108 protein-coding genes, 1 tRNA gene and 1 pseudogene (2 of these 110 running past the window's edge) are annotated in these 112944 nt (G+C 66.6%); 62 read left to right on the plus strand and 48 right to left on the minus strand.

What is annotated here, in order from left to right; genetic code table 11:
- The 3 genes in view from ACW18C_RS15230 to ACW18C_RS15240 are tightly spaced (each overlapping or abutting the next) and all read right to left on the minus strand, a layout consistent with a single transcriptional unit that may run on beyond the window.
- Positions 1-1556, minus strand: the 5' portion of a protein-coding gene (locus tag ACW18C_RS15230) for a chemotaxis protein CheA (RefSeq protein ID WP_287928157.1). Its footprint begins 469 nt before the window's first position; 1556 of the gene's 2025 nt are visible here — the first part of the coding sequence; the start codon lies at positions 1554-1556; the stop codon falls past the left edge of the window.
- Positions 1553-1921, minus strand: coding sequence for a response regulator (locus ACW18C_RS15235; protein ID WP_008263549.1), 369 nt, complete (start codon positions 1919-1921; stop codon positions 1553-1555). Before ACW18C_RS15235 ends, ACW18C_RS15230 begins: the two co-directional genes overlap by 4 nt.
- A complete protein-coding gene (locus tag ACW18C_RS15240; RefSeq protein WP_426025889.1) occupies positions 1918-2214 on the minus strand; it encodes an STAS domain-containing protein in 297 nt (98 codons plus the stop codon). The genes ACW18C_RS15235 and ACW18C_RS15240 overlap by 4 nt, the downstream gene beginning before the upstream one ends.
- A 217-nt stretch (positions 2215-2431) precedes the next feature.
- Between ACW18C_RS15240 and ACW18C_RS15245 the strand changes: the two genes are divergently transcribed.
- The gene (locus tag ACW18C_RS15245; RefSeq protein ID WP_492071794.1) at positions 2432-4366 is read left to right on the plus strand and encodes a PAS domain-containing hybrid sensor histidine kinase/response regulator; all 1935 of its coding nucleotides are present in this window, start codon (positions 2432-2434) and stop codon (positions 4364-4366) included.
- A 353-nt stretch (positions 4367-4719) separates the two neighbouring features.
- Positions 4720-4800: a hypothetical protein gene (locus ACW18C_RS15250; protein WP_492074044.1), complete on the plus strand. Its 81-nt coding sequence runs from the start codon at positions 4720-4722 to the stop codon at positions 4798-4800.
- Positions 4801-5052: 252 nt separating this feature from the next.
- Here the strand turns inward: ACW18C_RS15250 and ACW18C_RS15255 are convergent.
- Together ACW18C_RS15255 and ACW18C_RS15260 are read right to left on the minus strand one after the other, a co-directional pair.
- Positions 5053-5127, minus strand: a tRNA-Gly gene (locus ACW18C_RS15255).
- Between the two features lie 220 nt (positions 5128-5347).
- Entirely contained in the window at positions 5348-6130 is a 783-nt protein-coding gene (locus tag ACW18C_RS15260; RefSeq protein ID WP_040349825.1) for an SDR family NAD(P)-dependent oxidoreductase, read from the minus strand.
- A 55-nt stretch (positions 6131-6185) separates the two neighbouring features.
- Here ACW18C_RS15260 and ACW18C_RS15265 point away from each other — a divergent pair, with 55 nt between their 5' ends.
- Positions 6186-6575, plus strand: a complete 390-nt coding sequence (locus tag ACW18C_RS15265; RefSeq protein ID WP_035307542.1) for a YkvA family protein — start codon at positions 6186-6188, stop codon at positions 6573-6575.
- A 161-nt stretch (positions 6576-6736) separates the two neighbouring features.
- Here ACW18C_RS15265 and ACW18C_RS15270 read toward each other — a convergent pair whose 3' ends face one another.
- Positions 6737-7738 carry an NADPH:quinone oxidoreductase family protein gene (locus ACW18C_RS15270; protein WP_492071796.1) on the minus strand — a complete coding sequence of 334 codons (1002 nt, stop codon included), beginning with the start codon at positions 7736-7738 and terminating at the stop codon, positions 6737-6739.
- A 144-nt stretch (positions 7739-7882) separates the two neighbouring features.
- Between ACW18C_RS15270 and ACW18C_RS15275 the strand changes: the two genes are divergently transcribed.
- Both ACW18C_RS15275 and ACW18C_RS15280 read left to right on the plus strand, forming a co-directional pair.
- A complete protein-coding gene (locus tag ACW18C_RS15275; RefSeq protein WP_492071798.1) occupies positions 7883-8752 on the plus strand; it encodes an isoaspartyl peptidase/L-asparaginase family protein in 870 nt (289 codons plus the stop codon).
- 81 nt (positions 8753-8833) lie between these two features.
- Positions 8834-11683: a M16 family metallopeptidase gene (locus ACW18C_RS15280; RefSeq protein ID WP_492071799.1), complete on the plus strand. Its 2850-nt coding sequence runs from the start codon at positions 8834-8836 to the stop codon at positions 11681-11683.
- A 64-nt stretch (positions 11684-11747) separates the two neighbouring features.
- Here ACW18C_RS15280 and ACW18C_RS15285 read toward each other — a convergent pair whose 3' ends face one another.
- Both ACW18C_RS15285 and ACW18C_RS15290 read right to left on the minus strand, forming a co-directional pair.
- Complete coding sequence (locus ACW18C_RS15285) at positions 11748-12578, minus strand: S1 family peptidase (RefSeq protein ID WP_008264237.1); 831 nt, start codon at positions 12576-12578, stop codon at positions 11748-11750.
- Between the two features lie 15 nt (positions 12579-12593).
- Complete coding sequence (locus ACW18C_RS15290; protein WP_008263805.1) at positions 12594-13034, minus strand: DUF350 domain-containing protein; 441 nt, start codon at positions 13032-13034, stop codon at positions 12594-12596.
- Positions 13035-13176: 142 nt separating this feature from the next.
- Between ACW18C_RS15290 and ACW18C_RS15295 the strand changes: the two genes are divergently transcribed.
- Positions 13177-13647, plus strand: coding sequence for a hypothetical protein (locus tag ACW18C_RS15295; protein ID WP_154726335.1), 471 nt, complete (start codon positions 13177-13179; stop codon positions 13645-13647).
- Here ACW18C_RS15295 and rlmN read toward each other — a convergent pair.
- A complete protein-coding gene (rlmN, locus tag ACW18C_RS15300) occupies positions 13619-14779 on the minus strand; it encodes a dual-specificity RNA methyltransferase RlmN (RefSeq protein WP_492071800.1) in 1161 nt (386 codons plus the stop codon). The genes ACW18C_RS15295 and rlmN overlap by 29 nt on opposite strands.
- Before the next feature lie 81 nt (positions 14780-14860).
- A complete protein-coding gene (locus ACW18C_RS15305) occupies positions 14861-15160 on the minus strand; it encodes a DUF6356 family protein (protein WP_492071801.1) in 300 nt (99 codons plus the stop codon).
- 160 nt (positions 15161-15320) lie between these two features.
- On the opposite strand from ACW18C_RS15305, the gene ACW18C_RS15310 reads away from it, so the two are divergent.
- Complete coding sequence (locus ACW18C_RS15310; RefSeq protein ID WP_492071802.1) at positions 15321-16679, plus strand: trypsin-like peptidase domain-containing protein; 1359 nt, start codon at positions 15321-15323, stop codon at positions 16677-16679.
- Positions 16680-17025: 346 nt separating this feature from the next.
- Positions 17026-17361: a DUF2794 domain-containing protein gene (locus ACW18C_RS15315; protein ID WP_492071804.1), complete on the plus strand. Its 336-nt coding sequence runs from the start codon at positions 17026-17028 to the stop codon at positions 17359-17361.
- 55 nt (positions 17362-17416) lie between these two features.
- Here ACW18C_RS15315 and ACW18C_RS15320 read toward each other — a convergent pair whose 3' ends face one another.
- On the minus strand, positions 17417-18166 hold the full coding sequence (locus ACW18C_RS15320; RefSeq protein WP_008263679.1) for a Bax inhibitor-1/YccA family protein: 750 nt from the start codon (positions 18164-18166) through the stop codon (positions 17417-17419).
- Positions 18167-18296: 130 nt separating this feature from the next.
- Here ACW18C_RS15320 and thpR point away from each other — a divergent pair, with 130 nt between their 5' ends.
- The gene (gene thpR / locus ACW18C_RS15325; protein ID WP_492071806.1) at positions 18297-18836 is read left to right on the plus strand and encodes an RNA 2',3'-cyclic phosphodiesterase; all 540 of its coding nucleotides are present in this window, start codon (positions 18297-18299) and stop codon (positions 18834-18836) included.
- On the plus strand, positions 18833-19408 hold the full coding sequence (locus ACW18C_RS15330) for a GNAT family N-acetyltransferase (RefSeq protein WP_492071808.1): 576 nt from the start codon (positions 18833-18835) through the stop codon (positions 19406-19408). The genes thpR and ACW18C_RS15330 overlap by 4 nt, the downstream gene beginning before the upstream one ends.
- Positions 19409-19423: 15 nt before the next feature.
- Here the strand turns inward: ACW18C_RS15330 and ACW18C_RS15335 are convergent, their stop codons facing one another.
- Positions 19424-20983: a methyl-accepting chemotaxis protein gene (locus tag ACW18C_RS15335; RefSeq protein ID WP_447941377.1), complete on the minus strand. Its 1560-nt coding sequence runs from the start codon at positions 20981-20983 to the stop codon at positions 19424-19426.
- Positions 20984-21246: 263 nt separating this feature from the next.
- Between ACW18C_RS15335 and ACW18C_RS15340 the strand changes: the two genes are divergently transcribed.
- From ACW18C_RS15340 to mmcB, 3 genes are all read left to right on the plus strand, one after another.
- Positions 21247-21765 (plus strand): lipocalin family protein, encoded by a 519-nt coding sequence (locus tag ACW18C_RS15340; protein WP_447941376.1) that lies wholly within the window; start codon positions 21247-21249, stop codon positions 21763-21765.
- Positions 21766-21914: 149 nt separating this feature from the next.
- Positions 21915-22451, plus strand: coding sequence for a carbonic anhydrase (locus ACW18C_RS15345; RefSeq protein WP_492071810.1), 537 nt, complete (start codon positions 21915-21917; stop codon positions 22449-22451).
- A 103-nt stretch (positions 22452-22554) separates the two neighbouring features.
- Complete coding sequence (gene mmcB / locus ACW18C_RS15350; RefSeq protein ID WP_492071811.1) at positions 22555-23001, plus strand: DNA repair putative endonuclease MmcB; 447 nt, start codon at positions 22555-22557, stop codon at positions 22999-23001.
- A gap of 1 nt (position 23002) precedes the next feature.
- On the opposite strand, the gene ACW18C_RS15355 is transcribed toward mmcB, so the two are convergent.
- Positions 23003-23791, minus strand: coding sequence for a C40 family peptidase (locus ACW18C_RS15355; RefSeq protein ID WP_492071812.1), 789 nt, complete (start codon positions 23789-23791; stop codon positions 23003-23005).
- 82 nt (positions 23792-23873) lie between these two features.
- Positions 23874-25253: a leucyl aminopeptidase family protein gene (locus ACW18C_RS15360; protein ID WP_492071814.1), complete on the minus strand. Its 1380-nt coding sequence runs from the start codon at positions 25251-25253 to the stop codon at positions 23874-23876.
- 75 nt (positions 25254-25328) lie between these two features.
- Here ACW18C_RS15360 and ACW18C_RS15365 point away from each other — a divergent pair, with 75 nt between their 5' ends.
- The 8 genes from ACW18C_RS15365 (at position 25329) to ACW18C_RS15400 (ending at position 32644) form a co-directional block, all read left to right on the plus strand.
- Positions 25329-26144 (plus strand): tetratricopeptide repeat protein, encoded by an 816-nt coding sequence (locus ACW18C_RS15365; RefSeq protein ID WP_492071815.1) that lies wholly within the window; start codon positions 25329-25331, stop codon positions 26142-26144.
- 247 nt (positions 26145-26391) lie between these two features.
- Positions 26392-27057, plus strand: coding sequence for an HAD-IA family hydrolase (locus tag ACW18C_RS15370; protein WP_492071817.1), 666 nt, complete (start codon positions 26392-26394; stop codon positions 27055-27057).
- A gap of 63 nt (positions 27058-27120) precedes the next feature.
- Positions 27121-28011 carry an AraC family transcriptional regulator gene (locus tag ACW18C_RS15375; RefSeq protein WP_492071818.1) on the plus strand — a complete coding sequence of 297 codons (891 nt, stop codon included), beginning with the start codon at positions 27121-27123 and terminating at the stop codon, positions 28009-28011.
- A 74-nt stretch (positions 28012-28085) separates the two neighbouring features.
- Positions 28086-28541, plus strand: coding sequence for an iron-sulfur cluster assembly scaffold protein (locus ACW18C_RS15380; RefSeq protein WP_291752501.1), 456 nt, complete (start codon positions 28086-28088; stop codon positions 28539-28541).
- 79 nt (positions 28542-28620) lie between these two features.
- Positions 28621-28872 carry a membrane protein insertion efficiency factor YidD gene (yidD, locus tag ACW18C_RS15385; RefSeq protein ID WP_008261575.1) on the plus strand — a complete coding sequence of 84 codons (252 nt, stop codon included), beginning with the start codon at positions 28621-28623 and terminating at the stop codon, positions 28870-28872.
- Positions 28869-30812, plus strand: coding sequence for a threonine--tRNA ligase (gene thrS / locus ACW18C_RS15390; protein ID WP_492071820.1), 1944 nt, complete (start codon positions 28869-28871; stop codon positions 30810-30812). The genes yidD and thrS overlap by 4 nt, the downstream gene beginning before the upstream one ends.
- Before the next feature lie 28 nt (positions 30813-30840).
- Positions 30841-32052: a tetratricopeptide repeat protein gene (locus tag ACW18C_RS15395; RefSeq protein ID WP_492071821.1), complete on the plus strand. Its 1212-nt coding sequence runs from the start codon at positions 30841-30843 to the stop codon at positions 32050-32052.
- A 91-nt stretch (positions 32053-32143) separates the two neighbouring features.
- The gene (locus tag ACW18C_RS15400) at positions 32144-32644 is read left to right on the plus strand and encodes a YciE/YciF ferroxidase family protein (RefSeq protein WP_492071822.1); all 501 of its coding nucleotides are present in this window, start codon (positions 32144-32146) and stop codon (positions 32642-32644) included.
- Positions 32645-32852: 208 nt separating this feature from the next.
- Here the strand turns inward: ACW18C_RS15400 and ACW18C_RS15405 are convergent, their stop codons facing one another.
- From ACW18C_RS15405 to ACW18C_RS15450, 10 genes are all read right to left on the minus strand, one after another.
- On the minus strand, positions 32853-33881 hold the full coding sequence (locus ACW18C_RS15405) for an SAM-dependent methyltransferase (RefSeq protein WP_492071823.1): 1029 nt from the start codon (positions 33879-33881) through the stop codon (positions 32853-32855).
- Positions 33882-34432: 551 nt separating this feature from the next.
- The gene (gene dapD / locus ACW18C_RS15410) at positions 34433-35290 is read right to left on the minus strand and encodes a 2,3,4,5-tetrahydropyridine-2,6-dicarboxylate N-succinyltransferase (protein ID WP_492071824.1); all 858 of its coding nucleotides are present in this window, start codon (positions 35288-35290) and stop codon (positions 34433-34435) included.
- A complete protein-coding gene (locus ACW18C_RS15415) occupies positions 35287-35946 on the minus strand; it encodes a pyrimidine 5'-nucleotidase (protein WP_426025862.1) in 660 nt (219 codons plus the stop codon). Before ACW18C_RS15415 ends, dapD begins: the two co-directional genes overlap by 4 nt.
- Positions 35943-36872 (minus strand): acetylglutamate kinase, encoded by a 930-nt coding sequence (gene argB, locus ACW18C_RS15420; RefSeq protein ID WP_008258977.1) that lies wholly within the window; start codon positions 36870-36872, stop codon positions 35943-35945. Before argB ends, ACW18C_RS15415 begins: the two co-directional genes overlap by 4 nt.
- Positions 36873-36943: 71 nt before the next feature.
- Positions 36944-37777, minus strand: a complete 834-nt coding sequence (locus ACW18C_RS15425; RefSeq protein WP_492071825.1) for a sulfotransferase family protein — start codon at positions 37775-37777, stop codon at positions 36944-36946.
- Between the two features lie 29 nt (positions 37778-37806).
- A complete protein-coding gene (locus tag ACW18C_RS15430) occupies positions 37807-38733 on the minus strand; it encodes a hypothetical protein (RefSeq protein WP_492071826.1) in 927 nt (308 codons plus the stop codon).
- A 129-nt stretch (positions 38734-38862) separates the two neighbouring features.
- The gene (locus tag ACW18C_RS15435; RefSeq protein ID WP_492071827.1) at positions 38863-39639 is read right to left on the minus strand and encodes an FkbM family methyltransferase; all 777 of its coding nucleotides are present in this window, start codon (positions 39637-39639) and stop codon (positions 38863-38865) included.
- A gap of 121 nt (positions 39640-39760) precedes the next feature.
- Complete coding sequence (locus ACW18C_RS15440; RefSeq protein WP_492071829.1) at positions 39761-40414, minus strand: hypothetical protein; 654 nt, start codon at positions 40412-40414, stop codon at positions 39761-39763.
- Positions 40415-41533, minus strand: a complete 1119-nt coding sequence (locus tag ACW18C_RS15445) for a glycosyltransferase family 4 protein (RefSeq protein ID WP_492071831.1) — start codon at positions 41531-41533, stop codon at positions 40415-40417.
- The gene (locus tag ACW18C_RS15450; protein WP_492071833.1) at positions 41530-43314 is read right to left on the minus strand and encodes a glycosyltransferase; all 1785 of its coding nucleotides are present in this window, start codon (positions 43312-43314) and stop codon (positions 41530-41532) included. The genes ACW18C_RS15445 and ACW18C_RS15450 overlap by 4 nt, the downstream gene beginning before the upstream one ends.
- Before the next feature lie 175 nt (positions 43315-43489).
- On the opposite strand from ACW18C_RS15450, the gene ACW18C_RS15455 reads away from it, so the two are divergent.
- Positions 43490-46015: a glycosyltransferase family 2 protein gene (locus tag ACW18C_RS15455; protein ID WP_492071835.1), complete on the plus strand. Its 2526-nt coding sequence runs from the start codon at positions 43490-43492 to the stop codon at positions 46013-46015.
- Positions 46016-46061: 46 nt separating this feature from the next.
- Here ACW18C_RS15455 and ACW18C_RS15460 read toward each other — a convergent pair whose 3' ends face one another.
- A complete protein-coding gene (locus ACW18C_RS15460) occupies positions 46062-46796 on the minus strand; it encodes a hypothetical protein (protein WP_492071837.1) in 735 nt (244 codons plus the stop codon).
- A 214-nt stretch (positions 46797-47010) separates the two neighbouring features.
- Between ACW18C_RS15460 and ACW18C_RS15465 the strand changes: the two genes are divergently transcribed.
- The 5 genes from ACW18C_RS15465 to ACW18C_RS15485 all read left to right on the plus strand — a co-directional run bounded on the left by ACW18C_RS15465 (position 47011) and on the right by ACW18C_RS15485 (position 52969).
- Positions 47011-47778: a hypothetical protein gene (locus ACW18C_RS15465; RefSeq protein WP_492071839.1), complete on the plus strand. Its 768-nt coding sequence runs from the start codon at positions 47011-47013 to the stop codon at positions 47776-47778.
- 234 nt (positions 47779-48012) lie between these two features.
- Complete coding sequence (locus ACW18C_RS15470) at positions 48013-49461, plus strand: hypothetical protein (protein ID WP_492071841.1); 1449 nt, start codon at positions 48013-48015, stop codon at positions 49459-49461.
- Between the two features lie 126 nt (positions 49462-49587).
- Positions 49588-51342 carry a GspE/PulE family protein gene (locus tag ACW18C_RS15475; protein ID WP_492071842.1) on the plus strand — a complete coding sequence of 585 codons (1755 nt, stop codon included), beginning with the start codon at positions 49588-49590 and terminating at the stop codon, positions 51340-51342.
- A 2-nt stretch (positions 51343-51344) separates the two neighbouring features.
- Positions 51345-52550, plus strand: coding sequence for a type II secretion system F family protein (locus ACW18C_RS15480; protein WP_492071844.1), 1206 nt, complete (start codon positions 51345-51347; stop codon positions 52548-52550).
- Positions 52550-52969: a PulJ/GspJ family protein gene (locus ACW18C_RS15485; RefSeq protein WP_492071845.1), complete on the plus strand. Its 420-nt coding sequence runs from the start codon at positions 52550-52552 to the stop codon at positions 52967-52969. Before ACW18C_RS15480 ends, ACW18C_RS15485 begins: the two co-directional genes overlap by 1 nt.
- Here the strand turns inward: ACW18C_RS15485 and ACW18C_RS15490 are convergent.
- Positions 52966-55305 carry a secretin GspD/PilQ domain-containing protein gene (locus tag ACW18C_RS15490; RefSeq protein WP_492071847.1) on the minus strand — a complete coding sequence of 780 codons (2340 nt, stop codon included), beginning with the start codon at positions 55303-55305 and terminating at the stop codon, positions 52966-52968. The two genes, ACW18C_RS15485 and ACW18C_RS15490, sit on opposite strands and share 4 nt — an antisense overlap.
- Before the next feature lie 501 nt (positions 55306-55806).
- Positions 55807-56463, minus strand: coding sequence for a hypothetical protein (locus ACW18C_RS15495; RefSeq protein ID WP_492071849.1), 657 nt, complete (start codon positions 56461-56463; stop codon positions 55807-55809).
- A gap of 142 nt (positions 56464-56605) precedes the next feature.
- Between ACW18C_RS15495 and gspG the strand changes: the two genes are divergently transcribed.
- Together gspG and ACW18C_RS15505 are read left to right on the plus strand one after the other, a co-directional pair.
- Complete coding sequence (gene gspG / locus ACW18C_RS15500; RefSeq protein ID WP_492071851.1) at positions 56606-57109, plus strand: type II secretion system major pseudopilin GspG; 504 nt, start codon at positions 56606-56608, stop codon at positions 57107-57109.
- Entirely contained in the window at positions 57081-57587 is a 507-nt protein-coding gene (locus ACW18C_RS15505; protein WP_492071852.1) for a prepilin-type N-terminal cleavage/methylation domain-containing protein, read from the plus strand. Before gspG ends, ACW18C_RS15505 begins: the two co-directional genes overlap by 29 nt.
- Here the strand turns inward: ACW18C_RS15505 and ACW18C_RS15510 are convergent.
- From ACW18C_RS15510 to ACW18C_RS15525, 4 genes and pseudogenes are all read right to left on the minus strand, one after another.
- Positions 57535-58611 carry a hypothetical protein gene (locus tag ACW18C_RS15510; RefSeq protein ID WP_492071854.1) on the minus strand — a complete coding sequence of 359 codons (1077 nt, stop codon included), beginning with the start codon at positions 58609-58611 and terminating at the stop codon, positions 57535-57537. The two genes, ACW18C_RS15505 and ACW18C_RS15510, sit on opposite strands and share 53 nt — an antisense overlap.
- A complete protein-coding gene (locus ACW18C_RS15515) occupies positions 58580-59608 on the minus strand; it encodes a type II secretion system minor pseudopilin (RefSeq protein WP_492071855.1) in 1029 nt (342 codons plus the stop codon). The genes ACW18C_RS15510 and ACW18C_RS15515 overlap by 32 nt, the downstream gene beginning before the upstream one ends.
- Positions 59595-60149, minus strand: a complete 555-nt coding sequence (locus ACW18C_RS15520) for a hypothetical protein (protein WP_492074061.1) — start codon at positions 60147-60149, stop codon at positions 59595-59597. Before ACW18C_RS15520 ends, ACW18C_RS15515 begins: the two co-directional genes overlap by 14 nt.
- 9 nt (positions 60150-60158) lie before the next feature.
- A pseudogene (locus tag ACW18C_RS15525) lies at positions 60159-60218 on the minus strand (prepilin-type N-terminal cleavage/methylation domain-containing protein); the annotation flags it as partial.
- Positions 60219-60514: 296 nt separating this feature from the next.
- Between ACW18C_RS15525 and ACW18C_RS15530 the strand changes: the two are divergent.
- Positions 60515-61282 carry a cell wall hydrolase gene (locus tag ACW18C_RS15530; protein ID WP_492071857.1) on the plus strand — a complete coding sequence of 256 codons (768 nt, stop codon included), beginning with the start codon at positions 60515-60517 and terminating at the stop codon, positions 61280-61282.
- Here ACW18C_RS15530 and ACW18C_RS15535 read toward each other — a convergent pair.
- The 6 genes from ACW18C_RS15535 to putA all read right to left on the minus strand — a co-directional run bounded on the left by ACW18C_RS15535 (position 61267) and on the right by putA (position 69401).
- On the minus strand, positions 61267-62160 hold the full coding sequence (locus tag ACW18C_RS15535; RefSeq protein ID WP_492071859.1) for a hypothetical protein: 894 nt from the start codon (positions 62158-62160) through the stop codon (positions 61267-61269). The genes ACW18C_RS15530 and ACW18C_RS15535 overlap by 16 nt on opposite strands.
- Positions 62142-62816, minus strand: coding sequence for an ABC transporter ATP-binding protein (locus tag ACW18C_RS15540; RefSeq protein ID WP_492071861.1), 675 nt, complete (start codon positions 62814-62816; stop codon positions 62142-62144). The genes ACW18C_RS15535 and ACW18C_RS15540 overlap by 19 nt, the downstream gene beginning before the upstream one ends.
- Positions 62817-63980 carry a KpsE/RkpR family capsule polysaccharide export protein gene (locus tag ACW18C_RS15545; protein ID WP_492071862.1) on the minus strand — a complete coding sequence of 388 codons (1164 nt, stop codon included), beginning with the start codon at positions 63978-63980 and terminating at the stop codon, positions 62817-62819.
- A 43-nt stretch (positions 63981-64023) separates the two neighbouring features.
- On the minus strand, positions 64024-64800 hold the full coding sequence (locus tag ACW18C_RS15550) for an ABC transporter permease (RefSeq protein ID WP_492071863.1): 777 nt from the start codon (positions 64798-64800) through the stop codon (positions 64024-64026).
- Positions 64801-64887: 87 nt separating this feature from the next.
- The gene (locus tag ACW18C_RS15555) at positions 64888-66207 is read right to left on the minus strand and encodes a glycosyltransferase family 4 protein (protein ID WP_492071865.1); all 1320 of its coding nucleotides are present in this window, start codon (positions 66205-66207) and stop codon (positions 64888-64890) included.
- Positions 66208-66269: 62 nt separating this feature from the next.
- Positions 66270-69401 (minus strand): bifunctional proline dehydrogenase/L-glutamate gamma-semialdehyde dehydrogenase PutA, encoded by a 3132-nt coding sequence (gene putA / locus ACW18C_RS15560; RefSeq protein ID WP_492071866.1) that lies wholly within the window; start codon positions 69399-69401, stop codon positions 66270-66272.
- A gap of 109 nt (positions 69402-69510) precedes the next feature.
- Here putA and ACW18C_RS15565 point away from each other — a divergent pair, with 109 nt between their 5' ends.
- The 11 genes from ACW18C_RS15565 (at position 69511) to ACW18C_RS15615 (ending at position 80740) form a co-directional block, all read left to right on the plus strand.
- Positions 69511-69972, plus strand: a complete 462-nt coding sequence (locus ACW18C_RS15565) for an Lrp/AsnC ligand binding domain-containing protein (RefSeq protein WP_008263363.1) — start codon at positions 69511-69513, stop codon at positions 69970-69972.
- A 152-nt stretch (positions 69973-70124) separates the two neighbouring features.
- Positions 70125-72320 carry an AGE family epimerase/isomerase gene (locus tag ACW18C_RS15570; RefSeq protein WP_492074045.1) on the plus strand — a complete coding sequence of 732 codons (2196 nt, stop codon included), beginning with the start codon at positions 70125-70127 and terminating at the stop codon, positions 72318-72320.
- Between the two features lie 100 nt (positions 72321-72420).
- Complete coding sequence (locus tag ACW18C_RS15575) at positions 72421-73506, plus strand: glycosyltransferase family 4 protein (RefSeq protein ID WP_035305868.1); 1086 nt, start codon at positions 72421-72423, stop codon at positions 73504-73506.
- Between the two features lie 78 nt (positions 73507-73584).
- Positions 73585-75084, plus strand: a complete 1500-nt coding sequence (locus ACW18C_RS15580) for a phosphomannomutase/phosphoglucomutase (protein WP_492071869.1) — start codon at positions 73585-73587, stop codon at positions 75082-75084.
- A 413-nt stretch (positions 75085-75497) separates the two neighbouring features.
- Positions 75498-76124 (plus strand): dTDP-4-dehydrorhamnose 3,5-epimerase, encoded by a 627-nt coding sequence (gene rfbC, locus ACW18C_RS15585; RefSeq protein ID WP_492071870.1) that lies wholly within the window; start codon positions 75498-75500, stop codon positions 76122-76124.
- Positions 76124-77179, plus strand: a complete 1056-nt coding sequence (gene rfbB / locus ACW18C_RS15590; protein ID WP_492071872.1) for a dTDP-glucose 4,6-dehydratase — start codon at positions 76124-76126, stop codon at positions 77177-77179. The genes rfbC and rfbB overlap by 1 nt, the downstream gene beginning before the upstream one ends.
- Positions 77172-78074 (plus strand): dTDP-4-dehydrorhamnose reductase, encoded by a 903-nt coding sequence (rfbD, locus tag ACW18C_RS15595; RefSeq protein WP_492071873.1) that lies wholly within the window; start codon positions 77172-77174, stop codon positions 78072-78074. The genes rfbB and rfbD overlap by 8 nt, the downstream gene beginning before the upstream one ends.
- Positions 78071-78955, plus strand: a complete 885-nt coding sequence (gene rfbA, locus ACW18C_RS15600) for a glucose-1-phosphate thymidylyltransferase RfbA (RefSeq protein ID WP_492071875.1) — start codon at positions 78071-78073, stop codon at positions 78953-78955. The genes rfbD and rfbA overlap by 4 nt, the downstream gene beginning before the upstream one ends.
- Positions 78956-79047: 92 nt before the next feature.
- Positions 79048-79311, plus strand: coding sequence for a DUF6894 family protein (locus ACW18C_RS15605; protein WP_372705842.1), 264 nt, complete (start codon positions 79048-79050; stop codon positions 79309-79311).
- The gene (locus ACW18C_RS15610; RefSeq protein ID WP_492071877.1) at positions 79308-80054 is read left to right on the plus strand and encodes a Crp/Fnr family transcriptional regulator; all 747 of its coding nucleotides are present in this window, start codon (positions 79308-79310) and stop codon (positions 80052-80054) included. The genes ACW18C_RS15605 and ACW18C_RS15610 overlap by 4 nt, the downstream gene beginning before the upstream one ends.
- 53 nt (positions 80055-80107) lie before the next feature.
- Positions 80108-80740, plus strand: a complete 633-nt coding sequence (locus ACW18C_RS15615) for a helix-turn-helix domain-containing protein (RefSeq protein ID WP_492071879.1) — start codon at positions 80108-80110, stop codon at positions 80738-80740.
- Here ACW18C_RS15615 and glmS read toward each other — a convergent pair.
- Positions 80727-82541, minus strand: a complete 1815-nt coding sequence (gene glmS, locus ACW18C_RS15620) for a glutamine--fructose-6-phosphate transaminase (isomerizing) (RefSeq protein ID WP_492071880.1) — start codon at positions 82539-82541, stop codon at positions 80727-80729. The genes ACW18C_RS15615 and glmS overlap by 14 nt on opposite strands.
- Before the next feature lie 178 nt (positions 82542-82719).
- On the opposite strand from glmS, the gene glmM reads away from it, so the two are divergent.
- The 3 genes from glmM to ACW18C_RS15635 all read left to right on the plus strand — a co-directional run bounded on the left by glmM (position 82720) and on the right by ACW18C_RS15635 (position 88001).
- Positions 82720-84069 (plus strand): phosphoglucosamine mutase, encoded by a 1350-nt coding sequence (glmM, locus tag ACW18C_RS15625; protein WP_492071882.1) that lies wholly within the window; start codon positions 82720-82722, stop codon positions 84067-84069.
- Between the two features lie 236 nt (positions 84070-84305).
- Positions 84306-86141: a DUF885 domain-containing protein gene (locus ACW18C_RS15630; RefSeq protein WP_492071883.1), complete on the plus strand. Its 1836-nt coding sequence runs from the start codon at positions 84306-84308 to the stop codon at positions 86139-86141.
- Positions 86142-86171: 30 nt separating this feature from the next.
- The gene (locus ACW18C_RS15635) at positions 86172-88001 is read left to right on the plus strand and encodes a DUF885 domain-containing protein (protein WP_492071885.1); all 1830 of its coding nucleotides are present in this window, start codon (positions 86172-86174) and stop codon (positions 87999-88001) included.
- A 12-nt stretch (positions 88002-88013) separates the two neighbouring features.
- On the opposite strand, the gene ACW18C_RS15640 is transcribed toward ACW18C_RS15635, so the two are convergent.
- The 4 genes from ACW18C_RS15640 to ACW18C_RS15655 are packed head-to-tail and all read right to left on the minus strand — an operon-like array spanning position 88014 to position 90412.
- A complete protein-coding gene (locus tag ACW18C_RS15640; protein WP_291753081.1) occupies positions 88014-88922 on the minus strand; it encodes an NAD(P)/FAD-dependent oxidoreductase in 909 nt (302 codons plus the stop codon).
- Positions 88919-90073 (minus strand): DUF1176 domain-containing protein, encoded by a 1155-nt coding sequence (locus tag ACW18C_RS15645; RefSeq protein ID WP_492071886.1) that lies wholly within the window; start codon positions 90071-90073, stop codon positions 88919-88921. The genes ACW18C_RS15640 and ACW18C_RS15645 overlap by 4 nt, the downstream gene beginning before the upstream one ends.
- A complete protein-coding gene (locus ACW18C_RS15650) occupies positions 90070-90222 on the minus strand; it encodes a hypervirulence associated TUDOR domain-containing protein (RefSeq protein WP_492074046.1) in 153 nt (50 codons plus the stop codon). The genes ACW18C_RS15645 and ACW18C_RS15650 overlap by 4 nt, the downstream gene beginning before the upstream one ends.
- Positions 90223-90244: 22 nt before the next feature.
- Entirely contained in the window at positions 90245-90412 is a 168-nt protein-coding gene (locus ACW18C_RS15655) for a hypothetical protein (protein ID WP_492071888.1), read from the minus strand.
- A 190-nt stretch (positions 90413-90602) separates the two neighbouring features.
- Between ACW18C_RS15655 and ACW18C_RS15660 the strand changes: the two genes are divergently transcribed.
- The 3 genes from ACW18C_RS15660 (at position 90603) to ACW18C_RS15670 (ending at position 93263) form a co-directional block, all read left to right on the plus strand.
- Positions 90603-91823: an NADP-dependent isocitrate dehydrogenase gene (locus tag ACW18C_RS15660; RefSeq protein ID WP_183197362.1), complete on the plus strand. Its 1221-nt coding sequence runs from the start codon at positions 90603-90605 to the stop codon at positions 91821-91823.
- Positions 91824-91990: 167 nt separating this feature from the next.
- On the plus strand, positions 91991-92662 hold the full coding sequence (locus ACW18C_RS15665; protein ID WP_492071890.1) for a DUF2939 domain-containing protein: 672 nt from the start codon (positions 91991-91993) through the stop codon (positions 92660-92662).
- A gap of 46 nt (positions 92663-92708) precedes the next feature.
- Entirely contained in the window at positions 92709-93263 is a 555-nt protein-coding gene (locus tag ACW18C_RS15670; protein WP_492071891.1) for a DUF2939 domain-containing protein, read from the plus strand.
- Positions 93264-93487: 224 nt separating this feature from the next.
- Here the strand turns inward: ACW18C_RS15670 and alaS are convergent, their stop codons facing one another.
- Positions 93488-96136 (minus strand): alanine--tRNA ligase, encoded by a 2649-nt coding sequence (alaS, locus tag ACW18C_RS15675; protein WP_492071893.1) that lies wholly within the window; start codon positions 96134-96136, stop codon positions 93488-93490.
- Positions 96137-96370: 234 nt separating this feature from the next.
- Between alaS and ACW18C_RS15680 the strand changes: the two genes are divergently transcribed.
- Together ACW18C_RS15680 and ACW18C_RS15685 are read left to right on the plus strand one after the other, a co-directional pair.
- Positions 96371-96799, plus strand: a complete 429-nt coding sequence (locus tag ACW18C_RS15680) for a VOC family protein (protein ID WP_183197354.1) — start codon at positions 96371-96373, stop codon at positions 96797-96799.
- 118 nt (positions 96800-96917) lie between these two features.
- The gene (locus ACW18C_RS15685) at positions 96918-97271 is read left to right on the plus strand and encodes a hypothetical protein (RefSeq protein WP_492071894.1); all 354 of its coding nucleotides are present in this window, start codon (positions 96918-96920) and stop codon (positions 97269-97271) included.
- 97 nt (positions 97272-97368) lie between these two features.
- Here the strand turns inward: ACW18C_RS15685 and ACW18C_RS15690 are convergent, their stop codons facing one another.
- Positions 97369-98235 carry a pirin family protein gene (locus ACW18C_RS15690; protein ID WP_492071896.1) on the minus strand — a complete coding sequence of 289 codons (867 nt, stop codon included), beginning with the start codon at positions 98233-98235 and terminating at the stop codon, positions 97369-97371.
- Positions 98236-98520: 285 nt separating this feature from the next.
- Between ACW18C_RS15690 and sdhC the strand changes: the two genes are divergently transcribed.
- Genes sdhC through ACW18C_RS15710 form a run of 4 tightly spaced genes read left to right on the plus strand, consistent with a single transcriptional unit; the run spans position 98521 to position 102003 of the window.
- The gene (sdhC, locus tag ACW18C_RS15695) at positions 98521-98985 is read left to right on the plus strand and encodes a succinate dehydrogenase, cytochrome b556 subunit (RefSeq protein WP_492071897.1); all 465 of its coding nucleotides are present in this window, start codon (positions 98521-98523) and stop codon (positions 98983-98985) included.
- The gene (sdhD, locus tag ACW18C_RS15700) at positions 98982-99401 is read left to right on the plus strand and encodes a succinate dehydrogenase, hydrophobic membrane anchor protein (protein WP_035310655.1); all 420 of its coding nucleotides are present in this window, start codon (positions 98982-98984) and stop codon (positions 99399-99401) included. The genes sdhC and sdhD overlap by 4 nt, the downstream gene beginning before the upstream one ends.
- 7 nt (positions 99402-99408) lie before the next feature.
- Positions 99409-101193 (plus strand): succinate dehydrogenase flavoprotein subunit, encoded by a 1785-nt coding sequence (gene sdhA, locus ACW18C_RS15705; RefSeq protein ID WP_492071899.1) that lies wholly within the window; start codon positions 99409-99411, stop codon positions 101191-101193.
- Between the two features lie 12 nt (positions 101194-101205).
- Positions 101206-102003 carry a succinate dehydrogenase iron-sulfur subunit gene (locus ACW18C_RS15710; RefSeq protein ID WP_035310651.1) on the plus strand — a complete coding sequence of 266 codons (798 nt, stop codon included), beginning with the start codon at positions 101206-101208 and terminating at the stop codon, positions 102001-102003.
- Positions 102004-102169: 166 nt separating this feature from the next.
- Here ACW18C_RS15710 and ACW18C_RS15715 read toward each other — a convergent pair whose 3' ends face one another.
- The 3 genes from ACW18C_RS15715 to ACW18C_RS15725 form a co-directional block, all read right to left on the minus strand.
- The gene (locus tag ACW18C_RS15715; RefSeq protein ID WP_492071901.1) at positions 102170-102469 is read right to left on the minus strand and encodes a hypothetical protein; all 300 of its coding nucleotides are present in this window, start codon (positions 102467-102469) and stop codon (positions 102170-102172) included.
- Between the two features lie 171 nt (positions 102470-102640).
- Positions 102641-103018 carry a PIN domain-containing protein gene (locus tag ACW18C_RS15720; protein ID WP_492071903.1) on the minus strand — a complete coding sequence of 126 codons (378 nt, stop codon included), beginning with the start codon at positions 103016-103018 and terminating at the stop codon, positions 102641-102643.
- Positions 103015-103236, minus strand: a complete 222-nt coding sequence (locus tag ACW18C_RS15725; RefSeq protein ID WP_492071905.1) for a hypothetical protein — start codon at positions 103234-103236, stop codon at positions 103015-103017. Before ACW18C_RS15725 ends, ACW18C_RS15720 begins: the two co-directional genes overlap by 4 nt.
- An 87-nt stretch (positions 103237-103323) precedes the next feature.
- Here ACW18C_RS15725 and ACW18C_RS15730 point away from each other — a divergent pair, with 87 nt between their 5' ends.
- The 8 genes from ACW18C_RS15730 to ACW18C_RS15765 all read left to right on the plus strand — a co-directional run bounded on the left by ACW18C_RS15730 (position 103324) and on the right by ACW18C_RS15765 (position 112065).
- The gene (locus ACW18C_RS15730; RefSeq protein ID WP_008259676.1) at positions 103324-103644 is read left to right on the plus strand and encodes a 2Fe-2S iron-sulfur cluster-binding protein; all 321 of its coding nucleotides are present in this window, start codon (positions 103324-103326) and stop codon (positions 103642-103644) included.
- A gap of 274 nt (positions 103645-103918) precedes the next feature.
- Positions 103919-104824 (plus strand): tetratricopeptide repeat protein, encoded by a 906-nt coding sequence (locus ACW18C_RS15735; RefSeq protein WP_492071907.1) that lies wholly within the window; start codon positions 103919-103921, stop codon positions 104822-104824.
- A gap of 94 nt (positions 104825-104918) precedes the next feature.
- Entirely contained in the window at positions 104919-105575 is a 657-nt protein-coding gene (locus ACW18C_RS15740; RefSeq protein WP_369733966.1) for an LON peptidase substrate-binding domain-containing protein, read from the plus strand.
- Between the two features lie 76 nt (positions 105576-105651).
- Positions 105652-105846: a Trm112 family protein gene (locus tag ACW18C_RS15745; protein ID WP_008261770.1), complete on the plus strand. Its 195-nt coding sequence runs from the start codon at positions 105652-105654 to the stop codon at positions 105844-105846.
- Between the two features lie 169 nt (positions 105847-106015).
- A complete protein-coding gene (gene gshB, locus ACW18C_RS15750; RefSeq protein ID WP_492071909.1) occupies positions 106016-106969 on the plus strand; it encodes a glutathione synthase in 954 nt (317 codons plus the stop codon).
- A 60-nt stretch (positions 106970-107029) separates the two neighbouring features.
- Positions 107030-108646: a YifB family Mg chelatase-like AAA ATPase gene (locus ACW18C_RS15755; protein ID WP_492071910.1), complete on the plus strand. Its 1617-nt coding sequence runs from the start codon at positions 107030-107032 to the stop codon at positions 108644-108646.
- A gap of 54 nt (positions 108647-108700) precedes the next feature.
- Positions 108701-110248, plus strand: coding sequence for a response regulator (locus tag ACW18C_RS15760; RefSeq protein ID WP_492071911.1), 1548 nt, complete (start codon positions 108701-108703; stop codon positions 110246-110248).
- Positions 110249-110289: 41 nt separating this feature from the next.
- The gene (locus tag ACW18C_RS15765; protein WP_492071913.1) at positions 110290-112065 is read left to right on the plus strand and encodes an AmpG family muropeptide MFS transporter; all 1776 of its coding nucleotides are present in this window, start codon (positions 110290-110292) and stop codon (positions 112063-112065) included.
- A gap of 63 nt (positions 112066-112128) precedes the next feature.
- Here the strand turns inward: ACW18C_RS15765 and ACW18C_RS15770 are convergent, their stop codons facing one another.
- A complete protein-coding gene (locus tag ACW18C_RS15770) occupies positions 112129-112266 on the minus strand; it encodes an entericidin A/B family lipoprotein (RefSeq protein ID WP_008261150.1) in 138 nt (45 codons plus the stop codon).
- Between the two features lie 188 nt (positions 112267-112454).
- On the opposite strand from ACW18C_RS15770, the gene ACW18C_RS15775 reads away from it, so the two are divergent.
- Positions 112455-112944, plus strand: the 5' portion of a protein-coding gene (locus ACW18C_RS15775; protein WP_492071914.1) for a DUF885 domain-containing protein. The gene runs 1358 nt beyond the window's last position; 490 of the gene's 1848 nt are visible here — the first part of the coding sequence; the start codon lies at positions 112455-112457; its stop codon lies beyond the right edge, outside the window.

The following is a 112944-nucleotide window of genomic DNA, read 5'->3' on the forward strand; positions in this document are numbered from 1 at the left end:
TCGCCAGGCCGGCTGGCGATGTCGATGGAGCCGCGCAGCGCCTCGATGGTGCGTTTGACCACGTCCATGCCGACGCCGCGGCCGGACAGATTGGTCACCGCCGCCGCCGTCGAGAAGCCGGGATGGAAGATCATCTGCAGCAGGTCGTGGTCGCTGAGTGCGGCGCCGGGCTCGATCAGGCCCTGCGCCTCCGCCTTGGCGCGGACGCGGTCGCGGTCGATGCCTCGACCGTCGTCGCGGATGGTGATGACCACCTCGCCGCCCGACTGATGGGCCGACAGGCGGATGCGGCCGGTGGCGGGCTTGCCGGCGGCCGCGCGATCCTCGGCGGTCTCCAGTCCGTGGTCGGCGGCGTTGCGGATCAGGTGGACCAGCGGGTCGGCCAGGCGTTCGATGACGGTCTTGTCGATCTCGGTCGTCTCGCCGTCGGTCGACAGTTCGATGACCTTGCCGGTCTCGCGGGCCAGGTCATGGACCAGGCGGCGGAAGCGGCCGAACAGGGTCGCCACCGGCACCATGCGCAGCACCATCATGGTGTCGCGCAGCTCGCCCGACAGGCGTTCGATCTCTTCCGAGACGGCGCGCAGGGCTGTGTCGACGCCGGAGTTGGCGATCTGGCTCAGGCGGGACTGGGCGATGACCAGTTCCCCCACGCGGTCCATCAGTTCGTCCAGGCGATCGGCCGGCACCCGCACGCTCTCGCTCGGCTTGGCCGTCTTGGCGACGCCGGCCTCGGCGGCGTCCGGAGCGGTGGGGGCGGAAGACTGGACCGGTGCGGCGACCTGAGCCGGTGCGGCGGTCTGGGGCAGGATCGAAGGACCCTCGGCGACGACCTCAGCCGGACCGGTCTGGTCCGCAACGACCGCGTCCGCATTGGACGCGTCCAGGGGCTCGATCGACAGGTTCATCTCGTCCATCACGAAGATGAAGACATCCTCGATCGCCCCCCGGCCCTGATCGGTGGTCAAGGTCACGTCCCAGGCCAGATAGTGGTCGGTCGGCTCGATCTGGCTCAGCGGCGGCACGCGCGAGACGTCGGCCACGACGCGCGCCTCGCCCAGGTCGCGAAGCTCGGCCAGCAGGGCCAGAGGATTGGTGCCGTTCTTGAAGGCGTGGGACGGCAGATCGAACCGGATGCGCCAGGCCGTCTGGACGGGGGCGGCGGCGACGGGCGCATTCCCGTCCGCTTCGCGCACAGCCCGTTCCAGGTCGGCCAGCAGGACATCGCCCGCCGCGCCGTGATCACCCGTCGGATCCTCCATCAGGCGGCGCATATGATCCCGCGCCGCCAGAACGGCCGAGACCAGGTCGGTCGTGGCCGCCACCTCGCCCTTGCGGACGCGGTCGAAGGCGGTCTCGCAGTGGTGGGTGAAACCGGCCAGGGCGTCGAAGCCGAACATGGACCCCGATCCCTTCAGGGTGTGAAGCCCCCGGAACACGGCGTCCACCAGATCGCGATCCTCGGGTCGGTCCAGAAGATCGAGCAGGCCCTGTTCGATCAACTCCAGGTTCTCTCTCGCCTCAACCTGGAAAACGGCGATGGCTTCGTCGCTCATCGTCCCAGCACCTTCTTGGCCACACGCACCAGTTGATCGGGATCGAAGGGCTTGGTCAGCCATCCGGTGGCGCCTGCGGCCTTGGCCCGCGCCTTGAATCCTTCGTCGGATTCCGTGGTCAGGAAGACGATCGGCACGCCCATCTGGTCGGGCATCCGGCGCATCTCCTCGATCATGGTCAGGCCGTCCATGACGGGCATGTTCAGATCGGTGATGATCAGGTCGAAGGCGCTGGCCTTGGCCTTTTCAATGCCCTCGGCGCCATTGACCGCTTCGGCTACCGAATAGCCGGCGTTGGTCAGCGCGATCTTCAGCGCGACGCGGATACTGGGCGAGTCATCGACCGTGAGTATAGAAGCGGTCATTGGGCGGGTCCTTGGTGAAGCCAGAACTGGAGATCGTCAGCCGTGGCGTCCGTCAGGAAGCCGGCTGCATCGAGCGCTGGCCGAAATTCCGTCGCCGGACGTTCCAGGACCAGGGTCTTGCCGACCGCCCGGGCCTGGCGCCGCGCAGACTCGATCAGCTGCAATCCGCAAAGATCGACGGGCTGTTCATCGGCAAGGTCGAGACTGATGGTGTCGTCTTCCTCGAAGGCGTCGAGAATCGACTGGCGAAGGACGACGACGTTCTTCACTACGAGAGCAGCGTCGATCAGCACACGTTTCGTCATACTCCATCCCCACCACGCATGACGCAGAGCCATGCAACTGATCCCCATGGTTGACGATGGGCGTTAAACCGCCTTCAAAACTCCGCTAGGTGAATCTACCTAGCTTGACCATAAGCAACGCAAGGCTGTGTCGTTCACTTCGACTTCACCTTCCCGGATTAGATTTGCATCCTCAGCAGAACCGCTGAACACAGGGGGGTCCGAATTGACCTACGTCGATGCAGATGATGAAACCTGCTATGAGGGCGACGTCTTCCACGGCCAGATCGCGGACGCCTCGCCCGCCTATATATGGCTGCTGAACCCACAGGGACGGATCGTCCATGTCAGCCGTGCGGCGCGGCGTTTCCAGCCGGAACCTCCAGCGCCCCATACCATGGCCTGGCGCGACGCCTGGCCGGTCGACTGCCGCTTTTCCATCGATCGCGGCGTCCAGGAAGCACAGGCGGGTCGGGCCTTCTCCTTCCGCACGCGATTCACCACTGAACAATCGTCGGCGGTCTATCTGGATACGACGGTCAGCGCCGTGCGCGACGACGCCGGGCGGATCGTGCGCCTTCTGGTCAAGGCCGAGGACGTCACCCAGGAGACCGAGACCGCCGCCTTCCTGAACACCGTCATCGAGGTCCTGCCCCTGGCCCTGACCGTCAAGGACGCCCGGACGGGCCGCTACATCCTGGCCAACCGCGCGGCGGAGAAACTGTTCGGTCGGTTCGAGGGGCTGACGGGACTGCGGGCCTCCGACGTCCTGCCCGCCGCCTTCGCTGAATGGGCGGCGGACGCCGTACCGGGCATGGGCTCCCAGTCGACGGTGTACGAGGATCACGCTGAGGCCGGGTTCCGCTATCTGGCCGCCACCAAGCTCGCGACCTATGACGACGAAGGCGTGCGCCATCTGATCGGCCTGACCGAGGACATCACCCAGAAACAGCGTGACGCCGACGCCCTCTATCAGGCGCTGGAACAGGCCGAACAGGCCAACCGCGCCCGCAGCGCCTTCGTCACCAACATCAGCCACGAGATTCGCACCCCCCTGAACGGCGTCATCGCCGGGGTCGATCTTCTCGCCGCCCGCTCGACCGCGCCGGACATCCAGGAAGTCACCGAGATGATCCGCGCCTCGGCCGCCGTGCTGCAGGATCAGTTGCAGCAACTGCTGGCCGTCGCTCGCCTGGACGGGATAGAGGGGCCGCCGGAGGTCGAGACCTTCGCCCTTGGCGACCTGATCGAGCGGGTCGTCCGCCCCGCTCGCGAGGCCGCAAGGGCCAAGGGTCTGGCGTTCGTCGTCGAGATCGCCCCCGCTCTTCCCGCAGCCTTCGTCGGCGATCCGGCGGGCATAGAGCGGGTGCTGACGCCCTTGCTGAACAATGCGGTCAAGTTCACCCACCGGGGCGAAATCCGCCTGACCGTCGATCCATGCCAGAACGGGGGTGTTCGCTTCGCCTGCGTGGACACGGGCGTCGGTTTCGATCCCGCCCTGAAGGCGGCCATGTTCGCCGCGTTCCGGCAACAGGACGACGCCCTGACCCGCGAATACGGCGGCATGGGCCTGGGTCTGGCCTTGGCGCGGAAAGCCGCGCGAGCGCTCGGCGGGATCCTCGACGCCGCGCCGCGTGAGGACGGGGGGTCGGTCTTCTGGCTGGATCTGCCCCTGTCCACCGCGCCGGTTCAAACCACGGACGAAGTCACGACCGACCCGGTTGACCGGTTGCGCGTCCTGGTCGCCGACGACCATCCGACCAATCGCCGGATCGTCGAAATGATGCTGGAGTCCGTTGCGGACGTCACGACGGCCGAAGACGGCGTGGAGGCTGTGGAAGCCGCCGGACGCGAAACCTTCGACGTCATCCTGATGGACATCCAGATGCCCCGCATGGACGGAATCACGGCGGTCGCCCGCATTCGCGACGCGGAACGCGCGGCGGGCCGGGCCCACGTCCCGGTCATCATGCTGACCGCCAATACCCAGCCCGAACATGTCGAAGCGGCGCGGCTGGCGGGCGCCGACCGCCACCTCGGCAAACCCTTCACCCTCGCCCTGCTTTTCAACGAGATCCAGGCCCTGCTGGCGGACGCCCCGGCCCGCACGCCCCTGGGCCGTCACGCGAACGTCCAGGGCGCGAGTTCGACGTCCCGATAGAGGAAGCGGAAAACGCCTGATCTGTCGCAATAGGCCCTCGCGGCGCCGATGGAATCCGCTCCGACATGGAGCGACATCTATCTTTGAAGACCACGCGGGGGGCTGTGGCCGTCCGGGCGTCCTTGACGGCAAGGGTCAGGGGCAGGGCCTTGATGACGGTGTTCAGGAAGCAGCCCCCTGGACGAGATCGTCGCTTGATCGAGTGGAGAATGCGCTCGACCAGGGAGGAGCGAGAACGTGACCAAGCTCAGAGCTAGGGTTGGCGTCAGAGCGGCGAGAGCTTTGGACACGGCGAGCGGACAGCCCTGCTCAAAGCCATCCTCGATTTCCCCCGCGACCCGCGCGAGGTCTTCCTGCTCCATCGCATGGCGCATATGCCGTACGAACAAATGGGGTCGCTCTTGGACATGACGCCGGACGCAGTGCAGGCGTGACCAGAGACATCCGGGTCGCTTTGGTCACGTCGCCACGGCCCTCTGACCCCCACTCTAGCACATCAGGTTTCCGTTTGCGGACGCGACGACGCACGCGCAAAATCACCGGAAGTGACCGGAGTCACGCCGTGGCTTTCTACGACGCGATATTTTGCGCTGCCCACTGCTTCCCATAGGGGCGCTCGGACGACTGGGAAGCAGTTTTGGACCCCGGAGGGGAAGGCTAACTGCTTGTCTACCTTGGTTTCGACTTGGAGCGGGCGAAGAGATTCGAACTCTCGACCCCAACCTTGGCAAGGTTGTGCTCTACCACTGAGCTACGCCCGCACTCCGTAGGAGCTAAGTGCGCTCCCCGTCGAGGAGGGGGCGTATAGCGGAGGGTTGAGCGGTCCTGCAAGCTCTTTTTTGCGACTATCGCGCTTCGCGCTATTTGGGCCGAATTCATGCCTAAACGGCCGAAGCCGGAACGCCCGTGCTCTCGCCGCCTGAGCGCTTTCGCGCTCAAGCAGCGAGCCGCCGCGCGGCGAGCGTAGCGCCCCTCCGCGCGTCAGCGCGGCGCCAAGCGGATAGCCCCGTCCAGGCGGATGCACTCGCCGTTGATATAGACGTTGCGCGCCAGCTCCAGCACCAGGGAGGCGTAGTCGGCCGGCGTGCCCAGGCGGCTGGGGAAGGGGATGGCGGCGGCCAGGGCGTCCTGGATCTTCTGGTCCATGCCGGCCATCATCGGCGTCCACATGATGCCCGGCAGGATGGTGTTGCAGCGGACGCCTTCCTGGGCCAGGTCCCGCGCGATCGGCAGGGTCATGGCGTAGACCCCGCCCTTGGACGCCGAATAGGCCGCCTGGCCGATCTGGCCGTCCTGGGCCGCCACCGAGGCCGTATTGACGATCAGGCCGCGCTCGCCGTCCGCCATCGGCTCCAGCGTCACCATTCCAGCCGCCGACTGCGACAGGACGCGGAAGGTGCCGAACAGATTGACCCGCACCGTGCGTTCGAACTGGGCCATGTCGTGGGCCTTGATCTCGCCGGTGTCCTTCTTGCGCGAGACGGTCTTCATGCCGGTGGCGATGCCGGCGCAGTTGACGGTCAGACGTTCCTGGCCATGGGCGGCGCGGGCCTTGGCGAAGGCGGCGGCGACCGAGGCGTCGTCGGTGACGTCCACCTGGCAGAAGACGCCGCCGATCTCGGCCGCGATGGCCTCGCCCTTCTCGGCGTTCAGGTCGAACAGGGCGACCTTGGCCCCGGTGGCGGCGATGGCGCGCGCCGTGCCTTCGCCCAGACCCGAGGCGCCGCCCGTGACCACGGCGGAAATGGTGCTGTCGAGTTTCATCCCGGTCATTCCTATGTTGTATTGAACCTGAGTTTCGTTTGAGGATTTAGCGGCCATGAGCGCCAAAGCCAAACCCGTCGACGCCCTGGACCCGCGAAAGGCCCTCGTGCCCTCTGTGGTCAAGGTCAACGAGGTGCGAGTCGCCAAGGGCTTCTGGCCCAAGATCCAGCGCACGGCCGCCCGCATCCCCTTCGCGGATCAGGCCCTGGCCGCCTGGTACGCCGCGCGCGACCCGGCGACGCCCCTGCCCGCCAAGGGCATGATCTTCGCCGGCCTGGCCTATTTCATCATGCCGATCGACGCGATCCCCGACCTGTTCGCCGGCATCGGCTATACCGACGACGCGGCCGTGATCGCGGCTTTGATCGCCACCCTCGGCGCCAACATCAAACGCCGCCACCGCGACCAGGCCGAGGACGCGGTTCAGCGGTTGAAGGGGAAATAGCAGATCTTCCCCCGCTTGCGGGGGAAGTGTCAGGTCGTGGCGCGCAGCGACACGCCTGACGATGGGGGAAGTCTTCTTGTTCAAGCAAGACTTCCCTCTCCGACCCAGGTTCGCTTCGCGAACGCCGGGCCACCTCTCCCGCAAGCGGGAGAGGGTCTGATCTAATCCCCCACCGTCACAACGATCTTGCCCAAGGCCTGACGGTCGCCCAGCGCCTTGATCGCCTCCCCCGCCTTCTCCAGCGGGAAGGTCTTCGACACACGCGGCTTGATCTTGCTCTCGGCGTACATCTGCATCAGCTCGGCCATATTGGCGGCGTGGCCCTTCGGATCACGCGCAACCGCCGCGCCCCAGAAGACCCCGATCACCGACACCGACTTCAGCAGGGTCAGGTTCAGCGGCAGGGACGGGATTCCCGCCGGGAAGCCGACCACCAGATAGCGCCCGTTCCAGTCCATGGCCCGCAGCGCCGGATCGGCGTAATCGCCGCCCACCACGTCATAGACCACGTCGGCCCCGTCCCGCCCCGTCGCCAGTTTGAACTCGCCCGACAGTTCCTTCTGCGCCGCCCTGTCCATAGGCCCGGTTGGATAGATCAGGCCGTTGTCGGCCCCCAGGTCCAAAGCGAACTGGACCTTGTCGTTGGTCGAGGCGGCGGCCACGACCCGCGCCCCCATGGCCTTGCCCAGTTCGACCGCGGCGGCGCCCACGCCCCCGGCCGCGCCGAGCACCAGAAGCGTCTCGCCCGGCTGCAGCTTCGCCCGGTCCTTCAGGGCGTAATAGCTGGTGCCATAGGTCATGATCAGGGCCGCCGCCTCTTCGAAGCTCATGGCCTCTGGAATGGGAATGACCGTCTCGGCCCGCACCGCCAGCCGCTCCACCAGCCCGCCCCAGCCGGGCACGGCGATGACCCGGTCGCCCTTGGCCACGCCCTTGACGCCCTCGCCCACCGCCTCGACCACGCCGGCGACTTCCGCGCCGGGCGAGAAGGGACGTTCGGGCCGGAACTGGTATTTGTCCTCGATGATCAGCGTATCGGGATAGTTGATCCCCACGGCCTTCACCTCGATCACCACCTCGCCCGCCTTGGGCGTAGGATCGAGCACGTCTTCCACCACCAGGGTTTCGGGACCGCCAGGAGCCTTGGACAAGACAGCGCGCATTATTCCTCCTTGGCCTAGCGCGCTTCGCGCGACTTGAGGCCGTTGGTTTATTGGACAAGCCGACATGGCGCGGCCTTCATCCCAACGCTAAAGAGCGCCACGCCCGATTGAAAGAGGCGACAGAAACAGGCTCAGGAAGACGACATGACCGCCCTCATCCTCCACGGCGGCGCCGGCGCCCGGCGCGAACGCAACTATGACGCCGAGGTCGTGCACATGCGTCAGGTGGTCGAGGCCATGAAGGCGCGGCTGGACGCGGGCGACAGCGCCCTGGACGTCGCCGTCGCCGCCGTCGTGATGCTGGAGGATTCCGGCCTCTATGTCGCCGGCAAGGGCGCCTCGCCCAATCTGGCCGGCGCCTATGAGCTGGACGCCAGCCTGATGGACGGATCGACCAAGCGCGCCGGTTCCGTCGCCGCCCTGCAGGGCTTCCGCAACCCCGTCGTCGCCGCCCGCGCGGTCATGGACCGCACGCCCCACGTCATGCTGGTCGGCGAGGGCGCGGCCCTGTTCGCGCACGATCAGGGGCTGGAGCCCATCGCCGACGAGGCCGCCTGGTACACCGGCGCCGGCCAGGGCGAGGACAATCATCCGCCCGGAACCCTCAGCCACGGCACCGTCGGCGCCTGCGTGCTGGACAGCCAAGGCCGTCTCGCCGCCGCCACCTCGACCGCCGGGGTCTTCGGCAAGATGCCGGGCCGCGTCGGCGACACCCCCATCCCCGCCGCCGGAACCTGGGCCGACGGCCACGCCGCGACCTCCTGCACCGGCCAGGGCGAATATTTCATCCGCGTCGCCGCCGCCGCCCAGGTCGCCTGGCGCGTCGCCGCCGGCCAGACCCTGGCCGGCGCCACCAAGGCCGTGATCGACGAGATCGGCGCGATGGGGGGCGACGGCGGAATGATCGCCCTCGACGCCGCCGGAAACATCGCCTGCCCTTTCAACAGCCAGGGCATGAAGCGCGCCTGGCTGACGTCCGCCGGCGATATCGGCGTCGAGGTGTTCGGACGCTGAAGATTACAGCTCTGTAAGGTGCGTTGCGGGCAATCGCTGATACGGTCCAGCCGCCCGGCGTTCCGGGCCTTGGAGAGCCGCATGAAATTCCGCCTGTCCCTTACCGTCGCCGCCTCGGCCCTGCTGCTGGGGCTGGCCGCCCCCGCCTTCGCCGCCCCGGCCCCAGCGCCCGCCGCTGTCCAAGCCGCCCAGGGCGTGGTCGTGCCGCCGCTTGGCTTCGCCAAGCGCGTGCTGCCGAACGGGCTTGAGGTCTATACGGCGCGCGACGCCGACACCTCGAACGTGACGGTCCAGGTCTGGTACAAGGTGGGGTCCAAGGACGATCCGGCCGGCCGCTCGGGCTTCGCCCACCTGTTCGAACACCTGATGTTCAAGGCGACCAAGAACCTGCCGCCCGAGACCTTCGACCGGCTGACCGAGGACGTGGGCGGGTCCAACAACGCCTTCACCGCCGACGACACCACCGCCTACTTCGAGACCGTCCCCGCCAACCACCTGCAGCGGATGCTGTTCGCCGAGGCCGAGCGGATGGGCTCCCTGGTCGTGGACGAGCCGACCTTCGTCGCCGAGCGCGACGTGGTGAAGGAGGAATACCGCCAGCGCATCCTGGCCAATCCCTACGGCCGGCTGTTCGGCCTGTTCGTGCCCGAGACCCTGTATCAGGAGAGCCCCTATCGCCGCGCCGGCATCGGCTCGATCGAAGAGCTCGAGGCCTCGTCCCTCGACGACGTGCTGCGCTTCCACGCCACCTATTACCGGCCCGACAACGCCTATCTGATCGTGGCGGGCAATTTCGACCAGGCCCAGCTGGACCGCTGGATCGACCAGTATTTCGCCCCGCTGAAGAACCCGACCACGCCCCTGCCAGCCAATAATGTCGTCGAGCCCGAGCCGACCGGCCCGCGCGACGCCACCTATTATGCGCCCAACGTGCCCCTGCCCACCGCTGTCGTCGGGTGGCCGACGGTGAAGTACGCCGACGCCGATCGCGCCGCCCTGACCGTGCTGGACGGCATCCTGTCCACCGGCGAGTCGAGCCGACTGTACCGGTCGCTGGTCTATGATCAGCAGATCGCCGCCCAGATCGGCTCGACCCCCGACTTCGCCCAGCAGGCCGGCAATCTGACCGCCCTGGCCATCATGGCCCAGGGCCATACGGCCGAAGAGGGCGTGGCCGCCCTGAACGCCGAGATCGCCAAGCTGCGCGACGCCCCCGTCACCGCCGCCGAACTGACCGAGGCCAAGAACGAGATCGTCGCCGACGCCCTGCGCAGCCGCGAGACGGTGGACGACCGCGCCACGGCGCTCGGTTTCGCCCTGATCAACACCGGCGACGCCGCCGCCGCCGACCGCGAGATCGCCCAGATCCAGGCCGTCACGGTCGCCGACATCCAGCGCGTGGCGCGCAAATATCTGACGCCGCAGCGCCAGGCGACGATCCGCTACCTGGCCGCCGACGAGCAGAACCCGCCCTCGGTTCAGAAGATGAACGTCGACGCCCCGGTCAAGGTCGCCGACCTAGCGCCGGCCGGAACCCCTGCGGTCCTGTTGCCCGAGGCCGAACGCACGCCCCTGCCGCAGCCCGGCGCCGAAGTGGCCCCGGCCACGCCCAGCGTCGCCGACTTCCGTCTGGACAACGGCCTGCGCGTCCTGGTCGCCCCGACCGACGGCCTGCCGCTGGTCTCGGCCCGTCTCAGCTTCGACGCCGGCTCGGCCGACGATCCGGCGGGCAAGGCCGGGATCGCCGCCATGACCGCCGCCCTGCTTACCCAGGGCACCAAGACCAGGTCGGCGCCTGAAATCGCGACCCAGATCGAACAACTGGGCGCCTCGGTCGGCGCCGGCGCCGGCGTGGACTTCACCAATGTCTACGCCAACGCCCCGGCCAACGCCTTCCCGGCGACGGTCGCCCTGATGGCCGATCTGGTGAAGAACCCGGTCTTCGCCGCCGAGGAGCTTGAGCGTCAGCAGGCCCAGGCCCTGGACGGCCTGCGCGTCGCGCTTAGCCAGCCGAGCTCCATCGCGAGCATGACCGTGGGCCGCGTCATCTATGGCGACGCCCCCTATGGCGCGACGCTCACGCCACAGACGGTGCCGGCCATCACCCCCGCCGACGTCGCCGCCTTCCACGCCGCCCGCTATCGGCCGTCGGACGCCACTCTGGTCTTCTCGGGCGACATCACCCCCGCCGCCGCCCGCGCCCTGGCGCAACAGGCGTTCGGCGACTGGCGCCCGGCCGGGACGGCGCCCGCCGGCGCCGCCAATCCCGCAGGTCAGGCTCTTGCCCCGCGCATCGTGGTGGTGAACCAGCCGGGCGCCGGTCAGGCCGCCGTCACCGCCGCCATCCGCGGCGTGTCGCGCACCGACGCCGACTATTTCCCGCTGACGGTGGGCAACACCCTGCTGGGCGGCGGCTTCTCGTCGCGGCTGAACCAGGAAATCCGCATCAAGCGCGGCCTGTCCTACGGCGCCGGATCCTCGCTGGGCGTCCGCGCCGACGCGGGTCTCTTCACCGCCTCAGCCCAGACCAAGAACGAGACCGCCGACGAGGTAGCCGACCTGATCCTGGCCGAGATCGCCAAACTGGGCGCAGAAACCCCGACCCAGACCGACCTGGCCCCGCGCCGGGCCACCCTGATCGGCGGCTTTGGCCGCTCGCTGGAGACGGTCGACGGCCTGGGCGCCCTGGTCGCCAACCTGGCCCTGTACGACCTGCCGATGAGCGATCTGGCCGACTACGCCGGCCGCGTCCGCGCCGTGACGCCAGAACAGGTCCAGGCCGCCTTCGCCGACCACCTGCCGGTCAATCGCGCCAGCCTGGTGATCGTCGGCGACGGTTCGCTGTTCCTCGACGCCCTGCGCGCCAAACACCCGAACCTGGAGGTCATCGAGGCCGGGGACCTGAACCTGAACAGCGGCGCGCTGAAATAAAGGCGGCCATCTAGACCCCGTCATCCTCGGGCTTGTCCCGAGGATGACGGGTTAACGGCCCGCCTCAAACCGACAGACACACCACCTGCGCCACGCGCAGGTCCCGCCGCAGGGCATCCGCCACCCGGCCATAGTTGTCGATGGTCACCGGCTCGCCCAGCGCCACCTCGTCCGCGCGCTGTTCGCCGCGAATGGCGGGAGCAAAGGATTCCGGCGCCGTGGTGTAGATTCGCCCCCGGCGCGGGGCCTCGGCGATAGTGACCCCCAGGACGCGGCCGCGTCCATCCATCACCGGCGCGCCCGACAGACCCGACAGGGTGCCCTCCAGCCCGTCGGTGCGTCCGACCTCGGCCCAGGCCAGGACCGGCTCGTCACGGGCGCCGCGCCCGAACACCTTCAGGGTCTCGCGACCCAGCAGGCGCGAGGTCACCTCGCCGGCCCGCCCTTGAGGGAAGCCGGGATGGAAGGCGCGCTGGCCCTTGCGCAGCGGCGTCTGGGCGGCGACCGGCAGGGCGGGCGGGCCGCCGTCGGTAATGAGCAGCGCCACGTCGGCGCGGGGCGCCAGGCGCACGTCGGCGGCCACAGCCCGGCCGCCGCCGATCACCAGGGCCGGGCGACGACAGCCCTCGACCACATGGCGGGCGGTGATCCAGCGTCCGCGCCCGGCGATGGAAAAGGCGGTGCCGGAGCGGGGCCTGAACGGCGTGTCCGGCGCGTCCAGGGTGACGGCCGCATCGAAGGGGGTGACGGGCCCCAGCAGGGCGCCCTCGATCTCGTCCGGCGGCGGCGGCGCGGGCGGCGCGTCGGCGTTCTCGCGCCGGCCCAGCGACACGGCCAGCAGCACGCCCGCGACCGCGCTGTAGATGGCCCAGTCCGGCAGGCGGGGGAATTGCATGGGTCAGCCCGCCGATCAGCCGGTCAGGGCGGCGGACAGGATCACGGCCGTGGCGAGCTTGGCCCCCACCAGGACCACGGCGGCCGAGACCTCGCCGTCCTTGATCCGCTGCGGCAGGCCGTGCAGCATCAGGTCCACGACCCGGAAGGCCAGCAGTTGCAGCACCAGGGTCGCCACCCCCCAGATGGTGATGTCCCGAACCGAGGTCGAGACCGACAGGGACACCGCCAGCGGAATGGCCAGACCGACCAGAATTCCGGCGAAGGCCACGGCGGCGGCCGGATTGCCCTCGCGGATCAGGGCGATCTCCTTCCACGGCGTCAGCATGGCGTAGATCGCCGCCCCCGCTGCGAGCAGCAGCAGGGTGACGGCCAGGTGCATGACCATGACCGGAAAGCCCGAGGCGAAAGCCTGCACCTCGGCGCTGGACAGAACGTCGGACAGTGATGGGTCCATATCCACACGCCTTGCCCGATTGCCGCCCCAATCCGCAAGCGCGCGGCGGACACAGTGCGTGACATTATGTGTCGGACAGTTGTGCAGGGGCATTGCAGCAGATCGGTTGATCACTCATCCATTCGTGAAATGGAGAGGTCCAATGGCGCCACCCCCGATTCAGCAGGCCATGATGCGTATAGGCGTCATTGTCGCGGCAGCCATACTTGCGGCCTTTGCAGCAAGCTTCGCCTACGTCGTCTTCACAGGTGTCGTTGCGACGGTCGCCGGTCTTAACCAAGGTGTGCCGATGGCGTTCAGCGACGGCTTCATCGCGGTCGTTATCCTTCTGCACCTATCCCCTGTCGTCTTCGGAATTTTCCTTTTGGGAAGCTTCTGTGCCGGCATACCGACCTATTTGATCCTCCGGCGCTTGGGTCAGGCGCGGCTATTGACCCTCGCGGGTGCGGGAGCTTTGCTCTCGGGACTAGCGGCCATGGCGGTCTTTGGCGCGTTGGGGCCCTTGGCGATTCTGCCCTCGCCAGCAGCCGGCGCTGTCGGGGCGCTGATCTTTCGGATCGTCGCGGAGCAAATGCCCTGGCCGCTTACGCCGCCGCCTGCTCCGCCTTCCTGAGCGTGCTCGCCCGCACCTTCTCGCTCTCGGACTTCAGCTGGCCGCAGGCGGCCAGGATGTCACGCCCGCGCGGCGTGCGGATGGGGCTGGCGTAGCCGGCCTTGTTCAGGATGGCGGCGAAACGCTCGATCGTCTTCCAGTCCGAGCATTCGTATTCGACGCCCGGCCAGGGGTTGAACGGGATCAGGTTGATCTTGGCCGGAATGCCTTCGATCAGCTTCAGCAGGGCCCGCGCCTCTTCAGGGCTGTCGTTGACGCCCTTCAGCATGACGTATTCGAACGTCACCCGCCGCGCATTGGACAGGCCCGGATAGGCCCGGATGCCCGCCATCAGCTGGTCCAGCGGATATTTCTTGTTCAGCGGCACCAGGACGTCGCGCAGGGCGTCGTTGGTGGCGTGCAGGCTGATGGCCAGCATGGCCGCCGTGCGCGTGCCCAGGGCGTCGAGCTGCGGCACCACGCCCGAGGTCGAGACCGTGATCCGCCGACGCGACAGGGCGATGCCCTCATTGTCCGAGATGATGTCGATGGCGTCGGCGACATGGTCCAGATTGTAGAGCGGCTCGCCCATGCCCATGAAGACGATGTTGGACAGGCGGCGGTCTTCCTTGGGCGACGGCCATTCCTCCAGGTCGTCACGCGCCACCTGGACCTGGGCCACGATCTCGGCGGCGGTCAGGTTGCGGACCAGCTTCTGGGTGCCGGTGTGGCAGAAGGTGCAGTTCAGGGTGCAGCCGACCTGGCTGGACACGCACAGGGCGCCGGCCCGGCCCACGTCGGGAATATAGACGGTCTCGATCTCGATGCCGGGCGCGGTGCGGATCAGCCATTTGCGGGTGCCGTCCTTCGACACCTGGCGTTCGACGATCTCGGGCCGGGCCAGGGTGAAATGCTCGGCCAGCTTGGCCTGCATGTCCTTGGCCACATTGCTCATGGCCGAAAACTCGGTGACGCCGTAGTGGTGGATCCAGCTCCACACCTGGCTGGCGCGCATCTTGGCCTTTTCGGGCGGACAGACGTTCGCGTCGATCAGCGCCTGGCGCAGGCCCGCGCGCGTCAGACCGGACAGGTTGACGGGGGCCTTCAAAGCGGGCGCGTTCGAGACACGGGAAAGATCGAGCGTGATGCTCAAGGCGGCGATCCTGGATGCGGTTTAGCCGGCCTATATAGCACGAACCCCGGCAATTGCATGGCCGGGCGGTTCCCGACCCGACTAGAGCCCCACGTCCCACACCCCAGCATCGCGCATCCGGGTCAGTTTCGCCTCTTCCGCCCGGCCGCCCACCTCCTGGGCCAAGCCACGAACGGCGGTGGAGACTGTGGTCTTGTGCACGCCGGGAACCAGGGCGTGAGCGAAGGCGGCGCCGGCCAGCCGCAGCAGGCGGAAACCGAAGACGGTCGAGGCGGCCATATGCTGGAGATAGGTCTCGCCGACCTGGCGGGGGTGCTCGCGGAACAGGCGGTCGAACGCCGTGGAGCCCGAACGGGCGCGGTCGATCGTCGTCTGGCTCATGCGGCGGCTCCGGGTGTTCGCGAACGTCAATGGTCACGCGGGAGCGGACGCGACGCAAGCCCTGTTTCGCAAGCGCCGACGCCAGAGGCGCCATCGTACAGGGGCCATCGTCATGCGCGAGAACACGGGCTAGGGTCGGAGTTCGATCAAGGGACTAGACATGACGCTTCGCTCCACGGCCGCCTCGACCCTGGCCGCATCCTCGCTGGCACTGGCGGCCGCCTTGCTGACCTTCGCCGGTCCGCTCCTTGCGCAGTCCGGCCCCAGCACCCTGCCCTATGACGCCCGACGCGGCGTCTTCAGCTTCGCCGCCGGCCTGGAGGGCTCCCTGCCCGCCGTGGTCCAGGTGACGACCCTGGGCCAGTCGCGCGGCCCCAGCTCGGACGCCGACGATCCCAAACCCTACGCCTCGGGCTCGGGCGTCATCGTCGACGCGGCCCAGGGCATATTGATCACCAACAACCACGTGGTCGAGAACGGGCGGAAATTCACCGTCGACCTGACCGACGGCCGCCTGTTCGACGCCGTCCTGGTCGGGGCGGACAAGGCCACCGACATCGCAGTGCTGAAGATCGTGCCGGACGGCCGGCCGCTGAACCTGAAACAGGTCCAGACGGTCGATTCCGACACCCTGCGGACCGGCGACCTGGCCTTTGCGGTCGGATATCCGCTGGGCCTGGACCAGACCCTGACCATGGGGGTCATTTCGGGCCTGAACCGTTCGGGCCTGGGCGACGCCGTCGAGGACTATATCCAGACCGACGCAGCCGTGAACTCTGGCAATTCGGGCGGGCCGCTGCTGGACAGCCGGGGGCGGCTGATCGGGATCAACACCTCGATCCTGTCGGGCGGCATGGGCGGGGGCAATGACGGCATCGCCTTCGCCGTGCCCACGCGGATCATGCTGTATGTCGCCGACCAGCTGCGCGCCCACGGCGAGGTCAAGCGCGGCGAGACCGGGGCCATCTTCGCCTCCCTGACCGCCGAACGCGCCCGCGAGATGCGGCTGGGCATCGTGCGCGGGGCCGTGGTCGCCGACGTGGCCCCAGGCTCGCCGGCCGAACGGGCGGGCCTGCGCGACGACGACATCGTCACCCGCATCCAGGGCCGGCCGGTGGCCAACGCCGGGTCGGTCAACGCCACGGTCGGCGTCGCCGCGCCAGGGTCCAGCCTGAACGTGGTCTATCTGCGCGCCGGGCACGAGGCGACGACCGCCCTGACGGTTGCGACCCCCGTCGAGGGCGCGGTCCATATCGGCGCGGACCGGGTGCTGGCTTACGGCGCCACCCTGCGCGACCTCGATGGCGAGGTTCAGGTCGTCGCTGTCGAGGGCGGCTCGGCGGCGGCCCAGGGCGAACTGATCGCCGGCGACATCATCACTTCAGTCGGGGGCGCCCCGGTCGCAGACGCCCGCGCGGCGGCCGAGGCCCTGCGCGGATCGGCGGGCGCGACCGCAGTCGAGGCGCGCCGCAATGGCGATACGGTGACGGTGAACCTGGAAATCCCTCTTACGGCCTGAGGGCGCGGCCTAAAGGCTTCGGGTCGGGCGCCGACCGTGGCGCATCCGACCCGAGCCTGGCTCCAGAAAGAAACACCCGCCTTGCCTGGGAGGGGGAGGGGATCGGCAAGGCGGGCGCTCGCTTGGAGGAAGCATCGGCCGCCGGAGCCCTTTGTGGAAACATCCAGGGGGCTGGGGGGGGCTGTTCAGGATCCGGACGCTTCCGAACTCCGACGAGCCGATGATCGGTATCTCGCCTTCCAAACGGGCGGGCGAAGGACCGAAACAGGGCCATTTGGTGTCGCGGACGTTTTCTTCCCCGGCGGGCCCCTCTGGCGCCGCTCGCCGGGGCGACTAAGTTCAGACCATGAGCATTACCCCGCACGAGGCCCAGCCCCAATCCGGCACGGTCTTCTTCGAACGGCGCGAGCTGGACCTGATCCTGCGGGTCTATGGCCGCATGGTCGCCCAGGGGGAATGGCGCGACTACGCCATGGTCGGCCACAAGGACTTCGCCGAGTTCGCCGTCTTCCGCCGGTCGGGCGACGCCCCCTTCTACCGCATCGAGAAACGCCCCGCGCTCCAGGCGCGCCAGGGCCAGTGGGCGATCATCGGCGAAGGCGGCCAGATCCTCAAACGCGGCCGCGATCTTGCCCAGGCGCTACGGGTCTTCGATGGGCGGAAGTTCCAGGTGATCGACTGACCCAAAAGAAAGGGCCCCGCGAGGGGCCCTTTCCGCATCCGTCTTGCGACAGGTCTTAGTTCCGGTTGCCGCCCATGAAGGCCAGCAGGAATTGGAACAGGTTCACGAAGTTGATGAACAGGCTCAGGGCGCCGAAGCCCGTGGCCACGCCCATGGCGTTCTGGTCGCCGCCCAGGGCGTAGTAGGTCATCTTCAGACGCTGGGTGTCATAGGCGATCAGACCCGCGAAGATCAGCACGCCCAGGCCCGAGATGATCAGGTACAGGGTCCCCGACTGCATGAACATGTTGACGATCATCGCGACGATCAGGCCGATCACGCCGAAGATCAGGAAGGTGCCCATGGCCGTCAGGTCCTTCTTGGTGGTGTAACCCACCAGGCTCAGACCGCCGAAGGCCGCCGCCGTGACCAGGAAGGTCGAGGCCAGCGAGGCGCCCGTATAGCGCAGGAACAGGACGCCCAGGCCCGCGCCGATGGAGGCCACCACGGCCCAGTACAGCAGGTTCACGCCCTTGGCCGTCGGGTTCTTCATGAAGAACATCGAGCCGAACAGCAGCACCAGCGGCGAGAACTGGACGATCATGCCCAGCATGGTCAGGCCGACGCGGCCGTCCGGCGTCACGCCGAACAGCAGTTGCTGCACCGCCGGCACATTGCCGGTGACATAGGCCAGGGCCGCCGCGACCACGAGGCCCAGAGCCAGCTTGTTGTAGACGCCCAGCATGAAGCCGCGCAGGCCGGCGTCCACCGACATGTCGGCCGTCTGCGGCAGGGGGCGGGCGTAGCCGTTGTTGAAATCGCTCATGGCGACGTGCTTTCTCCGATTGGCCGGAGAGACTTCTCCGATCACAGGGCTCGAATATCGTGAGCCACAGGCTCCACTGCAAGGAAAACCGGACTTGGAGGGCGCGGTTCCTGCCGCTACCTTCGGTCGCATGTTGCGCCTGTTCACCGCCCTGACCCTGCCGCCGGACGTCGAGGAGACGCTGAAACGCCGCCAGTCGGGCCTTCCGGGCGCGCGCTGGCGGCCCCTGGACGCCCTGCACGTCACCCTGGCCTTCTACGGCGAGACGGACGAGCGCCGGGCCGACGACTTGGCCTCCGAACTGGCCCGCGTCGCCGGCGGCCCCTTCGAGATCGTGCTGAAGGGCGTCGGCGCCTTCGGCGACGACCACCGCAGCCACACCCTCTGGGTCGGGATCGAGACGCCCAACGAACGGCTGACCGTGCTGGCGGGCCGCTGCAAGAAGGCCGGCGAACGCGCGGGCCTGACGCTGGAGGCCCGCGACTACCGCCCGCACGTCACCCTGGCCTATCTGAAGCCCCAGACGAACCCGGACCGGATCGGCGCCTGGATGGCGGGCCACAATCTGCTGCACTCGCCCCCGATCCGCATCGACCGTTTCGGCCTCTATTCCAGCGTCCTGACCGGCGACGGCAGCCAGTACGCGCTGGAGCGGGAGTATCTGCTGTGACCTACGCCGTTCCGCCGCACGTAACCCTCGGTCCGACGCTGGAGACGGCGCGGCTGATCCTGCGTCCGCCGGCGGTCGAGGATTTTCCGCGCTGGGCCGAATTCATGGCCGATGAGGAGACCGCCCGTTTCATCGGCGGCGTCCAGCCCCCGCCCCAGGTCTGGCGCACCCTGTGCGCCGTCGCCGGCATGTGGGCCCTGACCGGCGAAGGCATGTTCTCGATTCTTGAAAAGGCGACGGGACTGTGGGTCGGACGGATCGGCCCCCTCCACCCCTATGGCTGGCCGGGCCGCGAGGTGGGCTGGAGCCTGCAGCGCGACGCCACCGGCAAGGGCTATGCGGTCGAGGCCGCAGCGGCGACGATGGACTACGCCTTCGACGTGCTGGGCTGGGACGACGTGATCCATTGTATCGATCCCGACAACCTGCCCTCGGCCCGGGTGGCGACGCGGCTGGGCTCGGTCAATCGCGGACGCGGCCAGTTGCCCGAGCCGATGCAGGATCATGTGATCGACCTGTGGGGTCAGACGCGCGCCGACTGGGCCGTCAATCGGGCGCGCCTGACACGTTGACCGGAGCCTTGAGCGTCAGAACTCTTCCCAGTCCTTGAGCGCTGCGTTGCCTTGGGTTCCGCCGGGCCGAACCAGGGCGACGACCTTGTCGCGCCCGTGGGGAGCGGCGCTGCGCCCCGGCATGGGACGATCGGACCGGATCGGTTCAGGGCGGGCGGCCGCACGGGCCGGTTCGCCGGTCTGGAAGCGTGACACCAGCCGCTCCAGTTCTCCTGCTTCCGCCCTCAGATTCGAGGCGGCGGCGGTGGCCTGTTCCACCATGGCGGCGTTCTGCTGCGTCACCTGGTCCATCTGGTTGACGGCGGTGTTGACCTCATTGAGGCCTGTCGCCTGTTCCTGAGACGATTGAGCGATCTCTGAGACCAGGGTGTCGATGTCGGCGATTTTGGTCACAATGCCGGTCAGGGCCTTGCCGGTGTCGCCGACCAGTTTGACGCCGCGCTCAACCTGGCCCGTGCTGCTGGCGATCAGGGTCTTGATCTCCCGCGCCGCTTCGGCCGAGCGCTGGGCCAGGGCGCGTACCTCCTGGGCGACGACGGCGAAACCGCGGCCGGCGTCCCCGGCCCGCGCCGCCTCGACGCCGGCGTTCAGGGCCAGCAGGTTGGTCTGGAAGGCGATCTCGTCGATCACGCCGATGATGTTGGTGATCTGTCTGGAGCTCTGTTCGATCTCGCCCATGGCGGCGACGGCGTCTTGCATCTCATCACCGGACTTGGCTGCGCCCACCGTGGCGTCGGAGGCGGCGGCGGCGGCCTGTTTGGCCCCATCGGCGCTGCGCTTCACCGTCGCGGTGATCTCATCGAGGGCGGCGGCGGTTTCCTCCAGGCTGGCGGCCTGTTGTTCAGTGCGGCGCGACAGGTCGTCAGAGGCGGCGGCGATCTCATCCGAGCCCGCGCGCAATCCGCTTGTGGACGCTGCAATGGCCGTCATGGCCTCGCGCAAGCTGTCGATGGCGGCGTTGAAATCGTCCTTGATCTGTTGGTAGCGACCATTGAAGGGGACAGAGATTCGCGCTGTGAGGTCGCCCTGGGCCAATCGCTTCAGACTGTCGGCGAGGGCGGAGACCACCGCGCCCTGCTCATCGGCGACCAGCTTGCGCTCCGCTTCGACGATGGCGCGCTCCTCGTCGGCCTTGGCCGTTAGAATCTGGAAATAGTTGAACATGACGACACTGGCGTCGGAGAAGACCGACCGCATCAAACTGAGCATCAATTCGTCGGAGTTCTTCTCGTTCCAGCGCTTTTCCTTCATCAGGCCAGACGCCAGTCCTGCGGCGTAGGCGGCATAGGTCTTGCTGAGATAGGTCGCATAATCCAGGCTGCTGGATATGTTCTCCGTAATGACCGCCTGCTGTTCAAAATATTCGTCAGGAAAATTGCCCCGAGCGATGAACGAGAACTTCTTCTTCTCATTCTCCCAGACATCACGCGGCAAGGCGGTCAGCGACGGATCGATGACCTGGTAGGCGCCGAGCAGAGCCTTTTCCAGATGTTTTCCAGCTCGCTCATGAACAATCTCTCCAATTTCCCGGTCATGTGTATTCCAGGTCGTTATTTGAGTTGTTATATCGGTCACGGCAGCCCCCTGTCTTTTATCAATTACAGTCAGGTATTTTTTCTACTGACTGATCTAATTAGACTGGAGCGTCGCGCCTCAATCACTAACGCGATGTGAATGAGATCGACGTTACACGAGACGCTGAAAAATCAGCCCGTCGCTGTTGTCGCAGAAGTGCGACACTTGGCCGGTTCTGGGCCTCGAACATCGCCAGCGCATCACAGGCAACCAAACGCCGCTGGGCGTCGTATGTCCTGAAAACCGCTCGAGGACGCCATCCGATGCTTCGCGCCAGCCTGTTCGCCGCCGCTTTCACCTTCTTGCCGTTCGCCGCCCTGGCCCAGTCGCGGGCCGTCGATCTGGACCGGTTCGACGGCCGCTGGTTCGAGATCGAGCGCAGCCATAACGACGTCCAGAAGGACTGCAGCCGGGCCCAGATCGACTTCACGCGTCAGGATCGACCCGACCGCTACGGCATCGTCGTCACCTGCACCCGCCGCGCCGACGGGCGCAACGAGGTGTTGCGCGCCAACGCCCGCATCGCCGACACCACGACCAACGCCAAATTCCGCTTCACCCTGCCCGGCCTGCTCAGCTTCGGCGGTCTGGCGGGCCAGAACTACTGGGTCTGGGACCATGATCCGGAATACAGCTGGGCCATCCTGGCCCTGCCGAACAAGTCCGACTGGTGGATCTGGCATCGCGACCAGAGCGTCTCTGCGGCGGAACGCAGCCGCCTGATGGCCCGCGCCCGCGCCCTGGGCCTGGACATGAGCCGGGTGGTCAGCACGGGGCGCTAAGAGGCCCGGATCGACGTCGCAACACGCCGCGCTCGCCCGCCCCCAAGCCTTAAGGCCGTATTATCCCCCTGGTCCGCACGACTACTGAATAGTCAAGCTGGACGAACGCGGTTACCCGTGACATCACCCTCAACCACGGAGCGATCATCGTGACCGACTGCTGCGCCCACAACACCCCCATCCTGTCGCGCCGGAGCGCCTTCGGTCTGATCGCCCTGGGCGGCGGCGTCAGCCTGCTGTCCACCCTGGCGCCCGGCGTCGCCCGGGCGCGGGGCCACACCGACATCCTGCTGCTGACCTGCATGGACTATCGCCTGACCGACGACACCATCGCCTATATGGAAGGCCACGGCCTCCATGACAAATACGACCACGTCGTCCTGGCCGGCGCCTCGCTGGGCGCTCTGACCGACAAATTCCCCAGCTGGGGCGAGACCTTCTGGACCCACCTGGACGTCGCCATCGACCTCCACAAAATCCACAAGGTCATGGTGATCGACCACCGCGACTGCGGCGCCTACAAGGTCCTTCTAGGCGCCGAGACCGTCGATACGCCGGACAAGGAACTGGCGGTCCACACTCAGCAGCTTCACGCCCTGCGCGACGCGATCAAGCAGCGCCACCCCCACCTGGAGGTCGAGCTGGCCCTGATGGATCTGGACGGCGATGTCGAGGAGATCGCCTGAGGCGCATCCCCTCCCAAGAGCCCGTCCATAATCCTGAGCCCGATCGGGGCCGCCGGACGATCCGCCGCTTGCGCCCGGAACGTATCCGGAACATAAATCCGGCATGGCCGCCACCGCAGTCTCGCTCGAACTGGTCTTCAGCCGGCCGGAAACCACCCTGTCGGTTACGCGGGGGACGGCGCGGCTGATGCTGGACATGGGCTATGCGCCCCTGCTCGAGGTCTGCCTACCCAATGGACGGCGGGCCGACGTCATGGCGGTCGGGCCGAAGGGCGACATCGTCATCTGCGAGGTCAAGTCAGGGGTGGAGGACTATCGCGTCGACCGCAAATGGCAGGAATACGGGCCGTTCTGCGACGCCCTGTATTTTGCGGTCGCGCCGGAGTTTCCGCAGGACGTCCTGCCGGAGGCGCCCGGGCTTATCGTGGCCGACGGCTTCGGCGGGGCGGTGGTGCGGACGGCGCCGGTCAGTCCGCTGGCGTCGGCGCGACGCAAGGCCCTGACCCTGGCCTTCGCGCGGCTGGGGGCGATGCGGACGATGCGGGATTAAATCAGAGGCGGCGGAAGACGGCGGAGGCGAAACCTTCGGCCGTCAGGCGCGCCTCGACCTCGGCCAGGGCCTCGATCACGACCCCGCCCTTGTCTCCTGTGGAATGGATGATCCGTTCGGCGTCGATCATCAGGGCCGAATGGCCGGTCCAGTCCTGATCGCCGCCGGGCGCCAGCCAGACCACGATGTCGCCGCGCAGGCGCGGGCCGGCGGGGGCCGCCTGGCCCAGTTCGGCCTGGGCGTCGGAGCGACGCGGACCGGGCAGGCCGCAGGCCAGCAAGGCCTGCTGCACCAGGCCGGAACAGTCGGTGGAGACGGATGAGCGGGCGCCCGGTTCGTGCGGGCGGCCCAGCAGGCGCTCGGCCACGGCGGCCAGGTCGCGTTCGAAATCGCCGACGGGTTGCAGATCGGTCTCGGCCAGACCCTCGGCCGTCTCGACCACCAGGGCGTTCAGCGGCAGGGCGGCGTCCACGGCGGCGACGCGGCGGGTCGGCAGGGGCGCCCCGGCCGACAGACTGTCCAGCACCACCCAGCCGACCACCCCGTCACGGCGTGCCCGGCCCCAGGCCCGGCCGTTGGCCCGGTCCAGAACGTCGAAGATCTCGCCGTGCAGCAGCTGGTCGATGCGGGCGTCGCGGTCCGACAGGATGTCGGCCACGGCGACGCGGCAATGCATGGGCTCGGTCTTGCGATAGGCGGACGCGCGCACCAGCCCTTCCAGCGCCTGTTCGGCGAGGTCGGGGCGAGCGAGACGGTCGCCGGTCGGAAGAAGGTCGAGGACGTCGGTCAAACGTGGACTCGCATGGTTGAACCCAAACCCTATCGGCAGATGCCGAAGGGGCCGTTAACAGCCGTCTTTTTTCTGAAAGAAATCAACAGAACCGCGTTTTCAAATAGTGGAAACAAGCCCTTAGGGCCTGAGCCTCGCCGCCTTCGGGATAGCCGGGCCGGGCGCGGGGGTTCCAGGCGAAGATGTCCATATGCGCCCATGCGCCGGTGGTCGGGGCGAAGCGCTGCAGGAACAGGGCGGCCGTCACCGACCCCGCCTGGGCCCAGGCCGAGGAGTCGTTCTTCAGGTCGGCGATCTCGGTGTCCAGAGCGCTGCGATAGCCGGCCCACAGCGGCATCCGCCACAGGGGATCGCGCACCGCGGTCGCCGCCGCCAGCAGGCCCTCGGCCAGGGCGTCGTCGTCGGTATAGAGGGGCGGCAGGTCCGGCCCCAGGGCGATCCGCGCCGCCCCGGTCAGGGTGGCGAAGTCCAGGGTCAGGTCGGGCTCATGCTCGCCCGCCCGCGTCAGGGCGTCGGCCAGGATCAGCCGTCCCTCCGCATCAGTGTTGCCGATTTCGATCGTCAGCCCCTTGCGGCTGTTCAATATGTCCCCCGGCCGGAAGGCGTCGGCCGAGACGGCGTTCTCCACCGCCGCCACAATGACCACCAGCCGCACCGGCAGATCGGCCTGCATGACCAACCGCCCCAGGGCCAGGGCGTGGGCCGATCCGCCCATGTCCTTCTTCATGTTCCGCATCCCGGCGGCCGGCTTCAGGTCCAGCCCCCCGGTGTCGAACACCACCCCCTTGCCGACCAGGGCCACCAGCGGCAGATCGGCCTGGTCCAGCTTCCAGCCGATCTCGATCAGGCGCGGGGCCCGGTGCGGCGCGGCGGCCCGGCCGACGGCGTGGACGGCGGGATAGTTCGCCTCCAGCAGGGCGTCGCCCTCGGTCACCGTGATCGCGGCCCCGGCGCTCTCGGCGATCTCGCGGGCGATGGTCTCGATCTGCAACGGTCCCATGTCGGCGGCGGGGGTGTCGACCATCTCGCGCGCCAGGGCGCAGGCGGCGACGATCCGCGTGGTCTCGGCGAGGTCCAGCCCCTCGGGCGCGACCAGCCGAACCGGCGTCTTGTCCGGCCGGGCCTTGTAGCGGTCGAAGACATAGGCCCCCAACAGGAAGGCCAGGGCGGCGGCCTGGGCCTCGTGCGGTTCAGCCTCAAGGCGATAGAGGCCGCCGGGCAGGCGGGCGGACAGGCCCCGCGCCGCCATCGGATCGAAGACCGGACCCGTTCCGACCAGGACCTGGCCGATCCCGTCGCCCTGGGGCGCGATCAGAAGCTGACCCGGCTTGCCCTCGAACCCGTGCAGATCGGCCCAGGGGCGCACGGCGCCTTCCAGCGCCTGATCCGGACCGACGAAGCGGATCGGCACGGCGTCTGCGCCGTCTTGTGCGGCGACCAGCAGGGGATGGAATACGGACATGACGGGCCTTCTTAACCAACAGTTGACGCGAACCGGCGAGTCTGGGGGCGACCGAGGACCGTCAGGACTCCACCCATGTCGCCCATGCCCGCCCTTCTCGCAACCGCCGCCCTGCTCAGCCTGTCGGCCGCACCGGCGCTTGCGGCCGATCCCGCCCCCGCCCAACAGGGCCGCGCCCCGGCCCCGGCCGAGACCCGCGCCGCCTATGAGCGGATGGACGCCCTGTCGCGCTCGGTCTTCTGGGCCGGGGAGCAGGAGATCAATCCGGCCGATCCCGTGGCCGGGGTGAAACTGGCCCAGGCCCTGCGCGAAATGGGGCGGTACGACCAGGCGGTCCAGACCGCCGAGGGGGTGCTGACCGTCCAGCCGGCCAATCTCGACGCCCTGCTGGAGCTGGGTCGCGCCCATATCGCCCGAGGCCAGGCCTTCTACGGCGTCGCTCCGCTGGAGAAGGCGCGCGACCTGGCGCCGCGCGACTGGCGGGCCTATTCGCTGCTGGGCGTGGCCTATGAACAGGTGCGCCGGTTCGACGACGCCCACGCCGCCTGGAACCAGGCCCTGGTCCTGTCCCCCGACAATCCCGACGTCCTGACCAACGCCGCCACGGCCGCCCTGACCCGCGGCGACGCGCCGGGCGCCGAGACCCTGTTGCGGCGTGCGGCGGCCCAGCCCGCCGCCTCCAGCCGGGTGCGCCAGAACCTGGCCATGGTGGTGGGCCTTCAGGGCAAGATGGGCGAGGCCGAACAGATCCTGCGCCGCGAACTGCCGCCCGAACAGGCCGAACAGAGCCTGCAATGGCTGCAGGCGCGCAATTCCGCCGGCGGCGCGGCGGCCTCGGGCGGGACGACGCCGGACACAGCCCGGACCTGGAGTTCGCTTCAGGGCGGTTGAGCCGCGATTTCAGACTCACAAAAACATAGTCTGAATTGTCTGAATCGTCTGAAATCTCCCTCATCCGAACTCTGGCCGCCCCTGCGGCGACCACACCCCATCCAGGATCGCACGGATCGGAAGACCGACAGGTCGATGGCCGCGAGATTTCGTCAAGCCGTTGAAAACACAGGCGGCGAACCAGCGTCATTACGGGGGCTGGCCGGCGTCCGGTTGCCCCCGGTCCAGACCCGTGCTGGATAGGCGCATGGCTTCTCCCCACACGCCCAAGACCTATCAGGCCTTCCTGTTCGACCTGGACGGCACCCTGATCAGTTCGACCGCCGCCGCCGAACGGGTCTGGACCCGCTGGGCCAAGCGGCACGGCCTGGACGTGGCGCGTTTCATTCCCACCATCCACGGCGTACGCGCGCCCGACACCATCCGCCGCCAGAACCTGCCGGACATCGACCTGGCCGAGGAGGCCGCCTGGGTCGAGCGCGGCGAGATCGAGGATGTGGACGGGGTCGTCCCCATTCCCGGCGCCCTGGATTTCCTCAAACGCCTGCCGCCCGACCGCTGGGCCGTGGTCACCTCGGCCAGCGTGCCCCTGGCCCGCGCCCGCATGGCCGCCGCCGGGGTCGAACCGCCCGCCGTCATGATCACCGCCGAACGGGTGGACCGCGGCAAGCCGGACCCCTCGGGTTATCTGCTGGCGGCCCAAACCCTGGGCGTCGATATCAAGGACTGTCTGGTGTTCGAGGACGCCGAGGCCGGGATCACGGCCGGCGAGGCCGCGGGCGCGGACGTCGTGGTCATCACCGCCGCCTGGACCCATCCGCTGGAGACGCCGCACCCGAAACTGGCGGACTACGCCCAGGCGCGGCTGGAGGTGGAGGCCGACGGGGCGCTTGGGTTCTCGATCGAGACCTGAGCATTCCGGGTCAGGTTCGGCCGCCCCTCTTCCCTTATCTCCAGCCGTGCCAGGGAGGTGCGGATGAGCCGAAGCGTCATCGACAACTATCATGCGCGGATGCGCCGGGTTCTGGTCTTCATCGACCAAAACCTGGAGGCGGATCTGAACGTGGAGCTGCTGAGCGACGTGTCCGCCTTTTCCAGACACCATTTCCAGCGGCAGTTCTCTTCGCTGTTCGGGATCAGCGTCGGTCGGTACGTCCAACTGAAGCGGATGAAGCGCGCCTCCTACCGCCTGGCCTTTCGTGACGGGGCCAGCGTGCTGGAGATCGCGCTCGACAGCGGGTTCGAGGGGCCCGAGGCGTTCAGCCGCGCCTTCCGACGTCATTTCGACCAGAGCCCGACCGAGTTCCGAAGAGCGCCCCGCTGGACGCCCTGGTTTGCGGCCCAGACGCCGCTCACCCAAGCCCGGAGCCAGACTATGACACCCACCACACCCACCGAAGCCGAGGTTCGCATTCTCGACTTCCCGGAAACCGCCGTCGGCCTGCTGACGCACAGCGGCGATCCCGCCCACATCGGCGACACGATCCGTCGTTTCATCGCCTGGCGGAAGGCGGCGGGCCTGCCGCCGAAGATCAGCGCCACCTTCAACATCTTCCATACGGAGCCCGAGGATGACGCCGCCGCGCCCCATCGCATCGATCTGTGCGCCGCCACCCCGCGCGCGATCCTGCCGAACGCGGCGGGCGTGGTCGCCGGCGTCATCCCCGCCGGACGCTGTGCGGTGCTGCGACAGGTCGGCGGCGGCGACGATCTGAGCGCCTCGGCCGCCTGGCTTTATGGGCAGTGGCTGCCGGGCAGCGGACACGAGCTTCGCGACTTCCCCCTGTTCGCCCAACGCGTCAGCTTCTTCCCCGACGTGCCGGAGCATGAGGCCGTCACGGACATCTTCCTGCCGATCCAGTCGTAGGCCGCCCTCCTCCCTCTCCCCCGCAGGGGGAGAGGGAGGTTTCGCGGGCGCGGCGGTCGTCCTATGTTCGCACCATGATCGACGATCTCTACAGCGCGCGCATCCTGATGCTGGCGGCGAACCTGCCCCATGCGGGGCGGCTGGCGTCGCCGGACGGAACCGGTGAGCGGGTGGCCAAACTGTGCGGGTCGCGGGCGACGGTGGATGTGACGCTGGACGATCAGGGCCGGGTCATCGCCTTCGCCCAGGACGTCAAGGCCTGCGCCCTGGGCCAGGCGGCCGCCGGGGTGCTGGGCCAGGCCGTGATCGGCGCTGCGGCCGCAGAGATCGCCGAGGCGCGCGACGCCCTGTCGGCCATGCTGAAATCCGGCGGCGAAGGCCCCATCGGCCGGTTCGAGGATCTGCGGGTGCTGAGGCCCGTCGCCGACTATCCGGCGCGTCACGCCTCCACCCTGGTGGCGGTCGAGGCGACGCTTGAGGCCGTGAACCAGGCCCTGGCGGAACGAACTCGTCTCGCCGGCGCGGCCTGACGGGCTCTCAGCGGTTGATCCCCCTGCGATGACAGGGGATAAGCGCGGCGAACCCATCCAGCCCCCGGCGAAGGGACATATGTCTCTCTATGAACGCGGCGTCCGCGCGGCCCATCGGGGCTACAAGCTGACGCTGTCCCCCCTGATCGGCCAACAGTGCCGGTTTCTGCCGACCTGTTCGGACTATGGGCGCGACGCCCTGATCCAGCACGGACCGCTCAAGGGGGGATGGCTCACCGTGCGTCGCCTCTGTAAATGCCATCCCTTCGGCGGCTCGGGCTATGACCCGGTTCCGCCTGCAAAGACTGACGAAAAAGAACAACAGTCATGATCGATCTGAAATTCCCTGACGGCGCCGTGCGCCAATATCCGGCCGGTTCGACGGCGCGTGACGTCGCGACCTCGATCTCGCCGTCCCTGGCCAAGAAGGCGGTGCTGGCCGAGCTGAACGGCGAGCAGCGCGACATGGGGCGGGTGCTGGAGACGGGCGGCGACTTCCGCCTGATCATGCGCGACGATCCCGCCGCCCTCTATACGATCCGCCACGACACGGCCCACGTCCTGGCCGAGGCGGTCCAGACCCTGTTCCCCGGCACCCAGGTCACGATCGGCCCGGCCATCGAGGACGGCTTCTATTATGACTTCTTCCGCGACGAGCCCTTCTCGACCGACGACTTCGCCGCCATCGAGAAGGAGATGGGCCGGATCGTCGATCGCGACGCCAGGTTCGAACGCGAGGTCTGGGACCGCGACGAGGCCATCGTCTTCTTCGAGGCGCGCGGCGAGAAGTTCAAGGCTGAGCTGATCAAGGACCTGCCCGAGAACGAGACCATCACCCTGTACAAGCAGGGCGACTGGATCGACCTGTGCCGGGGGCCGCACTTCCCTTCGACGCGCCACGTCGGCAAGGCGTTCAAACTGACCAAGCTGGCGGGCGCCTATTGGCGCGGCGATTCCAAGCGCGAACAGCTGCAGCGCATCTACGGCACCGCCTGGACCACCAAGGAAGACCTGGACGCCTATCTGCAACGTCTGGAAGAGGCCGAGAAGCGCGACCACCGCAAGGTCGGCAAGGCGATGGAGCTCTTCCACATGCAGGAAGAGGGCCGGGGCATGGTCTTCTGGCATCCCAAGGGCTGGATCCTGTGGCGGGTGCTGGAGGCCTATATGCGCCGCCGCCTGGACGCCGCCGGCTATGTCGAGGTCAAGACGCCCCAGGTGCTTGACCGTAAGTTCTGGGAACAGAGCGGCCACTGGGACAAGTACCGCCCCAACATGTTCGTCTGCGAGACGGTCGAGGGCGAGACCCTGTCGCTCAAGCCGATGAACTGCCCCGGCCACGTCCAGATCTTCGACCAGGGCCAGCGCTCATACCGCGAACTGCCGCTGCGCATGGCCGAGTTCGGCGCCTGCCACCGCTATGAGCCGTCGGGCTCGCTGCACGGCCTGATGCGGGTGCGCGGCTTCACCCAGGACGACGCCCACATCTTCTGCCGCGAGGACCAGATCGTCGAGGAGACGTCCGAGTTCATCAAACTGGCGCGCAGCGTCCACGCCGACCTGGGCATGGAGACCGCCTATATCAGCCTGGGCACCCGCCCGGAGAACCGCGCCGGTTCCGACGAGTTCTGGGACAAGGCCGAGGCCCTGATGGCCGAAGCCGCTCGCGCGGCCGGGACCGAGCCGGTGGTCACCGAGGGCGACGGCGCCTTCTACGCGCCCAAGCTGGACTTCATCGTCAAGGACGCCATCGGCCGCGAATGGACCTGCGGCACGATCCAGCTGGACTATGTCCTGCCCGAGCGGCTGGATGCGACCTACATCGCCGAGGACGGCCAGAAGCACCGGCCGGTCATGCTGCACCGCGCGATTCTGGGCAGCTTCGAACGGTTCATCGGCATCATGATCGAGAACTACGCCGGCGCCTTCCCCCTGTGGCTGGCGCCGGTCCAGGCCGTGGTGGCCACCATCACCTCGGACGCCGACGACTACGCTCGCGACGTCATGGCCCGGTTCAAGGCGGCGGGCCTGCGCACCGAGATCGACCTGCGCAACGAGAAGGTCGGCTACAAGGTCCGCGAACACTCGGTCGGCAAGGTGCCCGTCATCGCCGTGGTCGGCCGCCAGGAAGCCGAACAGGGCCTAGTCGCCATCCGCCGCCTGGGCTCCCAGGCCCAGACGGTGGTCACGGTGGAGGAGGCGATCCGCCTCCTGACCGACGAAGCGACCCCGCCGGATCTGAAGCGGGATCGTGATGTTCCGCTGTCGTAAGCCAAAATCTTGAGCTACTGAATGATCGATGACAGAACTTTTTCGAAGCGATAACGTCGTGGCGCGCGCCGTTGCTTGCGAAGATGTTTCGCGCTGGGTGATTACGTTCGATAACTACAGCATCGGTCACGGGTTTGATCGGGAAGGGTTCGCAGAAGCCTATCTTCGAGCCCAAGGCATATCCGCCATTCACATAATGGGAAAACGGGAAGACTGGTATCAGTATCCCGAGATGGCCGAAGTATTCATCGCCGTCCGGGCGGCGATTGGCGGTGCGTCACGAAGCATGACCTACGGGTCTTCCATGGGTGGCTATGCTGCGCTTCGATTCGCAGACGCACTCGGCGTAGATGCGGCCTTGGCCTTGTCTCCTCAGTATTCGATCAATCCTGAGCGGGCGCCCTTCGAGAAGCGGTGGCTGCAGGACGCCGAACGGATATCTTGGCGCCCGGACGGCGAGCCACCGCTTCCACGACGCGCTCGAGCCGTCGTCGTGTTTGATCCGGTCTCGCTTGACCGTCTGCACGTCGAGCTCATTGCTGCAGAAACTGAGATAGTCGCTATTCCAATTCGATACTCGGGCCACCCGTCCGCCTCCATGCTGGCGGAACTGCAGATGCTGTCGCCGCTGGTGATGGATGTTCTCGCGGGAACCGAGGACGCCGCCAAATGTAGGCGAGTGGCCAAGGCGCGCCGGAGCGAAAGTGTCACATATCTGACAACCTTGGCCGATGCTGTGGCGGCGCGGCGGCAGCACTGGGCGTTACGGCTGTCTGAACGGGCGGTGGAGATTCAGCCAATGCACATTGGCGCGCTTCAGTCTCTCGCTAAGAATCTTCATGCTCAAGGGCGGCATGACGAGGCCTTGGTAGCACAGCAAAAAGCACTGCACCTGTCATGTAATAATGTCGTTATATCAGTGCCTTATGCGAGCATGTTGTCAGATCTCGGCCAACACGACAGCGCCTTGGCAATGGCGCGCGAAGTGGCTTCCAGGCCCGACACAAGCACCATGGCGCCGGTGCACGCGTGGCACGGGTTTATCGCCTATCAGGCGGGAGAAAAGGTAGAGGCTGTGGAAGCGGTCAGCAAGGCTGTTGCTCTTCATCCAACCGAGCCCAAATACCAAAAGCAGTTGATTAACTATCGAAGCGAAATTTCGCTCAGTGGTAAGGTGCGATGGATACTGCTGAGGCTCCACGCGTTCGCCCGTGGGCGCTTGGATCGCGCCATGCGTTGAGCGCGATTTCGCACACAGGAACATAAGCCGGCCAGATCGCTTGTGACTAGGTGCGCGCCCACGCGCTCCACCATGACAGCGAGATACGACAATGGCCGAGAAAACCCTCGACACCCTGTTCCACGACACGCTCAAGGACATCTACTACGCTGAGCGCAAAATCCTGAAGTCTTTGCCCAAGATGGCCCGCGCCGCTCAGTCGCCTGAGCTGAAGGCGGCCTTCGAGAAGCACAAGGAGCAGACCGAAGGCCAGATCGAACGCCTGCAGCAGGTGTTTGAGATCATCGGCAAAGCCCCGCGCGGCAAGACCTGCGACGCCATCGAAGGCATCCTGGCCGAGGGCGACGAGATCATGGAAGAATACAAGGACAACCCCGCCCTCGACGCCGGCCTGCTGGCCGCCGCCCAGGCGGTGGAACACTATGAGATCACCCGCTACGGCACGCTGAAGCGCTGGGCCCTGGTGCTGGGCATGGAAGACGCCGTCGCCCTGCTGGACGAGACCCTGCAGGAAGAATCCCAGACCGACGAAGACCTGACCGGCATCGCCGACGCCGCGGTCAACGCCGACGCGATGAAGACCGCCGCCTGATCCGGCCGACGTGAAACCGAACGGAGGCGGCCTCGCGGTCGCCTCCGTTTTCGCCGGTCGTCAGTCGTGCAGGAGCTCGTCGACCCCGGTCGGGCCTGGGTGTCCCCGGCGATGACGGCGCACTAAGGCGACGCAGGCGCCGAATGCTGTATAGCAACGATAGTAATCTCGACGGGGTCATGCCGAGATTTGCTGGTGATCGATCTATCTAGGCATCTCCACGCCGAATGATTATTCCGATGGAAGTGGCTGCGAAACCGCTGAGCGCAAGTTTCAGGTGGGGCTGTTCCTTGTAGGGCGCCAAGTCGATGAAACGATCCAAGACTTCGTGTCCGGGGTCCCAGTTGATTGGGACCACGTGATGCCCATTGGCGGACAACCGTTCCGCCAGCCGTTCAAAATCCCAGCGCCGGAATAGAACTGTCTCCATATCGTCCACCGTCTCGGTATTGGACGAAATATTGAATTCGGTCGTGTGAACGGCCCAGCCTCCAGGAGAGAGACATTCAACGGAGCGCTCAATGAAAGCTAAGCCCTTTTCTATCGAGCCTAGATGCTCGAGCGCACAAGCCGACCAACAGAAATCGTAGCCTCTGAGATCGTCCGGGACGGCATTCATGTCGCATTCCCGAAATTCGACATTCGTTTCGAATACATTGTCTGCGCAAATTCCGGACTTGCGCAGCACCTCCTTGCCGCCAGCATGCTGGTTGGTGGTCGTCCACCCCAGGTCCACGGCGCCATGGAAGGCCAAGTCCGTCGCCGTCACCCGTACGCCTTCAGAGGCGAACAGAGCCGTCAGGGGTTCGCGACCGACCCCGAAACCCAGACCTCTCATGCCTTCTCTGAGCAGGCCACGTTCCCAAAGGACCTGGCATATGAAGACAAATTCCCAGAGCTTGCGGTGGTATCTGAGGCTCTCGCCGAGCCGCGTGGTCCAATACGAAAAATAGGGCTGAGAAAAGCTGTCTTGCCGGCACATGGCCGCCTCGGAAAAGACGCCTTGCGTGGGCTCTCCCGATATCAGCGGCGGCTGTCCTTTCCATACGTCGGACGGCGGTTCAGACAGAGCTCCAATCAGGAGGTTCATTTCGCGGCGATGTTCGTCAAGCTGATTAGCCAAGCGCGAAAGGTTGCGCTCGGCATGAGCCAGACGCCTGGGCAGCCGGTACAGTGCGAGAAGGAGGCGGCGTGTTCGCGTAAACATCTTCATCTGATGAGCCATTTTGTCGGGCAACTCGCCCGCCTAGGGACAGCAGCTAGCAGCCGACGCCTGTATGCGAAAGGGCATTTGGATCAGGCTAGACGACTGGCGCAGATCGCCCAGTCGCCCAAACTGAAGGCGGCCTTTTGGCCTGCCCCCTCTGGTCTCGCGGTCATAATGGGGCCGCAGGCTTCATAGCTCATCTTGGGCTCCGGTGGGAGCGGCCGGGCGGCGCAGCCATTTACGTTGCGCAGCCGACCGGCCGCGTGGTTCATCCGCACGGTCTCCGGCGCGAGGCCGCCGTGAGCGGAGTGCGGTCGGACGTGGTTGTAGTCGTGCCGCCATTAGCCGATCACGGCCCGGGCTTCCGCCAAGGTCAGGCCCGCCGCTGCGAGTAGCCGCGCTCCGCCATCATCCTGGCCGAGAGCGACGAGACCCTGCAGGACGAGTCCCAGACCGACGAAGACCTGACCGGCATCGCCGACGCCGCCGTCAACAAGGACGCGATGAAGTCCGCCGCCTGATCCTGTCGGCCGGATAAAGGACGGAGGCGGCCTGACGGTCGCCTCTGTTTTCGTATCTGATCAGTCGCGCAGCAGCTCGTTGACCCCGGTCTTGGCCCGGGTCTGGGCGTCCACTCGCTTGACGATGACGGCGCAGTACAGCGACGGGCCGCCCTTGGGATCCGGCAGAGCGCCCGGCACCACGACCGAATAGGCCGGCACCTCGCCCCGAAAGACCTCGCCCGTGGCGCGGTCCACGATCTTGGTCGAGCCCGACAGATAGACGCCCATGGCCAGGACCGCGCCTTCGCGCACGATCACGCCCTCGGCGACCTCGGCGCGGGCGCCGATGAAACAGCCGTCCTCGATGATGGTCGGATTGGCCTGAAGCGGCTCCAGCACCCCGCCGATGCCCGCCCCGCCCGACAGGTGCACGTTCTTGCCGATCTGGGCGCAGGAGCCGACCGTGGCCCAGGCGTCGACCATCGACCCCTCATCGACGAAGGCGCCGATGTTCACGAAGGACGGCATCAACACGACGTTCCTGGCGATATAGGCGCCCTGGCGGACGATGGCGCCGGGCACCGAGCGGAAACCGGCGGCTTGATAGTCGCCGGCGGCCCAGTCCCCGAACTTGTTGGGCACCTTGTCCCAATAGGGGCCGACGCCCGGAGCGTGGCTGGTCGGGCCGCGGTCGCCGGCGCGCATGATCTGGTTGTCGTTCAGGCGGAAGGACAGCAGCACCGCCTTCTTCAGCCACTGGTGCGTGGTCCAGACCCCATCCTCACCGCGCGAGGCGACGCGCGCCTGGCCGGAGTCCAGCAGGGCCAGGGCGGTCTCGACCGCGTCGCGGACATCGCCATGGGTGGCGGCAGAGACGTCGGCGCGGTCTTCCCACGCGGCCTCGATGACGGATTCGAGATGCGACAGATCGGTCATGCGGCGTCCTTGAAGGTCAGGGCGTTGAGGAAGTCGAGAAGGTCGGGGGCGATCCGGTCGATATGGTCCCCCAGGGGTTTGCCGTGGCCGTCGCCGATCAGGACGGTCGCCATGCCTAAAGCCTTGGCCGGCTCCAGGTTCTTGGGCGTATCCTCGAAGAAGGCGGCGCAACGGGGTTCGAAATCGAACCGCTCGATCATGCGACGAAAGGCCGACGGGGCCGGCTTGGGCGTCAGGTCGCCGTCCTCGATGGCGAACACCCCCTCGAAACAGTCGGCGACGCCGATCCGGTCCAGCACCCGATGCGCATAGTCCCGCGCGCCGTTGGTGAAGACGAAACAGCGCCCCGGCAGGGTCTTCAGCCGTTCGGCCAGGCGCGGATTGGGCTCGACCCCGTCCAGCGGCACGTCGTGGACGACGTTCAGGAAGTCCTCGGGATCGATGGTGTAGTTGGCCATCAGCCCGGCCAGGGTGGTGCCGTGTTCATCCAGAAACTGGCGCTGCAGAATATGCGCCTCCTGGGGCGCCAGGCCGACCGCCTCGACCACATAGGCGTTGATCCGCGCCTGGACGAGGGACATCAGCCCCTGCTCGCGCGGATACAGGGTGTCGTCCATGTCGAACACCCAGGCGTTGACGTGCGACAGGTCGATCAAGACGCCTTCACCAGGGTGCCGGCGCCGAATTCGGTGAACAGCTCCACCAGCATGGCGTGGGGCCGCCGGCCGTCCAGGATGACCACGGCCTCGACCCCGGCGCGCACGGCGGCCATGGCGGTCTCCAGCTTGGGGATCATGCCGCCGTGTGCGACGCCGGTGTCGATCAGGCCTTGCGCCTCCTCCAGGGTCATCTGGCGAATGATCTCGCCGTCCGCGCCCTTGACCCCCGGCACGTCGGTCAGCAGCAGCATCCGCTTGGCGCCCAGCGACCCGGCCACGGCGCCCGCCACCGTATCGGCGTTGACGTTATAGGTCTGGCCGTCCTCGGCCACCCCGATCGGGGCGATGACCGGGACCCAGTCCTCGGTCTCCGAGGCGATCAGGCCCTTGATCAGCTTGGGATCCACCTTGGTGGGTTCGCCGACATAGCCCAGGTCCACTTCGTGCTCGATCATGCTGTCGGGGTCGCGCTTGGTCCGGCGGGTCTTCTCGACCGTCAGCAGGCCGGCGTCCTTGCCCGACAGACCGACGCCGCGCACGTCCGCCTCTTTGCCGGCCATGGTGATCCAGTGGGCGATCTCCTTGTTCACGGCGCCGGACAGGACCATCTCGGCCACTTCCATCGTCGCCGGATCGGTGACCCGCAACCCGTCGACGAAGCTGGACCTGACCCCGGCCTTGTCCAGCATGGCGCTGATCTGCGGCCCGCCGCCGTGCACCACGACCGGGTTGACCCCCATCAGCTTCAGCAGCACCACATCGGCCGCGAACTGACGGGCCACGGCGCTCTCGCCCATGGCGTGGCCGCCGTATTTGATGACCACGGTCTCGCGGTCATAGACCTGAATATACGGCAGGGCCTCGGCGAGCGTCTTCGCCGTCTCCCAGCTGCGTTCCTCGGACTGGCGTTCTGTTTCGTTCATCACCGGGGCGAGATAGCGGGGGAGCGCATGTGAGTCACGGAAGAAACGGCGTGTCCTGGCTGGACGCGGGTTCAGCGGGGCGCATCAGCGAAAACAAGACAGGCCTGGTCGAACGCCCACCTCAACTCGTCGAGTTGGGCGCGATCCTCTTCGGTCTCGCCGTTTTGCGCCATCCCGATCAAAATTCGAAAGGCGGCGTCTATCCACTCAGTCGAATAGGAGGAAATCGGCGACTGGCGCTTCAGATCGGCCGTCAGGAATTCATCGACGCCCCTGGCGCATTGCGCGTTGTCCAAGTCCAGGTCCAATCCCAGACTGACCTGCATACGCTGCGCACTGCCTCGCCAATTCCGGAGGAAGTCGGACCACTCGACAAACAGCCTGGGGTGTCCGCGACTTGCGCGCTCGCTTGTCAAGACGTGCCTGAGCCAAAGGCGACAGGCCTGCTCGACGCTCATGGCGTTGCGAGCGATCAGAGAGGCGGCGACTTCGGTGGGCGAGCGCAGCGGCGTCACAACAACGATCCTGTAGCCCGCATCCTCCAGAACCTGTTCCCAAAGGGGGAAAAATCGACACAGCCGGGGATCCTTGAAAACGATCAGCTTTTGGCCGCCGAATTCTTCATCCAGGCGCTCACGCGCCTCAAGGAGGAACTCTGGTCGCCGATCAAGCACGCCAGGCAAGCCGAAGGGTCGCCAATCCCGCCAGTTCGACCCACCCGCCTCAAGCAGTTTGTCATGGAACGTCATTAGGATCTGACTTTCCCAGAATCCCTTCGGATTGTCCTCCGCCGCCGGCATGAGCGTACGCGGGGAGGCGGCGCCCAGAATGCTAAGAGCGCCCGCGACGGAAGAGGTGCCGCTCCTGTGCATGCCCAGAACAACGATCGCGGTCCGATCGCGCATCAGAGAGGGATCCTCTGAGACCCTGACCGTCAACTACTGCGCGCCCGCTCAAGAATTTCGTTGAAGCGACCTTCGAATTCCCGACTTGAAACACAGGCTCGGAACTCGTTCTCGAAGGTTGTAATCCGATGCCGCAACTTGTGCTTCACGGCGTCCAGACCCCCCTCATCCGGCTCGCGGTTCAGTATCCCTCGATAGATGGCTTCAGCGACCTCGTCGCAGACCTGATAGCGCGCGGCGCGTAGTTCCGGCGTTTCCGGGCGATCATCCGAGAGGTCTGCCGGAGCGAGCCCGCCAAGGGCTTCCAGCACGCCCTCCCTAAGGGCGGCCAAGCGTTTGTCCAAGTCTCCCGTCTCGCGTACATATTGCCGGATGAAGCTGCCATACCAGTTGAAGACCCGCGGCGCGGCGTCATCGCGGTAAAAGACGGGTTCGATCACCGCTTCATTGTTGCGAAGAATTTTGTGCAACTCGGCCTGGTCATCGATCACATCGCCCCATTTTTGTTCGGCGTTGAGCTCATCTTCCGGCACGCTCATAAGCGCGGCGTTCCAGAGCTCCGCGATCATCCGGCCCTGTTCATGGCCGAGATTGATGGCGAAGACCCCGTTGTTGATATCCCACCACCTCGGCGGCTCGAGACCGCTTCCCGCAGCGATCATGGCGTACTGGCTCTTGCCGGCGAGGTATTCGGCGATCTTGAAATCGACGTCAGCCACATAGGCGTCCGCGTCCAAATAGATAATCCAGCCGTCGTAACCCTGATCGACGTAGGATTTCAGGATCGGCAGCCTGTTGAGAGCGGCGTGCCAGGGTTTGGCCCCCCTCTTGATGCCGATGAAACACTCATAGGCGTGCCCCTGGCGGGCGCAGATTTCTTTGACCGTTGTGGACGTTACGTTGATGAACTTGGAATAGACGGCGCTATCGGCGGTCTGGACGAAAGTAATGCGCAAGAATACTCCTGAATTCTAAGTCTTGAGGCAAGCCGTCGCGACAACCTTCTCAGTCCCATGGCCTGTGCGCCCGTGACGGCGTCGCAGGCGACAACTGGATGATCGCCCCCGTCGCCATCTGTTCGCGTCTTATCGAAGATTGCTTTCCAAAAGTAAATTTGAAGCCGTCTGATCGACCAATCGATAGGCGCTCAGAACCGAAAGGTCGAATGAAAGATCCTGCAGCCTCGTTGTATTGAAATCGTACGATGCTTCTATCAACACCCATTTAGGTCTGTACGCCGACGTGGTGATGAGATCATTCAGCACCTTGATGTCCTCTTCTTCGATGTCGATCGACAGGAGGCCGAATTGTTCGGGAATTCCGCGTTCCTTGAGCAAGGGAGCAAGGCGACGGACAGGCACGCTGACCTCGCCCGCCAACGGCCCCCATCCCTCAGAAGCACTCCGATCCAGAGAGGAAACATCATCGTTGACGCCCAGATAGAAGGTCGCCTGTCCCTCATAATCCGATATGGCGCAGTTCAGCAGTTCCATCTGAAGTCCAGCGAACTCCATCTCGATCATCGGAATGAGCGCAGAATTCGCTTCCACCAGAAGACCTCGCCATGCGAAAGTCTTCATCAGATCCCAGGAGTTTGATCGCGCCTTGCCACGCGCCCCGATATCGACCACCCAGCGGTCGTGGGCCGCGCACGTCATCCAGCGTCGAATGAGAAGTTCCAACTCCCCGTATTGTGTCTGGTCACGAAGTAGCCGCTGGTTCTCGTTGCGAGAGCCGAACTCCTCGGATGCAAGGATTTCCGCGATGATGTCCTCAACACTCGAGACTTCGTTGAGAAGCCGCTCCACCTTGTCCTGTGCGGCGGGATCAACCTCCCGTAGGAGAAACACGCGGTAGAGCATCTGGACAAACTCAGAGGCTTCAAGCCCGGCAAACCTACGCTCCAAAATGCACTCCGATCCATGGTTTGGACAATTTGCTGAACTCGACCCTAGGAATCGAGCCTCTGATCCAAGGCCGCGCCTAAATAAGGCCGGTCGTGTCGAAACGGAAGCCCGACATGAACGGGCCGGGCAGGACCTCTCCCCACCGCGCCTGATACTCGTTACTGGCGAGAATGTCGGCGACGTAAAATTTGACGCGATCTTCCTCGGTCTCGAGAGCGAAATCGACATCCGGCGCGTCGGCTTCAGGCCAACGGCCAAGCAACGTCTGATAACAGGCCTCAATGAACTGGCGCGCGCCATGTCGACGGTAATGGTTGATCGCGAAAGGAATGAACTGCTCCAGGCTTGGGCAAATATCCGGGGCGCGGACCAGGGCGATCAAATCGAGGGCTGAAAGCTGCGCTGTCGTCGGCTTTGCCGGGCTGAGCATGTCGATCGACAGGGTCGCCAAGACCTCGTCGGACACGCCGCAGCGCAGCTTGACGTCATCCCCGATCGCAAACGCCTGTCGCAGGCCGTGGATCTGGAATGCGCACCAGCCCAGGCGCAGGCCGGCTTCAGCAGCGGCGGCGGAATGGCCGCTCGCCCTGGCGAAGGCGATCGGTGCGTCGTCAGAGGTCAGCTTGACGAGCGCCGGAGATGGGCCGTTCGGAGCGGCGTAGCCTCGCAAACAGTCGGCAGAGATTTCAAAAAGCGCGAAGGCGACGACGGTCGAGTAGTCGTACGACATCTACTGCTCCTTCATCCAGCGGGAAATTTCTCCATAGCAGGCGTCCCAGCCGTGGGGAGCGACGCGCTCCAGCAGATCGGTCAATGACTGTCCGCGAGATCGGGTCTGCGCGGCGCGAAGCTCTGCGATACGCATCGCCTGTACAAATTCGAACATTTCGGTGGGGTCGAAAAAGACGCAACTCTCCGGGAATACTTCTGGAATGCTCGAGCTGTTCGAGCAGACCGTAATCTTGCCCAGCGCTCCAGCCTCGAGGACCGGCAAGCCGAAGCCTTCGAAGAACGACGGATAGACGCAGAATGCGGCGTTGATCATCAACGCCGTACGTTCGGCGTTGGAGACATAGCCGGTGAACTGAATCCGGTCGCTGCTGACGCCCACGCCTTCGAGTCGATCGAGAAGGCGGGCCTTTTCGTCCAACCAGCCGTCGCGGCCTATGAACACAATACGATACTGGTGAGCAAATCCCGGATTCTGCATCAGATAGTCGAAGATGACGCCACCGTTCTTGCGCGGCTCCAACGTTCCGATGACGGCGATATAAGGCTCGGCCAGCAGGTTTGGCCTCACCTGCAGCAGTCCAGCGCTAAGTTCAAACGGGTCAAACTCTGCACCAAGCCTAATAATAGACATTTGATCTGTTGGTTTTCCTAAGTACGTATTTACGTCGGACAGCGTGGCTTGTGATACGCAGAACACGTGGTCTGACGTCTCAACGTCTCTTCGAATTCGGTTCGCAAAATGAAAAATGTTGTCCGCGTTGTGAAATTCAGGCGTCAATATTGGACTTAGGTCGTGCACTATTATGGCTTCCCTGCCAAAATAGTTACGGACGGGCTTTATGTTTGGAAACAAGGCGACCATTGATCGCGCCTCCTTTTCCGGTATCGCTTCGCCGTTCCACGCGGCGTCCGCGAGGAATGGCAAGCCTCCCTGCCCGGAGTGTCTGCCCAAAAAGCCTGCAACAACGCTCCGCGAGACGGGGATGGTCTCGTAGGCGAAGACCCAGTCGATGGTCTGGTCCTTGAGTGCACGCTCCGCGATTGCAGCCACGACGTTAGGGATGCCCGTCCAAGTGTCCTCGAACAGCGCGCTGATATCCAAAACAGCTTTTGTCACGCCGCCTCTCCCACCTTCAGCTTTTCGACCAATGTCCGAAGCTGGTTCGCGACGACCTCCGTCCCAAACTGCGACCTGACCTCTTCCCATGACGCCGCGGACTTGTGCGCATAGTCACCATCCGGAATGTCCCTGGCCGCCTGCAGCGCAGAGTGGACATCGGCGGCGTCGACATAGTTCGTGTCTACTCCGTACATCCGATATCGAGCCGTCAGGCGGATATCCAGCGGGCGGGTTTGTGAGGGAATGACGACCGCGTCATTGTCCGAAATATAGTCCGCCATGGCGGTGTGATCGACGGCGATCGGCACCACGCCACGCGCCATGGCCTCAAGGAGGGGCAGGTTCTGACCTTCGGCGTGAGACGTACAGAGATAGAAGGCCGCCGCGTCATACAGGCGATTCAGTTCCCCCCGCGTGAGCGCGCCGTCTGTGATCCAGACGCGGTCACTTACCATCGGCCGCACCATCCGTCCGGCGTCGGCGATCTGCTCCTCCAAGAGTATGCGGTTCGCGAGACGTTTGGCGCGGTGAGGCGTCGACATTTTCAACAGCAGGATCGCATTCGGATCCGACTCTGCAAAGCGGAGGAACCCTTCCAGCAACGGTTCGATCTGTTTGCGGTAGTCGTGAACGTTAAAGACGCTGAGATAGAGGGTGGGCCTCTCCAGGCCCAGCGAAGCCAGCACGGACGGCAAGGTCGACCCTCGGGCGCGGGCGGCGCCGTCCATCGTATTCTGGATTCGGGGCAGGATCGCCAGGGGCTCCCAGTTCACGCCGGCCAGATCTCGTCCGGCACGCGCGATATCGCGCTCGGTCGGACGCCCGTCACGGGGGCGGCGGGCATGAGCGCCCAGGATAGGGGCCGGCACCCTGCTGACCGGACGGGATACGACCGCCTTTACGGCCTCGACGCCCTGGGATGAGGGAATCCAGAGTTCGTCAGGCACGTTCAACATTTCCGCCTGCTGTGAGAAGGCGTGGTGGCTGAAGCTCTCCTCCGGGCTGCGGAGGCGGTCAAACTCCCAGGCGAAGCAGTTGACGTTGTAGGCCCCCTTCAGAACTCTCATCCGGTCAGGAGGATAGAAGCCGATGTGAAGATTGACGTCGGCAGTGGACCGCTTTCGAATGTCGGAGACATACTCGGGCTTCACGATGACGGTGTGATCGATCTCGAGCTCTTCCAAGGCCTGGATAAAGCCTCGCATGGCGAAGGAATAGGAATAATCAGCCTGCCCCAGGCCCGCAGCCGCCGCCTCTCTTTGACCTTCGGAGACCGGGGCGCTTGGCGCGGACAGGAAGACGCGCAGATCGGTTCGGTCCTCGCCGACGCCCCAGAAGACGGTCTTGTTGTCGACTTTCTTCAGCAGACGAAGATCGGCTTCGATCTGGTCGCGTTCGGGGTGGCCCATGTCGCGCGCCTGACGCAGAAGTTCCGCTGTCTCGTCGAGACGCCCGCGCACCTTCGACAGATGCGCGAGCTGGAGAATGATTTCGGCGTCGTCCGGCTTCAGCGTCAACGCCTTGAGATAGGCGTCCTCCGCCTTGGCGTGAAAGCCGGCCTCCTTCAGCGCATGACCCAGTTGCACCCATGCGCCGCGCCGCTCGGGCTCCTGGCCGCAGATGCGCCTGCGCCAGTAGGCGTCCTGCGCCCAGTCCCGCTGGGCGCGGGCCAGATCCGCCCGTTTCTTGAGATCGGCGGCGCTTTCGCCCATCAAGGGTCCACCCACTTTATTGAGCCCCTTTTGCAGCACCCGGCTGACTGACGGCGCACGACCCATGCAATCCCCTGCACTTCGAAAATTTGATAGACACGGAAAAGCGCGGGCTCTGCGGCCCGTTAACCACTTCACGAGCAGGCTTGCTATCACAGGGGCGACCGGCTTATCCACCGCCAAACTGTAACGCCGTGGTTCAGGGAGCGGTGCGAATTCGAGGCAGGACATGGAAGACCCCTTGATCGCTCAGCCGCCCGTTCCTGAAAGGGAGATCGGCGTTTGGACGGCCGACGACGTGGGGCGCCTTTACCGCCTCGTCCTGAACCGCGGCGGCGAGACGCGCGAAATGCTGGAAGAGATGGCCGGCTGGGACGTGCGTCGGCTCATCGGCTCGTTCTTCCATTCCCCTGAGTTCAAAGGGTCGGTCGGGGCCCGGCTGCAGGCCGGCGAGCGCCCGCGCGACGCGGCGTTCCCGGACGATGTCGCTGATTGGGCGGCCCGAATGATGCCGCTGTCCGAAGACGGGCGCCGCAGGGCCGTCGCCTCCAAATCCTGGTCGATGCTGTATCACGCCCTGGCGGCCGATGCGGTCTTTCGGGACTATATGGACGATGACAGCCCCCTCACCGAGCCGCGCGCCTTCGCGGTCTTGACGGCCGCGTCCCAGGTGGACGGACGATTGGAGGAGGTCTCTGCACGAGGCGTGCGCGGCTGGGCCGCCTATCCGGACGAGCCGGATTCCGGCGTCTCTGTCGAGGTGTGGATCAATGGCGTCTTCTGCGGCGCCGGAACGACGTCGGCCTTCCGCCGCGACGTCCAGGACCTGTTCGGCGGCGCCGGTCTGGCCGGTTTCGAGATTCAGGTGCCCGAGGCGGCGCGGCGCCGTTTTGTTCAGATGGACATCGAGCTGCGGGCGGCGAGCAACGGTTTCGTCCTGGGGCGGGCGACCGTCATGGCCGAGCCGCCCCAGCCGGACCTGATTTCCGGGATCCGCGACGAAATCACTCAGGCGCGCCGCGTCCTCGAAAGCCTGGAGAGCCGGCTGCCCTGGATCGAGTCCACGTTATCGACGCCTCTTTCCGACTACGCCGCCTACAGTCGCGCCTGGCGGGACGCGGGGCCGACGCCGGAGCGCTGCGGCCTGGCGATCGACATCGTACTCGACCTCGCGGGCGGCGCGACGCGCGATATCGAAGAGGCGGCCCGGGCCGTCGCGGGCCAGAGCCATGCGCAAGCCAATCTGATCCTGGTCGCGGGGCCGGCCGAGGCCAATCTGGCGGCGGATCTGCGCCAGCGGATCGAATGGGCGGCTCAACCCGCGCCGACGGTGCTCGTCCTGGACGCCGAACACCCGGTCGCCAGGATCGAGGCCGCTCTGGACACGGCCGCAGGCGACCTGGTCCTGGTCCTGACGCCCGAGGTCGTCCTGCACCCCCACGCCCTCGCCAGGATCGCCGCGCGGTTCTCGGCGGCCTCTCCGGAGCTGGAGGCCGTCTATTTCGACGAGGACGTCCTCGACGCCGCCGACGCCGACGACGCGCCGCAGGACCGTCGCCGGATCCTGCCCAGGCTCAAGCCCGACTTCGACCCCGACTATCTGCTCCAGACCCCCTATGTCGGCGAGGCCGTCGCCTTCCGGCGGGCCGCGCTGCAGCGGCTGGGACTGAGGCGCGAGGCGGCGCCCCACGCCGTCTGCGACGCCCTTCTGCGGGCGCGGCCCGAGGCGGTCGGCCACGTCGCCCGGGTTCTGGCCAGCCGCACCGTCCCTGAGACGGTCGAGCCGGAGGTCTGGCTTAACTGTGCGTCCCATCGCCTCGCCCAGGCGGGGATCGACGCGGTCGCCCAGCCGCGCGCCGACATCCTGGGCGCCCCGACCCGGGCCCTGCGGATCCGCCGCGCCCCGCCGCCGGCGTCGGCCTGCCTGATCATCCCGACCCGCGACGGACTGGACCTGCTGAAGCCCTGCGTCGACAGTTTGCTGGACCGGCGCGCCGACAACCGCACGCCGTTCGAGATCCTGATCATCGACCACGACAGCCGCGAGCCCCAGACCCGCGACTATCTGGCCGCGCTCCAGGCCCTGGGCGCCGCGCAGGTCCTGCCCTATTGCGGCGATTTCAACTGGGGCCTGATGAACAATCTCGCCGCCGGCCAGACCCAGGCCCAGGTTCTGGTCTTCCTCAACAACGACACCGTCGCCCTGTCGCGGGACTGGCTGGACGAACTGACGGCCCAGGCCCTGCGCCCGGACGTCGGCGTCGTCGGCTGTCGTCTGCTTTATGGCGACGGCGCGATCCAGCACGCCGGCTTCGTCAACCGCGAGGAGACCTACGCCTTCCTGTCGCACGAAGGCGTAGGTGCGCCGGGGTCCGACCCCGGTTATCTGGATCGCCATGTCGTGGTCCATGCGACGGCGGCGGTCACCGGCGCCTGCATGGCCATGCGGGCCGACCTGTTTCGCGACCTGGGCGGCTTCGATCCCGGCTTCCCGGTCGAGGGCAATGACGTCGACCTGTGCCTGCGCGCCCGCGCGCGGGGGCTGACGATCCTCTACACGCCGGACGCCACCCTCTATCATCTGGAGTCCAAGACTCGGGGCTTCAACCACGATCCGGCCCGCCAGGCCGTGGCCGAGGCGGCCTCTCGCGTCATCTGGCGGCGCTGGGGCGAGCGGTTCAGCCGCGATCCCGGCTTCAACCCCCATTTCGACCGCACCGGCCGCCCCTTCGCCCGCCTGCGCCCCCCGCCGCCCTGGTCGGGGTGAGGGGCGATCCGCCCGGACGCCGTGATCGCGGCGACGACCTAGGGGATCAGGCGCGCTCCGTCCCCACTGGTGCGCCGCGATAGCGCAGGATCAGCGGCACCGTCAGGGTCATCTCGTGGCTGACGCCGTGCTCCCACAATCCGTCCTCGCCCCAGCAGTCGCCGTGGTCGGCGCAGATCAGCACCGTGGCTTCGCTGAAGGCTTCCAGCAGCCGCTCCAGACGGCCGTCCACGAACTCGACGCAGGCGGTCTGGCGGGCGCGACATTCCGCCGCACGGTCCACGGTCTGGAACGGGACGCACGGATTGTCGTCCTCGGGCCAGGGCGCCCCCTTGTAATGATAGGGCACATGGGTCTCGCCGATGTTCATGAAGGCGAAGACCGGCCGGTCGCCGGCCTCGGCCAGTTGCGCCTCGATCCAGGCGACCTGCGCCTCCACCCCCTCCCGCGCCGCGAACCAGAAGGTCTCGAACCCATGCCGCAGCGTGGCCGAGACGGGGGTCTCCGGGTCGAACCAGCCCATCGCCGCCGTACCGAGGGTGCGCCAGCCGCCCAGGCGAAATCCATCGACGATATTGTCGCCCGCCACCGTGAAGCCGGGCGTCGCCAGACCGGGATGTCCCGCATAGCTGAGGCGGAAGAGACGGGCCAGCTTGGGCGTCAGGAACGGCTGGGCGGGGCCGTCCGCGCCCGGCGTGAAGCCGACGAACATGGCGGCATGGGATCCATAGGTGAAGTGCGACGGCGCCTGGGCGCGGTGCAGGGGAGCCAGGGCCTTCATGTTCGGAAGCCTGGCGGCCGCAAATGTATCGTACCGGCAAGAATCCAGCGAAATGAACAGGATGCTGTCTGGATTCATGCGGTTTGCGGCCTCGTGCGATACGCGTCGGCGGGGAGTGCGACGCCCTTGAAATAGGGAGAGAACAATGGCCTAAACCAGCCTTGCCATATCCCTGCCCGGCGTCGGCGGGCGGCGCAAGCGAGGGGCCTCGAAAATGAAAATCCTGTTCTGCATTCCGGCCTACGGCGGCAGCGTCCGCGCGGAGACCATGCTGTCCGTCTCGACAGGGGTGATCCAGCTGTCGAAGAACTTTCCGTCCGCCGAAATCCGCCTGTTCACCGTCAACATGGCCGAGATCGCGCGGGTGCGGAACATCTTCGCCTCCATGGTCCTGAACGACGGATACGACGCCCTGTTCATGCTGGATGCGGACATGGGCGTTCCGCCCGAGACCTTCTCGCGGTTGCTAGCGTCGGGTTACGATGTCTGCGGCCTGACCTATCCGCGCCGCCAGATCGACCTGGCGAAGTTCCATCAACTTGCGCAGGCCGGCAACAGCTTTGAGGCCAGCCACACCGGCGCGCTCAGTTTCATCGCCGCAGGAAGCTTTGTTCACAACAACGGCCAGATCGATATTCGGGAAGGCTTCCTGGAAATGAACGAAATCCCTGGAGGTTGCATGTTGATCCGGCGCGCCGCCATCGAACTGCTGTGGAAGACGTCGCCGCATTTGCGCCAAACTCAGAATATCAGCGACATGGAGGCGAGCCTTGGGTTGAAAAAGCTCCTCCGTTGCTTCGACAACATTCAGGAGGGCGCCACCAAGTACAGCGAAGATATTAGCTTTTGCCGCTACTACAGGAAGGCTGGCGGAAAAATCATGGCGCTTATTGATGTCAGTGTCGCGCACTACGGCGACATGAAATATGAAGGTCGATATTCCGATATGCTTCTGAGCGGCGCCAAGTCCGCCTCGGCGTGATTCAAGCGCCGCGCATTTGCCGGAAAGTCCGCAGGTCGCACCGGGCGCCGTCACCATTTTGTCAAACTTTGCCAGAGTGTTGACGTTACATAAACACCTTTTGTGGTTGACGTCTGGGCGCTGGCGACTGTAACACTCCAGCGCCAGGGGAAGCAGGATGGGCCGCATGGTCAATCTCTGTGACCATCCTACGCAGCTTCGTATGCAACCTCTAGGAACCTTTTGGGGACCCCAATGATCCGCAAGTCTCTCTACCTCGCTGCTTCGGCCGCCGTGCTCATCACGGCCGCTCAAGCGCAAGCCGCCACCATCACCGGCACCGGCCTCTTTAACGGCGTCAGCTCCGCGACCACGACCGGCGCATTCAAGCTCGCTCAAGAGCTGACCTATTTCACGGCCGCTTCGTCGGCTACGGGATCGGGCGCAACTCAGGCGACCGCGACCTTTGACCTGCTCCCGACGAACTCCTTCACGACCGGTGAAAGCCTGCTGCTGACCGTCGACATCTCGGCCGGCGGCATCTTCTCGTCGAGCACGGGCTTCGCCGTGACCGGCTCCGACACCACCACCACCGGCAGCTGCGCCGTTCAGTCCGTCTCGGCTGTGACCCCGGTCGCCGCCAACGCGACCTCGGCCCAATATCTGGTCAACCTGTCGGGTGACTGCGCCACCACCGGCCTCAGCATCTCGGTTCCTGTCCAAGCGACCGGCGCTGACATGGTCATCGGCGCCCAGCTGCAACAAAGCTTCGGTGGTTCGCTGATCAACGTTGACGGCGGCCGCGCCGCTGCGAAGTTCATTGACGTGGCGCCCGCCTACACCGCCGTCGTCTCGGCCTCGACCGCTTCCGCGACCGCTCTGGTCACCGAAGGCTATCGTGAGTTCAACGCGACGCCCATCGCCGCCGGCACGGTCATCGTTGAAGTTGATTCCGCTTCTCACATCGCCCTGGTCACGACCGCGACTGCTTCTACCGACGACGTCGACGGCGTTGCCCTGACCGCCCAGGCGCTGACCGGTTCGTTCACCGGCTATAATCTGGCAAACGGCGCGACCCGCTTCACCGCGGGCACCGCCAGCGCCACGGTCTCGACCATTCGCGTCTCGACCGCCACTGTCGGCACCAACATCATCAACATCGTGGACAACACCGACACCGCCACGACCGCCGGCATCAACGGCGACGCGATCATTCCGGCTTCGACCTTCTCGGTTGTGGCAGCCGTCGATCTGATTGACGGCCTGCGCGACTTCACCGCCACCGGTTCGCTGGCTCCGGTCACGCGTGACGGCACCTCGTTCGTCGCGCCCTGGATCGCTCTGGGCGCCGCCTCGGCCAACTCGACCATCCGCCTGGCCAACAACGGTTCGACCGACACCGGCCCGATCCAGATGACCCTGACGTCGAGCAACGGCGCCGCCGCCGCCAACGGGACCGTAACGATCTCGGCCTCGGATCTGGTCGCCGGTTCGCTGACCGCTTCGGGCGGCATCCCCGCCGGCGGCGTGGTGTCCATCTCGGGCGCTGCTCTGAAGACCGCCTTCGGCACCGCTGCCGCCAACGGCGACCTGGAAGTCACGATCGAAGCCCAACCGCAGTTCATCTCGGGCAAGGTCCGCGTGACGCAGGCTTCGGGCCAGATCTTCGAAACCTCGCTGGGCAACCTGAACGGCGCCCGCTAAGTCCAGGTTCACACCTGAACTGGGGAAAGGGAGGGCTTCGGCCCTCCCTTTTTCTTTGCGCGATAGGTCGTGATCGCGGGGTGAAAACCGGCTATCACGGCCGGGATCTATTTTCGGAACCGCTCCTTGCCCGCCGACGCCGCCGCCGAACCCATCGCCATCCGCTTTCCCGCCGCCCCCATACGCCGGCGCCTGGGCGAGGAGCTGATCGCGCGCGGCATGATCCGCGAGGCGGATCTGGCCAACGCCCTGACCCTGCAGAATCAGAACGGCGGCCTTCTGGGCCTGAACCTGGTGCGGCTGGGCGCCGTGTCCGAGGCCCAGCTGCTGGAGGTCCTGGCCGAACAGCTGGACCTGCCGATCCTTCTGCCCGAGCACAGCCCCCGCCCGGACCAGGTCGCCGCCTTCCTGGCCGAGATCCGCTCCCCCCTGAACTGGTGGGCCGAGAACGAGGCCGTCGTCTGGCGCCAGGAGGCGACCGAGACCGCGCCCAGCCGCATCGTCTGCGCCGCCGTCCAGCCCCTGGCGCCGGGCCTGGGCGAGCGGATCGCCCAGGCCCGTTCTTCCGAGCCGGTCGTCTTCATGCTGGCCCAGCGCTCGCTGATCGAGGCCCTGACCCAGGACCTGCACGCCGACGGCCTGCCCCTGATGGACGGGGTCATGAGCGGCGGCGACGCCGCCCGCCTGCGCGAACTGGCGCAGGAGGCGCCGACCATCGACTTCGTCAACGCCGTCTTCGCCGAGGCCCTGACGCGCCGGGCCTCCGACGTCCATGTCGAACCCTATGAGGACCGGTTCCTGGTGCGGATGCGCATCGACGGCGTCCTGACCACCGCCCGCGCCGCGCCTCGCGCCAATTTCGAGGCCGTGGCCTCGCGCATCAAACTGCTCAGCGGCATGGACATCGGCGAACGCCGCCTGCCCCAGGACGGCCGCCAGTCGGTGCGCGTGTCCGGCCAGGAGGTCGATCTGCGCGTCTCGACCCTGCCCTGTTCCTGGGGCGAGTCGATCGTCCTGCGTCTGCTGGGCAAGACCAGCCGCCTGCCCGAACTGTCCGAACTGGGCGTCAGCGCGCCGCAGGAAAAGACCCTGCTGGGGCTGGCGGAACATCCAAACGGCGTCTTCCTGATCACCGGCCCCACCGGCTCGGGCAAGACCACCACCATCTATCGCCTGCTCAGCCACCTGAACGACGGCGAGCGCAAGATCATCACAGTCGAGGACCCGGTCGAGCTGGACCTGCCCGGCGTCATCCAGGTGCGGGTGCGGTCCGAGATCGGCCTGACCTTCGCCGCCGGCCTGCGCTCGATCCTGCGCCAGGACCCGGACGTCATCATGGTCGGCGAAATCCGCGACCCCGAAACGGCCCGGATCGCGGTCCAGGCCGCCCTGACCGGGCACCTGGTCATCTCGACCGTCCACACCAACACCGCCCTGGCCGCCGTGCCGCGCCTGCTGGACCTGGGGATCGAGGACTATCTGCTGGCCGACGTCCTGCGCGGCGTGGCGGGACAGCGGCTGGTCCGGCGCCTGTGCGACTGCGCCCGTCCCTCGACGTCGGCCGAGGCGGCCGACCACGAACAGTCCATCCCGGCGCACCTGCGCATGTTCGCCGACACCGAGCCTGCGGGCTGGCGCGAACCGGCGGGCTGCCCCCGCTGCGGCCAGTCCGGCTATCGCGGCCGGGTCGGCGCCTATGAGATCGCGCCCGCCTCGCCCGCCTTGATCCAGGCCCTGCGCGCCTCGGCCGACGAGGACCAGCTGACCGCCATCGCCCGCGAGGACGGCTTCCTCAGCTTCGGCGACGACGCCTTCCTCAAGGCCCGGCGCGGCATGACCACCCTGTCCGAGGTGCACCGCATCGTCGGCGGCGGCGACTGACCATGTCGTCCCAGGCCTTCCAGTATCAGGCGATCGACCGCCAGGGCGCGATGTCGCGCGGCGTCGTCAGCGCGCCCGACGAGGCCACCGTGGTGCGCCGGCTGTCGGCCGAGGGGCTGACGGTGCTGAAGGTCTCGCCCGCCGCCGCCGCACGCGGCGAGGGTCAGAACCGCCCGCTGAAGTCCGGCGAGCGGGTGCTGGTCCTGCGCCAGCTGGGCCTGATGCTGGAAGCCGGCGTCTCCCTGCTGGAAGCCCTGGAGACCGTCGCCCAGGGGATGCAGTCCCGCAAAGGCAAGGAACAGTTCCAGGCGGCGATCGCCGCCCTGCGTCGCGGCGACTCGCTGGGCCAGTCGCTGGAGGAACATGTTCCGGGCTTTCCCGACTACCTCTACGCCATGGCCCGGGTGGGCGAGGCCTCGGGCCGGGTCGCCGAGGTGCTGAAACAGGCGGCCGAGCAGATGGCCTACGAGGACCGGCTGCGCAAGGATTTCGGCAACGCCATGACCTATCCCGCCTTCCTGCTGATGGCCGGCCTGGGCGCGGTCGCCTTCATCTTCACCCAGGTCGTGCCCCGGTTCGGCGCCATGATCGGCGAGGACCGCAGCCGCGTGCCGACGGTCTCGCGCTGGGTGCTTTCGGCCGGCGAATACGCCAACGCCCATATCGGCCTGATCGGGATCGGACTGGGCGCCGTCGTCGCCCTCGCCGTGGTCATCGCGACCAATCCGGCCATCAAGGCCCGCGCCTACACCCTGGCGCACGGCCTGCCGGTCGTAGGCGGGGTGATTCAGGCGCGCGAGATCGCCGCCTGGGCCCGCCTGACCTCTTTCGCCCTGACCAATGGCGTGCCGATCCTGTCGGCCGTCGCCCTCGCCCGCGCCGCCGTGCCGATCGGGCCCTTTCGCCAGGGGCTGAACCGGCTGGAAAGCGACCTGAAGGCGGGCCTGACCCTCGACGCGTCGCTGGCCGCCCACACCAAGCTGGAAGCGATGGACCTCAGCCTGCTTCGCGCCGGCCAGCGTTCGGGCGCCGTCGGCGCCATGTTCGGCTTCATGGCCGACAATTACGAGAACCGGCTGCGCGACAGCATGAAGCGCATGACCTCCCTGCTCGAGCCGGCCGCCATCGGAGCCATTTCGCTGATCGTGGGCTTCGTCGCCCTGTCGCTCGTCCTGGCCCTGTCCAGCGTCTACGAAGGCGTGGTGTGATGCGGCCTGGCCGCGAGGGCTTCAGCCTGATCGAGGCCCTGGTCGCCCTGGCCATCGCCGCCATGATGCTGACGGCCATTTTCGAGCTGCAGCAGCAGATGATCCGGGGCCAGCGTCGCGCCGCCGACGTGCTGGAGCAGGTCGCGGCCCAGGAAAACGCCCTGGCCCTGACCCGCGACCTCAATCCGATGGAACAGCCTCAGGGCACGGTGGAACTGCCCGACGGCGACGTCATTCGCTGGACGTCGGAGGCCAAGACAGAGGCGCGCGTCAACGCCGGATTCCCGACGGGCGACGGCCAGTTCCAGGTCCAGCTGTTCACAGTCACGGTCGAAATCGAACGCCGCAACGGCCGCTCGCCTGCCCCGCTGGTCTTTGACCGTATGGGCTGGCGGCGGATGACGGGCGAGGGCGCCTAGGGGGTTTCGGTCGGACCGGCGGCCGGCGTTTCGGCGTCGACGGCCACCGCCTCGCCCAAGGGCGTGACGACGACCGGCGCCGGCCGGCCGCGCTGCGGCAGCAGGGGCGGGGTCTCGGACGCGGGGAGCGGACTTGGAAGATCCACCCCCAACCCCCGAAACCGCGAGCTGATCGACCAAGGCGTCAGCGTGTAGGACCAGCCGCGCCCCGTGCGGAAGGCTGCGTTCATGTTCGCCGTATATTCATCGGCAAATCCACTCATGTCCTCATCGCCCCGCACGATGTAGGGCGTGATCATGAGCAGCAACTCAGTACGCGTTCCGCTTACGGTATTGCTTTGGAAGGCCGAGCCGATGAGCGGAATATCCTTCAGGAACGGGATGCCTGCGTTGTTCTTTCGATAATTGTTTCCGATCAACCCACCGAGCACGCCCGTCCAACCATCACGGATGGCGATTTGCGTCGTAAGGCTGCGATTGAGGATCGGCGGGCTGCCGATCTGGCTTCCAGCGGGCGGGTCTCCCGCTTCAGAGAGCTCCTGGCTGATCGTGACATCGACGCGGTCGCCGTAGACCACGGGTGTGATTTCCAGGATTGTACCTGTTTGACGGTACTGCACGCTTTGCAGGACATCGGTGTTACCATTTGAATTGCTGTTGGAGGCCCGTTGCGACGTAATGATCGGCACGTCAGATCCGACCTGAAAACGAGCAGTGCCCCCACTTCGCGTTACCAGCTGCGGGCGTTGAAGAATATTGACCCTATTGTTGGAGGCGTTAGCTACCAATCGGGCGCGGAAATCCGCACCAATGAAGGTGAACACGCCTGCGCCTGAGCCGATATTCAGGCCTTCGGTAGACCCCGACAGGATGCCGTCGCCTCGGGTTTGTGTGCCAAAAAGATTCACGCCAATGCTGGTGGAATCCGTCAGCGTCACCTCGGCGATCATGACCTCAACCACGACCTGAGGCGCAGGCGTATCGAGGGTGTTGAGCAGACTGCGCAACTGCGCATAATCGCTAGCTGTGCCGGTGAAGATGATACGGTTGCCAACAGGGTCCGTAAGCAGGCGCCCCCCAAGGAAGGTTCCCGACGTGCTTTGCGGGCTTTGACCGCTGCCGGAACGGGTAGTTTGCCGCTCCGCTGCCTGCGTTTGCGTCGCGGGCGGTGCTCCCGGCACTCCCACCGGCGGCTGCGGCTGGCTCGTAGTCGGAGCCTGCCCCATCGCCAACTGGCCCAGCGACTGAGCGTCCGTGTTTCGGACATTATAAACAAAGGTCGTCGCCTTGTCGCCGAGCGCGGCCGGGCGGTCCAACATGCCGACCCAGTAGTTCACCCGGTCCAGAAGCTCGGGATCCTTGGCGAAGACCAGGATCTGGTTGGCCTGGGGAAAGGCCAGGATCACGATCGAGCGGCCCGCCAGCGCCTGGCGGCTGACGATATAGCCCTCGGTCGTCAGGGTCTGCTCCAGCGACGTCGCCAGAGCATCAGCGGCCCAATAGACGGGTTCGACACGCAGCACGTCAGCGCCGGCGAAGCGCGGCTGGTCGATCTCGCGCAAGGTGCGGACCACCTGGGCCACATCCCGCGACGACCCCGAAATGATCAGGCTGTTGGTCAGGGGATCGGGCGTGACCCGCGCGCCGCCCAGGTTGGGAAACAGGTCGCCCAGCAGGGACTGCAGGACGTTCACTTCGATGGTCTGAACATTGAAGAACTGGACGACGCGCCCGCCGGAGGTCGGCGTGGAACGGTTGCGAACTATGTCGCTGCCGATGGCGCCGGTCTGGCTGGAGCCCACGGTCACGGCGCCGCCGTCGATATAGACATCGATGCCGTACTGTTTCAGCGCCTGTTGCGTCAGCCGGAACAGGGCTCGCTTGCTGATCGTGCCGCCGGTTCCGCCGGCGATCACGTCGGTCCGGGACGCCACATCGCCGCTGAGCGAATAGGGCAGGTTCAGCACGCCGCCGAAGACGGTGGCGGCGAACTGGGGGATCGACTGGGGAGACAGGGTCGCGTCGACGGGCTCGTCGGGAACCAGGGCCGCGATTTCAGCCTCGGTGGCGGCCGGGCGTTGCGTCGCGGGGGCCCCGCTGCGGGGTATCGAAAGGCGTTCCGCCGCGCGGCGTTGGTCCGATCCGGCTGCGCCGGACCCTGTCAGGGCGGCGTCGTCTTCCCCGGGCGCAGCCTCCACCTCGCCCTGCATACGGATCGGGGTAGTCATGGTCGGAAAGGCGGCGCACCCTGCCAGCAGGATCGGCGTCAGGCACACGGCCGCCATGAGAGAGGCGCCTGATACGGGCGAGCGCCGTGCTGCATCGTGGTTGGACATCTTAAACTCCTGCGCCGCCTTAGCCGTAGAGACGGACCACGCGTGTCTCGCGGCCCTTTCGCAACGTCACGGCGTATTCTGTGATTTCTTCGATTCGCCAGTCATCCCCGAACCGGTCGCCCACGACCATAGACCGGATTTGCGGCCCCGGCGCGGCGGGATCGCGCACAAGCGCCGCCACTGATCCGGTCGCGGGGTCACGCTCCACTCCGCGAAGCGCCTGCTTGAACACCACGGCGACATCAGGCGGCGGCGGAGGCGGCGGCGGCGGGGGCGGCGGAGGCGGCGGGGGTGGCGGAGGCGGCGGCGGCGGGTCTGAACGAAGCGTCCGCAAAAAACGGACGGCCGCAGCGGCGCTCTCTCCGGGACGCAGAACGAGCAGATCCTGACTAGAGCCGCCCCGACGCACGGCCGGCGGCTCCTCCGGACGTCCGGGCGCCTGCCACCCCAGGACGAAGACACAGGCGAAGAACAAAGCCGCAAACAGAGGCGCCCACCGCATCAGTTCGCTCCCGCCGTGCTTTCGGCCGAGCCCGGCGGCAAGGTCACAGGGAAGGCGAGGTGAAGTCGCACCTTGCCGCTCGCCGGCTGGGGCTGCGCCTCGCCGCGGCCTTGCGTCCGCTGAACCTGAAACGGCGACAGCGGGGTCAGCTCATAGTCGAAACTCGCGACCCGGAAGCCTTCCGGCCAGCCCGCCACGCGATCCAGAAAGGCGAAGGTCGGGTTCCAGCGCAGATCCGCCTGGATTTCGGCGCCGAGCCACTGGGTGACGCCGATCATCTCCGGCTCGCTGTCCGTGGTGATGGTGAAGTTCGTCATTCCAGCGTCGGTCGCAGCCTTGGCCAAACGTTGTTCGATGCGGACCTGGGCGATGGCGACGTTCGCGGCCTCGAAGCCCCAGGTCTTCATGTCCTCCACGGCGGAATCGTCCGCCGCCGCCGCCTCGACCCGGCGCGCCGCGCTCGCCGCCAGACGGGCGCTGGCTCGCGACGTCAGGGCGTCGACATAGCGATCCTCCTGCCGTGTCCGCCAATCGGCGGCGCTGATCGGAGCATAGACGAGAGCCGCCAGAACCATCACGCCCAGCAGAACGCGCTCTCGTGGGGTGGTGCGCTGCAGCCGGGCGACCAATGCACGGGTTTGCGTGCGGGCAGACACCCTCAGTCCGGCAATGATGTCCTGCAATCCAGCCCCGCCGCATCCTCGGCGCCCGCCCGTTCACAATCGACGCGCGCGCTTGGTTCCGCTATAGCAGGCCCCGAGCCGTGGTAATAGCTTCATGCTGATAGGGACGTTGCGTTTGTCCATTCTTTTCTCGCGTATAATTCGCCGTTCGGCTCTTCGTCGGCCCGGGCGCCAGCAGGACGTCCGGCAGGGATTCAGCCTGCTCGAGATCCTTGTGGTTCTGGCGATCATCGCCATGCTGGCGGCTGTCGTCGGCCCGCGCCTGTTCGCCCAGTTGGATCGGTCGAAGACGACCACAGGGCGTCTGCAGATCCGCTCGATCGAGGCGGCTCTTGAGACGATGCGGCTCGACATCGGTCGCCTGCCGACACAGCAGGAGGGGCTGGCGCTCCTGATGCAGGCCGATCCCCAGCAGGTCGCCGGCTGGTCTGGCCCCTATCTGGACAAGGCGCTGCCTTCCGATCCCTGGAACCGGCCCTACATCTACATACCGCCCAGCGACGCCGCCGACGGCGCTCCGGGTGCGCCGGAGAACCGAGCCAAGGTCGTCAGCTATGGCGCCGACGGTCAGGAAGGCGGCCAGGGGGCCAATGCCGATATCACCTCCGACCAGCGCTGACGTCCGCCGGGCCGGGTTTTCGCTGATCGAAATTCTGGTCGTCCTGGCGATCTTCGCGCTCAGCGCGGCGATCATCATGCCCAGTACGTCGCGGATGCTCGACCAGGCGACGTCGCATGCGGTCTTTTTCGAGTTTCAAAAGCAGGTCTCGGACTATCGTCGCGAGGCGAACCGAACAGGCATGGCCATTCGGCTGACCGATCCAGAGGCCGCGCGCGCGGCCGACCTGCGGAACGCCGCGGGCGATCACGAGGCGTCGGAGGACGTGCTTGATCGGACGGTGACGCTTCGGTCCCCCTGGCGTTACACCATGGCCCCGTCGCTGGACATCGCTGCGGGCGGCGCCTGCTCGACCGCGACGGCGAACCTGATCAACGGCGACCGTGTCGTCATGACTCTTCGCACCGCAAACGGCGACTGCCGGTTCATTCGCCTGCAGTCAGCGGCGGGGCCGCCTCGCGTGTCCTCATCTCGATGATCAATCGCTGATTCTGCGCGTCCGTCCGGGGACGAACGTCGTAGAAATAGCCCGACCCCTCGAAATCGGCGATCAAGACGTCGGCCAGGGCGACTGCGGTATAGGGCAGGGTCAGCGTCAGGGTCTCGCTTTCCGCCTCGAGCGCGGTGGGCGTCAGATCATGAAAAGCGACAATGCCGATCGCGGCGCCGGCCGCGCTGAGCGGATTTGTCTGCGCCTCGATCTCGGCGTAGGCGGCGAGCTTGCGGCGGTCAGCCTCCAGGCCGCCCATCTGGGCTGCGCGAGGCGTCGCCGCCTGGATCTGCGCGGCTTCTTTTTCGATCTCGGCGGCGTCGGACGAAAGGCGAGCGCCCTGGCCGAGGAGGAACAGGCTGACGCCCAGCGCCGTCAGGACGACGGCGCCCGCGCCTATCCCGATCAACTGTTCCTGACTCAAGTCCGACGCCGAGACCACGAAGGCGGGGGCGCTGAAATCGATCGGCAGGGTTTGTGGCGGGGGCGGCGACTGCGGCGCATCCTGCGCGCCGCGTTGCAGACGCGTGAAGGCGCTCCAGGACGCGACGTCAAAACGTTCTTTCCGCCAGGCCGAGGCCACGAGTCGGCGGTCGCGCCATAGCTGCGCCTCATAGCCTTCATCCAGGCGAACGATCCGCCACCCGGCGCCGGGAGGCTGGGCCAGGGTCTCAGGCCGCACGATCAAGGTTCGCGCGCCATGGCGCGCGGCCACGAGCGCGTTTACGGTCTCGGCATCCCACCACCAGACGCCGAAATCCGCGCCGCTCTTCACCAGGGTGGAGCCGCTGAGCATGTAAGGCGAGCCCATGCGCGCGTGCAGACGGGCGGCCTGCCCTCGGCGGCTTCGCGGCAGGTTGGCGGTCTCGAACAGGCTGAACGCCGTCATTTCACGCGCAAGCAGCACGACGGGCGGCCGCAGGCGCCCCCCCGGGCCGCCGGGATGAACCTCGGCCCAGCGCCCGTCGGCGAACACCCGCTCAACGCGGGGCGTAAGGAAGTCGAACTGCATCGGATAAATCAGCCACGGCCCGCCCCGGGGCCTCTTTCAATTCAGTCTGGTCGATCCAGACGGGTCGCTCAACCCCGGACGGCGTCAAGGTCAGTCGTGAACGATAGACCCATGCCGACCGGCTGTCAGCGATGGTCAGCAGTATTCTGCCCGACGGGAAGGTGTAGAAATTCTCGCCGCTGGTGTCCGGCAGCCCGGTCGCGGCGGAAAATTCGGGGAACGACAGGAAAGGCTTCTGCTCTCGCGCCCGGATCGCCGCCTCGACCTGGGCCGGGGTGGCGCCGTACAGGATCTGCATCGCCTCGCCGGGCGCCGTGTTCACGTTCTCGTTCAGCGATGTCGAATCCATGGCCAGATAGGGCCGCAAGCGTCGCCAGGCGCCGGATTTCACGGCCCCGCGGATGCCCAGTAAGGAGAGCCATTCGTCAGGACGGCGCATGACGCGGTTCGCCGGCCCCGCGCGGTTGTAATCCTCGGCCTCGGCGCCATTGGGCTGTTCGAGATCATCCTGGTCGATGTAGTCGCGGTAGAGGGACGCCAGTCGGCGTGTGAGACGCTCGGGAAGGCCCAGGGCTTCACCCAATCGCTGGTAGCCGGCGTCCTGCAGGTAGGCCAGGTTGATCAGGCCCGCCTGGTCCTGGGGTGTTATCAGCAGCGGCCCGTCCAGATCGACCTGATAGTCGCGACCGTCGAGCCGCACGAGCTCACCGGGGCCGCCTGTGGGGTCGTAGATACCATCGTCGAACATCCTCGGCCCGCCGGTGTTTATGCCGGTGGGCGCCATGGGTTCCGTCGCGGCCATATAGGTTATCAGGGCTTCAGCCGTCATGGATCGGGCAATGAAGCGGACGCGGGCCCGGGCCGAGGCGGCCTCTGCGGTCAGGCTGCTCAAGGCCGTCATCGCCACCAGGAATATGAGCGTCACGACTCCGGTCACCGCCAGCACGGCGGGCAGGGCGAAGCCGGATCTTGAGCCTTTTCTTTCAGAGCGGATCATCGAACCGTATCCAGCTTTCCGGCCGCCCGGAGCCCGCAGCGTCCAGGACGTCGACGGCCCCGCCGCGAAAGCGCACGAACAACCGGGTCGAACGCATCTGTCCGTCGCTGGTCGCCGCGCCGCGCGTCTCCGAGGCATAGGCTGTCGACCAGGTGACGCCGTCCCGGGAATAGGACAAACGGGCCGTGGGGTCGCTGGTGGCGATCAGGGTCACAGGCTCCCCGCCGGCCTCACAGGTCAGCACCCCCTGACCGCCCTCTGTGCGAACCGTCAAAACCATCCGTCCCGTCCAACCCTGCGGTGCGCATTGGGTCGCCCTTTCCATCACCACGTCGGCCTCCAGCCGCTCCGGCGCGCCGGTGATGGGTCGGTCGATCTCGGCGTTGAACGTCTCAGGCGGCCGCATGGCGATGCTTTTGATCAACACGCGCACATCGCTCACCGACACGTCGAGGTCGGCGGCCGTCATGGCGCGACGTCCCAGGCTGAACCCGGTATCGCCCGCCTTTATCCCGATCGAGAAGATGATGGCCAGGGCCATGCCTCCGATCGCCAGGACCACGAGGGCCTCGATCAATGAAAAGCCCGGCCTTTGCGCGTGGGTCTGCATCTCGTGGTGTTAGCCCGTCCCGACGTGATCGCCAATGGATACGCCGCGACGCTTGGCGCACATCGCCCGATGCGATATCAACAGCGCGGTATTCGGGGATCGGGATGAAGCCGCAGACTTCGGTCATGATTGCAAGCGGGCTGACCCTCGCCCTTTGGGGCGGGATCAGCGGCCGCGAGCTCCTGGCTAAGGCTGAAGCGGGACCGTCGCCTGCCGCATCGTCGCCAGCACCCAAGCCCGCCGACGTCGAGACGGACTCGTCTCGACGTGCAGAACTCAACAGGCGCCTTCGCGGGATGATCGCGGAAGGCAGGGGCGGTCGCCTGGCGGACGCGCCGCAGCCGGCGCCGTCCGCCTCCCCCGTTCGCACGGCGCGCCATGCGGTCCCGGCCCAGGCCTCAATTGAGTCCGTCGCCCGCAGGTCGCCCCGCGCGGAGCCCCGGTCCACGATCGCGCCGCCCGCCTACGACCCGGCCGGGGTCGGGCCGGCGTCGACCCGGCGCGGCTATACGCCTCCACGTCTCGACCTGACCACGCCGCCGAACATCCCCAGCGATCCGCTCGCCTGTCTGACGCAGGCCATCTATTATGAAGCGCGCAACGAAAGCGAAGAAGGCCAGGCGGCTGTCGCCGAGGTAGTGCTGAACCGGGCCGGAAGCGGGCGGTACCCCCGCGACGTCTGTCAGGTGGTCTACCAGCGGAACTCCCGCACCTGCCAGTTCACCTTCACCTGCGATGGATCGATCGGGCGTTCGCCGGTCAATATGACCGCCTGGGCCAGGGCCGAGCGTATCGCGCGCGGCGTCTATGCCGGAGAAACCAAGGCCCTGCTGCCGCGCGCTTCGGTCAATTACCATGCAAACTATGTCAGCCCCACCTGGGCTCGGCGTATGGAACGGGTCAAGCGGATCGGCGCCCACATCTTCTATGGCGCGCCGCTAAATGGACAGACGACGCCCGGGGCCGACACCCCGCCGCCGCAAGACCTGATGTTCGTCAAGAACGACGCCATCGAACGGGCCTACGCGACACTCTTCCGCTCTTCGGCTCAACCGCCTTCCTGACTGGCCGATTCAGGGTCGATAATGCGGCTTATGACGGCTCCCCCAAATACGACACTTCCGTGGAACACCCCCTCGAGAACGAGAAGTCGCAGCTCGGCAGGACCTGGCTCATCCCACGAGAACGTCAAAGTGATATCAAACACACCGGCACGACCGGGAGAAAATTCCCAAGTCGTGAACGCTTCCATGCCGCCCCAGTCGATTCGAAAGCGACGGTGGCTGACTTCGTGATCAAACGCCAGGCTAACCTTGGCCTGCCACACGCCGGCGGGCACAGACATGTGGGGTCCGCTCATCAGGAAGCGGGGCCTCCCCGTGACGTCCAGTCGGCCGGACTGTGGAGCGGTCGCCGCATTTCGATCATCGTAGGTGAAAAGGCCCGAAGACCAGTGGGCTCGTCCATCCAGGAAAACGTTCGCGGCCTGACGCAGCGAGGCCTCCTGCGCCGTGATCTTCCGCACTCCAGACGATCCGACCGAAGAGCCCGAGAAATAGGGCAGCGCCGGTACGTCGATCTTGCCGGTCAGATCACGCACGGTATGGCCCAGGAAAGCGTAGGCCGCAGCGATACGGCGCGAGACGGCCTCGACGCGGGCATGAATCTCGCTTGCTGTGCCGCATCCATCCAGGTCGATGAACGGCGGAAGAGCGATGACGGTTAAGTTGCTATCTGATGCGCCCGCAGATTGGGCGGCATCAAGATCGTCGATCAAAACAATGCCTGAACCCTCGGTCGCTTTGTCGACTCCAAATTCGCAAATAACGACGCCCGTGCGAGCCGCCTCTTGCTTAAGCGCGGAACGCCAAGCCGATTCCAGCAAACTCGGCGGCAAGACAATCCAGTGGGGAGCTGAATGCGTCACGCAGACCTCAGCCACGTGTAGACCTCCACCGCCTCCTTCACATCGTGAAACAACTTCGCCCTTCCACTCTCGATGATCAACGCGGTGTCGCAATAGCTGGTGACAAGGTTCACGTCGTGCGACGCCATCAGGAAGGCGCGATGGGCGCGATGCTGAAACAGTTCTTCTTGGCACTTACGCTGAAAGCGGGCGTCACCCACTGCCACCAATTCGTCGATCAGGTAGCAGTCGAACTCAATGGCTAACGACAGCCCGAACGCAAGACGGGCACGCATCCCAGATGAATAGTGCTTTACCGGGCGGCGAAGCGCAGATCCCAATTCGGCGAAAGCGTCAACACGATCCCGCGTCTCCTTGTAATCCTTGCTGTATAGGCGAGCAAGGAAACGGATGTTGTCCAGACCCGTAAGACTGCCCTGGAATCCGCCATGGAAGCCGATAGGCCAAGACGACGTCATCTTCCAGTCAATCACGCCTTCAGACTGTTGGTCGACGCCGCCGAGCATGCGGATCAGAGAAGACTTTCCCTGACCATTTCGACCAAGAATCGCGAGTCGACCGTCTCGATTGAGGTCGAAGCTCAGCCCAGAGAAAAGCGGTTTAGAGGAGGTATTGAACTTGCGGCTTACCCCCCTGACCCGAAGCCCTAAGTTTTCGGTTGAAACCTTCATTCAGGACTGTCTGTGCTCGCGGACACCCGCCCAGACCAGCCATCCGACGGCGTAGGCAAGCAAGACGCTTACCAAGACTGTCAGTATCGACATGAAGCGCCGCGGGGCGGTGGCGTTATCGGGCGTGTTCGGGTTCACGATCCGCTCAAGATACAACTTTTGGCGACGCGCCTCCTGGGCTGCGCCGATGAGGGAAGCCGTCGCCTGCGCCAACTCCTTATCCGCCAACTCTCGGCGGGCGACCAAGTCCTCGTATGAGCCGATCTTGCTGGCGAGAGACGTCGAACTCCCCGCAATCTTGCTGCGTTCAGTCTCGATCTGCCGCTCGTACGCGGCGATACGATTATCGAGAGAAACGATCTGCGGGCTTTGGGGGGCTTCCACCGCGAGTTGGGAACGCTCCGCCCGGAGCGTCGCCAATGTCGTCATCAACGATCCGATCAACTGCGAGCCCTCGGCTGCCGTCCGAGCCGGATCTACAAACCGCTCCTGATTACGGAAGTTGGTGAGCTGGCCCTGAATCTCAGCCAACCTCGCACGGGCTTCCTCGACGGAAAGACGAGCATCCTTCACGGCGTCTTCAGCCTGGCGGACGTTAAGGCGGTTCACCAGCCCCTCTCCGCCCTCAAGCAGGGTGCGATTGAGCTGATAGGCCGTCTGCGGATCAAACGCCTCGACACGCAACACGCTGATGCCGGTCGCCGCATCATAGCCGATCGTTACAAAACGTTCGAACCCGCTGTAGCGGCTTTCGTCTGACCGGCCCTCGCCGAACCGAGGCCAGCCGGTGAAGACGTCGAGCCCGCGAGGCCGCAGGACCTTCGAGAGATCAAACTTCTTCTCCGCCTCCCGCATGCCGTCCGGGGAGCTGATATATTCATGTATGGCGAAGGCGTCTGAGGTGGCGCTCGAGAGCCCGACACCCTGCAGAGCCATGCCTAGGCTGGATGGCTGAGATTGATTTGCCGCACGAACGATGAAACGCGATTCAGAGACGTATCGGGGAGAAGCGATCAGCAAGAAATAGATCGCAGCCAGTAATGTGGGGGCGACTACGACCAGCAGGAAGGCAAGGGGAATGCGCTTCCACCACGGTTTGCCTGTCGGAGGTCCTGCAATGAGGTCCGGCATGGGACCGACATAGTTAATTTTCGCGTCAGTCATATTGCTTCCGGTGACATTGACTTCAGAGCCACGTGGCGACGGATCATTCCGTTTCAATTTTCTCTCTGGAACTCAGAACAAGCGCCAAGCCGATGATGTTGAAGATTGTCCCCCACACTATGGCGTAGGTCGCATTGTAGTGCGTCTCCACAAACTCCCCAAACACCGCAGAGCGGACCATTTCGATCGGATGGACGAAGGGGATATAAAGCAGGAACTTCTGAACCGCAGGCGGCGCCCACGCGACCATTGTGAAGGCGCCCGACAGAGGGATTAAGAGATAGCTGATGAGGCCGATGAAACGTTCAAAAACATCGAACCTCATGGCTAGGCCAGCCAGAACCAGCGCAAAACCCGCCGCAACCCACGCCAGGATGAACCACCCCGCATAAAGCAGCATGTAGTCGTAGGGTAGCCTGACCTCGCCTATTGCAAACAGGACGGCGTAAACGACTGCGAATGCGGCTGTCGCCCCTCCCAGCTCCATGACGATCCGGGCCGTAAAAATGTGCAGGGGCGATATTTGTCGGTGGTAGAGCAGCCCCATGTTCGCCTGCAACGCTCCGGACAAAAAGCCGATCAGGTGGCGGCAAAGAATTAGCGCCATGTACGCCGTCATGACGAACGGCGCGAGGCGAACGCCGTGCTCGTAGGCCGGCTTGGTCAGGCTCCACAGCCCCATCACGCCGAAACAGAACAGCAACGGCTCGGCGATCAGCCAGGCGAAACCCAACCCCTCACGGCCGAAGCGCGTGATGACCTCCCGCATCATCAAAGAAGCGATGATGCGAAGATGTCTGGTGAGGGGCGCGAAGACCATAAGCTCTCGGTTCAGGGGCTCGTAAGCCTTAGACCTACGTCGGTAGCTTCCCGCAGAGGGATGCCGGGAAGGGTTAAGCTCAAGAGGCTAATATCTCAAGCCGACTTTCTCATAAAGCTCGACAAGCCGGGATCGGTAGGCGTCGGGGCTGAAAATTTCGGCCTGCGCCAGGCCGCGCATCTCCAAATCGTTTCGCAAGCCTTCATCAGCGTCCAAGGCCTGTATGCCTCGCGTAATGGCGTGAACGTCGTATGGGTCCACCACCACGGCGGCCTCCCCCGCGACTTCCGGAAGTGCCCCCCCTGTCGAGGTCAGCACCGCCGTCGACAACGCCATCGACTCCAGAACGGGTAGCCCGAAGCCCTCGTACAAGGAGGGAAACAGCGTCGCCTTTGCTCCACGGATCAAGCTGATCAGCATGGAAAACGGCATGTAGTCGTACTGACGAATTCGGTCGGCGTTCGGGCCGCCGTCCCGCTTCACCTGATTCAACAGAGCGACTTCGCCCTCGTCCAACCAAGCGCGTCCGCCAATCAGAACGAGCGGTGTCTTGCTTCCAGAAGCAAGGTAAGCCTCTACGATGCGACCAAGGTTCTTTTTGGGTTCTACGGCCCCAAAGTGGAGGAAATAGTCCTTCCAGCCCAGACTAAACACCCCCTCCAGTTCTATTTGAACGTCAGCCCGGCTGCGGTTCATCAACGGGGCCGGAATGCTGACGGCTTGGTAGGTGTTGGTGACGCGATCCTCGCTCACGCCCATCAGGCGAATTACGTCCTGGCGCGTCGTCTCCGACACCACGGCGATATGATCGGCGCGCTTGGCGATCGCCTGGCAAGTCGCGGCGAACACAGCCTTGTCGTCCAAAGTCGTGTGCGGCAGGCGTAGGGGAATAAGATCGTGAATCGTGTAGATATTCGGAACGCCCTTGGCGTAGATCGGCAAGGTCGCCGTCCAGTGCATCGCGTCTGGCGCCGGCGCCTCCGCCGTAGCGTCAAAGGTGAGCGGGGTTTCCTTGCCATATGCAGCAAAGGCGCGATTTCCGTAGAAGAACAAATTCTGCGAGGCCCAGAAACGATCTGCGGCAGGGCGACCGCCCCCGCGACTGGGCCAGATGACTTCTCCGGACGGCAGGATCGGATAGGCCTCCCGACCGAAGCGGGTAAGCAGGGTCTCCCGGAATCGGGTCGATTTCTGTCTGCGGCTTAGCTTCTGCGCAGGCCGCTCTGCGTCGACCAACCCGGCTTCATTCGATACATTTGTCGATCGCCTCGGAGTCGGCGGCCCATAAAGGGCCTGTGTCTCGAAACCGATGGCTTTCAAATTCTCCAACAGATTCCGACCATAGGTCGCTATGCCGGATCCCTTGGCCAAGGCGAGGTTGAAACCGTCGATGCAGATAGAAGTCATGCCATTCCAAAAAAGAGCTCGCCGGTCATGGACGACAGACGATCCGCACCGTCAACCCCAACTTACAGATTCAACAGCGCCGGATCCCCGCCCTGCGCGGCGATGTTCACGCTGACCGCCTTCTCAGCCGCATAGCGGATCAGGCTGTTGGGTCCTCCCGCCTTGGGGCCGGTGCCTGAAAGCCCTTCGCCGCCGAAAGGTTGCACGCCCACCACCGCGCCGGTGATCGAGCGGTTGACGTAGACGTTGCCGGCGGGGACGAGATCGATCACCTCGGCGGCGAAGGCTTCGATACGGCTGTGGACGCCCAGGGTCAGGCCGTAGCCGCGCGCGGCGAGCTTGCCGGCGACCGACTTCAGGTCGGAGGGGGCGTAGCGATAGATGTGCAGGATAGGGCCGAAGACCTCGCGTTCCAGGAAGTCGGGCGCGGGGATCTCGGCGAGGGTCGGGGCGAACAGGTCGCCCTTTTCCGCTCCCAGCGGCAGGTCGGCGCGGGCGATGATCCTGGCTTCCTTGGACAGGCGTTCGACGTGGGCTTCCAGGGCGCGGCGGGATTCCGGATCGATGACGGGGCCGATGTCGGTCTTGGGATCGGCGGGGTCGCCGACGGTCTGGACGGCCAGCGCGCCCTTCAGGCCCTCGATCAGAGCGTCGGCCGAGTCCTGGGGCACATAGAGAACGCGCAGGGCCGAGCAGCGCTGGCCGGCCGAGCCGAAGGCCGATTGGATCACGTCGTCGATGACCTGTTCCTTCAGCGCCGTGGTGTCGATGAACATGCCGTTCAGGCCGCCGGTTTCGGCGATGAAGGGGATGATGGCGCCGGGGCGGGCGGCGATGGCGCGGTTGATCGCGGCGGCCGTGTCGGTGCCGCCTGTGAAGGCGACGCCGTCGACGCCCGGATGCGCGACCAGGGCCGCGCCGACGGTCTCGCCGCGCCCGGGGACCAGGGCCAGCAGGGCCGGGTTCAGCCCGGCCTTGTGATACAGGCGCACGGCCTCGGCGGCGATCAGCGGCGTCTGTTCGGCGGGCTTGGCCAGGACGGCGTTGCCGGCGGCCAAGGCGGCGGCGATCTGGCCGGTGAAGATGGCCAGGGGGAAGTTCCACGGCGAGATGCAGGCGAAGACGCCGCGTCCGTGCAGGAACAGTTGGTTGGTCTCGCCGGTCGGGCCCTTCAGGGTCTGGGGGGCGGTGAAGTCGCGTTCGGCCAACAGGGCGTAGTAGCGGCAGAAGTCGGCGGCCTCGCGCACCTCGGCGACGCCGTCGTTCAGGGTCTTGCCCGCCTCGCGGCTGAGCAGGGCGACCAGGCGGTCCAGATCGGCCTCCAGCGCATCGGCCATGGCGCGTAAGGTCACGGCGCGTTTGGCGCCGCCCTGACGGTCCCATGTGACCTGGGCGTTTGCGGCGGCTTCGACGGCGGCGTCGATGTCGGTCGTCTCGGCTTCGGAGACATGGCCGAGCACCTGCGACCGGTCGAACGGATTTGTCACGGCCTGGGCGTCGATCCCGGCGCGCAGGCGACCGGCCACGATGGGGCCGGAGGTCAGCGTCTCGCGGTCGATCCCTTCCAGCGCGCGGGCGTGGGATTCACGGTCGGCGGCCTGGGAATAGTCGCGGCCGAGGGAGTTCTGACGATCGCCGTACATGTCTTGCGGAACCGGAATCTTGGGGTGACGGTCGGGCGCTTGCTCGACCAGGGAGATGGGATCAGCCGCGACGGCCGAGGCGGGCACGCGCTCGTCCAGCAGGGCGTGGACGAAGGAGGAGTTGGCGCCGTTTTCCAGCAGGCGCCGCACCAGATAGGGCAGCAGTTCCTCATGCCCGCCGACGGGGGCGTAGGCGCGGACGATCACGGTCTCATCGGCCCAGGCTTCGCGCGCCGCGTCGTACAGCGCCTCGCCCATGCCGTGCAGACGCTGGTGTTCGACCGCCACGCCCCGACCCCGCGCCATGCGCCGCACGGCGGCGAGGGTGTGGGCGTTGTGGCTGGCGAACTGGCTATAGATCGCCGGCGCCGCCTCGATCATGGCGCGCGCGCAGACGAGGTAGTTCAGGTCGGTCGCCGCCTTGGTCGTATAGACGGGGTAGTCGGTGCGGCCGAACACCTGGGCGCGCTTGATCTCGGTGTCCCAATAGGCGCCCTTGACCAGGCGCACCATCAGCCGGCGGCCTGAGCGACGGGCCAGGTCGGCGACCCGTTCGATCGTCTCCAGACCGCGCTTCTGATAGGCTTGGACCGCCAGACCCAGGCCGGTCCAGCCGCCCAGGCTGGGCTCATGCGCCAGCCGGTCCAGCAGTTTCAGCGACAGGGCCAGACGATCCGCCTCTTCGGCGTCCATTGTATAGTTGATGTCGTACCGAGCCGCGATCTGGGCCAGACGCAGGATGCGGGGATACAGGGTCGCCCAGACGTCGTCCTCATGCGTCGCCTCATAGCGGGGCGACAGGGCCGACAGTTTCACCGAGACGCCGTGACCGTGCTCCGGCCCCTGGCCTTTTGACGTCTTGCCCACCGCCTCGATGGCGTCGGCGTAGATCTTCTCGTAGCGGTCGGCGTCGGCGACGGTGCGGGCGCCTTCGCCCAGCATGTCGAAGCTGCACAGCCAGCCTTCCTTGTTCGACCGCTTCAGCGCGCCCTGGATGGTGCGGCCGACCACGAACTGCTCGCCCATGATCTTGACGGCGGTGGCCACGGCCTGACGGATGACCGGCTCGCCCAGACGACCGGCGATCCGCTTCAGGAAGCCGGGTAGATCGCTGCGCGCCTCGTCGTCCACGTCCACCAGTTTGCCGGTCAGCATCAGGCCCCAGGTCGAGGCGTTGACGAACAGGCTGTCGGACTGGCCCAGATGACTGGCCCAGTCGGCCGAGCCGATCTTCTCGGCGATCAGCCGGTCGCGCGTCTCCTCGTCCGGCACGCGCAGCAGCGCCTCGGCCAGACACATCAGGGCCAGACCCTCGCGGGTGCCCAGCGAGAACTGCTGCAGGAAGCTTTCGACCACCCCCTGTTTCTTCTGGCTGCGGCGGGCGTGTTCGACCAGGGCCGTGGCTTCGGCGACCACGGCGACGCGCCCGGCGGCGTCCAGCGGCGTTCTCGCCAGGTTGGCGGCCACGGCCTCGCGCTCGTCGCGGAACTTGTGCGCGTCCAGACCGTCCCAGGCGGCCAGGCTCGAAGGCTTGAAGGCGGGGGTGGTCATGGGCGGGGAATCCTGTGGATTTCCGCCGTATAGGCCGGAGTTCATTGAAGGTGCTTCGTATGATACGAGGTCGTCCCGAAGATCGTTCGGCGCAGGAGCCCGATTTCCGATGATCGATATAGACCCCGTCGACCGCCGCATCCTGCGTGTGCTCCAGACCGACGGCCGGCTTTCCAACGCCGAGCTGGCGCGGCGCTGCAACCTGTCGCCCGCCGCCTGTTTCGAACGGGTCCGGCGCCTGCGCGAAAAGAAGATCATCACCGGCTACGCCGCCATGATCGATCCCGCCAAGGTCGGCCGCGACCTGCTGATCTTCGTCGAGGTCCTGCTGGACCGCACCACCGGCGACGTCTTCGAAGCCTTCGCCGCGGCCGTCCGCAGCCAGCCCGAGGTGCTCGAATGCCATATGGTCGCCGGCGGCTTCGACTATCTGATCAAGGCCCGGGTCGGCGACATGGACGCCTATCGCGCCTTCCTCGGCGACGTCCTGGTGCGGATGCCGGGGGTGCGCGAGACCCGGACTTATGCGGTGCTGGAGGAGGTGAAGTCGACGACGGTGCTGCCGTTGTAGCCTGGCGAGCATGCGCCACCCCCGTGACTCAGTCGTAGCCTATCGCAACTTCGGGTCGGCAAAGAAGGTGACGACGCGACGCGGCGCACCTAATAGGGGGGGCTCCCTGACAGTCCACGGCGTTGATCATGACGACAATCTACCCGGTTATCATGTGCGGCGGCTCAGGAACGCGCCTGTGGCCTGCGTCGCGACCGTCCCGCCCCAAGCAGTTCATTCCGCTCGCTGGAAATCGTTCGCTGTTTCAGGAGACGGTCGCTCGCGTGATCGACCTGACAGACGGCTCCGGCGAGTTGGTCGTGGTCGGCGGCGTCTCGCACAGAAAGGCGATCCTGGAGCAATTGGAGCAGATCGGGGCCAGCGCCGTCATCCTGCTCGAACCTGAAGGGCGTGACTCGGCCGCCGCCATGGCCGCCGCCGCGCTCTGGACCCGTCGCCGCGCGCCCGACGCCGTCAATCTGTTCGTGGCGTCGGACCACCACATTCCTGACGACGAAGCGTTTCGCCGGTCGGTGAAAGAGGCTGTCTCTGCGGCGGTGGACGGGCGTATCGTCACCCTGGGCGTGGTTCCGACAGAGCCCTCGTCGGCCTATGGCTATATCGCCCCCTCCGGCCCAGCCCTGTCGGAGGTCTCCGCCTTCGTCGAGAAGCCGGATCAAGCGACCGCTCGACGGTATATTTCCGAAGGCTATCTCTGGAACAGCGGCAATTTCATCGTCCGCGCCGATGTGCTCGTTCGCGAGATCCTGGATAGGGCCCCCGCCGTTGGAGAAGCGGTCCGTACCGCTTTGGATCAGGCCGAGATCGACGGGCCCTTTGTTCTGCTTGGGTCGAGCTTCATCTCGGCTCCCAAGATTTCCATCGACTACGCCGTTATGGAGAAGACAAACCGCGCCTCGGTTCTGCCGGTTCGTTTCGAATGGTCGGATCTCGGCGCCTGGGATTCGGTCCATGCATCGGGCGAAGGCAGCGTGGGGTTGCACATCCTGGAAGATTCGGAAGGCTGCCTGGTTCGAGCCTGCGACGGGGTGATGGTCGCGGCCATCGGCCTCAAGGACATCGGCATCATCGTTGAACGCGACGCAGTGTTGGTGACCGACCTCCGCAAGAGCCAGGACGTGAAAAAGGTGGTGGAGCGGTTGCGCAAACTGTCGCCCCAGCATCTCGACTTCCCCCGCGCCAATGCTCCGGAAACCCTCGACGCTGGCGCTGCACGGCTGACGACCTGGCTCCGACAGGCTGCCCTTCCTGTCTGGTCCAGCCTGGGTCAGGATTCGACGGGCGGCTTCGAAGAGGTGGTCGCCCTGGACGGACGCCACGTCGCCACATCACGGCGGGCCCGGGTCCAGGCGCGCCAGCTGCAGGTCTATGCCGAAGCGGGGCGCCAAGGCTGGCGAGGTCCCTGGAAGGCGGTGGTCGCCACCGGCCTGGATCGTCTGCGGGCCGTCTATCTTCGACCTGACGGCCAGATGCGAACCCTGTTGGCGGCGGACGGTTCTCCCCTCGACGAAACCGCGACGGTCTATGACCAGGCCTTCCTGATCTTCGCCCTGGCCTGTGTCGCCGATGCGACCCACGCTCCGCAGCTCGAGGTCGAAGCCGCAGCGGTGCGCGACCTTCTGCTGGAGCGCGCGGACAGCCAGGGGGGACTGACGGAACACGGCGCCCATCCCTATCAGTCCAACGCCCACATGCATCTGCTGGAAGCGGCGCTGGCCTGGGAAGAAACCGGCGGAGACCAGGCCTGGGCCGCGCTCGCCGACCGCATCGTCACCCTGGCGCGCGCCCGCTTCATCGACCCGGACACCGGTTGCTTGCGTGAATTCTTCCAGCAGGATTGGACCCCCGCTTCGGGCGACGATGGGCGGCTGGTGGAACCGGGACACCAGTTCGAATGGGCCTGGCTGATGGCGCGGTACGGCCGAAAACGCGCAGACCCGGCCGTCCTCGCAGACGCCTGGCGGCTCTATGAAGCGGGCCTCAAGGGCGTCGACCTCAAACGCGGCATCGCCATCGACGCCATGAACATCGACGGCGGCGTAAGAAGCCCGCGCGCGCGCCTCTGGCCCCAGACAGAATGGTTGAAGGCCTCCCTCATCCTGGCCTCGCTCAGCGACGACGGCCGGCGCGCTCTTTGCCTCGAACAGGCCGCCAGAGCCCAGAGGGCGCTATGGCGCTATCTGACGCCGCAGGGCCTCTGGCATGACAAGATGCTGGAAGGGGGCAAATTCATCGACGAGCCCGCACCGGCCAGCTCCTTTTACCACATCATGGCCGCCTATGTTCAGACGAGAGAGACCCTGGGCACGCTGGAGCCCGACAGGATCCCGGCCCTTCGCCTCTCATAGGGGTTTCCCCTACTCAAACACCCACGACCGTCTCGCCTTCGTCATCCGAACCGTCTAGAAGTTCCGCCCTTACTCAACGGCTCAGGGTCCGCCCGCCTCCATGCGCATCGTTCTGGCCACCGACGCCTGGGAACCTCAGGTCAACGGCGTCGTCCGCACCCTGACCCGCACCGTCGCGGAATGCCGCGGCATGGGTCACGAGGTCGAGGTCATCGAACCCAGCCTGTTCAAGACCATCCCCTGCCCGACCTATCCGGAAATCCGGCTGGCCCTGGGCGCGGAGGAAGAAATCCGCGAGATGCTGCGGGCGTTCGAACCCGAGGCCGTGCATATCGCCACCGAGGGTCCGATCGGCATCGCCACGCGCCGCATCTGCGTGGAATGGAAGCTGCCGTTCACGACCAGCTACCACACCAAATTCCCCGAATATGTCTCCGCCCGGTTCCCGATCCCGGTCCAGGTCGGCTACGCCTATATGAAATGGTTCCACAAGCCGTCGGGCCGGCTGATGGTGGCGACCCCGACCCTGCGCGACGAACTGGTCGAGCATGGGTTCAAGAACGTCTCCCCCTGGTCGCGTGGCGTGGACACCGAGATGTTCCACCCCGATCTGGAGCGCATCTACGACCAGATGGGGGGGAAAGACTGGCCCCGGCCCTTCTTCCTGAACGTCGGCCGGGTTGCGGTGGAAAAGAACATCGAGGCCTTCCTCGAGCTGGACCTGCCGGGCACCAAGATCATCGTCGGGGACGGCCCGGCCCGCGCGGAGCTTCAGGAAAAATATCCCGAGGCCAAATTCCTGGGCGCACGGTTCGGCGACGAACTGGCTCGCTGTTTCCGTGACGCCGACGTCTTCGTCTTCCCCAGCTGGACCGACACCTTCGGCCTGGTGATCCTGGAGGCCATGGCCGCCGGAACCCCCGTCGCCGCCTATCCGGCCCATGGCCCCATCGACATCATCCCCGGCTCAAACGCCGGCGCGATCGACGAGGACCTGAAGACCGCCTGCCTGAAATGCCTCGAACTCGACCGCAAGGTCGTCCGCGCCTATGCGGAGAAGTTCAGCTGGCGCGCCTCGGCGGATCAGTTCGTCGAGAACCTGCAGCCCTACCCCGAACCGGAACGCGGCCGTTTCTGGCGCCGCCTGCGCCGCATCGCCCGCATCCGCAAGCGCGCGGCGGCCTGACGATGTCGTTCGGGTCGGCTCCAAACCGCCGACCAGCGCAACGCCCCTGAACCAGACGTTTCCCTACACCGAGGCCCCATGCTCAAGCCCCGCCAAGACCTGAAGCCGAACACGGCCGCCTATGAGACTGAGGCCTTGGTCAAGCCGACCGGGTTTCGGGAATACGACGCCCGCTGGATTCTGGAAAAGGAGATCAATCTCCTCGGCATCCAGGCCCTCGGCCTGGGCCTGGCCACCTATGTGCACGAGATCGGCGTCGCGCCCAGGATCGTCACCGGCCATGATTTCCGCGGCTACAGCCTCAGCGTCAAACAGGCCCTGATCCTGGGCCTGCTGGAAGGCGGGATGGAGGTGCTGGACGTCGGCCTGGCCCTCTCGCCCATGGCCTATTTCGGCCAGTTCGAACTGGACGCGCCCTGCGTGGCCATGGTCACCGCCAGCCACAACGAGAACGGCTGGACCGGGGTCAAGATGGGGGCGAACAAGCCCCTGACCTTCGGCCCCGAGGAGATGGGCCGGCTGAAACAGATCGTGCTGAACGGCGAGGGCGTGGCCCGGCCGGGCGGCAAGCTGGTGCGGGTCGAGGACTTCCGCGAGACCTATGTGGCCGACGTCGCTTCCAAGGTGCAGATCAAGCGCCCGCTGAAGGTGGTCTGCGCCTGCGGCAACGGCACGGCCGGCGCCTTCGCCCCCGACGCCCTGCGGCGCATGGGGGTCGAGGTGATCGAGATGGACACCGACCTCGACTACACCTTCCCCAAATACAATCCGAACCCCGAAGATCACGCCATGCTGGTGCAGATGGCCCAGCGGGTGCGCGAGACGGGCGCCGACCTGGCCCTGGGCTTCGACGGCGACGGCGACCGTTGCGGCGTGGTGGACGATACCGGCGAGGAGATCTTCGCCGACAAGATCGGCCTGATGCTGGCCCGCGACCTGTCCAAGGTCTATCCGGACAGCACCTTCGTGGTCGATGTGAAGTCGACCGGCCTCTACAAGACCGACGAGATCCTCAAGGCCAATGGCGCCGAGGTGGTCTACTGGAAGACGGGCCACTCCTACATCAAGCGCAAGACCGCCGAACTGGGCGCCCTGGCTGGGTTCGAGAAGTCAGGCCACTTCTTCATGGCCGGCGACCTGGGTCATGGCTACGACGACGGCCTGGTGGCGGCTGGGGCGGTCCTGGCCATGCTGGACCGCAATCCCGGCAAGAAACTATCCGAACTGAAGGCCGCCCTGCCCGACGCCTGGACCAGCCTGACCATGTCGCCCCATTGCGACGACGAGCTGAAGTATGGCGTGCTGGAGCGGATCGTGAAGGAATATTCCGACCTTGCGGCCTCCGGCGGCGAAATCCTGGGTCGCAAGATCCTGGAGGCCATCACCGTCAACGGCGTCCGGGTGCACCTGGAGGATGGTTCCTGGGTCCTGGTCCGCGCCTCTTCGAACAAGCCCGAACTGGTCGTGGTGGTCGAGAGCATGCGATCCGAGGACGACATGCGCGACCTGTTCCGCAAGGAGATCAAGCCCCGCCTCGCCGCCTATCCCGAAATCGGCGCCTTTAACCAAGAAATCTGACTTCGGCCATCTGGCGGTCGAGCCGGGCACCAGTTCGAATGGGCCTGGTCGCTGGCCCGGTACGGCCGCGCCCGCAACGATGCGTCTGCCGTCGAAGTCGCGCGCCAGTTCCACGCCTTTGGCCAGAAGGGCGTCGGGCTTCGGCGTCAGGCGGCCACCGCCGCGCCAGGCTTGGCCGCAGACCGAATGGACGAAGGCCTCGCTCATCCTGGCTGAACTCGGCGACGAGGGTGAGCGAATCGCGCCGTGATGGCAGCGCCGCCCTCCCCGCTGGAGGGCGGCCTTGTCGGGCGCAGGGCTTTTCTGTGCGCGTCCCTGGGGGACATATCCGCCTGCTTGTCGTAGGTTCGCATTCCAAGGCGCCGTGCGCGTCCCTACGTCTCGTCGGGAGCCCAGGGGAGCACGGGGAGACTATGCACGGCATGAATGCACAAGGCGGGAGCGGTTCCACTTCGGGCGAGCATCTGCCTGTCCTGATCCGTCCCGCCCGTTTCGGCGATGCGCGCGGCTGGTTCATGGAGACCTATTCCGAGGCCGCGGCGCTGGCGATCGGCATCGGCTCGCGCTTCGTGCAGGACAACCAGTCATTCTCAGCGTTCGAGGGCACCATCCGGGGGCTGCATTATCAGCGCCCGCCGCATGCTCAGGCTAAGCTGGTTCGATGCGTCCGGGGATCGATCATGGATTATGCCGTTGATATCCGGCGCGGGTCGCCGACCTATGGTCGGCACGTCGCCGCCCTACTGACGGCGAAGGGGGGTGAGCAGTTGTTCGTGCCGATCGGCTTCGCCCACGGCCTCGTCACCCTCGAGCCGGATGTGGAGGTCGCTTACAAGGTGACCGACATCTATTCGCCGGACTGTGAGGGCGGGGTAGCCTGGAACGATCCGAATATCGGCATCAATTGGCCGCTGCCGGCCTCGGGCGCAGTCCTGTCCGACAAGGACCAGGGCCTGCCGGCCCTTGCCGAATTCGAGAGTCCCTTCGAATACGACGGCTGGCCGCTCGCGCCCCTGACTGCTCCAGGGACAGTGCGTTGATGCGTATCCTGGTCACCGGCGGCGCCGGTTTCATCGGCTCGGCCCTGGTGCGGCGGCTGATCGAGCACACGGACCATGAGGTCCTGGTCTATGACAAGCTGACCTATGCCGGCGGGCTCAGCGCGCTGGAGACGGTGGCGTCCAGCAACCGCTATTCCTTCGTCCAGGCCGACATCTGCGACGCCGAGGCCGTATCCAAGGCGCTGAATGAGTTCAAACCCCACGTGGTCGCCCATCTGGCGGCCGAGAGTCATGTGGATCGATCAATCGACGGGCCGGACGCCTTCATCCAGACCAATATGGTCGGCACCTTCGTCATGCTGAACCAGACCCTCGGTTACTGGCGCGCGCTGGACGAGGCCGCCAAATCGGCCTTCCGCTTCCACCACATCTCGACCGACGAGGTGTTCGGCTCGCTGGGCGAGGACGGTTTCTTCACCGAGACCACCCCCTATGAACCCCGCTCGCCCTATTCGGCGTCCAAGGCGGGGGCCGACCATCTGGTGCGGGCCTGGGGCCACACCTACGGCCTGCCGGTGCTGGTGACCAACTGCTCCAATAATTACGGCCCCTATCATTTCCCCGAGAAGCTGATCCCGCTGATCATCATCCGGGCCCTGAACGGCGAACCCCTGCCGGTCTATGGCGACGGGTCGAACGTGCGCGACTGGCTGTTCGTCGACGACCACGCCCGCGCCCTCCAGGCCGTGTTCGAGACCGGCACGCCCGGCGAGACCTATAATGTCGGCGGCAATGCCGAGCGTAAGAATATCGAGGTGGTCACCGCCATCTGTTCGATCCTGGACCGGCTGCGACCCAAGGCCGAGGGCCGATACGCCGATCAGATCACCTATGTGACCGACCGGCCGGGCCACGATCATCGCTACGCCATCGACGCGTCGAAGATCCGCTCGGACCTGGACTGGACGCCCTCGGTGACCTTCGAGGAAGGGATCGAGCGGACTGTGGTCTGGTATCTGGAGAACCAAGCCTGGTGGCAGGACATCCTGGACGCTCGCTACGCGACCCAGCGTCTCGGGGTCGCCCATGGCTGATCCGGTCCACATCCTGATCACGGGCGGGGCCGGTCAGGTGGGGCTGGAGCTCCAGGCCGCCGCCTGGCCCGAGGGCGTCGTGCTGCACGCGCCGATGCGGGACGAGCTGGACCTGAGCGACGCCGCCTCGGTGCGGGCCGCCTTCGCCGCGGCTCGCTTCGCCGCCGTGATCAACTCCGGCGCCCACACGGCGGTGGACAAGGCCGAGACGGAGGTCGCCGCCGCCTTCGCCGCCAACGCCATGGGCCCGGCCGTCCTGGCCGACGTGACGCGCGAGGCCGGCATCCCGCTGATCCAGGTCTCGACCGACTATGTGTTCGACGGGTCCAAGCCGGTTCCCTATGTCGAAACCGATCCTGTCGGACCGCTGGGCGCCTATGGCGCCTCGAAACTGGCGGGCGAACTTGCGGTGCGCGCCGGCAATCCGCGCTCGGTCGTGCTGCGCACCGCCTGGGTGCTGAGCGCCCACCGCGCCAACTTCCTCAAGACCATGCTGCGCCTCGCCGCCGACCGGCCGGCGCTGCGGGTGGTGGGTGACCAGCACGGCTGCCCGACCTCGGCGCGCGACATCGCCGCCGCCCTGAAGACCATCGCGCTGGAGATGATCGCCGATGCGGACGCTCCGACCGGCGTCTACCATTTCGTCAACGCCGGCGAGACCACCTGGGCCGGACTGGCCAGCGAGATCTTCGCCCTCAGCGCCGCGACCGGCGGTCCGTCCGCCACGGTCGAGGCCATTCCTTCGTCCGACTACCCGACCCCGGCCAAGCGCCCGTCGAACTCGCGCCTGTCCACCGCCAAACTGACCCGTGACTACGGCATCGCGCCCCGCCCCTGGCAGGCCGCCGTCGCCGAGATTGTCCACGAACTCCACGCCGAAAGGACCCTCCCATGAAGGGCATCATCCTGGCCGGAGGATCAGGCGCCCGCCTGCATCCGATGACCCTGGTCACCTCCAAGCAGCTGATGCCGGTCTACGATAAGCCGATGATCTATTATCCGCTATCGACCCTGATGCTAGCCAGCATCCGCGAAGTGCTGATCATCTCCACTCCGCGCGACACGCCCAGCTTCAAGGCCCTGCTCGGCGACGGTTCCCAGTGGGGCATGGAGATCCAGTACGCGGTCCAGCCCAGTCCCGACGGCCTGGCCCAGGCCTACATCATCGGCGCGGACTTCGTCGGCGACAGTCCGTCGGCCCTGATCCTGGGCGACAACATCTATTACGGCCACGGCATCACGGACCTGTTCGCCCGCGCCATGGCGCGGCCGGAGGGGGCGACGATATTCGCCTATCACGTCAACGATCCGGAACGGTATGGCGTGGTCGAGTTCGATGACCGCATGCGCGCGCTGTCGATCGAGGAGAAGCCCCTGAAGCCCAAATCCAACTGGGCCGTCACCGGCCTGTATTTCTATGACTCCGATGTCGTCCAGATCGCCCGGGGGCTCAGGCCGTCGGCGCGGGGCGAGCTGGAGATCACCGATGTCAATCGCGCCTATTTCGAACGCGGGATGCTGTCGGTCGAGATCATGGGTCGTGGATATGCATGGCTCGACACAGGGACCCCCGACAGCCTGCTGGAGGCCGCCGAACTGGTCCGCGTGCTCGAGAAGCGCCAAGGCTTCAAGATCGCCTGCCCCGAGGAAATCGCTTACCAGCAGGGCTTCATAGATGCAGGGCGGCTGGAAGAACTCGCGAGCAAATTCGGAGGCAATATCTACGGTCGTTACCTCCATGGCCTTTTGAAGGGCGGGCGGAGCGCAGACTGTTAGGCTTCTTCGACTTCCAAGAAAACATACGGTTAGTGGACTGAACCAATCGACCGGCTGACCGCTTCTCCCCTGATCTGATGCTGGAGGAGCGATTGCCGCGCTATTATTTTCACACTGAGAACGGCGGTCGGATTCGCGACGACCAGGGCGAGGACCTGGCCGATCTTGACGCCGCTCGCGAGGAGGCCGTCACCGTGCTGGGTGAAATCCTGCGCTATCGAGGGGCGGGGTTCTGGGCGACCCGCTCGTTCAGCGTCATCGTCACCGACGCCGACGGCCGGACCGTCGTCAGCGTGACGGCCCAGGCGTCCGACGCGGCGCCGAGCGGCTGGACCCTCGCCGAGGCCGGCGGATGACCGCTACGCCCCCGACGACCGCGAAAATCACGACCCTGGTCGAAAAGCTGTCGCTGCGTGACTCGGTGTCTGCGACCGAGGTTGCGGCGCTCCAGCACGTCCTGGGCGCGCCGCGAACCGTGCGCGCTGGGATCGACATCGTGCACGAGCACAGTCACCCTCAACAAAGCACCCTGCTGATCGCCGGCTTCTCGGCCCGTTACTCGACGTTGAGGGACGGCGGGCGCCAGATCACCGAGATCAATGTGGCGGGCGACTTCATCGACTTGCACAGCCTGTTGATGAAGCAGATGGACCATGGCGTTCTCGCACTGACCGACTGTGTCGTGGCCAATGCGTCCCACGTCAGCCTGATCCAGCTGACGGAGCACCATCCCCATCTCAGCCGGCTTCTGTGGCTGGACACGATCATCGACGCGGCGATCCATCGCCAGTGGCTGGTCGCCATGGGGCGGCGCAGCGGGCTGGGCCATCTGGCCCATCTGGTGTGCGAGCTTTACCTCAGGCTCCAGGCGGCGGGCCAGGCCGACGGCCTGACCTTCGACCTGCCGCTGACCCAGGCCATGCTGGGCGACTCGCTCGGTCTGTCGACCGTGCACGTCAGCCGGCTGATCACGGAACTGCGGGGGGAAGCCGTGGTCCAATGGGCCGGGGGGCGTATCGAGATTCTGGACTGGCATCGCCTGGCGGAAATCGCCGAGTTCGACCCGACCTATCTTCGCCTCCAGCGCGAACCGGTGTGACGACTTAACGCATGTTATAGCGTGGCAGCGGGGTTCGGCGTCGAGCATGGGACATGCTCGCATCTTCCCACGCTCCATCGGTTCTCTCCCAGTTCGGCTTTGGAGCCATGGACGCGGGCCAGGCCGTGCCGGCGGCCGCGCGGGATACGGTGGCGTCGGACCGCGGCGAGGTTCGCATCGTCACCTTGATTGTCGAAGGCGTGGTGGCGCGCCGCCGGGGTGGGGACGGCGTCGCGCTGGGACTGGCCGGACCAGGCGAGATGATCGGTTTTGAACCGGCGTGCCCCGCCCCCGAGGCCGGACTGTGGCTAAGCGCGGGGCGGAAGATCGAGATCCCGCAACATCGACTGATCGACGCGCTGGGCCCCGTCGCCGTCGCCGCGCTGGCGGTCGAGGACCTGCGCTCCAAGGTGAGGAGCGCGCACGAGGAAATCGTACGCCGCGCTCGCCTGCGCGTCGCCGAACGGCTGGCGGGCCTGCTCTGGGACATCCACGATCGCAGCGGCGAGACGGCGATCGCTCTTCGCCAGAGCGACCTGGCCGAACTTCTGGCCGTGAGGCGCGCGGGCGTGTCGGGGGCTTGCAGCGAACTGCGGGCCGCAGGCGCCGCACGCGTCCGTCGCGGCGCCGTCGAGTTGCTCGATCTTCAGGCCCTGGGCCGCGCGGCGCGCCTCACTCCACCGTGACGGACTTGGCCAGGTTGCGGGGCTGATCGACGTCGGTGCCTTTCTGGACGGCGGTGTAATAGGCCAACAGCTGGACCGGCACGGCGTAGACCAGGGGCGCGATCAGGGGGTGGCAGTCCGGGGCGTGGATGCGGCGGATGCCGGCGCCGTGCAGATCCGGAGCCTTTTCCGGCGTGATCATGATGACCGGGCCGCCGCGGGCGGCGACCTCCTGCAGGTTCGAGGCGGTCTTTTCGAACACATCGTCCAGCGGAGCCAGGGCGATGGTCGGGGTTTCTTCGTCGATCAGGGCGATGGGGCCGTGCTTCAACTCGCCGGCGGCATAGCCCTCGGCGTGGATGTAGCTGATCTCCTTGAGCTTCAGTGCGCCTTCCATGGCCAGCGGGAACATGGCGCCCCGACCCAGGAACAGGACGTCGTCGGCCTTGGCCAGGTCCTGGACCACGGCGCGGATGCTGTCGCCCATGCGCAGGGCGTCGGCGATCAGGCGCGGGCTTTCGAACAGGGCCTTGACCAGTTCGCCCTCGGTCGCGGCGTCGATCCGGCCGCGCGCCACCCCGGCCGCCACGGCCAGGGCCAGCAGGGCCGCGACCTGGGCGGTGAAGGCCTTGGTCGAGGCGACGCCGATCTCGGGCCCGGCGTGGGTCGGCCACAGCACCTCGGCCTCGCGCGCCATGGACGAGGAATGGACATTGACCACCGCCGCCGTCTTGAGCCCCTGGGCCTTGCACCAGGTCAGGCTGGCCAGGGTGTCGGCCGTCTCGCCCGACTGGCTGACGGCGACCGCCAGGGTCCTTGGCGACACCGCCGGCGAGCGGTAGCGGAACTCGGACGCGATCTCGACGTCGCAGGGCAGGCCCGCCAGTTTCTCGAAGGCGTAACGACCGATCTGGCCGGCGTAGAAGGCGGTGCCGCAGGCGACGATCTGGATCCGGTCGAGGGCGGCGAAGTCCACGGCCTGAGGCTTGGCCGTACCCGTCACCAGGTCCAGATATTCCGACAGGGTGTGCTGGACGCTGTCGGGCTGTTCATGGATCTCCTTTTCCATGAAGTGGCGATACTCGCCCTTCTCGACCATGGCCGAAGAGGCCGAGACCTGGACCACCGCCCGTTCGACCGGAGAGCCGGTCACATCGAACATCTGGGCGCCGCTGCGGGTCACGGCGACATAGTCGCCCTCTTCCAGATAACTGATCTTCTGGGTGAAGGGGCCGACGGCCAGGGCGTCCGAGCCCAGATACATCTCGTCCTCGCCCCAGCCGACGACCAGGGGGCTGCCACGACGGGCGCCCAGGATCAGATCGTCCTGGCCGTCGATCAGCACGGCCAGGGCATAGGCGCCGGTCAGCCGGTCCAGCGTGACCTTGAAGGCCTCCAGCGGCGCCCGGCCCGTGTTCAGCTCGGCGTCCAGCAGATGGGCGATGACCTCGGTGTCGGTCTGGCTTTCAAAGACATGGCCCTCGGCGGCCAGCTCGGCCTTCAGCTCGGCGAAATTCTCGATGATGCCGTTGTGGACCAGGGTGACGCGCCCGGCCTTGTGCGGGTGGGCGTTGGCCGTGGTCGGGGCGCCGTGAGTGGCCCAGCGGGTGTGGCCGATGCCGACCGAGGCGGTCAGAGGCTGTTCGGCCAGGACGGCTTCCAGATTGCGGATCTTGCCCTGGGCGCGGCGGCGTTCGACCGCGCCGTCCACCATGGCGGCGACCCCGGCCGAGTCATAACCGCGGTATTCCAGCCGTTTCAGACTGTCGATCAGCCGGGGAACGACAGGTCCATTGCCGGTGACGCCGATGATGCCGCACATGCGCAGGGACTCCGAGGAAGAGGGAAACAGAAGGGCGCCGCTTTGCACAGACGGCGATCCGGGGCTAAGCCACGCACCAGCCCCCACCGGCCGTCTATGCAATCTTAGGACGGACCGCACCTAAAAAGGGGTTTCGGAAGGTTTCCTGTTCGGAAGCCGCCAGACGAAGGACCAGCCCGTGGGCGACAGGAAATATTTCGGCACCGACGGCATTCGCGGGCGCGCCAACACCTATCCGATGACGGCCGAGGTCGCGCTGCGCGTCGGCCTGGCGGCGGGCAAACTGTTCCGCACCGGGGATGACCGCCGTCATCTGGTGGTGATCGGCAAGGACACCCGCCTGTCCGGCTATACGATCGAGCCGGCCCTGGTCGCCGGTTTCGCCTCGGTGGGGATGGACGTGCGCACCTTCGGTCCCGTGCCGACGCCGGGGGTGGCCATGCTGACCCGGTCGATGCGCGCCGACCTGGGGGTGATGATCTCGGCCTCGCACAACGACTACGCCGACAACGGGATCAAGCTGTTCGGCCCGGACGGCTACAAGCTGTCGGACGAGATCGAGCTGAAGATCGAGGCCCTGATGGACGACGGCCTGGACCAGGGGCTGGCGCCGTCGAACAGGCTGGGCCGGGTCAAGCGGATCGACGACGCCCAGGCCCGTTATATCGAGATCGCCAAACAGGCCTTCCCGAAACGCCTGACGCTGCAAGGCCTGAGGATCGCCGTCGATTGCGCCAACGGCGCCGGCTACAAGGTCGCGCCCACCACCCTGTTCGAACTGGGCGCCGAGGTCTTCCCCGTCGGCGTCACCCCGAACGGAACCAATATCAACGCCGAATGCGGCTCGACTCATCCCCAGACCCTGGTCGAGGCGGTCAAACGCTACCGGGCCGACATCGGCATCGCCCTGGACGGGGACGCCGACCGGCTGATCATCTGCGACGAAAAGGGTCAGGTGGTGGACGGGGACCAGATCATGGCCCTCGTCGGGCTGGACTGGGCGAAACGCGGCCTGCTGACCGGCGGCGGCGTGGTGGCCACCGTCATGTCCAACCTGGGGCTGGAGCGCCGGCTGAAGGCCGAGGGCCTGACGCTGGAGCGGACCAAGGTCGGCGACCGCTATGTGATGGAGCGGATGCGCGAGGGCGGCTTCAACATCGGCGGCGAACAGTCGGGCCATATCATCCTGCACGACCACGCCACCACCGGCGACGGCCTGATGGCGGCGCTGCAGGTGCTGGCCGTTCTGGTGGACTCCGGCAAGCCGATGAGCGAACTGGCCCGTCAGTTCGACCCGGTGCCGCAGCGGCTGGAGAATGTCCGTTACACCGCCGGCAAGCCGCTGGAGAGCGACACGGTCAAGACCGCCATCGCCGAGGCCGAGGCGACCCTGAACGGCCAGGGGCGGCTGCTGGTCCGCCCCTCGGGCACGGAAAAGCTGATCCGCGTCATGGCGGAAGGCGACGACGCCGCCCTGGTCAAACGGGTGGTGTCCGAGGTTTCGGCGGCGGTGAAGGCGGCGGGATGACAGCCTCCCTCTCCCGGCGGGAGAGGGCTTGAGCGCACGGCGGCGAAGCCGTCGTTCTGGCGCGAAAGGGTGAGGGCTACGGTGGTGCGAACTGGCCCATCGGCGGAACCCTCATCCGGCCCTTCGGGCCACCTTCTCCCTATGGGAGAAGGAAGCGGCCTACCTATCCGCAATTTCACTTGCGGCCTGCGGCTCTCGGCGCTCCATTGCGGCCGACATCTTCGCAGGGGCCTTCCATGATCGACCGTCGCCGCCTTCTTCTGTCCGCCGCAGCCGGGGCGGGCCTGGCCGCCGCAGGGGGACAGGTCTTTGCCGGAACCGCCCCGGCCGGCGACGCCGCCGCAGCCAAGGCCGCCCTGGCCGGCTTCATGGACCAGGCCTTCGAACAGACCCTGGACCTGAGCCCCGAGGCCGTCACCGCCTTCGGCCTGGACAAGGGCCCGCGCGCCGCCGCCAAGTCCCAGCTGACCGCGCCGACCCTGGAGAACGAGGAGAAGTTCCGCGCCTTCACCAAGGCCCAGCGCGCCGCGCTGAGCGCCATGGACCGCCCGTCCATGGATGCCCAGGACGGCATCTACTACGACACCATCGCCGATAATCTGGACGGGGTGATCGCCACCTTCGCCATCCCCTACGGCCAGGGCGGCTGGCCCAATCCCTACCGGGTCAGCCAGCAGGGTGGGGCCTATCAGTCGACGCCGGACTTCCTGGCCAACCAGCATACGATCCAGACGGCCGAGGACGCCGACGCCTATGTGGCGCGCGTCAACGCCTTCGCCGACGTTCTGAGCGCCGAGACGGACCGTTTGCGTGAGGAGTACGCCCTGGGCGTCATTCCGCCGGACTTCATCCTGGCGAAGGCCATCGCCCAGCAGGACGGCATACTGGCCACGAACGCCGCCGCCTCGCCCCTGGTCGCCTCGGTGGCGGATCGGGCGAGGGCCAAGGGACTGACCGGCGACTGGGGCGCCCAGGTCGAGGCCCTGCTGACCCAGAAGGTCTATCCCGCCCTATCGGCCCAGAACGCCCTGTTGAAGGCGGCCCTGCCGCGCGCCGGCCACGAGGCCTCGGTCCGTCGCCTGCCGCAGGGACAGCAGTATTACGCCAACAGCCTGCGCTACATCACCACCACCCGGCTGACGGCGGACGAGATCCACCGCACCGGCCGCGCCCAGATGGCCGAGCTGACCGCCCGCGCAGACACCCTGTTGCAGGCCCAGGGCCTGACCCAGGGGACGGTGGCGGAGCGGATCCGCGCCCTGGGTCAGGATCCGAAATATGTCTATCCCAACACCGACGCCGGCAAGGCCGAGCTGATCGAAAAGCTGAACGAGCAGATGGCCGACATGCAGGCCCGTCTGCCCGGCGCCTTCGGCCGGTTGCCCAAGGCCTCGGTCCAGATCAAGCGCGTCCCGCCCGAGATCGAGGCCGGCGCCCCGATGGGCTATTACAACTCGCCCAGCCTGGATGGGACCCGGCCGGGGATCTACTGGATCAATCTGAAGGACACGGCGGAATGGCCGTCCTGGACCCTGCCGACCCTGACCTATCATGAGGCGACGCCGGGCCACCATTTGCAGATCAGCCTGCAACAGGAGAGCGCGGCCGCGCCCAAGCTGATGAATCTGCTGGGCTTCTCCAGCTATGTCGAGGGCTGGGGCCTGTACGCCGAACAGCTGGCCGACGAACTGGGCGCCTATGAGAACGATCCCGTCGGCCAGATCGGCTATGTCCAGTCGCTGATGTTCCGCGCCGCCCGTCTGGTGGTGGACACCGGCATCCATTCCAAGGGCTGGAGCCGCGAACAGGGCATCCAGTACATGATGGAGGCCTATGGCGACCAGGAAGGCGCGGCCGTGTCCGAGGTCGAACGCTATTGCGGCTGGCCGGGCCAGGCCTGCGCCTACAAGGTCGGCCACAACGAATGGGTCCGTCTGCGGGAAAAGGCCAGGACCAGCCTGGGCGGCCGGTTCGACCTGAAGGGTTTCCACGACACGGCCCTGGCCACCGGCGGCGTGCCGTTGTCGGTGCTGGAGCGGATCGTGGACGGCTGGATCGCGACGCAGGCCTAAGTCCCAATCCCAACGGCTGAGGAGGCTGAGATGATCGACCGTCGCCGACTACTGCAGACTGGAGCCTTTGCGGGCGTCGCCACGTTTGCCGCACCGGCCTTCGCGCGCGCCCAGACCGGGGCGGCGGACGCCCTGGTCGCCCGGATCGGCGAGCAGGCCGTCGATATCAATCCGCAGCTGGCGACCAATCTCGGCCTCGATACAGGGCCCCGCGCCGGCCTGAAGTCCGCCCTGGCGGGCCGGGGCCTTCAGGACCGGGCCAGGGCGATCGCCCTGAACGAGGCCTGGCTGGCCGAGATCCGCGCCATCGACGCCTCGAGCCTGACCGGCCAGAGCGCCGCCAGTTTCGAAGTGGTTCGTTTCCAGGCCGAGGCTCTGGATGCGGCCAAGGGCTTCGGCTACGGCGATTTCGGCTTCGTCGATCCCAGCGTGTATCCGCTTCAACCCTATACGGTCTCCCAGTTGACCGGCGCCTACCAGGCGACGCCGGATTTCCTCGACACCCAGCATTCGATCGAGACCACCGCCGACGCAGAAGCCTATCTGTCTCGCCTATCTGCGTTCGCACAGGTGCTGGATCAGGAGACCGAGGCCAGCGGTGCGGACGCCCGTCGCGGCGTGATCCCGCCCATTTTCATCGTCGCCAAGGCCCTGGACCAGATGCGGGCCTTGCGCGCCCCGACCGCGGCCGAGGCCGGCCTGACCCGCAGCATCGCCCGACGCACCGCGGAGAAGGGAATCGCAGGGGACTGGTCAGGGCGGGCGGCCGTCATCGTCGAACGCGAGATCTATCCCGCGCTGGAGCGCCAGATCGCCCTGCTCGAGACCTGGAGGCCGCGCGCCACGACCGACGCGGGCCTCTGGGCCAGACCTCAGGGCGAGGCCTATTACGCCGCCAATCTGCGGCTGATGACCACCACCGACCTCGCCCCCGAGACCATCCACCAGATGGGCCTGGACCAGTCGCGCGACATCCTGTCCCGCATGGACGCGCTGCTGAAGGCCGAAGGCATGACGCAGGGGACGGTCGGCCGACGCATGGCCGCCCTAGGCCGCCAGCCGTCGCAGATCTATCCGAACACCGATGCGGGCAAGGCCCAGATTCTGGCGGATCTGAACGCCCAGATCGCCGACATGGAGGCCCAACTTCCGCAGTATTTCGGACGGCTGCCGAAGGCGAGGGTGGAGGTTCGCCGCGTCCCCGCCGCCATCGAGGCCGGGGCGCCTGGCGGCTATGCCGTGGCGCCCAGCCTGGACGGGTCGCGACCGGGCGCCTTCTACATAAATCTGCGCGACACGGCCGAGTGTCCGCGCTTCAGCCTGCCGACCCTGGCCTATCATGAGGCGCTCCCGGGGCATCATCTCCAGGGCACGCTGGCGATTGAGAACACCCGCCTGCCTTTGATCTCGAAGGCTCTTTTCTTCAGCGCCCATGGCGAAGGCTGGGCGCTGTATTCGGAGCAACTGGCCGACGAGATGGGCGTCTACGCCGACGATCGGTTCGGCGAGCTGGGCTATCTGCAGAGCCTGTTGTTCCGCGCCTCGCGCCTGGTGGCCGACACCGGATTGCATCACAAGCGTTGGAGCCGGGAACAGGCGATCCGCTACATGGTGGATACGGGCGGCGACGAGGAAAGCGCCATAGCCACGGAGATTGATCGATACTGCGTCTGGCCCGGCCAGGCCTGCAGCTACAAGGTCGGACATGCCGAATGGGTGCGTCTGCGTGAAAAGGCGAAATCGAGCCTGGGCGATCGGTTCGATATCAAGGGCTTCCACGACACGACCCTGGCCGCAGGCGGCGTGCCCCTGTCGGTGCTGGAGCGGATCGTGGACGGCTGGGTGGCGACCCAGGCTTAGTCTAGTCGGGGCCTAGTCAGCGACCGTCAGGCCGTCGATCCGGCGCAGGCGGTTGTGGATGTCGGTGGCGGCGACGGCGGCCTCGGCCGTGGCGACGGCGATCTGGTTGAGGCCGCGCACCACGTCGCCGGCGGCGTAGAGACCCGGCACGCTGGTCGCCTGGTGCAGATCGACCTCCAGCCGGCCGTCGGAGGCCAGCCGTGCCTTGAGGCCCTGCGCCAGTTCGGCGTTGGGCGAGGTGCCCAGGGCCGAATAGACAAGATCGAAGGTCCGGCTCTGGCCGCCATAGCTCAGAGCGGTCACCCGGTCCTGTTCGATATCGATGGCCTCAAGCGGGGCCAGAACCAGTTCGACCCCCAGCCGGTCCAGTTCGTCGCGACGGGTCAGGGCGTCGGCCGGGCCGATGTGGATCAGGGTCACCCGGTCTGAATAGGTGCGCATGAAGGCGGCCTCGCGCGCGCCCTTGTCGCTGTCGCCGATGACGGCGACCGCCTTGCCGGTCGCCTCATAGCCGTCGCAGATGGGGCAGATGCGGACCAGCGCCTTCTGCACCGCGCGCTCCACGCCCGGCAAGTCGGGGTGATGATCGACGACGCCCGTGGCCAGCAGGATGGCGCGGGCGCGGATGGATCTCCCCTCGACCTGGGCTATGAAGCCTTCGCCGTCATGGACCAGGCTCTCGACCCGACCCGGCCTGATGACAGCGCCGTATTCCTCAGCCTGTTCGCGCATCCGCTTCAGAATATCGGCGCCCGTGATGCCGGCCGGAAAGCCCGGCATATTGTGGCTGAGCGGGATCCAGCAGGCGCGCGGCGCACCGGCGTCCATCACCACGGTCCGCCGACGAAACCGCCCGAGATAGGTCGCCGCCGTCAGACCGGCCGGACCCGCGCCGATGATCAGGACCTCCGGGTCGTTCACTGCGTGCGCCAGGCGACGGGCCACAAGTCGGACGGCACGCCCGCGCATTCCCCCATCGTACTCTCCTGCGTCAGGACGAAGCGGTCGCCAGTCCAGGCCCAGGTCTGAGCCGAGCCGCAGTCGCCGATGCCGCGCCCCTTGGCGAAGGCCGACAGGGTGCGGGTCTTGGGATCATACGCCCCGTTGACGGTGGAGTTGTCGGGCATGACCGGGTCGGCGCCGGGTCCGGCCGTTCCGGCAAGGATCGCCGGACGCGGGTCGCGACCATCCGGCCCCGTCAGATACCAGTTGTGGGTCACGTTATAGGCGCCGGAACCGCAGGGCACGGCCCAAAGCACGGTGCGGGCGTCCAGCCGGGCGGACATCACCATGTCGCTGACCGCCGGCATGGCCGATTCCTTCAGGCAGGTTCCGACCTCGGTGCGGGCGCGAAGAGCGGCGGGCACGCGCTGGTTCACGTCGCCGAAGCCCGCCTGATCCACTGCCGGCGCGGGCGTGACCGTCGGCAGGGGCGGAGCGACCGGGACGGTGGAGGCCGGACGGTCGCCACGACGGATCAGGGCGGTGGGCGTGTTGAGGCGGCCCTGTTTCTCATCGATCCAGAGCAGGGCGGCGGCCGCCCCGTTCAGCGACACCGCCTGGGTGGAGGCGCCGCGAACGACCATGGACTTGCCCTGGGCCATGGCGTCGATGACAGGACGGGCGTCGGTGCGGATCAGGCCGACCGGGGCCTGGCTGTCGCCATCGTCGTTGAGGGTCGCCGCAAAGGTGCGGCCGTCGATCGCCAGGCCGATCTGGCGCGAGGCGGGCGCGTCCCCGTCGGGCCAATAGCCGAAGCTGACCTCGGGCCTGGCGTCAGGGCCGGGCTGGAGGGCGATTCGGACCCAGCCCGCGGCGAATTCGGGCGCGAAGCCGAAGGCCCAGCAGGTCCCGTCATTGCCGCATGTGGCGCGCCAGTCCTTGAACTGGCGGGTCTCGCTGCGGGTCTGCAGCACGGGCGCCGGGGCGGCGGCAGGCGGCGTCGAAGAGGCCGGGGCCTGGGGCGAACCCGCCTTCTGAGCGGCGTCCTTGTCGCCGCAGGCCGCGACGGCGAGCGCAGACGCCGCCAGCGCCGAAAGGGCGACGCCCCGCAACAGATCGATGGTCCTCATGCCTTGTTCAGCTCCGAAGGTTTGTGCGCCGCGCGGGCGTCGGTCTTTGCGCTCTCGACGACATACTCCGGATTATCGGACGACGCCGCCGCCTTGTGCCCCTTGATGTGGGTTTCGGCGGTGATCGTCCTGCCCCCTGGCCGACGGATGCGCCCTGGCTGTTATCCCACCTTACGCGGTCGCCGGTCCTGAAGGTCTTGGCTGGCATGGGTGAACTCCTTGCGGCGTCGCTTGCTGTTCAGCGATCAGCCTTCGCATCAGTTCCACATCGATCACCGGCGGCGTCTCGCAGAAGGTGATGATCCACCGCTCGACGAGTTCGCGCTCTTCATCCGTCATTCCGTCGTCCGCCGCTGTGACCGGTCAGGCCCTTGGGGTCTAACAAGCCGAAACCCGTGACGCGGGTTCAACCTGGCCGTCAGGTTTTTTCCAAGCAGGGTTAACGGACGGCGGGGTTTGCGCGGACGCCCAGCCCCGCTATATCCCCGCCACGATATCATTCCCCAAAGTTCAGAGGCGGACCTCACGCATGGCCAAGATCAAGGTCGAAAACCCCATCGTCGACATCGACGGCGACGAAATGACCCGCATCATCTGGCAGATGATCAAGGACAAGCTGGTCTTCCCGTTCCTGGATCTCGATCTGGACTATTACGACCTGAGCATGGAGCACCGCGACGCCACCGACGACCAGGTGACGATCGACGCCGCCCACGCCATCCAGAAGCACGGCGTCGGCGTGAAGTGCGCCACCATCACCCCGGACGAGGCGCGGGTGAAGGAGTTCGGCCTGAAGAAGATGTGGAAGTCGCCGAACGGCACCATCCGCAACATCCTGGGCGGCGTGGTCTTCCGCGAGCCGATCATCTGCTCGAACGTGCCGCGCCTGGTGCCCGGCTGGACCCAGCCCATCGTCGTCGGCCGCCACGCCTTCGGCGACCAGTACAAGGCCACCGACTTCCTGATGCCCGGACCCGGCACCCTGACGATCAAGTTCGTCGGTGACGACGGCGAAGTGATCGAGCACGAGGTCTACAAGGCCCCCGGCGCCGGCGTGGCCATGGCCATGTACAATCAGGACGAGTCGATCCGCGAGTTCGCCCGCGCCTCGCTGTCCTACGGCCTGCAACGCGGCTACCCGGTCTATCTGTCGACCAAGAACACCATCCTGAAAGCCTATGACGGCCGCTTCAAGGATCTGTTCCAGGAAGTGTTCGACGCCGAATTCGCCGAGGACTTCAAGGCCAAGGGCCTGACCTACGAACACCGTCTGATCGACGACATGGTCGCGGCCGCGATCAAGTGGTCGGGCGGCTTCGTCTGGGCGTGCAAGAACTATGACGGCGACGTCCAGTCGGACGTGGTCGCCCAGGGCTTCGGCTCGCTGGGCCTGATGACCTCAGTGCTGATGACGCCGGACGGCAAGGTGCTGGAGACCGAGGCCGCCCACGGCACCGTGACCCGCCACTATCGCCAGCACCAGAAGGGCGAGGCCACCTCGACCAACTCCATCGCCTCGATCTTCGCCTGGACCCGCGGCTTCAAGCACCGCGCCAAGCTGGACGGGAATGCGGCCCTGGACGTCTTCGCCGACACCCTGGAAAAGGTTGTGGTGCAGACGGTCGAGGCGGGCGACATGACCAAGGACCTGGCGCTGCTGGTCGGCGACCAACAGGGCTGGCTGACCACCGAGGGCTTCCTCGACAAGGTCGCCGAGAACCTGAAGACCGCCCTGCCCGACGTCGGCTGAGCCCGTCTTCAAGCCGCGCAAAGCGCGATAGGACAGACAAAGTCCTCAAGCAGCGCGAAGCGCGGTAGGACCACCAAAAGAGAGCCCCGCCGGAACGATCCGGCGGGGCTTTTCATTGCGTCGTCGCGGAGGCCGTGCATGATCGGTTTCAGCGTGGGGGAGGCTTCGTGAAACGGCTGTTCGGCAATCTGTTGATCCTGGCGGTCGTGGTCGCGGCCGTGGCCTTTTTCGTCGCGCCGGCGGTCGGCTTCTTCGCCATCCGGTCCGCCGCCGAGGCGGGCGACGTGCAGGGCCTGGCGCGACTGATTGATTTTGCGGCCGTGCGCCAGTCGCTGCGGCCGCAGCTGACCGGAAAGGCCCAGGCCCTGGCGCCCGCGCCCTCCTTCCTGGAAGACCCCATCGGGGCCGTGCGGCGCCAGATGGAGCGGAACCCGGTGCTGAACGGGCCGGACGTGGACGCCTATCTGACCCCGGCCGCCCTGGCGGCCCTGACGCGCGGCGAGGGCCGGTACGCCAGCCAACGGTCCAGCATGACCGCGACCGCCGTTGCGGACGATGCGCCCCAACCCTGGCCCAAGCCGATCTTCTGGGGCGTGAACCGGGCGCGGATGGCGGTGGCGGACCAGGGCGGATCGCGCACCATCTTCACCTTCGAGCGCCGGGGTCCGTTTGAGTGGATCCTGGTCCAGATCGGCCTGCCGGACGGCGCGGCGCCGGCCGTGGCCGCGCCCGTCACTCCCGTTCCCGTTCCCGTTCCCGTTCCCGTTCCCGTTCCCGTTCCCGTTCCCGTTCCCGTTCCCGTTCCCGTTCCCGGCAAGACGGCCGCCGCCCCGCGCTGAGGCAACCGGCCGGCCGGAGTCCGCGTTGACTGAGGATGGAGTTCCTATGCTGAAGAAGATCGTCCTCGGGCTTTTGGCCGCCGTGGCCGCAGGCCTGCTGATCGCCTGTTTCGTCTCGCCCTTCGTGGCCGCCCAGGGCCTGATCCGGGCGGCGCGCACCGGGGATGCGGCGGGACTGGAACGCCGCGTCGATTTTCCCGCCTTCCGCGCCAGTCTGAAGAGCGAGTTGAACGCCCGGGCCGCCCTGGAGATCCGCCACCGGGCGGGGGACGACACGGGTCTGGCCGCCCTGGGCATGCTGCTGGCGCCGTCGCTGGTGGACGGGGCCGTCGATAATTTCGTCACCCCCCAGGCCGTCGCCGCCATGGTCCGGTCCGGCGAAAAGCCCCGGCCGGAGCGGCCCGTGCCCGCAACGGACACCCCGGCCGCGCCCAAGTCCGAAATCCACCAGTCCTGGGCCTATCGCGGGTTCGACCGTTTCGCCGTCACCCTGACGCGCGATGATCGGCCCGACGACGCCCTGGTGCTGATCCTGGAGCGCCGCGGGATCTTCGATTGGAAACTGGCCGGCGTGGACCTGACGCCGGATCCGATGGGTTGAGGCAGGCTGAACTTTGAAGACTGTCTGACGCCGCCACCTTTTTCCTTTCGTCATCCTCCGGCAAGCCGCGTCTTCGCGGCGCAGACCGGGGGACCCAGCGGCGCCGAAGGCGATGTCTCCGCCGCACGATATCGAGACACCCAATCCGCGACAGGTTCGCGCTATCGCACGCCGCTGGGTCCCCCGATCTCGCTACGCTCGTCGGAGGATGACGAAAGTCGAGGTCAGCCCGCCAGGGCCGCCCGCACCGCCGCCAGACCGTCTTCAGCCTTGGACCCATCCGGGGCGCCGCCCTGGGCGAAGTCGGGCTTGCCGCCGGCGCCCTGGCCGCCCATGGCGATGACGGCGGCGCGGGCCAGGTCGGCGGCGTTGACGCGGTCGGTCAGGTCCGAGGTCACGGCGACGGTGACGGCGGCCTTGCCCTCGGTCACGCCGATCAGGGCGACGACGCCGGTTCCGACCTGTTTGCGGAAGTCCTCGGCCACGCCGCGCAGCCCCTTGCCGTCCACGCCGTCCAGAACGCGGGCCATCAGCTTGATCCCGCCGATCTCTTCCGGCGCAGAGGCCGCGCCGGAGCCGCCGCCCAGGGCCAGCTGCTTCTTCAGTTCGGCGACCTGTTTCTCCAGCGTCTTGACGGAGCCCTGCAGGGCCTCGACCCGGCCGGGCACGTCCTGGGTCTGGATCTTGAAGTCGCGGGCCAGACCGCGCGTCACCTTGGCCTGGGATTCCAGATGGAGGCGGGCGGCCTCGCCGGTCAGGGCCTCGATGCGGCGCACGCCGGCGGCGACGCCGGTTTCCTGGACCACCTTGAACAGGCCGATGTCGCCGGTGCGGGCCACATGGGTGCCGCCGCACAGTTCGACCGAATAGGGGGCGTTATCGCTGACCAGCGACCGGCCCAGGGTCAGAACCCGGACCTCGTCGCCGTATTTCTCGCCGAACAGGGCGATGGCGCCGGCCTCGATGGCCTCCTGCGGGGCCATCAGCTTGGTTTCCGCCGGGACGTTCTGGCGGATGACGGCGTTGACCTCGGCCTCGATGATCGCCAGCTCGTCCTCGGTCACGGGGGCGCCGTGGCTGAAGTCGAAGCGGGCGCGCTCAGAGTCGACCAGCTGGCCCTTCTGGGCGACCGCCGGGCCGAGCACATTCTTCAGGGCCGTGTGCAGCAGGTGGGCGGCCGAGTGGTTGGCGCGGGTGGTGGTGCGCTTGTCGGCGTCCACCAACTGGGCGACGCGGGCGCCGATCTCAAGCGTCCCGGCCGTGATCTGGGCCGACAGGACGTGCAGGTCGCCGGCGTGCTTCTTGACGTCCAGAACCTCGGCCTCTCCACCCGGCCACTCAAGCGTGCCCTGATCGCCGGTCTGGCCGCCGCTCTCGGCATAGAAGGGGGTGTTGTCGAACAGGATCTCGACGATGTCGCCGGCCTCGGCCGTCTCGACCGGAGCGCCGCCGTTCATGATGGCCAGCACCTCGCCCGACCCCTCGATAGTGTCATAGCCGTTGAAGACGGTCGGACCCATGCGGTCGCGGATCGCCAGCCATTCATTGGTGTTGGCGGTCTGGCCCGAGCCCTTCCAGTGTTCGCGCGAACGCTGGCGCTGTTCGGCCATGGCGGATTCGAAACCGTCGACATTGACCGAGAAACCGCGACGACGGGCCTCGTCCTGGGTCAGGTCCAGCGGGAAGCCATAGGTGTCGGACAAGGTGAAGGCGGTCTGGCCGTCCAGCATGTCGCCGGGACGGAAGCCCTGAACCGCCGTGTCGAACAGGGCCATGCCCCGGCCCAGGGTGGTGCGGAAGCGGACCTCTTCCTGTTTCAGCGTGTCCTCGATGAAGGGCTGGGCGCGGGCCAGTTCCGGATAGGCGTCGCCCATCTGGGCCACCAGGGTCGGCACCAGGCGGTGCATCAGCGGATCAGCGGCGCCTAGCAGGTGGGCGTGGCGCATGGCGCGGCGCATGATCCGGCGCAGCACATAGCCCCGGCCCTCGTTCGACGGGGTGACGCCGTCGGCGATCAGGAAGGAGGAGGAGCGCAGGTGGTCGGCGATGACCCGGTGGCTGGCGGCGCGCTCGCCGTCCGACTTGGTCGAGGTGGCGTCTTCCGAGGCGGCGATCAGGGTCTTGAACAGGTCGGTCTCGAACACCGAATGCACGCCCTGGAGCACGGTGGTCATCCGCTCCAGCCCCATGCCGGTGTCCACGCTGGGCTTGGGAAGGTTGCGAACGATCTGGTCGTTCTCCTTCTCGAACTGCATGAAGACGTTGTTCCAGATCTCGACGTAGCGATCACCGTCTTCGTCCGGCGAGCCGGGAGGGCCGCCCGGGATCTTGTCGCCGTGGTCCCAGAAGATTTCGGTGCAGGGGCCGCAGGGGCCGCTGTCGCCCATGGCCCAGAAGTTGTCGCTGCCGGCGATGCGGATGATCTTGTCGTCGCCGAAGCCGGTGACCTTCTTCCAGATCGCGGCGGCCTCGTCGTCGTCGATATAGACGGTGACCAGCAGGCGTTTGGCGTCCAGGCCGAACTCCTGCGTGACCAGTTTCCACGCCCGGTCGATGGCGTGTTCCTTGAAATAGTCGCCGAAGGAGAAGTTCCCCAGCATCTCGAAGAAGGTCAGGTGGCGGGCGGTGTAGCCGACATTGTCCAGGTCATTGTGCTTGCCCCCGGCGCGGACGCATTTCTGCGAACTGGTGGCGCGCGGATAGGGCGGCTTGGACGCGCCGGTGAAATAGTCCTTGAACGGCACCATGCCCGCATTGACGAACAGCAGGGACGGATCGTTCTGCGGCACCAGCGGCGCCGAGTGCACCTTCTCGTGGCCGTCGGCCGCGAAGAAGTTCAGATAGGTGGCGCGGATCTCGTTCAGGCTGGGCATTTGGGCGTGTCTTCGGCTCGGTCGTCGCAAGGAACCGGCGTCATATAGGGTTTTGTCGGGGAACGCATCATCTGGTCCCGCCCCGCGCCCGTCGCGGTCGAGTCGGGGGAATGATCGCTTTGCGAAAGATCAAGGCGATCCTTGCGCGGAGCCCCATTCTGCGGCGTCACACATGTCGGTTCGAAACTCGGATTTCGAGTTTTTCGCGACGCCAGGGAAACAGGACAGACGACCATGGGAACGACACAACTGCATCGGGGTCGGCTCATAGACCACATCCAGCTGGTCGTCCGTGATCTCGCGCTTAGTCGGAAATTCTACACGGCTGTTCTGAACGTGCTGGAGATCCCCGTCATCGATACGGCCGACGGCTATTTCTGGGCCGATGAACTCGTCGTGTCCTCGCCGGAAAGCGCGGAGAGCCGGGGCGTTCTGACGGGTCGGCACCACCTGGCCTTTCAGGCCAAGGACCGCGCGACGGTCGATGCCTTCTATCGGGCGGCGCTGGCCCATGGCGCACGCGACAACGGCGCGCCGGGCGAGCGGGCCTATCATCCGGGCTACTACGCCGCTTTCGTGCTCGATCCCGACGGCAACAACATCGAAGCTGTGCACCATGGTGAGGCGCGGCGTAGCGCGCCGTCGGTGACGATCGGTTTCTGAGGATTCCGGGAGGCCGACGGGTCCACCTGCGTCAACGCCAAGGTCCGATTTCAGGGCTGACGCCCGTTTCGCAAACAGACCCGTTGGCGACATTCGCGGCATCGCCTAGCCTGCAGATATGCACAAGGAACCGAGAGACGGAGGGGCCGATGTCGAGGCGGTCTATGTGGCGGGACTCTCCGGCTACTATCCTAGTCCTTACCTGACACCGGACGACCTTAAGGCCCTGTCAGACCGTTGCCTGACGGGCACGAGAGTGATCAGCAACATTGAAGCTTACGAGCTTGATGGTGAGGCGGACGTCGCCCGTTTTGACCTAAGTCTCTACGGAGAATACGCCACTCAGAAATTGAAGAGCTGGCCGGAGCGGGCTTCGGATTCGGTAACGTTCATCGAGCAGTTGCTGCTTGATGTCGCCAAGGAAAAGAACCGCATAATGTTTCAGGTCTGGCTTGACTGGGACCAAGCCTGAGGTCGGCGGTGCCATGACCTTCTAAGCGTCCGCTTCCCACCCCGAACGGCCCTTCGCAATGTCTGCGTTCTGCGGGCGACGCGGCCAAAGGGGCGCCTCACACCTGCGGCGGCGGGCCGAACTTGCCGGACTGATAGTCCTGGATAGCCTGGATGATTTCCTCGCGGGTGGTCATGACGAAGGGGCCGTGGCTGAAGACCGGCTCGTTGATCGGTTCGGCGTGGCCCAGCAGGACGACGGCGTCGGTCTGGGCCGTGATCTCGACCGCGTCGCCGTCGCCCAGGGCGGCCAGGTTCCATTCGGGCACGGGGGTTCCGGCGACGGAGACCTGGCCCTTGATCGCATAGAAGAAGACATTGCGGCCGGCGGCGACCGGGGCCTCAAACCGGGCGCCGGCGGGCAGGCGGACGACGGCCAGATGGATGTCGATCAGCGACTGGATCGGGGCCTTGACCCCCAGCCATTCGCCGGAGACCGGCTCGATCGTCACGCCGCCCTCGGTGGTGAAGGTGGGGATGTCGGCGGCCTGAAGCCCCACATAGTCGGGTTTGGTCATCTTCAGCCGGGACGGCAGGTTCACCCACAGCTGCAGGATCTCCATCGGCCCGCCGTCGCGTTTGAAATCGGTCGGCGAAAGTTCGGCGTGGATCAGGCCCGATCCCGCGGTCATCCACTGGATCCCGCCCGCCTTGATAATGCTCTCGCCGCCGCCGGAGTCGTTGTGGGCCAGTTCGCCGTCCAGGATGAAGGTTACGGTCTCGAACCCCCGGTGCGGGTGCGGGCCGAACGGCAGGCCGCGGTTGCCCGGCGGATAGGTCTGGGGGCCGTGATGGTTCAGGAACAGGAAGGGATCGACCTGGTCCAGGCCCGGACCGGGCACCGGACGGCGCGTGGTCAGGTCGCCAATGTCGTCGCGGTGGGCGGGATGAAGGCGAAGAACGGGGCGGGGCGTGATCTCGGTCATTCGTCACATATAGGGTGGCGGATTGGACATGGCGAGATCAGAGACGGGCTTGAAGCGCCGCCAGATCGGAAAAATCCAATTCCCGGCCGCCCGCGTAAATCCTCTATCCGAGACAGAGCGTGGATCGATCATGCGCAAATCCGACGACCACGACACGGAACAGGCCACAGGCGGCAAGAATTCGCGATGTTGGTCACGGTCCGTTGACACCGTCGTTCTAGAGACACAAAAGCCTTCGCAACCGCACACGGCGATTGAATTCATTCGCTTTTGAGAACCATTCGCATGACCCAGCCCAGCCCGACCTCGGGTGGCGCCTCTAGCGACCGGACCGGTCGTTTCGTCACCCAGCCCAACGGTCACGTCACACCGCTTTCGCCCTATATCGGCATCTGGCGCTGGCACGTCACCATGGCGGCCTCCATCCTGTTCCGGGCCACCATCATCGCCGCTACCGTCGGCGCGCTGATCGTCGTCGCCTGGCTGGGGGCCCTGGCCTTCGGACCGGACGCCTATGCGACCGCCCTGGCCCTGGCCGGGTCCCCGCTGGGCCTGTTCGTCGGCTTCGGCCTGACGGTCGTGCTGTTCTCCTTCATCCTGAACGGGACGCGTCACACGATCAACGACACCGGCAATGGCCTGACCATCAAGTCGTCCACGATCTTGTCGCGCATCGCGGTATGGGCGCCGGTTCCGCTGGCGATCCTGTTCTGGGTCGTCCTGTTCGCCGTCGGGAGGGTTTCGCTGTGAGCGGTCAAGTCAAAGGGAACGGGGCCAGGTTCAAGAACAACGTCAAGATTTCCGAGCGCCACGGCGCCGGCGAATGGCTGGCCGAGCGGGTGTTGCTGGTCGTCGTGCTGCCGCTGGGCCTGTGGGTCGCCTCGACCGCCTTCACCCTGACGGGCGCCGGCTATGACGCCGTGCAGGACTGGTTCGCCAACCGGCTGAACGCCGGCCTGCTGGCGCTGACGGCCGTGGTCTTCTTCGGCTACGTCAGCGTGGCCTGGAAGGTGATCCTTGAGGACTATGTGCCCCAGCCGGGAACGCGCAAGGCGCTCGTGGCGCTGCTGAACCTGGTCTTCCTCGTGCTGGCGGCCGCCAGCGTCTTCTTCATCGTGCGGATGGCGCTGGGTTCGGCGCCCCTGCCCGCTGGTTTCGGAGCCTGATTAGCTGATGGCCGCTTACGAACTGATCGATCACGAATACGACGTCGTCGTCGTCGGCGCCGGGGGCTCCGGCCTTCGCGCCGCCCTCGGCGCCGCCCAGCAGGGGCTGAAGGTCGCCTGCGTCACCAAGGTCTTCCCGACCCGCAGCCACACGGTCGCGGCCCAGGGCGGCATCTCCGCCTCGCTGGGCAATATGGGCGAGGACAGCTGGCAGTGGCACATGTACGACACCGTCAAGGGGTCGGACTGGCTGGGCGACCAGGACTCGATCGAATATCTGGTCCGTAACGCGCCCAAGGCCGTGTACGAGCTGGAACACTGGGGCGTGCCCTTCAGCCGCACCGACGAAGGCAAGATCTATCAGCGCGCCTTCGGCGGCATGACCCGCAACTTCGGCGAAGGCCCGGTGCAGCGCACCTGCGCCGCCGCCGACCGCACCGGCCACGCCATCCTCCACACCCTGTACGGCCAGTCGGTGCGTCGGGAAGTGAAGTTCTTCGTCGAATATTTCGCGCTGGACCTGATCATGCAGGACGGCGCCTGCACCGGCGTGACGGCGCTTCAGCTCGACAACGGCCAGCTTCACCAGTTCCGCGCCAAGATGGTGGTTCTGGCCACCGGCGGCTACGGCCGCGCCTATTTCAGCGCCACCAGCGCCCACACCTGCACCGGCGACGGCAACGCCATGGTGCTGCGCGCCGGCCTGCCGCTGCAGGACATGGAATTCGTCCAGTTCCACCCGACCGGCATCTATGGCGCCGGCTGCCTGATCACCGAGGGCGCGCGCGGCGAGGGCGGATACCTGACCAACTCGGAAGGCGAGCGCTTCATGGAGCGCTATGCGCCCACCGTGAAGGACCTGGCCCCGCGCGACATGGTCAGCCGCTCCATGACCATCGAAATCCGTGAAGGCCGCGGCGTGGGCCCGAACAAGGACCACATCTTCCTGCACCTGGACCACCTGGATCCCAAGATCCTGCACCAGCGTCTGCCGGGCATTTCGGAAAGCGCCAAGATCTTCGCCGGCGTGGACGTGACCAAGGCGCCGATCCCGGTCCTGCCGACCGTCCACTACAACATGGGCGGCATTCCCACGAACTATCACGGCGAAGTCCTGACGCTGCGCGACGGCAATCCCGACAGCGTGGTGCCCGGCCTGATGGCCGTGGGCGAGGCGGCCTGCGTCTCGGTTCACGGCGCCAACCGGCTGGGCTCCAACTCCCTGACCGACCTGGTGGTGTTCGGCCGCGCCGTCGGCCTGCGCTGCGGCGAGGTGGTGGACAAGGCCTCGGCCGTGCCGTCCGCCTCCAAGGCCCAGACCGACGCCCACCTGGCCCGCCTGGACCGCTTCCGCTTCGCCGACGGCTCGACCCCGACCGCCGAGCTGCGCCTGTCCATGCAACGCGCCATGCAGGCCGACGCGGCGGTGTTCCGCACCGGCGAGACCCTGCAACAGGGCACCGACAAGCTGCGGGCCATCGACGCCGCCGGCGCCGACATCAAGACCACGGATCGCGGCCTGATCTGGAACACCGACCTGATGGAGACGCTGGAGTACGACAACCTGATCGCCCAGGCCGTCGTCACCATCGAGAGCGGGCTGAACCGCACGGAATCGCGCGGCGCCCACGCCCGCGAGGACTATCCGGATCGGGACGACGCCAACTGGATGAAACACACCCTGGCGTGGAAGCGTCCGGGCGAGCAGGTCCAGATCGACTACCGCCCCGTGCACAATTACACGATGTCCGACGACATCGCGTACATCGAGCCCAAGGCTCGGGTTTACTGAGGTCGAACGCAGATGGTTCAACTCTCCCTCCCCCGCGGCTCCAAGCCCACCAAGGGCAAGGTCCACAAGGCCGCGCCCGGCTCCAAGGACGTCCGCACCTACAAGGTCTATCGCTACGACCCCGAGGTCGATGCGGACCCGCGCTGGGACGTCTATGAGGTTCCGACCGGCGACCACGGCCCCATGCTGCTGGACGCCCTGATCCACATCAAGAACACCATCGACCCGACCCTGTCGTTCCGGCGGTCCTGCCGCGAAGGCATCTGCGGGTCCTGCTCGATGAACATCGACGGGCGCAACACCCTGGCCTGCACCAAGGGCTGGGACGAGTGCGAGTCGCACAACATCACCATCGCCCCCCTGCCGCACCAGCCGGTGGTCAAGGACCTGGTGACGGACCTGAGCCTGTTCTACGCCCAGTACGACTCGATCCAGCCCTATCTCCAGTCGGACGAGCCCGACCCCGAGAAGGAACGGCTGCAGACCCCGGCCGAGCGCGAGAAGCTGGACGGCCTGTACGAGTGCATCCTGTGCGCCTGCTGCTCCACCTCCTGCCCCAGCTACTGGTGGAACCAGGAAGAATACCTCGGCCCGGCGGCCCTGCTGCAATCCTATCGCTGGATCTCCGACAGCCGCGACGACGCCACGCAGAAGCGTCTGGACGACCTGGAAGACCCGTTCAAACTGTACCGCTGCCACACCATCATGAACTGCGCCCAGGTCTGCCCCAAGGGCCTGAACCCGGCCAAGGCCATCGCTGAGACCAAAAAGCTGATGGTTTCACCCAGCCGGAAGAGACAGGCGGCCTGACCGCCGCCGATGCCCCGATGACCGCTGAGGTCCTGCTGTTCGCCTATGGCACGCTGCAGGACCCGGCAGTCCAGACGGCCGTCTTCGGCCGTGACCTGGGAGATCCGTCTGCGCCATAACGACGCCAACGACCTATTGTCTTCAATAGGTCGCGATGAGGAGAGGCTCATCTCGGCCTTCCACTTTCAACAGCAGGCGGAAGTGCGAACGGGGTTGCACCCTCGGCAGGCTCGATGATTAGCTCACCTTCAATGGTCTGAACGCAGGTCAAGCCGGTATCGCCTGCCAAAACGAGCTTTCCGCTGTCGTCGTTCAAAACGATGTAGTGCTGACCTTCTGAGTCATGGGCGAACAACGCAACCACGTGCCGTTCCTGATAAACTCCGGACACGAGCGCGCCGATTTCAGCCTTGTGGCTGTACTGCGGTCCTGGAACTTGAACACCTAACAATCTGACCTCGGCCACCTTCTCTCTCCCATATGGCTAAGCCGTTGAGATAGTAACGGTGTGCGAACAGCGCCAGAAATTGGTCTTAGAGAGACAACAGTTTTAGCAGCGATGATGTGAAACGGCATGCGGCCAACCTACGAGGCATAAGTTCTCACTTAAGAGCTACCCACCCACAGCAACCCGCCGTCACCCGCCAAGCTTCAACCCGCAATGCGCGGCGAAATGGCGGAAGTCGGAGTCGCCGGTGATCAGCGGGACTCGGGCGTCGATACAGGACTGGGCGATCAGGGCGTCGGCAAGACGCGCCTTGAGGCCGCGCTGGGCGAGGGCGCGGCGGTTGAGCGCCGCGCGTTCCCAATAGCCGTCGAGGATCGGCAGCAGGGGGGCGGCGGCGAGCAGGGCGTCGAGATGGCTTTCGGGCGCGGCGGCGGACAGGAGTTCCGTCAGGACCAGAGGCGGCAGCACCAGGGTCTCGTCCTGAAGGGCGCGGCGGACGGCGGGGCGGGCCGGGCCGTCGAAGCCGTGCAGGAAGTGCAGGACGGCGCTGGTGTCGGCGGCGATCAAACCCGCTGATCCGGTCGGTCGGTAGGCCGATCTTCTCGCAGGTCGTCCAGATCAAGGTCCAGAGGCGCGAGGCCTTCCAGGGCCAGCATGCGGCGGCTCCAATCGGAATGGGCCAGGGTTTCCAGCGCCTGACGCAGGGTTTCCGTCACGCCCTGGCCGGTCGCATCCTGGGCCGCCGCCAGCAGGCGGGCGGGCAGGATGGCGGTGATCTTGCGCATGTCATTCATGGGGCGATGATGCCATATACTGATGCTGGCGCCAACTTACGGCCTTGCGCCCACGCCCCGGCTTGATATGAGCGGGCCATGGCCAGCATCACCTATATCGAGCATGACGGAACCGAGCACGTGGTTGACGTGAAACCGGGGCTTTCCGTCATGGAGGGCGCGATCCGGAACAATGTGCCGGGGATCGATGCGGATTGCGGCGGGGCCTGCGCCTGCGCCACCTGCCATGTCTATGTCGACGAAGCCTGGCGCGAGGCGACGGGCAAACCCTCGGCCATGGAGGAGTCGATGCTGGACTTCGCCGAAGAGGTCGAGCCCAACAGCCGGCTGTCGTGCCAGATCCGCGTGTCCGACGCCCTGGACGGCCTGGTCGTGCGCCTGCCGGAAAACCAGCACTAGGACCGCCCGGCCGAAGCGGGCGATGACGGCTTTGGCCGCTTGAACCGTGCGCCCGGCGCCCCATCTGGATGCAGCGGCGCGGCGAAACCGGGCGTGAGGCGGGCGATTTCAGACGATTCAGACGATTCAGACTGTGTTTTTCCGCAGGCCGAGTCTGAATTCCGCGCGGCGGGCGCCGCCCCGGGTCACAGCGGGTCAATTCGCCGCTTGATGCCGGCGCATCCCGTCGCCATCTGAGCCGTTATGATCCTTCGACCCAGCACGGACCCCCGACATGACCTTCGCTGACCCCACCCTGGACCCCAATCTCTCGGGCGACCTGATCAAGGACGGCACGGACGCCTCCTTCATGACCGACGTCATCGAGGCGTCGAAGCATCAGCCGGTCATCGTCGATTTCTGGGCCACCTGGTGCGGGCCGTGCCGGACCCTGGGTCCGGCGCTGGAAAAGGGCGTGCGCGCCGCCAAGGGGGCGGTGAAGATGGTCAAGATCGATGTGGACGCCAACCCGGCCTATGCGGGCCAGCTGCGGGTGCAGTCGATCCCCACCGTCTACGCCTTCGTCAACGGCCAGCCGGTGGACGGCTTCCAGGGCGCGATCCCCGACAGCCAGATCAAGGCCTTCATCGACAAGCTGACCGGCGGCGCCGGCGGCTCGACCGAGACGGCGCAACTGCTTGAGCTGGGCGAGGAATCGCTGGGCCTGAACGATTTCGGCGGCGCGGCCCAGGCCTTCGCCCATGTCCTGTCGATCGAGCCCGAGAACGAGAAGGCCATCGCCGGCATGGCGCGGGTCTATCTGGCGAGCGGCGATCCCGAACAGGCGGCCCAGACCATCGCCATGGCCCCCCAGGACTCCAAGGAGCCGGCGGTCCAGAGCGTGCGCGCGCAACTGGCCCTGGCGGCCAAGGCGCCGACCGGGGCTTCCGCCGAGCTTGAGGCCAAGGTCGCGGCCGACCCCGACGACCACCAGGCCCGGTTCGACCTGGCCGAGGCCCAGAGCGCGGCCGGCGACTTCAAGGGCGCGGTCGATAATCTGCTGCACATCATCCAGGCCGATCGCGAGTGGAACGACCAGGCGGCCCGCAAGCAGCTGCTGGTCATCTTCGACGCGGCCGGCGTCAGCTCCGACGTCGCCAAGGACGGGCGTCGCCGCCTGTCCTCCATTCTTTTCTCGTAGGCGCCAAAACACCGGCCGCAAATAGCCCGCAGGGCGACAGGCCAAGCAACACCGGCCTCAAGCAGCCCGCAGGGCGATAGGCCAAGGAGACATGATGCCTCAAGGCTATGTTCGAGCCCTCGATCTGCCGCAGGTGATCCCGGTGTTCCCGCTGGAGGGGGCCATACTGCTGCCGCGCGGCCAGCTGCCATTGAACATCTTCGAGCCGCGCTATCTCAACATGGTGGACGACGCCATGGCCGGGGACCGGATCATCGGCCTGGTCCAGCCCAAGGGCGGGACTCCGGCCCTGCCTGGCCTGTCGCCGGTCGGTTGCGCCGGGCGGATCACCGGTTTTGCGGAAACCTCGGACGGTCGGTATCTGATCACCCTGACCGGGGTGTCGCGGTTCCGCATCGCCGCCGAACTGCCGTCCAAGGCGCCCTATCGCCAGGTGCGCGCGGCCTTCGACGCCTATGAGGACGATCTGGCGCCCCCGCCGGAAGAGCCCGACTTCGACCGCCACGCCTTCCTTGACGCCCTGCGCGCCTACATGACCCACCGGCTGCTGGACATCGACTGGGATACGGCCGAGAGCGCGCCGATGGAGGCCTTGATCAACAGCCTGTCGATGGCCCTGCCGTTCGAACCGGCCGAGAAACAGGCCCTGCTGGAGGCCATGGGCCTGCTGCCCCGCGCCGAGGCCCTGACCGCCCTGCTCCGCATCGACGCCGCCGACGCCGGTGACGACGCGGCGCCGTCCATGCAATGACGGGCTCAAGTAGCGCGAAGCGCGGTAGCCCCCTAAAGAACCCTCAAGTAGCGCAAAGCGCGACAGGCCCAGAACAATGAGTGACGCCTTCAACACGCCCGTCTCCGTCGATCCCCGCTTGCTGGAGGTGCTGGTCTGCCCGGTCACGCGCGGCAAGCTGACCTACGACCGCGACGCGGGCGAACTGATCTCCGTCGGCGCCAAACTGGCCTATCCGATCCGCGAGGGCGTGCCGATCATGCTGGCCGAGGAAGCCCGTCAGTTGGACTAGCTTCCCCGCCCCTTCCGCCCGTCATCCTCGCCCCTGTGGCGAGGATCCATACCCCCGGTTTCTGTCGTGATCCCCGGTTTCGACGGAGCGTATGGATCCTCGGGACAAGCCCGAGGATGACGAGGTGGAGGGATCGCCTTCCCGTCCCCACCCACGCAAGGATCCGTTCATGCTGAAAATCGCCATCCAAATGGACCCGATCGAGGCCGTCGACATCGCCGGGGACACCAGCTTCCTGATGGCCGAGACGGCCCAGGCGCGCGGGCACCAGCTGTGGGTCTATGATTTCCGCACCCTGGCGCTGGAGGAGGGCCGCCTCTACTGCCGCGCCCGGCCGATCACCGTGCGGCGTGAGGTCGGGAACCACGTTGATTTCGGCGACTGGGTGCGACTGGACCTGGCCGAGGATGTGGACGTCATCCTGATGCGCCAGGATCCGCCGTTCGACATGGCCTATGTCACCGCCACCTATCTGCTGGAGACGGTCCATCCCAGGACCCTGGTGGTCAACGACCCCGCCCAGGTGCGTTCGGCGCCCGAGAAACTGCTGGTCACCGCCTTCCCCGGCCTCCAGCCCCCGACCCTGATCTCGGCCGATCCCGTCGCTCTGGACGCCTTCCACAAAAAGCACGGCGAGGTGGTGCTGAAGCCGCTGCACGGCAACGGGGGCTCGGGCGTGGTCAAGCTGCGCGCCGACGACCCCAATCTGGACGCCCTGATCGAGATCCACGCCGTGGGCAGCCGCGATCCGCTGGTGATCCAGAAATTCATCCCCGCCGTGTCCAAGGGCGACAAGCGCATCCTGCTGATCGACGGCGAGCCGGTGGGCGCGATCAACCGCGTGCCGGCGGCCGGCGCCGTCCGCTCCAACCTGCACGTCGGCGGCACGGCCATGCCGGTCGAGCTGACGCCGCGCGACCTGGAGATCTGCGCCGCCATCGGCCCGACGCTGAGAGAGCGCGGCCTGATCTTCGTCGGCATCGACGTGATCGGCGACTATCTGACCGAGATCAACGTCACCTCGCCCACCGGCGCCCAGCAGCTGAAGACCTTCACCGGCGTCGACGCCACCGCCCTGATGTGGGACGTGATCGAGAAGAAGTGCACCGCACAGGTTGCGTGATCGCCACTTGAATTAGATTTCAGTTCATGGTTCGTTCCTTCTCCAGGTGGGGAGGACGTCATGGTCGCGCGGGTTGTCACGGTCGCCTTCGACGGGGTCGAGGCCCGGCGCGTGGATGTCGAGGTCCAGCTGGTCGGCCAGGATCAGCAGACGGTGTTCAACATCGTCGGCCTGCCGGACAAGGCCGTGGCCGAAAGCCGCGAACGGGTGCGCGGGGCCTTCGCGGGCATAGGCCTGGCCCTGCCGGCGCGGCGGATCATCGCCAATCTGGCCCCCGCCGACCTGCCCAAGGAGGGCAGTCATTTCGACCTGCCGCTGGCCCTGGCCCTGATGGCGGCCATGGGGGTGATCGCGCCGGACGCCCTGGACGGCTGGGCGGCCATCGGCGAACTGGGGCTGGACGGCCAGATCGCGCGGGTCGGCGGCGCCCTGCCGGCCGCCGTCGCCGCCGACGCCATGGGCCTGGGCCTGATCTGTCCCGAGGCGACGGGGCCGGAGGCGGCCTGGGCCGGCGGCGCCCGCATCCTGGCGCCCCGCTCTCTGATCGCCCTGGTCAATCATTTCAAGGGAACCCAGGTCCTGCGCGCGCCGGAGCCCGGCCCGCTGGCGACCGGCGGCGTTGCGCCCGACCTGCGCGAGGTCAAGGGCCAGGAGGGGGCCAAGCGGGCGCTGGAGATCGCCGCGGCGGGAGGGCACAATCTGCTGTTCGTCGGCCCGCCGGGATCGGGCAAGTCGATGATGGCGCAACGCCTGCCGGGCCTGTTGCCGCCCCTGACCTCGCAGGAACTGCTGGAGACATCGATGGTCTGGTCGGTCGCCGGCCTGATCGAGCGCGGCGCCCTGACCCGGGATCGGCCCTTCAGAAGCCCGCACCATTCGGCCTCGATGGCGGCCCTGACCGGCGGGGGCCTGCGCGCCAAGCCGGGCGAGGCTTCGTTGGCGCACAACGGAATCCTGTTCCTGGATGAGTTGCCGGAATACAGCGCCCAGGCCCTGGATTCGCTGCGTGCGCCGCTGGAAACGGGCGAGATCGTGGTGGCGCGGGCCAACGCCCATATCCGCTATCCGGCGCGGTTCCAACTGGTGGCGGCGATGAATCCCTGTCGGTGCGGCATGGGCGGGGCCGGGCGCGGCGCCTGCGGCAAGGCGCCCCGCTGCCAGCGCGATTACCAGAACCGCATCTCCGGCCCGATGTTCGACCGGATCGACCTGACGGTGGAGACCCCGCCCGTCACCGCCGCCGACATGACCCTGCCCCCGCCGGCCGAAGGCACGGCCGAGGCCAGGGCCCGCGTCGCCGCCGCCCGCGCCATGCAGGAGGATCGGGTCCGCGAGGCGGGGCTGGATCCGGCCCAGGGGCTGAACGCCCGCGCCTCGGGCGACACTCTGGATCGGTTCGCCACGCCCGACGAGGCGGGCCGGATGCTGTTGATGCGGGCGGGCGAAGCCGGGGGGCTGACCGCACGGGGCTGGACCCGCACCCTGCGCCTGGCCCGCACCATCGCCGACCTGGACGGCTGCACCGGCGTGCTGCGGCGCCACATCGCCGAGGCCCTGATCTATCGCCGCACCACCGTGGGGGCCGAGGCCGACTTCGACCGACGCCAGGCCCAGCGGGGCGAGGCGTCCGAGATCCGGGAAGCGACGGCGGAACAGGCGCCCTTCCTCTATTCGTGAGAGGAGCAATCCTTAACCCGACGGCCCTATATTGCGCGGCCTACGGAGACGGTGATGGCGCGACGGGCTGCAAAACGGATCGAGACCCAGGCGACGCAGGCCGTCGATCCGGCCCAGCAGTTCCTGCGGCTGATGAGCCACGAGATGCGCACGCCGCTGAACGGCGTGCTGGGCATGATCAACCTCCTGCAACGCACCCGGCTGGACGGCGCCCAGCGCGCCTATGCCGAGAATGCGCGCCAGTCGGCCGAACATCTGCTCGGCCTGGTCAATGACCTGCTGGACTACGCCCGGCTGGAGGCGGGGTCGCTGGAGTTCGACCTGGCGCCGGTCGATCTGGAAGGCCTGGTGCGCGGCGTCGCCGAACTGCTGAGCCCGCGCGCCCACGACAAGGGGCTGGAGATCGTCTGGTCGGTCGCCGCCGACGCCCCCGACATCCTGGCCGACGAGGGCCGGCTGCGACAGGTGCTGTTCAATCTGGCCGGCAATGCGGTCAAGTTCACCGAGACCGGCGGCGTGCGTCTGTCGGTCGAACGCGTCACCCCGGATCCCACCGACATGGACGACGGGCGCGTCCGCCTGGCCTTCATCATCGACGACACCGGCCCCGGCGTGCCGGCCGAAGCCCGCGCCCGCATCTTCGAGGAGTTCGGCCACGCCGATTCCTCCGACGCCGTGCGCCATGACGGCGCGGGCCTGGGTCTGGCGGTGGTGCGCAAACTGGCGACGGCGATGGGGGGGACGGCTCGGGTCGAGGATCGACCGCACGGCGCCGACGCCGATGCTCGCGGCGGAGCCCGTTTCCGCTTCGAGGCCGGTTTCCTGCCCGTCGCCGGCCCGCGCGACACCCCGCTGCACGGCCAGACGGTCTGCATCGACTCGCCCGATTCCTTCGTCCGCGCCGCCGCCGCCGATCAGATTAAGGCGTCCGGAGGCCGGGTCGCCGCCAAGGCCCCGGTGACCCTGGTCGACCATGCGGGCGCTCCCGCCGGCGACCTGACGCCCCTTCCGCCCGCAGGGCGGGGCGTCGTGCTGCTGAAACCGTCCGAACGGGACCTGATCCCCCGCTATCGGGCCGCCGGCTTCCACGGCTATCTGATCAAGCCCCTGCGCCGGGCCTCCCTGGCCGAACGGGTTCTGGCCGCCGTGGGCGCGGACCCCGCCGCCCCGACCGCCGTCGCCGCGCCCGAAGACGACCGCGTGATCCCCGCCCGGTTCGCCGGCGTCCGCGTGCTGCTGGCCGAGGACAATCCGGTCGGCGCCCTTCTGGCCCGCACCCTGCTGCGGCGCGAGGGCTGCACCGTCGAGACCGCCGCCACGGGCCATGAGGCCGTCGCCGCCCTGGCGCGCGCCCGCTATGACCTGGTCTTCATGGACATGCGGATGCCGGGCATGGACGGTCCCGCCGCCGCCCGCGCCATCCGCGCTGCGGGCGACGCCACCCCCATACTGGCCCTGACCGCCAACGCCTTCGCCGAGGACCGGCGCCTGTGCCTGGAGGCCGGAATGAACGACCATCTCGTCAAGCCGCTGGACGCCGAGGCCCTGCGCGCCGCCCTGGCCCGCTGGACGAAACGCGACATCCGCGCCAAGGTCGGCTGAGTTACAGGCGCCCGCGATTCCGGCCGCCGCCGGAGCCGTGCATGACCGATCAAGCCACCCCCGCCGCCGCATCCGGCAAGGCGACGCCCGCCAGCCGTTTCGGTGGTCTGGCCGTCTATGGCGAACGGCGCGTCTTCATCATGCTGCTGCTGGGCTTTTCGGCCGGCCTGCCCAATCTGCTGATCTTCGACACCCTGTCGGCTTGGCTGCGCGAGAGCGGCCAGACACTGGAGGTGATCGGTTTCTTCGCCCTGGCGACCCTGTCCTATTCGCTGAAATTCGTCTGGGCGCCGCTGATTGATCGCACGGCGGTGCCGATCCTGACGCCCCTTCTGGGCCATCGGCGCTCCTGGATGCTGCTGACCCAGGCCGTCATCGTCTTCGGTCTGTGGTCGATTTCGGGCCTCGATCCGTCGAACGCCCTGCTGGCTGTGGCCCTGTTCGCCACCCTGGTCGGCTTCTTCGGCGCCACTCAGGACATCGTCATTGACGCCTGGCGGATCGAGGCGGCGGATGACAGTCGCCACGGCGCCATGGCCGCCGCCTATCAGATGGGCTACCGCGTCGCCATGATCGTGGCCGGCGCCGTGCCCCTGGTCCTGGCCGATCTCTACAACTGGAATGTCTCCTATGCGGTGATGGCCGCCCTGATGGGTTTCGGCGTCGCCGGCGTCCTGTTCGCCCCGCGCGAAAAAGCTCATTCGATCCGACCCATTCCGGTGGGCGACACCCCCTCACGGCCGAGGTGGGAGGTGCTGGAATGGATCGCCCGCCTGATCCTGATCGCCGCCGCCGCCATGGTCGTCGGCTCGGGCCTGACGGCGCAGGCAGGCCCTCTGAATGGCCTGCTGGGTCTGTTCGGCCTTGGAACGGATGGTCAGGCCGCCATCACCGACGCCTGGGCGGCCCGGCCGGGCGGCGTCTATCTCCAGGTCGTGTCGGTTTTCTCGGGCTTGGCGCTTCTGGTTCTGGCCTGCTGGCCTATTCCCGGTTTGAGAACCCGCCCGGGCGCCTATCTGGCGGGGTCCTTCGGCGAACCTCTGGCGGACTTCTACAAGCGGTTTTCGGGAGTGGCGACGCTGATCCTGGCGCTGATCTGCGTCTATCGCCTGGCCGATTTCGTGCTGAACATCATGAACCCCTTCTATCTGGACCTGGGCTTCACCAAGACGGAACTGGCGGAAGTTCGAAAGGTGTTCGGGGTCGTCATGACCACCCTGGGCGTCTTTATCGGAGGTTGGTCGGTGGCGCGGCTAGGCCTGATCCGCACCATGGTGATCGGCGCATTCATGAGCCCGCTGTCCAACCTGGTCTTCGCCTGGCTGGCGACCCAGGGCCCCAGCCTGCCGGCCCTGACCTTCGCCATCGGGGTGGACAACAGCGCCACGGGCTACGCTGGGACGGCCCTGATCGCCTATATGTCCAGCCTGACGTCGATCGGCTTCACCGCCACCCAGTACGCTCTTTTCAGTTCGCTCTACGCCCTGCCGGGCAAGCTGATCGCCTCTCAGTCCGGGCGTATCGTCGAGGCCTCGGCCCGAGCGGCGGAGGGAACCGGTCCATTCGCGGTTTTGCGCCCGCTGTTCGCCCGCCTTCCTGAGGGCTCGCTGGCTGCAGGAGCAGCGACCAGCGGGGTGACGCCGGCCGCCCTCGGCGTCGGCTATGTGGTGTTCTTCCTCTATTCGACCGTCATCGGCGTCTTCGCCATCGTCCTGGCCTTCGTCGTGGCCGCCAAACAGACCGCGCTTCAAGCGCGCCAGCAGAGCGAGGTCGAAGAGGACGCCGCCATCGCGGCGACGGAGGGGCAGCCGTCCTGACGACGCCCAAGAAAAGGCCCGCCGGACGCCGGCGGGCCTTCTTCGTTCCAGCGTTGGCCGGTCCTAGTGCTTGGCGTTTTCGGCGCCCTGGCTGACCGCCGAACCGGCTGCGGAGACGTCGCGGCCGACGCCCGAGATGGTGTTGCAGGCCGACACGGCCAGGGCGGCGGCGACGATGGAGAGGGCGATTATCTTGCGCATGGTGAAAACCCGGATGTTATGGTCAAGCTGTCCCCCAACGCCGCGCCTGGGCATAGGTTGCATCGAGCGGCGCCATATCGCGATTTCGACCGATCCCTGTTGGATCGTCGTGACGCTGCCGTGCTGACACGCTTGCTTCGGACGGGCGACGCCCCGAAGGTGGACGCCTGTTCTTCGAGGGGTTGTCCATGCGTCGTCTTCTGATCTCGTCCGTCGCCGGCCTGGCGGTGCTGTCCGGCGTTCCGGCCCTGGCCCAGACGCCAAACGTAGCGCCGACCACCGCGCCGTCGCCCCAGGCCCAGAGCGAGGACGCGCGGCTGAACGCCTTCTTCGAAGAGGCTTTCCAGGCCCGCATCGCCCTCAGCCCGCAACAGATGACCTCGCTGGGGATCAAGACCGACTATGACAGGCTGGACGATGTGTCGGACGCCGCCGCCGACCGCGCCCTGGCCCTGTCCGAAAGCCAGCTGGCCCGGATGAAGACCGAGTTTGATCCGCAGAAGCTGGGACCTCAGGCGCGTTTGTCGTGGCGGATGTTCGAATACGGCGTCCAACAGGCCCGGCTGTCGAACCAGTGGCGCGACTGGGGCTTTCAGTTCGCCGCCAACGGCAATCCGACCACCAGTCTGCCCGTCTTCCTGATCAACAATCACCGCGTCTCCAGCGTCGCCGACGCCG

The organism is Brevundimonas sp. FV1ye7S (assembly GCF_058680995.1).

Excerpts from the sequence above, each read along its gene's own strand:
- ACW18C_RS15365 (WP_492071815.1), top strand. The coding sequence starts at position 25,329 with ATGTCGCCCATGCCCGCCCTTCTCGCAACCGCCGCCCTGCTCAGCCTG.
- sdhA (WP_492071899.1), top strand. The coding sequence starts at position 99,409 with ATGGCCGCTTACGAACTGATCGATCACGAATACGACGTCGTCGTCGTC.
- thpR (WP_492071806.1), top strand. The coding sequence starts at position 18,297 with ATGTTGCGCCTGTTCACCGCCCTGACCCTGCCGCCGGACGTCGAGGAG.
- thrS (WP_492071820.1), top strand. The coding sequence starts at position 28,869 with ATGATCGATCTGAAATTCCCTGACGGCGCCGTGCGCCAATATCCGGCC.
- ACW18C_RS15545 (WP_492071862.1), bottom strand. The coding sequence starts at position 63,980 with ATGACTGACGCGAAAATTAACTATGTCGGTCCCATGCCGGACCTCATT.
- ACW18C_RS15680 (WP_183197354.1), top strand. The coding sequence starts at position 96,371 with ATGGGAACGACACAACTGCATCGGGGTCGGCTCATAGACCACATCCAG.
- ACW18C_RS15310 (WP_492071802.1), top strand. The coding sequence starts at position 15,321 with ATGACGCTTCGCTCCACGGCCGCCTCGACCCTGGCCGCATCCTCGCTG.
- rfbD (WP_492071873.1), top strand. The coding sequence starts at position 77,172 with ATGGCTGATCCGGTCCACATCCTGATCACGGGCGGGGCCGGTCAGGTG.
- ACW18C_RS15540 (WP_492071861.1), bottom strand. The coding sequence starts at position 62,816 with ATGAAGGTTTCAACCGAAAACTTAGGGCTTCGGGTCAGGGGGGTAAGC.
- ACW18C_RS15235 (WP_008263549.1), bottom strand. The coding sequence starts at position 1,921 with ATGACCGCTTCTATACTCACGGTCGATGACTCGCCCAGTATCCGCGTC.
- ACW18C_RS15570 (WP_492074045.1), top strand. The coding sequence starts at position 70,125 with ATGTGCGGCGGCTCAGGAACGCGCCTGTGGCCTGCGTCGCGACCGTCC.
- ACW18C_RS15760 (WP_492071911.1), top strand. The coding sequence starts at position 108,701 with ATGGCGCGACGGGCTGCAAAACGGATCGAGACCCAGGCGACGCAGGCC.
- ACW18C_RS15275 (WP_492071798.1), top strand. The coding sequence starts at position 7,883 with ATGACCGCCCTCATCCTCCACGGCGGCGCCGGCGCCCGGCGCGAACGC.
- ACW18C_RS15425 (WP_492071825.1), bottom strand. The coding sequence starts at position 37,777 with ATGCGCGATCGGACCGCGATCGTTGTTCTGGGCATGCACAGGAGCGGC.
- ACW18C_RS15465 (WP_492071839.1), top strand. The coding sequence starts at position 47,011 with ATGAAAATCCTGTTCTGCATTCCGGCCTACGGCGGCAGCGTCCGCGCG.
- ACW18C_RS15520 (WP_492074061.1), bottom strand. The coding sequence starts at position 60,149 with ATGGCCCTGGCCATCATCTTCTCGATCGGGATAAAGGCGGGCGATACC.
- ACW18C_RS15690 (WP_492071896.1), bottom strand. The coding sequence starts at position 98,235 with ATGACCGAGATCACGCCCCGCCCCGTTCTTCGCCTTCATCCCGCCCAC.
- rfbA (WP_492071875.1), top strand. The coding sequence starts at position 78,071 with ATGAAGGGCATCATCCTGGCCGGAGGATCAGGCGCCCGCCTGCATCCG.
- ACW18C_RS15440 (WP_492071829.1), bottom strand. The coding sequence starts at position 40,414 with ATGTCGTACGACTACTCGACCGTCGTCGCCTTCGCGCTTTTTGAAATC.
- rfbB (WP_492071872.1), top strand. The coding sequence starts at position 76,124 with ATGCGTATCCTGGTCACCGGCGGCGCCGGTTTCATCGGCTCGGCCCTG.
- sdhC (WP_492071897.1), top strand. The coding sequence starts at position 98,521 with ATGACCCAGCCCAGCCCGACCTCGGGTGGCGCCTCTAGCGACCGGACC.
- glmS (WP_492071880.1), bottom strand. The coding sequence starts at position 82,541 with ATGTGCGGCATCATCGGCGTCACCGGCAATGGACCTGTCGTTCCCCGG.
- ACW18C_RS15270 (WP_492071796.1), bottom strand. The coding sequence starts at position 7,738 with ATGCGCGCTGTCTTGTCCAAGGCTCCTGGCGGTCCCGAAACCCTGGTG.
- ACW18C_RS15400 (WP_492071822.1), top strand. The coding sequence starts at position 32,144 with ATGGCCGAGAAAACCCTCGACACCCTGTTCCACGACACGCTCAAGGAC.
- dapD (WP_492071824.1), bottom strand. The coding sequence starts at position 35,290 with ATGACCGATCTGTCGCATCTCGAATCCGTCATCGAGGCCGCGTGGGAA.
- ACW18C_RS15580 (WP_492071869.1), top strand. The coding sequence starts at position 73,585 with ATGCTCAAGCCCCGCCAAGACCTGAAGCCGAACACGGCCGCCTATGAG.
- ACW18C_RS15290 (WP_008263805.1), bottom strand. The coding sequence starts at position 13,034 with ATGGACCCATCACTGTCCGACGTTCTGTCCAGCGCCGAGGTGCAGGCT.
- ACW18C_RS15505 (WP_492071852.1), top strand. The coding sequence starts at position 57,081 with ATGCCGATATCACCTCCGACCAGCGCTGACGTCCGCCGGGCCGGGTTT.
- ACW18C_RS15370 (WP_492071817.1), top strand. The coding sequence starts at position 26,392 with ATGGCTTCTCCCCACACGCCCAAGACCTATCAGGCCTTCCTGTTCGAC.
- mmcB (WP_492071811.1), top strand. The coding sequence starts at position 22,555 with ATGGCCGCCACCGCAGTCTCGCTCGAACTGGTCTTCAGCCGGCCGGAA.
- ACW18C_RS15630 (WP_492071883.1), top strand. The coding sequence starts at position 84,306 with ATGATCGACCGTCGCCGCCTTCTTCTGTCCGCCGCAGCCGGGGCGGGC.
- ACW18C_RS15360 (WP_492071814.1), bottom strand. The coding sequence starts at position 25,253 with ATGTCCGTATTCCATCCCCTGCTGGTCGCCGCACAAGACGGCGCAGAC.
- ACW18C_RS15670 (WP_492071891.1), top strand. The coding sequence starts at position 92,709 with ATGCTGAAGAAGATCGTCCTCGGGCTTTTGGCCGCCGTGGCCGCAGGC.
- ACW18C_RS15740 (WP_369733966.1), top strand. The coding sequence starts at position 104,919 with ATGCCTCAAGGCTATGTTCGAGCCCTCGATCTGCCGCAGGTGATCCCG.
- putA (WP_492071866.1), bottom strand. The coding sequence starts at position 69,401 with ATGACCACCCCCGCCTTCAAGCCTTCGAGCCTGGCCGCCTGGGACGGT.
- yidD (WP_008261575.1), top strand. The coding sequence starts at position 28,621 with ATGTCTCTCTATGAACGCGGCGTCCGCGCGGCCCATCGGGGCTACAAG.
- ACW18C_RS15610 (WP_492071877.1), top strand. The coding sequence starts at position 79,308 with ATGACCGCTACGCCCCCGACGACCGCGAAAATCACGACCCTGGTCGAA.
- ACW18C_RS15725 (WP_492071905.1), bottom strand. The coding sequence starts at position 103,236 with ATGCGCAAGATCACCGCCATCCTGCCCGCCCGCCTGCTGGCGGCGGCC.
- ACW18C_RS15660 (WP_183197362.1), top strand. The coding sequence starts at position 90,603 with ATGGCCAAGATCAAGGTCGAAAACCCCATCGTCGACATCGACGGCGAC.
- ACW18C_RS15685 (WP_492071894.1), top strand. The coding sequence starts at position 96,918 with ATGCACAAGGAACCGAGAGACGGAGGGGCCGATGTCGAGGCGGTCTAT.
- ACW18C_RS15340 (WP_447941376.1), top strand. The coding sequence starts at position 21,247 with ATGCTTCGCGCCAGCCTGTTCGCCGCCGCTTTCACCTTCTTGCCGTTC.
- ACW18C_RS15645 (WP_492071886.1), bottom strand. The coding sequence starts at position 90,073 with ATGAGGACCATCGATCTGTTGCGGGGCGTCGCCCTTTCGGCGCTGGCG.
- ACW18C_RS15530 (WP_492071857.1), top strand. The coding sequence starts at position 60,515 with ATGATCGCGGAAGGCAGGGGCGGTCGCCTGGCGGACGCGCCGCAGCCG.
- rfbC (WP_492071870.1), top strand. The coding sequence starts at position 75,498 with ATGCACGGCATGAATGCACAAGGCGGGAGCGGTTCCACTTCGGGCGAG.
- ACW18C_RS15265 (WP_035307542.1), top strand. The coding sequence starts at position 6,186 with ATGAGCGCCAAAGCCAAACCCGTCGACGCCCTGGACCCGCGAAAGGCC.
- ACW18C_RS15285 (WP_008264237.1), bottom strand. The coding sequence starts at position 12,578 with ATGCAATTCCCCCGCCTGCCGGACTGGGCCATCTACAGCGCGGTCGCG.
- argB (WP_008258977.1), bottom strand. The coding sequence starts at position 36,872 with ATGAACGAAACAGAACGCCAGTCCGAGGAACGCAGCTGGGAGACGGCG.
- ACW18C_RS15260 (WP_040349825.1), bottom strand. The coding sequence starts at position 6,130 with ATGAAACTCGACAGCACCATTTCCGCCGTGGTCACGGGCGGCGCCTCG.
- ACW18C_RS15565 (WP_008263363.1), top strand. The coding sequence starts at position 69,511 with ATGATCGATATAGACCCCGTCGACCGCCGCATCCTGCGTGTGCTCCAG.
- ACW18C_RS15280 (WP_492071799.1), top strand. The coding sequence starts at position 8,834 with ATGAAATTCCGCCTGTCCCTTACCGTCGCCGCCTCGGCCCTGCTGCTG.
- ACW18C_RS15635 (WP_492071885.1), top strand. The coding sequence starts at position 86,172 with ATGATCGACCGTCGCCGACTACTGCAGACTGGAGCCTTTGCGGGCGTC.
- ACW18C_RS15550 (WP_492071863.1), bottom strand. The coding sequence starts at position 64,800 with ATGGTCTTCGCGCCCCTCACCAGACATCTTCGCATCATCGCTTCTTTG.
- ACW18C_RS15575 (WP_035305868.1), top strand. The coding sequence starts at position 72,421 with ATGCGCATCGTTCTGGCCACCGACGCCTGGGAACCTCAGGTCAACGGC.
- ACW18C_RS15615 (WP_492071879.1), top strand. The coding sequence starts at position 80,108 with ATGCTCGCATCTTCCCACGCTCCATCGGTTCTCTCCCAGTTCGGCTTT.
- ACW18C_RS15710 (WP_035310651.1), top strand. The coding sequence starts at position 101,206 with ATGGTTCAACTCTCCCTCCCCCGCGGCTCCAAGCCCACCAAGGGCAAG.
- ACW18C_RS15490 (WP_492071847.1), bottom strand. The coding sequence starts at position 55,305 with ATGTCCAACCACGATGCAGCACGGCGCTCGCCCGTATCAGGCGCCTCT.
- ACW18C_RS15555 (WP_492071865.1), bottom strand. The coding sequence starts at position 66,207 with ATGACTTCTATCTGCATCGACGGTTTCAACCTCGCCTTGGCCAAGGGA.
- ACW18C_RS15755 (WP_492071910.1), top strand. The coding sequence starts at position 107,030 with ATGGTCGCGCGGGTTGTCACGGTCGCCTTCGACGGGGTCGAGGCCCGG.
- gshB (WP_492071909.1), top strand. The coding sequence starts at position 106,016 with ATGCTGAAAATCGCCATCCAAATGGACCCGATCGAGGCCGTCGACATC.
- ACW18C_RS15735 (WP_492071907.1), top strand. The coding sequence starts at position 103,919 with ATGACCTTCGCTGACCCCACCCTGGACCCCAATCTCTCGGGCGACCTG.
- ACW18C_RS15295 (WP_154726335.1), top strand. The coding sequence starts at position 13,177 with ATGGCGCCACCCCCGATTCAGCAGGCCATGATGCGTATAGGCGTCATT.
- ACW18C_RS15470 (WP_492071841.1), top strand. The coding sequence starts at position 48,013 with ATGATCCGCAAGTCTCTCTACCTCGCTGCTTCGGCCGCCGTGCTCATC.
- ACW18C_RS15765 (WP_492071913.1), top strand. The coding sequence starts at position 110,290 with ATGACCGATCAAGCCACCCCCGCCGCCGCATCCGGCAAGGCGACGCCC.
- ACW18C_RS15515 (WP_492071855.1), bottom strand. The coding sequence starts at position 59,608 with ATGATCCGCTCTGAAAGAAAAGGCTCAAGATCCGGCTTCGCCCTGCCC.
- ACW18C_RS15485 (WP_492071845.1), top strand. The coding sequence starts at position 52,550 with ATGCGGCCTGGCCGCGAGGGCTTCAGCCTGATCGAGGCCCTGGTCGCC.
- ACW18C_RS15380 (WP_291752501.1), top strand. The coding sequence starts at position 28,086 with ATGATCGACGATCTCTACAGCGCGCGCATCCTGATGCTGGCGGCGAAC.
- ACW18C_RS15320 (WP_008263679.1), bottom strand. The coding sequence starts at position 18,166 with ATGAGCGATTTCAACAACGGCTACGCCCGCCCCCTGCCGCAGACGGCC.
- ACW18C_RS15480 (WP_492071844.1), top strand. The coding sequence starts at position 51,345 with ATGTCGTCCCAGGCCTTCCAGTATCAGGCGATCGACCGCCAGGGCGCG.
- ACW18C_RS15305 (WP_492071801.1), bottom strand. The coding sequence starts at position 15,160 with ATGAGCCAGACGACGATCGACCGCGCCCGTTCGGGCTCCACGGCGTTC.
- alaS (WP_492071893.1), bottom strand. The coding sequence starts at position 96,136 with ATGCCCAGCCTGAACGAGATCCGCGCCACCTATCTGAACTTCTTCGCG.
- ACW18C_RS15315 (WP_492071804.1), top strand. The coding sequence starts at position 17,026 with ATGAGCATTACCCCGCACGAGGCCCAGCCCCAATCCGGCACGGTCTTC.
- ACW18C_RS15435 (WP_492071827.1), bottom strand. The coding sequence starts at position 39,639 with ATGCTCTACCGCGTGTTTCTCCTACGGGAGGTTGATCCCGCCGCACAG.
- ACW18C_RS15395 (WP_492071821.1), top strand. The coding sequence starts at position 30,841 with ATGACAGAACTTTTTCGAAGCGATAACGTCGTGGCGCGCGCCGTTGCT.
- ACW18C_RS15770 (WP_008261150.1), bottom strand. The coding sequence starts at position 112,266 with ATGCGCAAGATAATCGCCCTCTCCATCGTCGCCGCCGCCCTGGCCGTG.
- ACW18C_RS15460 (WP_492071837.1), bottom strand. The coding sequence starts at position 46,796 with ATGAAGGCCCTGGCTCCCCTGCACCGCGCCCAGGCGCCGTCGCACTTC.
- ACW18C_RS15655 (WP_492071888.1), bottom strand. The coding sequence starts at position 90,412 with ATGACGGATGAAGAGCGCGAACTCGTCGAGCGGTGGATCATCACCTTC.
- ACW18C_RS15450 (WP_492071833.1), bottom strand. The coding sequence starts at position 43,314 with ATGGGTCGTGCGCCGTCAGTCAGCCGGGTGCTGCAAAAGGGGCTCAAT.
- ACW18C_RS15745 (WP_008261770.1), top strand. The coding sequence starts at position 105,652 with ATGAGTGACGCCTTCAACACGCCCGTCTCCGTCGATCCCCGCTTGCTG.
- ACW18C_RS15375 (WP_492071818.1), top strand. The coding sequence starts at position 27,121 with ATGAGCCGAAGCGTCATCGACAACTATCATGCGCGGATGCGCCGGGTT.
- ACW18C_RS15510 (WP_492071854.1), bottom strand. The coding sequence starts at position 58,611 with ATGCAGTTCGACTTCCTTACGCCCCGCGTTGAGCGGGTGTTCGCCGAC.
- ACW18C_RS15730 (WP_008259676.1), top strand. The coding sequence starts at position 103,324 with ATGGCCAGCATCACCTATATCGAGCATGACGGAACCGAGCACGTGGTT.